We start from the raw sequence: 112,677 nt of genomic DNA, 5'->3' as shown, positions 1-112,677 counted from the left end.
CCGACCTGTGGTGCGCCTGGGCCGTCGGGGCGCCGCTGGTGTCGGTCCCGCCGCACGCCTACCGCGACCTGCCCGCCTTCGTCGCGCGGCACGGGATCACCGTCTGGTTCTCCGCGCCGAGCGTCATCGCGCTCGCCCGCCGCACCGGTGGACTGGCCCCCGCCGCAATGCCGTCGCTGCGGTGGACCTTCTTCGGCGGGGAGGCCCTGCAGTGCCGCGACGCGGACGACTGGCAGCGCGCCGCCCCCGGCTCCGCCGTCATCAACGTCTACGGGCCGACCGAGACGACCATCACCACCCACCGGCACCGCTGGTCGCCCGAGTCGTCGCCCGCGCTCGGCGTGAACGGAGTGGTGCCCCTCGGCCGCCTCCACGACGGCCACGAGGAACTGCTCCTGGACGAGGACGGCGAGCCCGCCGGGACCGAGGGCGAGCTGTGGCTGTCCGGACCGCAGGTGTGCGCGGGCTATCTCGACCCCGCCGACGGCGAGGGCAGGTACCTGCGCCGGGACTCCCGGCTCTGGTACCGCACCGGAGACCGGGTGCGCCGCACCGGGGGCGGCGAACTGGTCTACCTCGGCCGGGTCGACGCCCAGGTGCAGGTGCAGGGCCACCGGGTGGAACTCGCCGAGGTCGAACACGCCCTGCGCGGCTGCCCCACCGTGCAGGACGCGGTCGTCGTCGGGGTGCCGGTGGACCACAGCACCGAACTCTTCGTGTTCTACCTGGGACAGCACACCTCCCCCCGGGAACTGGCCGGCGGACTCGCCCGGACGCTGCCGCAGCAGATGATCCCGAGGCACTACCACCGCCTCGAGGAGTGGCCGCTGAACACCAACAAGAAGACCGACCGGCTGCGGCTCACCGCACTGGCCGCCGAACTGCTCGGACGGCACGGCCCCTCGGCGGGCGCGCCACGACGGCAGCAGCCCCGGTAGGGGGCCGTAGGGGCTGTCCCGGGCCACCGGCGCCGCTACTTTCCGGCCAGGACGATCTTCGCCGATCGTGTCGCCCTGCCGGCGCCGACCGAGGGGCCTCGCCCGCGCCGCACCGGGCGACGGCAGTCGAACAACCACCGACCGAAGGGATCGATGCAGTGCATCACCTTCTCCGCAGACACACCCGCCGCGTCCGCCGGCTGGTGCTGTCGTCCCTGCTGGTGCTGACCGCCGCCGTCCTGCCCGGCGTGCAGCCGGCCGGCGCCACCGGCACCGCGCCGAGCTGGCCGATGGCCGGACACGACGTGGCCAACACCCGCTCCAATCCACTGGAGTACAAGGTCAACACGACCAACGCGAGCAAGCTCGCGGTCAAGTGGACCTACACCACGCACGGGGACGTGTCCGCCACCGCCGCCGTCGTGGGCGGCGCCGCCTACTTCCCCGACTGGGGCGGTCACCTGCACAAGGTCGACGCGCGCACCGGCAGGAGAATCTGGTCCCGTCCGGTGTCCGACTACACCGGCGACGCCGGCTCGGTCTCCCGCTCCAGCCCGGCCGTCGTCGGCGACACCGTCTACATCGGCGACTACTCCCAGGCCGTCCTGATGGCCGTCAGCGCCACCACCGGCAACCTGCGCTGGAAGACCCGCCTGGACAGCCACCCCTTCGCCGTGCTCACCCAGTCGCCGATCGTCCACAACGGCGTGATCTACCAGGGCGTCTCCTCGCGGGAGTCCGAACTCGCCGCGGCCGACCCCGCCTACCCCTGCTGCACCTTCCGCGGCAGCGCCAACGCCGTCGACGCGAGGACCGGGCGCGTGCTGTGGACCCGCCACACCGTGCCGGACAACGGCGGCCGGGCGGGCGGCTACAGCGGCGCGGCCGTCTGGGGCACCCCGGCGATCGACGCCGCACGGCGCACCGTCTACTTCACCACCGGCAACAACTACCAGGTCCCGCAGAGCGTCGGCGACTGCCAGAACGCCGGCGGCAGCCCGGCCGAGTGCATGGACCCCGACAACCACGTCGACTCGGTGCTCGCCCTCGACATGGGCACCGGCAGCGTCAAGTGGGCCAGCGGACGGGCACGGTTCGACGCCTGGAACGTCGGCTGCCTGCCCGGCTTCCCGCCCAACAACTGCCCGGCCCACGTCGGACCCGACTACGACTTCGGCGACGGCGCACACCTGTTCACCGTCAAGAACGCCGACGGTTCGAGCCGCCCGGTCGTCGGAGCCGGCCAGAAGAGCGGCGAGTACTGGCTGCTCGACGCCCTCACCGGCGAGGTCGTGTGGAGCGCGGCGACCGGCCCGGGCGGCAAGGTCGGCGGCATCCTCTGGGGCACCGCCACCGACGGCAAGCGCGTCTACCTCGCCCAGGGCAACTTCGGCCGCGAGCCCTACCGGCTGCCCGACGGGACCACCACCACCGGCAGTTCCTTCGCCGCGCTCGACGCCCGCACCGGAAGGATCGCCTGGCAGATCGCCGACCCGTCACCCGGCTACGCCTGGGCCCCGGTCACCGTCGCGGGCGGCGTGCTCTACGCCGCCTCCACCAGCGGCCGGATGTACGGCATCGACGCCGCGACCGGCCGCATCCTGTTCGACTTCCTCGGCCCGTACTCCTCCATCGCCGGCCCGGCGGTGGTCGACGGCACCGTCTACTGGGGCAATGGCTACGTGAAGTTCGCCTACGCCGGCACCACCGGCTCCACCACGACCGGAACGTTCTACGCCTTCTCCGTGAACGGCGAGTAGGCGCACCGCACCATGCGCGGGGCCGGCGTCACCCGACGCCGGCCCCTTTCGCGCCGTCCCGGCGCGGTCAGCGGGCCGCCGGCATGCTCCTGCGGGCCGGCTGCAGGGCCGCCCTCGGGGTGAACGGCACCACCTCGAAGGCGCGCGTGGTGCAGCCCACGCGCGTGAACATGGCGTCCTGCCCGGCCACGTACAGCCGGCCCACGCCCGCATCCCGCAGCGAGGCGACCACGTCGGGCCAGCGCACCGGCCGGACGAAGCCGTCGAGCAGCATCGTCCGCACCCCGGCGCCGGTGGTCAGCACCGTGCCGTCCTGGTCGGCGACGACCGGCAGCACCGGATCGGCGAACGACAGCCCGGCGAAGATCTCCCGCTCCACCCGGTCACGGAGCCCGCCGAAGACGTGCGAGTGCATCGGCGGCTTCATCGTGTACAGGGACAGGCCGCCCACCGAGCGCACCCGCTGCTGGAACGGCTCCAGCGACTTCTCCGACAGCGTCACCATGAAGAAGTCGTCGTCCACGTGGCAGGACACGTCGTGCCATTCGCCGCGGTCCGTGAGCTCGGCCAGCATCTCGTCCAGCCGCTCCCGCGGCACGCGCACGAACGAGTGCGTGACCAGGTCCGGATGCTCCCGCGCGAAGTACTCGTCCATGCAGTCCGCCAGACGGGCCGTCGTCCGCACCGCGTCCGGGAAGCTCAGCACGCCCGCGTGGACGGCCGCCGCCCGGCCGCCGAAGCTCGGCCCGACCACGTACTGCGGCTCGATCCCGTGCCGTTCCCCGGCCCACCGGGCCAGGGCCAGGCAGTTCACCACGAAGGCGATCTGCGCGTACGGCGAGTAGTCGCCCTCGGCCTGCTCGTAACGGTCGGCCAGCGAGTGGCCGAGCACCTCGTCGGCCTCGGCCACCAGCTTGCGGGCGTGGGGGTTGACCAGCATGAACCGGGCCACGTCCGCGAAGGAGGACGGCCCCATGCCGGGGAAGACGATGGCGGCGCCGGGCCGGGGTCGGGTATCCATGGGTACGACTCCTCGCTCTGTGCGGGGGTGACGGGAACGGGTCCGGCTCAGGCCAGATCGCTGAGGGTCAGCGGCAGGTCGTTGCGGCTGTTGACGCCGAGCTTGCGGAACACCCGGGTGAGGTGCTGCTCCACCGTGCTGACGGTGATGTAGAGCCGCCGGCTTATCTCCTGGTTGGTGTGGCCGAGCGCGGCCAGTTCGGCGACCCGGCGCTGGGCGTCGCTGAGCATGGGCAGCCGCGACGGCTCGGCGTGGGGACGCACCGGCCCCGCGGCGGGCGGCGCGGGGTCCGCCGTGCGCCCCGCGGCCCGCGGCCGGGAGGGCGCCGGACCCGCGGCGCACGCCTTGCTCTCCTGCGCCGCCCGGCGGGACAGCAGCCGCGCCCGGTCGAACTCGTCCAGCTGCTGGTACACCTGGCTCAACTCCTCCAGCGTCACGGAGAGTTCGAGCCGGTCACCGGCGCCCTCCAGGCACTCCACGGCCTGCCGCAGCAGGGCCGGCCGCTGCCCGAGTTCGCTGCTCGCGGCGAGCACCCGCAGCGAGATGCCCCGGGCCCGGTCGTCCATCGTCCGGGCCTGTTCCAGCTGCCGGTTGACCAGGTCCCGGGCCACCCGGGTGCGGCCCAGACGCAGGTTCGCCTCCGCCAGGCTGCTGCGCCACGGGATCAGCGACGCCACGTCCAGGCCCCAGCCCTGCATCGACCGCCCGCAGCGCTGGAAGTCGCTGATCGCCGCCAGCGGCCGGTCGGTCGCCAGGTAGTAGTGGCCGCGGGCGTGCAGATAGCGCAGCCCGTGCACGGTGTCGTACATCTCCTCGGGCACCCGCTGCTGCACCGCCTCCGCCGCCGCGTCGTACTGCCCCAGTGCGGTCCGCGCCGAGATCAGCGTGGCCAGCGGGCAGCCGATCAGAACGCCCCAGCTCTGCCCGGACAGCAGCGCCAGCGCCTCCTCGGCCTGAGCGGAGGCGACCATCGCCTTGCCCCGGCGCAGCGTGACCCGGGCGCGCAGACCGCCCAGCAGCATCTGCCAGGTGACCGCCCCGCGCAGCTGTGCCTCCTCCATCAGCTGGTCGCACCAGGCTGCGGCCTCCTGGAGCTTGTTGCCCGACAGCAGGGCCAGCACCGCGGACGCGACGACCTCCAGGGTCGAGTCCTCCAGCCGGCAGCTCTGCAGGATCTGCTCGGCGCAGTCGGTGGCCGTACGGCTCTCCTTGTGGTTCCAGGCCGCGGCCAGCTGGTTCGCCGCGTAGCTCCACGGCTCGCTGCCCGCCGCCGACGCCGACTTCACCGCCCGGAAGCGGCCCCGGTCGGAGCCGTAGTGCCACTGGTGGGCCAGCCGTATCTCGGCGTAGAGCTGGGCGTCGTCCAGGGCCGCGGAGTCCGACAGCGCCCGCAGGGCCGCGGTCACGCCCTCGGTGTCGCCGCTCCACAGCGCGCCCCGCACCAGCGTGACGGCGTCACGCCCCTCCAGCGAGCCGGACTGGAGCGCCGCCTGCAACGGAGGCAGGTGCGCCGCCGCCACGGACGGGTTGATCCGCCAGGCCGTCCTCGCCAGCGCCGCCGTGACGGCCAGGGTCGCCGCCCCGTCGCCGGACGCGCGCAGCGCCGTCTCCAGGCACTGCACGGCGAGCGTGACGTCGTCCTCCACCAGGGCCTGTTCGGCGGCGGTGCGCAGCACCGGCAGCGTCCACTCCTCGGCGGCCCGGCCGGCGGCGATCACCTGGCGCGCCACCTCCAGCGCCGTCGCGCCGCGCTGGTGGAGCAGCTCGGCGGCGCGGCTGTGCGCCTCGGAGCGTCCGCCCGGGGACAGCGTGCCCAGCACCGCGGTCTGCGCCATGGGATGCCGGAAGCGCCCGCCGAGCAGCAGTCCGGCCCGGCCCAGGGTGTGCATCACGCGCTCGGCGTCCTCGCCGCGCAGCTCCATCAGCCGGCCGATCAGCTCCGGATCGGCCCGGTCGCCGAGCACGGCGATCGCCTGCGCGACCTCCAGCACCATCGGCTCCCAGCGGTGCAGACAGGCCGCCACCGCACGGGCGAACGCGAAGCCGACCGCCGGCGACTCCTCGTCGCCCGTCCCGTCCCGGCCGTCGCGCTCTTCGTCCTCGGCGTTGCGGTGGTCCTCCAGCAGGGCGGTGAGCAGCAGCGGGTTGCCGCCGGTCAGGTCGTGGAAGGCGGTGGCGAGCCCGCTGCCGACCCGCCTGTCCAGCGCCTGCCGGACCATCCGGGAGGTCGCCTCACCGGACAGCGGCCCCAGCCGGATCAGATGGTGCGGGCGTCCGGTCAGCTCCGCGCGCAGCGGCGACAGTGCCGGCTGCGGCCAGTCCCACTCGGACAGCACCATCACGATCCGCGCGGAGCGCATCCTGCGCAGCAGATAGAGCAGCAGCTGAAGGGAGACGTCGTCCGCGAACTGGACGTCGTCGACCACGACGACCAGCGGACGGGTCCGGGACAGCTCCAGCATCGCCCGGCAGGCCTCGTGGACCAGCAGGGCGCTGGGCCGCAGGACCGTGTGGAGGGGCGGCTCGCCGTCGTCCTGCTCGACGAGCATGGCCGAGGTGATCATGGCCCGTACGCGGTCGATGCTCCCGGCGGGCAGCCCCTGGCTCTGGAACAGCTGGTCGATCAGGCCGGCCTGCAGCCCGCGTTCCGTCCGTGATCCGGTGGCGCCCAGCAGCAGCGCGCCCGTGTCCGTCGCGCACTGCGCGAACTCGTGCAGCAGTGTGGTCTTTCCGCAGGTCAGTCCGCCCTGCACCACGGCCAGCCGGCCGCAGGCGCCCTCGGAACTCTCGACCAGGATTCTCTTCAGCAATTCGAGTGCGCGGGACGAATCAAATTCCGACACCAAATCCCCCGTGACGTGGATGTGGAGAATCACTCAGCTATGACGGTGTGTTACGGGAAATGCCCTCTCACGGAACGGCGTGCGGGTGAGAGCGGGGGGTGGCGAAGAGAGCGCTACGCGGCAGGGGTCAGGTACAGGTGGTGCGCGCATCCCAGGTATTGCGCCGCAAGTTGCTCTTGCTCACGGGGTACCTCCTGGTGGCGAGCGTGGCACCGTACCACTGTATTCAGCAGGCGCAATGGCGTCTATGCGGGTAGAAGGCATTGGCTGAAACTCTGCTGGCAGCGTACCCCCAATCTCCTTATTACTCGGCAGTTGTGATGGGGTGACGGAATTTGTTCACCTTGGGACACACTCGTGGTTCGATGGGCGCTGACGCGATTCAATAGAAATTCCTGGGGAAGGGAATTCGAGATTCCCTCAAATCTCGGCACAGTTCTGGTCGAGCGCCGGGCGCGGCGACCGGATGATGGACGTCTCGACGCAGGTGGGAACGTGCCCACTAGGCTGCGCAGGCAGTCCGTGACCGTGCCGAGGAGGAGACGTACGTGAGTGAGCAGCCCATCCGCTGGGGGATCCTGGCGACCGGCGGGATGGCCGCCGCCTTCACCGACGACCTGCTGCGGCTGCCGGACGCGCGGGTCACCGCCGTCGGATCCCGGTCACTCGCCACCGCCCGCCCCTTCGCCGAGCGGTTCGGCATCCCCCGGGCCCACGGCAGCTGGCGCGAGCTGGCCGCCGACCCCGAGGTCGACGTCGTCTACGTCGCCACCCCGCACGCCCACCACGTCGCCGCGGCGAGTGCCTGCCTGGAGGCGGGCAAGCCGGTGCTGTGCGAGAAGCCGTTCGCGCTCAGCGGCCGCCAGGCCCGCATCCTCACCGAACTGGCCGCCGAACAGGGCCTGTTCGTGATGGAGGCCATGTGGACCTGCCTCAACCCCCTCATCCTGCGCATCGCGGAACTGGTCGCGGACGGCGCGATCGGCGAGGTGCGGTCCGTGTACGCCTCCTTCGGAGGACGGATGAACGCGCCCGCGGAGCACCGGCTGTGGGACCCCGCGGCCGGCGGCGGGGCACTGCTGGACCTCGGCACCTACCCGGTCTCCCTCGCCCATCTGCTCCTCGGCGCGCCCGACTCCGTCACCGCCCACGCGAGCCTGTCCCCGCAGGGCGTCGACGCGCAGACCGGCGTCCTGCTCGGCTACGCCGACGGGGCGATGGCCGTGCTGTCCTGCTCCATGGTCGCCCACGACGAGCGCCGGGCGGCCGTCTACGGCACCGAGGGCCGCATCGAGATCCCGGCCGAGTTCTTCAACCCTCGCTCCTTCGTACTGCACCGCGACGGCCACGACCCGCAGACCGTCGCCGCCGCACCGCAGGAAGGCAACGGCTACGAGCACCAGGCACGTGAGGTGATGCGCTGCCTGCGCGAAGGGCTGACGGAATCACCGCTGTGGCCCCACGCGCGCACCCTCGCGGTGATGGACACCCTGGACGCGGTGCGGGAGCGGATCGGGGTGCGCTACCCGGGGGAGTGACCGCGCGCGCCGGGCCGGGACACCCGTACGTGCCCCGGTGCGCGCCCCGCGCGCCGGAGGCGGAGCCCGTGAACGAGCCCGCCCCCGGGCCCATTGCGGTGGGCTCCGGGGGCGGGCTCGTGGTGCGGCGCCGAGCGGGGAGGAGCAGCGCCGCACCGGGTCCGGTTCACTCGGCCGCGGGCAGCACTCCCGTGCGGGCCACGCGGGAGTACCAGTGGGCGCTGGCCTTGGGGATGCGGGTGCCGGTCGGGTAGTCCACGTAGACCGCGCCGAACCGCTTGCTGTAGCCGTGCGCCCACTCGAAGTTGTCGAGCAGCGACCACAGGAAGTAGCCGCGCACGTCGACGCCGTCCTCGATGGCCCGGTGCACGGCCGCGATGTGGCCGCGCAGATAGGCGATCCGCTCCGGGTCGTTGACGTTGCCCTCCGGGTCGGCGTAGTCGTGGAACGCGGCGCCGTTCTCGGTGATGACCAGCGGCAGCCGGGGGAAGTCCGCCGACAGCCGGCGCAGCAGCTCGTGCATGCCGCTCGGGTCGATGGCCCAGCCCATGGCGGTGGTCTCGCCGGGCGGCTGGTGGAAGGCGACCTCGTCGGCGCCCGGCCACGGGCTGTGGGCGCTGCGGCCGTGCCCGTCGGAGGTGTGCGTGCCGCTGCCGTCGGCCTTGGAGACCAGCGTGGGGGAGTAGTAGTTGACGCCGAGGAAGTCCAGCGGCTGCCGGATCTCGGTCAGGTCGCCGTCGCGGACGAAGGACCAGTCGGTCAGCCCCGCGGTGTCCTTGAACAGGTCCTCCGGGTAGGCGCCGCGCAGCATCGGGCCGGTGAAGACCCGGTTGGCCAGCGCGTCGATCCGCCGTACGGCGTCGATGTCGTCCTCGGTCTCGGCGAGCGGCCGGACGTGGTGGATGTTGAGGGTGACCGAGCACCGGCCGTCGGCGGGGAGCCGGTCCCGCAGCGCCTGGACGGCGAGCCCGTGACCCAGGTTGAGGTGGTGGGCGGCGCGCAGCGCGGCGACCGGGTCGGTGCGGCCGGGGGCGTGCACACCGGAGCCGTAGCCCAGGAAGGCGCTGCACCAGGGCTCGTTGAGGGTGGTCCAGGTCCGCACCCGGTCGCCGAGGGCGTCGGCGGCGATGGCCGCGTACTCCGCGAACCGCTCGGCGGTCGCGCGCTCCGGCCAGCCCCCGGCGTCCTCCAGCTCCTGCGGCAGGTCCCAGTGGTAGAGGGTGGCGACGGGCTGGATGCCCTTCTCCAGCAGTTCGTCGGCCAGCCGCCGGTAGAAGTCGAGCCCCCGCTGCACGGCGGGCCCGCGGCCGGTGGGCTGGATCCGCGGCCAGGCGAGGGAGAATCGGTAGGCGCCCACGCCGAGTTCGGCCATCAGGGCGACGTCCTCGCGCCAGCGGTGGTAGTGGTCGGTGGCGATGTCGCCGGTGTCGCCGTTGCGGACCCGGCCCGGGGTGCGGGCGTAGGTGTCCCAGATGGACGGCGTGCGGCCGTCCTCGGCTGCGGCCCCCTCGATCTGGTAGGAGGCGGTGGCGGTGCCCCAGAGGAAGCCCTTCGGGAAGGTGCGGGAGGCGTCCGGGGCGGACGCGGTCTGCTGCTGTGCTGCGGTGACCACGTATGTCCTTTCGACAAGAGGCGGGAGGCTGGTGGGGGAGGAGCGGGGCGGGCCGGTCAGCCCTTCACGGCGCCCTGCATGATGCCGCCGACGATCTGGCGGCCGAAGACGATGAACATCGCCAGCAGCGGCAGCGTGCCGAGGAGCGCGCCCGCCATGATCAGGGACTGGTCGCGGATGTAGCCGGCGCTCAGCTGCGTCAGGGCCACGGGAACGGTCGGGTTGGTCATGTCGAGCACCACGAACGGCCAGAAGAAGTCGTTCCACGCGTGCACGAACGTGATCATGAACAGCACGGCCATCGCGGGCCGCGCCACGGGCAGCACGATGCTCCAGAAGATCCGCAGCGAGTGCGCCCCGTCCACGCGGGCCGCCTCGACCAGTTCGTCGGGCAGCGCCTCCGACAGGTACTGCCGCATGAAGAACACGCCGACCGCGCTCACCAGCGTGGGGAAGATGACGGCGGGAAGCTCCTGCGACCAGCCCAGCTCGGACATCATCATGAACAGCGGTACGACGCCGAGCTGCGGCGGCACCATCATGGTGCCGATCACCAGCATCAGCAGGACGTTGCGGCCCTTGAACCGCAGCTTGGCGAAGGCGAACCCGGCGAGCGTGGCGAACAGCACCGTGGACAGGGCGATGAAGCCGGCCACGATCAGGCTGTTGACCATGGCCTTGCCCATCGCGGCCTCGTCCCAGGCACGGGCGAGGTTGCTGAACAGGTTCGGGCCCGGCAGGAACGGTGGCGGCGTCTGGCTGACGCGGGTGTTGTCGGTCGAGGCCGCCACCATCGTCCAGTACAGCGGGAAGATCGACAGGAGCGCCGTGATGCCGAGCAGGATGTAGGCGAGCGGGCCCGCGTGGTGCTGCCGCCCGGCGCCCTGGCGCAGGATCCGGCGGCGCCGGCCGTGCGCGGCGGCGTGCTGGGCGGGGGTCCGGACCGGGACGTCCGTCCGGACCGGGAGGCTTTCGGAAGTCACTGGGGGTCTCCTGGTCAGGACGTACGGGAGCGCAGGCGCTTGATCAGGCGCTGGGCCACGAAGGCGAGGACGAGCAGCAGGAACATGGCCCAGGCGACCGTCGCCGAGCGGCCCATCTGGTAGTTCTTCCAGCCCTCCTCGTACAGCAGCAGACCCAGCGTCTGGTACTGGTTGTCCGCGCCGCCGGTGATCCCGTTGGGGCCCTGGCCGAAGATCAGCGGTTCGCCGAACAGCTGGGTCGCGCCGATGGTGGAGAGCACGATGGTGAAGACGATGGTCGAGCGAATGCCCGGCACGGTGACATGGGTGAACTGCTTCCACCGGGAGGCCCCGTCGATGGCGGCGGCCTCGTACCGGTCGGCCGGGATGGCCTGCATGGCGGCCAGGTACAGCAGCGCGTTGTAGCCGGTCCAGCGCCAGATGACGATGCTGGAGATCGCGATCTGGGCGGGCCACTTGTCGGCCTCCCAGTTCACCGGGTCCATGCCGACCGTGCCGAGCGCCCAGTTGATCATGCCGAAGTCGCGCTCGAAGAGCATGGTGAACACCAGCGCCGCGGCGCCCACCGAGGTGGCGTAGGGCACCAGCGAGGCGACGCGGAAGAAGAGGGAGCCGCGCATCCGGTAGTTGAGCAGATGCGCCAGGCCCAGCGCCATCAGCAGCTGGGGAACCGTGGAGATGACGCCGATGGTGATGGTGTTCCCCACCGCGTTCCAGAACCGGGAGTCGTTCCACAGCTCGACGTAGTTGTCGAACCCGACCCACTCCATGACGTCCAGGGTGGCGAGTTCGACCCGGTGCAGGGAGATCCAGGAGGTGTAGACGAGGGGGTAGAAGCTGAACGCGGCGAAGACGACGAAGAACGGGGCGACGAACGCGTACGGCGCGCCCTTGACGTCCAGCCGGTGCAGCAGTGCGGCGGCGCCCGGCTTGCGGGACGGGCGTCCGTGCCGCCCTTCGCCGGCCGGGGCCTTGGTGGTGGAGGTGGCCACCGGATTTCCTTCCTGAGATGCGGATGCGTGAGCCGGCCCCGGCCCGCCGCCGGAGCGCGGCGGGGCCGGAGGGCTTGGGGCCCGTCGGTCGGACGACGGGCCCCGGTGGTGCGAGAGGTCAGCCGACCGCCTTCTCGATGCGCTCCGCCGTGGTCTCCCACGCCTCGTCGCGCGAGGCGCCCTGCTGCTCGATCAGCGTCAGACCCTGGGAGAAGAGGTCCTTGATGGCGCCGTCCTTGCGGCCGAGGACCTGCTTGTCCGGGATCTCCTGGGCGGCCGCGCCGAAGATCTGGCCGATCGGGGCGTTGTTGAAGTACTCATGGGTGACGTCCTTGACCTCGGCGCTCTCCAGCGCCTCCTGCGAGGACGGCACGCTGCCCTGCTTCTTGAAGATGTGGGCCTGCTGCTCCGGCGCGGTCAGCCACGCGACCAGCTTCTTGGCCTCCTCCTTCACCGGGCTCTGCTCGACCACCCCGAGGAAGGAACCGCCCCAGTTGGCGCCCTTGGGGGCCTTGGCGACGTCCCACTTGCCCTTGTTGGCCTCGCCGGCCTTCTCACCGATGTGACCGAGCATCCAGGCCGGGCAGACGGCCGTGGCGAACGTGCTGTTGGCCAGACCCGGGTCCCAGCCCGGCTGGAACTGGCGCAGCTTGGCGGACAGACCGTCCTCGGCCGCGTCGGCGGCGAGGTTCCAGGCCTCCTCGACGGCGGGGTTCTTGTCGTAGATCAGGTCGCCCTTGGCGTTGTAGTACTGCTCGGGGTAGCCGTAGACCATCGCGTTGAACAGACCGCTGGCCGCGTCCATGTACGCGACCTCGCCGCCCTTGAAGTTCTCCTTGAAGGTGCGGCCGACCTCGACGTACTTGTCCCAGCTGCCCTCCCACAGCTTGGCGACCTCTTCGCGGTCGGTGGGCAGTCCGGCCTTCTCGAAGTAGTCCCTGCGGTAACAGACGGCCATCGGGCCGATGTCCGTGCCCAGGCCCAGCACCTTGCCGTCCTCGGTGGTGATCTGGGACTGCTTCCACGGCAGGAAGTGGTCCGTGCCCGCCACGTCGGAGAAGTCCACGAACTTGGCGGCCTGGGTGTCGACGATCTCCTTGGCGCGGCCGATCTCGATGCCCTGGATGTCCTTGAGGCCCTTGCCCGCGGCGAGGCGGGTCTGCAGCGCCGTGTAGTACGTCTGCTCGTCGCCGGCTATCTCGGCCCGGATGTCGACGTTCGGGTTCTCCTTCTCGTACTGCTCCAGCAGGCCGGTCTCCTCGAAGCCCATCACCCCGAACATGCCCATGGTGATGACGACCTTGCCGTCCTTCTTGCCGCCGCCCGTGGCCGACTCGTCGTCGCCGCCGCAGCCGGCGACGAGCGACAGTGCACTGGCTGCCGCCAGGAGCGCGACCGCTCTCGTACGCAATGACCTGGGGACAGTGCCCATGTGTGTTCCTCCTAGCGACGGCGCTGACGCACCGGAGTGATCTGATTCCGCGATGGCACGGGGGGCGATATGTTGCGGTGGGAACGTGCCCACCAGGGAGTGGGAACGTGCCCACCGGCGGTTGGAAGACTCGTGCCAAGCAAGCCGTCATGTCAATAACTTGAAAGCGACTTGTTTCCGGAAGGAGTGACGCCGTTTGCCTCGGGGCCCCGGCCCGGCCCCGGTGCGGTGCTGTCCGCCGCACCGGCGTCTGCCACAATTGCCGCTGGTCAAGTCCGCGACGGGCACCGTCGTGGTTGCCGCCGGGAGGAGCACATGACAGGGGACCGCCGTCCCACGATCAAGACGGTCGCCGCCCGTGCCGGAGTGGGGCGGACGACGGTCTCCCGCGTGATCAACGGCTCCGACCTCGTCAGCGCGGACGCGCGGGCCCGGGTCCTCGCGGCGATCAAGGAGCTGAACTACGTCCCCAACTCGGTGGCCCGCGGCCTGGTGACCAACCGCACCAACGCGGTCGCGCTGGTGATCCCCGAGTCGGAGAGCCGGCTCGGCGCGGAGCCGTTCTTCGCCGCGCTGATCCGCGGCGTCAGCGGGGTGCTCGCCGAGACGCGGACCCAGCTCCAGCTGATGCTGGTGCGCGACCAGTCCGAGCGCGACCAGCTCACGGCGTCGGTCGCCACCCGCAGGGTCGACGGGGTGCTGCTGGTGTCGGTGCACGAGCACGACCGGCTGCCGGGGCTGCTGGACGAGATGGGCCTGCCCGTCGTCCTGGCCGGCCGCCGTGACGAGGGGGAACGGCTGAGCTACGTCGGCTCCGACAACGCCGGTGGCGCCGCGGCCGCCGTGCGCCATCTGCTGGAGCGGGGCAGGAGCCGGGTCGCCACCATCACCGGTGCGCTCGACATGGACGTCGGCCGCGCCCGGCTCGCCGGCTGGCGCGCCGCGCACGAGGAGGCGGGCCGCACGGCCGACGAACGGCTCGTCGAGGTCGCGGACTTCACCGAGGAGGGGGGCCGGCGGGCAATGCGTTCGCTTCTTGAACGCGTGCCGGACCTGGACGCCGTCTTCGCCGCCTCCGACCTGATGGCCGTCGCCGCCCTGGCCGAACTGCGCCGCCAGGGACGCCGGGTGCCGGACGACGTCGCCGTCGTCGGCTTCGAGGACTCCGTCCTGGCCCGCCACACCGACCCGCCGCTGACCACCGTCCGCCAGCCGGTCGAGGAACTCGGGCGCACCATGGCCCGCATCCTCCTCACCGAGATCACCGAGATCACCGAGATCACCGAGGGCGACGCCGCACAGCGGCAGCTGACGCTGCCCACGGAGCTGGTCGTGCGGGAGTCGTCCTGACGGCAAAACGTTCGCGACAGCGAATACTGGCTCACCGGGGTCCGGCGCCGCCGGTCCCCGGCACTCCCACGGCGAGGACCGCCGCGTCGTCGTCGAGCCCGGTGCCGAAGGAGTCGAGCAGGGCCCGGACCGCGGCCACGGCGCCGGACGCGGTGCCGGGCGCGAGGGCGCGGGCGAAGTCGAGGAGTGCGTCGTCCCCGTAGCGGCCGTCGTCGCCGCCGGAGGCCGTACGGGCCTCGGTGAGGCCGTCGGTGTAGAGCAGCAGCGTGTCGCCGGCCCCGAGGCGGACGGTGGTGGTGGCGATCTGGGCGTCGGGCAGGACGCCGATGAGCTGTCCGCCGGGGGTGTGGAGGAAGCCGGCGCTGCCGTCCTCGCCCAGGAGCAGGGCCGGGGGGTGTCCGCCGCCGGCCAGGGTGATCCGGAAGCCTTCCCCCTCCGCGTCGGGGGTGAGCAGTCCGAAGACGACGGTGCAGAACCGCGGGTCGTCCCCGTTGTACTCGTGGTTCAGGACGGTGTTGAGATTGCTCAGCACCGCGGCCGGGTCGGGGTCGTACACGGCGGCGGCGCGCAGGGTGTAGCGGGCCAGGGAGGTGATGGCCGCGGCGGCGGCGCCCTTGCCGCACACGTCGCCGAGGAACAGCCCCCACTTCCCGGCGGCGAGCGGGAACAGGTCGTAGAAGTCGCCGCCGACCTTGTCGGTGGAGGCCGTGTGGTAGTACGCGGCCACGTCCAGGCCGGGGACGCTGTCCAGCGCCGGGGGCAGCAGGGTCCGCTGCAGGGTGGCGTTGAGCCGCCGGAGCTCCTCGCGTTCGCGTTCCGCCCGCCGGCGCGCCCGCAGCAGTTCGGTCTCGTAGGCGCGGCGGTCCCGGGCGTCGAAGACGGTGGTGCGGACCAGCAGCGGCTCGCCGTCGGGGCCGGTCTTGACCGTGGAGGTGACCAGCACCGGCAGGCGGGTCCCGTCGGCCGTCCTGAGTTCCAGGGCGATGCCGCTGACCTCGCCCTGCATGCGCAGCAGCGGGCCGAAGTGGGTCTCGTGGTAGAGCCGGCCGCCCACGGTCAGCAGATCCGAGAAGGTCCGTCGCCCCACCAGCTCCCCGCGTGCGCGGCCGAGCCAGTCCAGCAGCGTCCTGTTGACCTTCACGATCGTGCCGTCCATCAGCGTGGACAGATAGCCGCACGGCGCGTTCTCGTACAGATCCTCGGCGCTGTCCTCCAGCAGTGCGGAGAACGCCGTACGGTCATCGCCCGGGTCCCGGGCGGGCCCGCCGCTCGCGTCGTCGTCGCTGCCGCGCATCAGGGCAGGGCGGTGACGAAGCCGGTGATCGCGGCGGCCGTCTCCTGTGGGGCGGCCAGCTGGGGGCAGTGCCCGGTCGCGTCCAGGGTGACCAGCCGGCTTCCGGGAATCCGGGACTGCACGAAGGCCCCGACCTCCGGGGGCGCTATCGCGTCCCGCGAACACTGGGCGACCAGGGTCGGCACGGCGACCCGGGCCAGGTCGTCGCGGTTGTCCGAGAGGAATGTCACCCGGGCGAAGACGCGGGCGATCTCCGGATCGGTGCGGCAGAAGCTGTTGGTCAGCTCCTCGCCCAGCTCCGGCCGCTCGGGATTGCCCATGATCACCGGCGCCATGGCGCCCGCCCAGCCCAGGTAGTTCGCCTCCAGCGACTCCAGGAGTTCGTCGATGTCCTCGGCGCTGAAGCCGCCCCGGTACCCGGCCGCCGGATCGTCGATGAAGCACGGCGACGGGGCCAGCAGCACCAGGCCGGAGAACGCCTCCGGCTCCCGCGCCGCCGCCAGCACGCCCATCGTCGCGCTCACCGAGTGCCCCACGAACGTCACCGGGCCGAGCGCCAGCTCACGGCAGATCTCCAGCACGTCCTCGGTGTACCCGTCGAGGGTGGAGTGGCGCTCCGGGCTCCACGCCGACAGATCGGAGCGTCCCGCCCCCACGTGGTCGAACAGCACCACGGTGAAGTCGCGCTCCAGGTACGGCACGACCAGCCGCCACATGTTCTGGTCGCAGCCGAAGCCGTGCGCCAGCATCACCACCGGCCCCTGGGGCCGACCGGAAACGGTCACGTGATTCCTGCTCAGCACGGTCATGAGGCATATTCTCGCAGACCGTCCCATTTCCGGTCGCGCCGCCGACGCCGTACCGCCGGACGGGCGGCACGGGGAGTTCGGCGCCGGGGAGTACAGTCTGCTGGCCGCGTCCCGCGCCGGACCGGGCAGCGCGGCTTCCTGTCCCCTGTGGGCTCCGGCGAGTGACCTCATGACCAGCACGCAGGACCGGCCCGCGCCGGTGGACGTCCGGCAGCGCACCGCTCGCATACGCCGCCGGCTGGAGCGGCTCATCGGCATCGCGGCGACCGAGGGCAACGCGCTGACCCCGCTGCGCAACGGGGACGAGATCTTCCCGGCGATGCTGGCGGCCATCCGGTCCGCCCGGCACACCGTGGACATGATGACGTTCGTGTACTGGAAGGGCGACATCGCCCGCGAGTTCGCCGAGGCGCTGGCCGACCGGGCCCGGGCGGGCGTGCGGGTGCGGCTGCTGCTGGACGGCTTCGGCAGCCGGCTGATCGAGAAGCACCTGCTGGCGGAGATGGAGCGGTCCGGCGTGCAGGTGGCCTGGTTCCGCCGGCCGCTGGTCATCTCCCCGCTCAAGCAGAACCACCGCTGCCACCGCAAGGTCCTCGTCGTGGACGAGCAGACGGCCTTCACCGGCGGCGTGGGCATCGCGGAGGAGTGGTGCGGCGACGCCCGCGACGAGCGCGAGTGGCGCGACACCCACGTGGAGGTCCGCGGGCCCGCCGTGGACGGCGTCGCCGCCGCCTTCGCGCAGAACTGGGCAGAGTGCCACGACGAACTCTTCGACGACCACGACCGGTTCGTGCCGCACCGGCCGCAGGGCGACGCGGTGGTGCAGGTGGTGCGCGGATCGGCCAGCTTCGGCTGGCAGGATCTCCAGACGCTGATGCGGGTGATGCTGGAGTCGGCCGAGGACCGCTTCCGGCTGGCCACCGCCTACTTCGCGCCGGACGCCTATTTCGTGGAGCTGCTGTGCGCCACCGCCCGGCGGGGCGTGGAGGTGGAGATCCTGCTGCCCGGCCGGCACACCGACAAGCGGGTCTGCCGGCTGGCGGGCCGGCACCACTACGGCGCCCTGATCGCCTGCGGCGTGAAGATATACGAGTACCGGCCGACGATGATGCACGCCAAGATCGTCACCGTCGACGGCATCGCCGCGCTGGTGGGCTCGACCAACTTCAACCGCCGCTCCCTCGACCACGACGAGGAGATCATGCTCGCCGTGCTGGACAGGGAGTTCACGGCCACGCTCGACGGTCACTACGACGACGACCTGCGGGACGCCGAGGTGATCCGGGAGGCGCGCTGGAAGCGCCGCTCCGCACTGCACCGGGCGCGGGAGGCGGCCGTCGTGCCGATCCGCCGGTTCCTGTGAGCGCGGTCCGGCGGGGGCGGGGGCCTCGACGGAGTGCTCGACGCGTCCCCTCGGCGGAGCGCGGTGGGCGTCGCCCCGCTCATCCGCCGCGTCGGCGCCGGCCGGCCACGCTCTGCCCGCACCACTGCCACCTCCGGGCGCCGGCTGCCGACGCCGCGCCGACGTCGTACGGGACGGTGGGCCCTGCCCGCGCGGCACGGAGCGCCCTCGACGCCCCGCCGCCGGCCCTCGCCCCCTTCCTCGCCGGTGCCGCGCGCAACGCGCCGCTCCGCCACTTCCTGCTGTTTCCCGGCAGCGGGCCGCTGGGTGAGGTGCTCCACCGGGACCTGAGCGAGTGCGGCCGTCGCGCATGCGAACCGACGGGTTTGCGGAGCCGGCTTCGCCGCCTCCGCGGTCGCCGGGGTGTTCCCGCACCGGCTGCGCGGCACGATCCCGGCGACGGCCGAGAACCTCGCCGACCCGATCCGGCGGTTGCGGGTCTCCCCGCACCGCACACGGTTCTTTGCGGTCTGAGCCGATCGGGCCGTACGGTGTGGTGGACTTGGCCGATGGACGTGCGGGTGGTCGGGGTCGACGTGGGATCGGTGGCGCTGGGACGCTTCGCCTGGGCCGCGGTCGACGCGCCGCGACTGTCGCTGGTCGCCCAGGGGTCCGACCCCGGGACGGCCGCGGAGGCGCTCGCCGGCGCGCTGGCCCGTGGGGGCCGGGCGGCGCTGGTGCTGGAGGCCCCCGGGTGCGTGCCGGTGCCGGCCGCCGACCGGGCGGACGGTTGGCGCGACCTGGGCCGGGCGAGGGCGGGGGAGGGCAACCGGCCCTGGTCGGCGGGCGCCGGCGCCGGAGTCCTGGCCACCGGCGTCGCCCAGGCCGCGTGGCTGCTCGCGAGGCTGGCCGCGATCGCGCCCGGCACCGCGGCGACCACCGTCCCGCACCGCTGGTCGGCCGCGCACGGCCCGCGGCTGCTGCTCGCCGAGGCGCTGGTCTCCGGTGCGGGCAAACCCGTCCCGACGGCCGCCGGACCCCACGCCGCCGACGCGGAGGCCGCCGCCCGGGCCCTGGCCGAGCGCCTGCCCGCGCTGCCGGACCTCAGGACCGACGTGAGCTGCGCGCCGCACCGACCGTTCAACCTGCTCGCCGCCGCGGCCGCATGGGCCGGGCTGGAGGTGCCGGCGGAGGAACTGCACGGGGACCTGCTGGTCGTACGGGCCCGGCCCGCGGGTACCTGACGGGGCGCGCGGCGCGGCGGGGTCCGCGCGCAGGGCGGGGCGCAGGGGGCAGGACAGGCGAACGTGCGAGCGCGAGGCGCGTCCTCAGCCGCCCCCGCGCCGCGCCGACGCACCCCGCCCGACCGCCGACAGCAGGGAGCCGAGGGCGGCGCCGATCGCGAGGAACACCACGCAGGTGCCGACCTTGGTCTCCGTGCTCGCCGAGGTGGTGAACGGCCACACCACCAGCGCCGCCGTACTGAGGGCGACGATCCGGGAGAACAGCCGTCCGGGCCGTGAGGCGCTGCGCAGCAGCACATGCAGCAGCCCCGTGGCGGTCAGCGCGACGACGGCCGCGCCCCCGGCGAGCCAGCCGGTGGAGCCGCCGCCCGACGGCGCGGAGAACACGGCGATCCCCATCACGCCGCGCACCAGCAGCACGGCGGCCATGGCGGTCAGCCCCACCAGGCCGGCGGTCATCACCCCGCCGGCCCACAGCCGGGCCGCGTCCAGGCGCCGACCGGGGGAGTCCGGCGCGCTCCCGGTCCCGGGGGACCCATTCCGGCGGTCGGAGGACTGGTTCGGGGACTGCACGATCGGCCTCCTGGTGACGGGTGTGCGCGCCCTGCTCACCCTGTCGCCCTCCAGGGGGTGCGCGCCCTGCTCACCCCCTCGTCATCGAGGGGCGTGCGCCATCCGTACCCCTTGCCGGGGCCGCGCCCCCGCCCCCTCCTCCGTTCGGGGCAGCGCACCCGCCCCCTCCTCCGTTCGGGGCAGCGCACCCGCCGCCGGTGTCAGACCGGCTCGTCCGCGAGATACGGCGGGGCCGGGTCGTACTGGATCTCACGCCGTACGGCCCGCGCGTGATCGCGGCCGTGCAGCCGGCCGACCAGCCACAGCGCGCTGTCGATCCCCGCGGACACCCCCTGGCTGGTGAGCAGGTTCCCGTCGGTCACGTAGCGGGCGTCCCGGACGACGGTGACGTCGCCCTTCGCCGCCAGTTCGTCCTCGTGGTCCCGGTGCGTGGCCACCCGCCGGCCCCGGGCCGGACCGGCGGCGTGCAGCAGGAACGCGCCGGTGCACACGCCGTGCACCCACGCGGCCTGCCCGGCGGTCTCGGCGATCCACCCGGTGACCACGGGATTGCGCGGCTCGACCAACCGGGCGCCCCGGCCGCCGGGCACCGTCAGCACGTCCAGCGCGGGATGGTCGTCCAGCGTGTGGTCGGGCAGCACGCGCAGCCCCTTCGCGCAGCGGACCGGGCCGGGCCGCTCCGCGACGAGGACCGCCCTGTCCGCGCCGCCGCGCAGCAGGGCGGAGGCCGTGAAGACCTCCCAGGGGCCGGCGAAGTCCAGTTCCTCGACCGCGTCGAAGACGAGCAGGCCATAGGTCGTCATGCGCATTCCTCACTCAAGTGCCGATGGGTTCGCGTGGTCATGGGGCTCATGTGCCGATGGGCGGGCATGTGCTGATGGGGTTCATGCCGACGGAGCGTCATGTGCCGATGGAGTCGACCGGGTTACGTGCCGATGGGGCGGGCGGGTCGGTCGCCGAGAGGCCGGGCGAGGTCCCGGACGGCCGGTCCGCCGGCGGAGCGGAAACGCGCCCGGTAGTCGGAGGGCGCGACGCCGAGCCTGCGCTGGAAGGTGCGGCGCAGGGTCTCCGCCGTGCCGAAGCCATGACGCCGGGCGATGGACTCGACCGGCTCGTCGCCCTCCACCAGCGCCCGCCGGGCCGCCTCCACGCGCACCTGTTCGACGTACGCCGCCGGAGGGACGCCCAGTTCCGCGGTGAAGCGGCGCTGGAGGTGACGCGGGCTGAGCCCGGCGTGCGCGGCGAGGTCCGCGATGCCGTGCCGGGCGCCCGGCGAGGAGTGGATCGCCGTCACGGCCGCGCGCACCGGATCCGTCGCCGGCTGCCGCGACCACAGCGCCACGCTGAACTGCGACTGGCCGCCCGGCCTGCGCAGGAACAGCACCAGCTCGCGCGCCGCCGCGTGCGCGGCCTCGCGGCCGAGGTCGTCCTCGACCAGGGCGAGGGCCAGGTCCATGCCGGCGGTCACCCCGGCCGACGTCCACACCCGGCCGTCCCGGATGAACACCGGGTCGCAGTCGACGCGCAGGCCCGGGTGCTCACGGGTGAGCTGTTCCTCCCGGCCCCAGTGCGTGGTGACCCGGTGACCGTCGACGAGCCCCGCCGCGGCCAGCAGGAACACTCCGCTGCACACCGAGGCGACCCGCCGGGCATCGCCGCCCGCCGCCGCGATCCAGCGCACCAGCTCCTCGTCGTGCCGGGCCTCGTCGACGCCCTGTCCGCCGGCCACCACCAGGGTGTCGATCCCGTGCGGATCGGCCCCGTCCACGCCGTGTCCTGCGTGCACGGACAGCCCGCTGCTGGTGGCGACCGGACCGGAGCGGGCGGCCACGACCTCGCACGTGTACGCGCCCGTGTGATGTGCGGCGTGGTGGAACACCTCGTGCGGTCCGGCCAGGTCGAGCTGCTGGAAACCGTCGAAGATCACGAAGACGATGCGTCGCTGGGTCACCTCTCCACCGTCGGCTCCGCGCGCCGTTGGCGTCAACGACACGCACCCCACGGATCGCGCCATGGCCACCGGCGGTCACCCGCCGCGACGCCCACGACAGCCGCGCCCGCCACCCGTGACCGGCCGGCCACGACGACCGGCCGCCCAGGCCACCGGTGATCGCCCAACCGGCTTGGTAGCGTGCGCTGTTGGACGAGGGAGAGAGCAACGCATGACAGCGCGCACATTCCGCATCGGGGGAGACCTGCCCGTAGGGCGCATCGGCTTCGGTGCGATGCGCCTGCCGACCGAGCCGGGCCCCGACCGGGCGGCCTCCATGGCCGTGGCGCGGCGGGCGGTCGAGCTGGGGGTCACCCTGATCGACACCGCCCACCTCTACGGCGCCGGCGCGAACGAGGAACTCCTCGCCGAGGCCCTGCACCCCTACCCGGACGACCTGCTGATCACCACGAAGGTCGGCGTGGCCCGCACCGGTCCCGGCGGGGAGTGGCGGCTCGACGGCCGGCCGGAGATCCTCCGGCAGCAGGTGGACGACGCCCTGCGGCGGCTGCGCGTCGAACGCCTCGAACTGCTCCAGCTGCACCGCATCGACCCCGAGACCCCGATGGCGGAACAGCTCGGCACCCTCCGCGAGCTGCAGGAAGCGGGCAAGATCGGCCGGATCGGGCTGTCGGAGGTGACGGTCGCCGATCTGGAACAGGCTCGGGAGACGATCGACGTGGTCAGCGTGCAGAACGCCTACAACCTGCTCGACCGCGCCCACGAGCCCGTCCTGCAGGCCTGTACGGCGGCCGGGATCGCGTTCCTGCCCTGGCGTCCCGTCGCGCACGGTGGCGCCGGCGCGCGCGAGGAGGTCGCCGCCGTCGCCCGGGAGCTGGAGGCCACGCCGACGCAGGTCGCCCTCGCCTGGCTGCTGGCCCGCTCGCCGGTGGTCCTGCCCATCCCCGGCACCGCGAGCATCGGACACCTGGAGGAGAACGTCGCCGCCGCCGAGCTGCGGCTGACGGACGCCCACCGCGCCCGGCTGGACGCGCTGGCCCCACCGGCGTGACACCGGGAGCCCTCGCACGCCACCGCGTGGGGGATCCGCTCGCCCCGCCGGCCTGACGCACCCGCAGCCCCTCGCACTCCGCCTTCCCCCGCTGGGCGCGCACGCCCGCCGGCCTGACACCGGCAACTCCCGCACACCACAGTGCGGGGGATCTTGACGCGAGTGATGTTACCGGTAACACTCGCGATGGCCCGGCCCACCGCCCGAAGGGACCTCCATGCCCGCCCTGACCACCACCTCCGACGGCTTCCTGCTGCACGGCGAGCCGCTGCGGATCATCTCCGGCGCGATGCACTACTTCCGCGTCCACCCGGACCAGTGGGCCGACCGCCTCCGCAAGGCCCGGCTGATGGGGCTCAACACCGTGGAGACCTACGTCCCCTGGAACGCCCACCAGCCCGACCCCGACGGCCCTCTCGTCCTCGACGGCATCCTCGACCTGCCGCGCTACCTGTCCCTGGCCAAGGCGGAGGGCCTGCACGTCCTGCTGCGCCCCGGCCCCTTCATCTGCGCCGAGTGGGACGGCGGCGGCCTGCCCTCCTGGCTCACCTCGGACCCGGACATCCGGCTGCGCAGCAGCGACCCCCGCTTCACCGACGCGATCGACCGCTACCTCGACGCGCTGATCCCGCCGCTCCTGCCCCACATGGCGGCGGTCGGCGGCCCGGTGATCGCCGTCCAGGTGGAGAACGAGTACGGCGCCTACGGCAAGGACGCCGCCTACCTCGAACACCTGCGCACGGGCCTGCGTTCCCGCGGCGTCGAGGAACTGCTGTTCACCTGCGACCAGGTCGACCCGGCCCACCTGACCGCGGGCAGCCTCCCCGACACCCTCGTCACCGGGACCTTCGGCAGCCGCATCGAGTCGAGCCTCGCCACCCTGCGCGCCCACCTGCCCGAAGGCCCTCTGATGTGCACGGAGTTCTGGATCGGCTGGTTCGACCACTGGGGCGAGCCGCACCACGTGCGGGACGCGGCCGACGCCGCCGCCGACCTCGACCGGCTGCTCACGGCCGGCGCCTCCGTCAACATCTACATGTTCCACGGCGGCACCAACTTCGGCTTCACCAACGGCGCCAACCACGACCACGCCTACGCCCCCGTCGTCACCTCCTACGACTACGACGCCCCGCTCGCCGAGAGCGGCGACCCCGGCCCCAAGTACCACGCCTTCCGCGAGGTCATCGCCCGCCACGCGCCCGTCCCCGACGAACCCGTCCCCGCCCCCGCGCCCAAACTCCCGCCCACCACCGTCGAACTCGACCGCCGCGCCCCCTTCCTGCCGTACGCGGCCGGGCTCCCCGGCGCCGTGCGCAGCGAGCACCCGCTCACCTTCGACGACCTCGGACAGCGCTCGGGATACGTGCTCTACCGCACCACCCTGCCCGCCTCCGGCGACGGTCTGCTGCACTTCGAGGGCGGCGTCGGCGACCGCGCACAGGTCTTCGTGGACGGCGCCCCGGCCGGCGTCCTCGAACACGAACGACACGAGGAGGCCCTGCACGTCCGCTCGCCCCGCCCCGGCGCGATCCTGGACGTCCTCGTCGAGCACATGGGCGGCGTGAACTACGGCCCCCGCATCGGCTCGCCCAAGGGGCTCCTCGGCCGGGTCGCCTTCCAGGGCGCCGCCCTGCGCGGCTGGGACTGCCACCCCGTCGCCCTGGACGACCCGGCGCCGCCCCTCGAGGCCCGCGACGTCGTCGAGGCCGCCGGTCCCGCCTTCCACCGCGGCGTCTTCGAGGTCGCCGAACCGGCCGACGCCTTCCTCGCCCTGCCGGGCTGGACCAAGGGGCAGGCCTGGATCAACGGCTTCCACCTCGGCCGCTACTGGAACCGAGGCCCCCAGCGCACCCTCTACGTCCCCGGCCCCGTGCTGCGCCCAGGCGCCAACGACCTCGTCCTGCTTGAACTGCACGGCGCAACCGGCCGCCACGCGCACCTCACCGACGCCCCCGACCTCGGGTGGGTCAAGCCCTGACCCGGCCCGGTCCGCCCCGCCCGGCCTATCCTGTGGATCCGCCGGACGGGGCAGGGCCGCCGGCACGAGGACACGAGGAAGCGCCGCCCGCATGACACCGAGCACCGACGACGGCACGGCCCCCAAAGGGCGCAGCCGCCGCAGTTTCGCGGGCGCACGGCCGGTCATGGCCGACGTGGCCCGCCGGGCCGGGGTCTCCAAGCAGACCGTCTCCCGTGTCCTCAACGACCACCCGTCCGTGCGCCCCGAGACCCGGCAGGCCGTCCTCGACACGATGCGCGCCCTCGGCTACCGGCCCAGCCGCAGCGCCCGCTCCCTGGCCAGCGGGCGCACCCGGCTGCTCGGCGTGATCTCCTTCGACGCCGCCCGCTACGGACCCGCCTCGGTCCTCACCGCCATCAACACCGCGGCGCAGGACGCCGGTTACCTGGTCAGCTCCATCGCCCTGGCCACCGCAGACCGGGACACCGTGGCCCGCGCGGTGGACCGGCTGTCGGCCGAGGGCGCGGACGGCGTCATCGCGATCGCCCCGCAGCGCCACGTCGCCGCCGCCCTGGCCGAGGCCCGCCTGGAGACCCCCATGGTGATGCTGGACAACGACCTCGGCGGCGGCATCCCCATGGTCACCGCCGACTCCCGCGACGGCGCCCGCGCCGCCACCGAGCACCTGCTCGGCCTCGGTCACGCCACCGTCCACCACATCGCCGGCCCCGCGGGCTGGACCGCCGCCGACGTCCGCGCCGCCGGCTGGCGCGCCACCCTCGCCGCGGCCGGCGCCACCGTCCCCGAACCCCTCGCCGGCGACTGGAGCGCCGACTCCGGCTACGCGCTCGGCCGCCGGCTGGCCCGCGACCCGGGCGTCACCGCGGTGTTCGCCTCCAACGACCAGATGGCCCTCGGCCTGCTGCGCGCCCTGCACGAGGCCGGCCGCCGCGTCCCCGAGGACGTCTCCGTGGTCGGCTACGACGACATCCCCGAGGCCGCCCATCTGCTGCCGCCGCTGACCACCGTGCGCACCGACTTCGGCGAGATCGGCCGGCGCGCGCTGCGCCTGCTGCTGGACCTCCTCGACCGCGCCGACGGCGGCACGGGCCGCGGCCCCCGCACGGAATCCGTCGTTCCGGTCCGCCTGGTCGTCCGCCGCAGCACCGGAGCGGCCCCCTCCGCCGGGTGAGGATCCTCTCGCCTGGGTTACGAATCGCTCAACCTCTGGTATCTGCGCGGTGATCGGGTGACGATGGGCGCATGACTCTGGCCCAGCGCGCCCTGGAGCGACTGGAAGCCTGGCCCGACCTCACGGCGGGCCAGGCCAGTTGCGGCACAGGGCGGGCAGTTCGCTCCCCGTACAGCGAGATAGCCCACTTCCACACCGACCACGACGTGGACCTCCACCTGACCGACCGGGCCATCCGGCGGTTCGCCCACGACCTGCGGGACACCACCGCCGTCCGGCTGCTGCCCGGCTCCCGGTGGGTCACCGTCCACCTGGACTGCGACACGGACGTCGACCTGCTGCTGAGCCTGGTGAGCATGGCCCTCCAGGTCCACCAGGCCAAGCCGCCGAGCGTGCCCCCGGCCCTCGACGCCTGCAACTTCCACCGCGTCACGGTCCTGCGCCGCGACCCGGCCGGCCTGGCCCCTCCCCGCATCTGACCGGACCCTCCACCGATCCCGCCCCCGTCCGGCGTGGGCGCGCCGCCGTGCCCGCCCACGGAGGGACACTGCTGGGGCACGGAGCCGGGACCGCCTGGGCGGACCCGGCCGGCCGCATGCGGGAGGAGCGCCGAGGTGACGGGCTGGACCTGGGAGTACGAGGGCTACGAGGCCGCGGACGAACGGCTGCGGGAGTCGCTGTGCACCCTCGGCAACGGCTATTTCGCCACACGGGGAGCCCTGCCGGAGTGCGTCGCGGACGACGTCCACTACCCGGGGACCTATGTGGCCGGCTGCTACAACCGGCTGGTCTCCACCGTGTCCGGCCGCGAGGTCGAGAACGAGGACATGGTCAACCTGCCCAACTGGCTGCCGCTGCGCTTCCGGCTGCACGGCCGTCCGTGGATCACTCCCGACACCACCCCCGTCCTCGAACACCGCGCCGTGCTCCACCTGTCCTCCGGCGTCCTGGAACGGCTGACCCGGTTCGACCTCGGCGGCGGGCGCGCGCTGACCGTGCGCCAGCAGCGCCTGGTGCACATGGGCGACCCCCATCTGGCCGCCCTGCGCACCGAGTTCACCGCCGACGGCTTCACCGGCGAACTGCACGTCGAAGCGGCCGTCGACGCCGGCGTCACCAACGCCGGCGTGCCCCGCTACCGCGACCTGGACGGCCGCCACCTCACCCACGCCCACTCCGGCGCCGAACGGGACGTGGTGTGGCTGCGCTGCCGCACCCGCACCTCCGACATCCGCGTCGGCATGGCCTCCCGCATCACCGCCGACGGCCCCGTCGCCATCCGCCACGCCCTGCCCCGCACCACCCAGCGCACCCGGCTCAAACTGACCCCCGGCCATGCCCTCACCGTCGACAAGACGGTCGCCCTGCACACCTCCCGCGACCCCGCCATCAGCGACCCGCTGTACGCCGCCGTCGCCCGGGTCGAGCGCGCTCCCGGCTTCGACGCGCTGCTGCGCTCGCACCGCACGGCCTGGGCCCAGCTGTGGCGGCGCACCGACGTCGACGTGCCCGGCGAGGCGGGCCGCATCCTGCGGCTGCACCTCTTCCACGTCCTGCAGACGCTCTCCCCGCACACCGCCGACCTCGACGTCGGGGTGCCCGCCCGCGGACTGCACGGCGAGGCCTACCGCGGCCACGTCTTCTGGGACGAGCTGTTCGTGCTGCCCTTCCTCAACCTGCACTTCCCCGAGATCTCCCGCGCCCTGCTGCACTACCGCCACCGCCGCCTCGAACAGGCCTGCACCGCCGCCGTGAACGCCGGGCGCAAGGGGGCGATGTACCCGTGGCAGAGCGGCAGCGACGGACGTGAGGAGACCCAGCAGCTGCACCTCAACCCGCGCTCCGGCCGCTGGCTGCCCGACCACTCCCACCTCCAGCACCACGTCGGCTCGGCGATCGCCTACAACGTGTGGCAGTACTGCGAGACCAGCGGCGACACCGAGTTCCGGCACACCAAGGGCGCCGAGATGCTGCTCCAGATCGCCCGCTTCTGGGCCGACGCCGCCACCTACGACGAGTCCCTCGGCCGCCACCGCATCAAGGGCGTCGTCGGCCCCGACGAATACCACGACGCCTACCCCGACGCCGTACAGCCCGGCCTCGACGACAACGCGTACACCAACGTCACCGCCTCCTGGGTGCTCACCCGCACCCTGGAACTGCTGCACGGCCTGCCCGAGCCGCGCCGCCGCGAGCTGGCCGAGCGCACCGGCCTGGACGACGGCGAACTCCACCGCTGGGAGGAGGTGTCCCGCACCCTCCACGTCCCCTTCCACGAGGGCGTCATCAGCCAGTTCGAGGGCTACGGCGACCTCGCCGAACTCGACTGGCACGGCTACCGGCGGCAGTACGGCGACATCCGCCGGCTGGACCGGATCCTGGAGGCGGAGGGCGACACCGTCAACCGCTACCGGGCCTCCAAACAGGCCGACGTCCTGATGCTGGGCTACCTCTTCTCCCCGGCCGAACTGGAAGCGCTCTTCCGGCGGCTCGGGCTGCGGCTGGACGAGGAGACCTGGCGGCGCACCGTCGACCACTACCTGCACCGCACCAGCCACGGCTCCACCCTGAGCGGACTCGTGCACGGCTGGATCCTGGCCCGCGCCCGCCGCAGCGAGGCCTGGCAGTTCGTCCAGGAGGCCCTGCGCGGCGACATCGCCGACGTGCAGGGCGGCACCACCGGCGAGGGCATCCACCTCGGCGCGATGGCCGGCACCCTCGACCTCGTGCAGCGCGGGCTGACGGGTCTGGAGACCCGCGACGGCGCCCTGTGGCTGGACCCCGTGCCGCTGCCCGAGCTCTCCACCTACGGCGTCTCCCTGCGCTACCAGGGCAACTGGGGCATCCGGCTGCGGCTGCGGCACGGCCAGATGGAGATCACCATGCCGTCGTCGGACGCGTTCCCCATCGCCGTGCGCCTCCCCGACCGCGCCGTCCGGCTCCAGCCGGGGGAGACGATCCGGCTGGCCCTGCCGGACCGCCCGGCCCCGCTGCGCGAGCGGGCGTGAGACGAGAGAGCGGGGCGCATGACCGACCTGCGCACCGTGGGCGTCCTCGGCACCGGCATCATGGGCGCGCCGCCATGACGCGCACCCTGGTGAAGGCCGGCCACGCCGTCCGCGCCCGGAACCGGGGCGTGCCGCGGGACAGCTACCAGGCTGCCACGTGAGCCCGCGGGCGGCGTAGGCTCGCGGCCATGCGGATCTCCGTCTCCTCGGACATGGACGAACCCGTGGCCCGCCTGCTCGTCGCCGAGTTGCGCGAGCGGGGCCACGACGTGCGCGCCCACGGTGCGCTGCGCGAGGGCGACGACCCCCAGTGGGCGGCCTGCTCGTCGGCCGCCGCCCGGGACGTCGCCGAGGGCAGGGCCGACCAGGCGGTCGTGTGCTGCTGGACCGGCACCGGCGCCTCGATCGCCGCCAACAAGGTGCCCGGGGTGCGGGCGGCGCTGTGCACGGACGCCTACTCGGCGGACGGCGCGCGCCGCTGGAACGACGCGAACGTGCTCGCCCTCAGCCTCCGGCTCACCTCGGAGCCGCTGCTGAGGGAGATCCTCGACGCGTGGTTCGCGGGGCGGCCCAGTGCGGACCCGGACGACCGGTGGAACGTCGCCCGGATCCGGCGCATGGATTCCGCCAGGTCGGCGTAGCCGGCGTAGGCGGCGCGGGGCGGCCCCGCGTCGTCAGCGATCGCCCTTGGACTTGCCGCGCTGGTCCGGGGTGCCGTGCGGCGGGGCGCCGAACGGCTCGGGGGACGTCGCGGGCGACACGTGCGAGCCGGTGCGGCCCCGGGCCTGCTCCGGACGCAGGGCCCCCGGGTCGCCGGACGTCGGCTCGGCTCCCGACTTCAGCTGCTCCAGGCGGGCGGTGAGCACCTCGGTCACCGGGAGGCGGTCGGCGTGCGTGCGCTCGTAGGCGAGCAGCTCCTCCACCTCCTCGGCGGTCAGCGACCGCACCCGGGACTCCAGGCCGCCGATCGGCAGATGGTCGTAGTCGGGCAGCGGCAGTGTGCTGCGGCCGGGGTCGGCCATGGGACTTCACTCCCTTTGACGTCTGACTGCGGGATTCCGGCTGATCTGCGGTCCCCACGGGCCGGCCGGGTGCGCGGGCTCAGTGCGCGCCGAGGCCGCCGCCGCCGAACGAGCCGCTGCTGCCCCGGCTCCAGCGGGGCCGGGGCTTCGCCGCGCCCGGCCGGGTCTGCATGTTGGTCAGCTCGTACGGCGTGAGCGCGCGACCGCCCTTGGGGGACCGGGGCACCTCGTCGGGCTCCCGGCTCTCCCGGATCTCGTGCACCGGGCCCTCCGGCGGCAGTTTCGGCTGCTCCTCGGGGCGCGGGCGCGGCGGCTCGCGCAGCTTGAGCCGGGAGCCCAGCCAGAAGCTGCCGGCCAGCAGGATCAGCAGCGCGACGGGGACGGCGAACATCCCGAGGCTCATCAGGCCGCTCGGCTCGGCCAGCTGCGTCGATGCGATAGTCATATCGGACGAATACCCCCTAATGGGGTGGCGAACCGGGTCACCCCTCGCGGGCGGCGCGGGTCCGGGACCGGTTGGCCTTGCGGATCGCGTCCAGCAGTTCCGCCTTGGACATGCGCGACCGGCCGTCGACGCCGAGCCGCTTGGCGACGTCGTACAAGTGCTCCTTCGAGGCGCTCTCGTCGACGCCCTCGCCGCTGCGCCCGCCCTGTCCGCGGGGCCGCGCCGACTGCGGGTCGGAGGGGCCCCTGCGGCCGCCCTCCTTGCGCTCCCAGTGGTCGCCGACCTTCTCGTGGGTGTGCTTGAGCGCTCCGTAGGCCACGCGGTGGGCGCGCTCGCCCTCGCCGTAGGTCTCGACCGCCGAGTCGTGCGCCTTGATCCAGGTGCGCCGGGCCTCCCGGGAGGACCGCTCCAGGGTCGAGGGCAGTTCCTCGCGTCCGGGCACGTGATCCACCTCCCTCGGTGCGTCGGGTGGTGCTCGGGAGGCACGGGTGCCCGCGCGGGGGAACGGGGAAACGGCCCCCCGTCCCGCCGGGTTTGGCGGGTGACGGCCCGGCTACTCGCACCTGGTGACTACGACATCGCAGCAGGAGCTGTTCCGGTTCCTGGAGGACCGCTTCGCCTGTGCGCAGAGCTGCACGGAGTGTGCACGTGCGGCTGCGCTGCGCGCGAGTCTCGTGGAACCGAACGGAACCGAGGAGCAGGAACTCGTCCGACGCAAGGGGATCATGTGCGCGGAGGTGTGCGACGCCACCTGCCGCATGCTGTCCGAGCAGAACACGACCGACGAGGCCGGCATGCGGGTGCAGCTGGAGTGGTGCCGTACCGTCTGCCTGGAGACCGCGCAGGTCTTCGACCGCCAGGAGGGGGCCGAGGCCGCCGCCGAGGCGTGCCGGGCCTGCGCCCGCGCGTGCACGGACTTCCTCGCCGGCCTGGACTGACGCGGCCCCCGGCCGGCGCGGGACGGCTTTCGGCGGCGTGCGCGCGGACGCCCCGGCGCGAGTCGGCCGGGTCACCCGGCGCGGTGCCCCACCCGCGGCGTACCCAGCGCGGCGACGGGTCGCCATACTGGAGGCGCCAGGGGCGGGCGCGGCGAGGAACGACGGGGGCGACGGCACACGATGGGGGAGAACAGACTGATCCAGGGCCGGTACCGGCTGCTGGATCCGATCGGGCGCGGCGGCATGGGCGAGGTCTGGCGGGCGCGCGACGAGTCGCTCGGCCGGCACGTCGCCGTCAAGTGCCTCAAGCCGTTCGGCCCGCAGCACGACGAGTCGTTCACCGCCATGCTCCGGGAGCGGTTCCGCCGCGAGGCCCGGGTGGCCGCCGCGCTCCAGCACCGCGGCGTGACCGTCGTGCACGACTTCGGCGAGTCCGACGGCGTGCTCTTCCTGGTCATGGAACTGCTCGACGGCCGCAACCTCGGCCAGGTCCTGGACGACGCCGAGCGCCGCCCGCTGTCCGTCCCGGACATCCTCGACATCGCCGAGCAGGTCGCCGTCGCCCTCGCCCACACCCACGCCCAGGGCATCGTCCACCGCGACCTGAAGCCCGCCAACATCGTCCGCCTCACCGACGGCACGGTGAAGATCTGCGACTTCGGCATCGCCCGCCTCGGCGACGACATCGGCGCCGGCTCCCGGCTCACCAGCACCGGCGTGACCATGGGCACCCCGCACTACATGTCCCCGGAACAGATCGCCGGCGGCGAGGTCGACCAGCGCAGCGACCTCTACTCGCTCGGCTGCGTCCTGTACGAACTCGCCACCGGTCAGCCGCCGTTCGACCTCCCGGACGCCTGGTCCATCCTGGTCGCCCACCGCGACACGCCCCCCGCGCCGCCCCGCGACCACCGGCCCGAGCTGCCCGAGCAATTGGAGCGGATCGTCCTCGACCTGCTCGCCAAGCGGCCCGACGGGCGCCCGTCCGACGCGACCGAGCTGGCGCGCCGCATAGCCGGGAGCCGTACCGTCCCGGTGGACGCGACGGCGCAGGGCGGCGGCCGGCCCGGGCGGACCCCGCGCGATCCGCGGCTGCCGGCCTGGACCCGCGGCATGACCGCCGGACGAAGGGCCGAGGGCGCAGCGCCCGGCCCCCTCACGCCGGACCCGGCCACCGCCCTCACCGGCGCATGGACCACCGGCCCCGGCGCCGGCCGCACCACCGTGCCCCCCTTGGCGCCTCCCACTCCCGTCCCGTCCGCCCCGTCCGCCGACGCCCTCACCACCCTCGCCGGACGCCACAACGCCGGCCTCAGCCTGGCCCGCCTCGGCCGCTGGGACGAGGCCGGCGAGGTGCACCGCGCGGTCGCCGCCGAACGCGAGCGGCTGCTCGGACCCGACCACCCCGACACCCTCGCCAGCCGCTACGAGATCGCCTTCCTGCTCAGCCGCACCGGCCGCGCCGCCGAGGCCCTGCACGAATACGACCACGTCGCCCGCGCACGGGAACGGCTGCTCGGCCCGGACCACCCCGACACCCTCGCCGCCCGTCAGGAGACCGCGTACGTGCTCGGCCAGCTCGGCCGTCCCCTCGACGCCCACGAGGTGTACGTCAGGGTGCTGGCCGCCCGGGAGCGGAGCATGGGCCCCGACCATCCCGACACCCTGCGCTGCCGCCACAACTTCGCCCTCAACCTCGCCCGTCTCGGCCGGGTCGAGGACGCCCACCGCATCGCCCGCGAAGTGGCCGACGCCCGCGCCCGGATCCTCGGCCCGGAGCACCCCGACACCCTCGTCACGCGGTACGAGGTCGCCTACGCGCTCGGCCGGCTGGGCCGCTGGGAGGAGGCCCTCGTGACCTACGGCCAGGTCGCCGAGGCCCGCGCCCGCGTCCTCGGCCCCGACCATCCCGACACCCTCGCCGCCCGCTACGAGACCGGCATCAGCCTGGGCCGCCTCGGCCGCAGCGACCAGGCCCTCGGGGTCTACCGCGAGCTGATCGCCGCCCGCACCCGCGTCCACGGCCCCGCCCACCCGGAGACCCTGCGCGCCCGGCACGGCCTCGGCGTCAACCTCGGCCGCCTCGGCCGCTGGGCGGAAGCCGTCGCCGAGTCGCACGAGGTGGCCGCGGCCCGCGCCCGCGTCCTCGGCCCCGACCACCCCGACACCCTGATCAGCAGGCGCGAGGTCGCCGTCGGCCTCGGCTGGCTCGGCCGCTGGGCGGAGGCCCTGGCCGAGTACCGGGCGGTCGCCGACGCCCGCGCCCGCGCCCTCGGCCCCACCCACCCCGACACCCTCGCCGCCCGCAACGACGAGGCCCACTGCCTGCAGCAGCTCGGCCGGGGCCGGGAGGCCGCGGCCCTGCGCCGGCCCCGGGCCGCGGGCGGCGTCTGACCCGCGCGCCGCGCCGCTCCCCTGGCCGACCGCGATCACCGCGTGTTACCAAGGGACATGCCCGTACACGAGGACCACCGGCGCTACGACGCCGTCATCGTCGGCGGCGGACACAACGGCCTGGTCGCCGCCGCCTACCTGGCCCGCGCCGGACGGTCGGTGCTGGTGCTGGAACGGCTCGACCACACCGGCGGGGCGGCCGTCTCCACGCGGCCCTTCCCCGGCGTCGACGCCCGGCTGTCGCGCTACTCGTACCTGGTCAGCCTGCTGCCTCGCAAGATCGTCACCGACCTCGGCCTGGACTTCCGGGTCCGCACCCGCACCGTCTCCTCGTACACCCCCGCCGAACGCGACGGCCGGCCCACCGGACTGCTCGTCGGCGGCGGCGAGGCCCGCACCCGGGAGGCGTTCGCGCGGCTGACCGGCGGCGAGCGGGAGTACACGGCCTGGCGGCGCTTCTACGGCGCCACCGCCCGCGTCGCCGAACGGGTCTTCCCCACGCTCACCGAGCCGCTGCCCACCCGCGAGGAACTGCGCCGCCGCATCGACGACGAACAGGTCTGGCGCGCGCTGTTCGAGGAACCGATCGGCGTCGCCGTCGAGGAGCACTTCACCGACGACCTGGTCCGCGGCGTCGTCCTCACCGACGCGCTCATCGGCACCTTCGCCGACGCCCACGACCCCTCCCTCAAGCAGAACCGCTGCTTCCTCTACCACGTCATCGGCGGCGGCACCGGCGCCTGGGACGTCCCCGTCGGCGGCATGGGCGCCCTCACCGACGCGCTGGCCGCCGCCGCCCGCGACGCCGGCGCCGTCATCGCCACCGGGCACGAGGCCCTGAGCGTCGACACCGACGGACGGCACGCCGAGGTCCTCTACCGCACGCCCGAGGGACAGGGCGCCGTCGCCGCCCGGCACGTCCTGGTGGGCGCCTCCCCGCAGCAGCTCGCCGCGCTCACCGGCGCGGCGCCGCCCGAACCGGCCGAGGGCGCCCAGCTGAAGGTCAACATGCTGCTGCGCCGGCTGCCCGGGCTGCGCGACACCTCCGTCGACCCGCGCGAGGCGTTCGCCGGCACCTTCCACATCGCCGAGGGCTACGGCCAGCTCGCCACCGCCCACCGCCAGGCCGCCGCCGGCGAACTGCCCGGCACGCCGCCCTCGGAGATCTACTGCCACTCGCTCACCGACCCGACCGTCCTCGGCCCCGGACTCGCCGCCCGCGGCTACCAGACGCTCACCCTCTTCGGCCTGCACACCCCCGCCCGCCTCTTCCGGGAGAACAACGACGCCGTGCGCGAGGAACTCCTGGCGTCCACCCTCGCGCAGCTCGACGCCCATCTGGCCGAACCGCTCGCCGACTGCCTGGCCACCGACGCCGACGGCCGCCCCTGCATCGAGGCGAAGACACCGCTGGACCTGGAGCGCGACCTGTGGCTCCCGGGCGGCAACATCTTCCACCGCGACCTTTCCTGGCCCTACGCCCAGGAGGGCGCCGGCCGCTGGGGCGTGGAGACCGAACACGCCAACGTCTGGCTGTGCGGGGCGGGCGCGGTGCGCGGCGGCGGGGTGAGCGGGGTGCCGGGGCACAACGCGGCGATGGCGGTACTGGAGGCGAGCACCGACTGACGACCCGTCAAAGAGCGGTCCGCGCCGCGGTCCTTGACCATGGTCCCGCGCGGCGCCGAGGATCGGGTCCCATGACGCCCGGACACGGCAGCACGGTCGACGGCCTGCTGCGACGCAGCGCCCGCCGCACCCCGGCCCGCCTCGCGGTCGAGTACCGCGACCGCCGCTGGACCTACCAGGAACTCGACGACGCCGTCTCGCGCGCCGCGGGCCTGCTGCGCGGCCGGGGACTGGCCCCCGGCGACCGGGTCGCCGCCTACGGCCACAACTCCGACGCCTACCTCATCGGCTTCCTCGCCTGCGCCCGCGCCGGCCTGGTGCACGTACCGGTCAACCAGAACCTCACCGGCGACGAGCTCGCCCACCTCGTCGGGCAGTCGGGCAGCTCGCTGGTCCTCGCCGACCCCGGCCTGGCCGGCCGGCTGCCCGACGGGACGCCCGTGCTGCCGCTGCGCGACACGGCCGGCTCGCTCCTGGCCGCACTGCCGGACGCCACCCCGTACGACGGTCCCGAACCCGGCGCCGAGGACCTCGCGCAGCTGCTGTACACCTCCGGCACCACCGCCCTGCCCAAGGGCGCGATGATGACGCACCGCGCCCTGGTGCACGAGTACCTCAGCGCCATCACCGCCCTCGACCTGTCCGCCGGAGACCTGCCCGCACACGCCCTGCCGCTGTACCACTCCGCGCAGATGCACGTCTTCCTGCTGCCCTACCTCGCCGTCGGGGCGACCAACATCGTCCTCGACGCCCCCGACGGCGACCGCCTGTTCGACCTGATCGAGGCCGGACGCGTCGACAGCCTCTTCGCACCGCCCACCGTGTGGATCGCCCTGTCCCGGCGCGCCGACTTCACCACCCGGGACCTCGGCGGCCTGCGCAAGGCCTACTACGGGGCGTCGATCATGCCGGTGCCCGTCCTGGAGCGGCTGCGCGCCCGCCTGCCGGACCTCGCGTTCTACAACTGCTTCGGCCAGAGCGAGATCGGCCCCCTGGCCACCGTCCTCGGCCCCGACGAGCACGAGGGCCGCATGGACTCCTGCGGCAGGCCCGTCCTGTTCGTCGAAGCACGCGTCGTGGACGACAACGGCGACGACGTCCCCGACGGCACCCCCGGCGAGATCGTCTACCGCTCCCCGCAGCTGTGCGAGGGCTACTGGGACAAGCCGGAGGAGACCGCCGAGGCCTTCCGCGGCGGCTGGTTCCACTCCGGCGACCTCGCGGTGCGCGACCCGGACGGCTACTTCACCATCGTCGACCGGGTCAAGGACGTCATCAACTCCGGTGGCGTGCTGGTCGCCTCCCGCCAGGTCGAGGACGCGCTCTACACGCACGAGGCGGTCGCCGAGGCAGCCGTCGTCGGCCTGCCCGACGCACGCTGGATCGAGGCCGTCACCGCCGTCGTCGTGCCGCGCGGCGAGGTCACGGAGGCCGAGCTGATCGCGCACGCCCGCACGCGGCTCGCCCCGTTCAAGGCGCCCAAGCGCGTGGTGTTCGTGCCGGAGCTGCCGCGCAACGCCAGCGGCAAGATCCTCAAGAGGGAGCTGCGGGACCGGCTCGCGGACGGCGCGGGGAACGCCGGTTGAGCGGCGAGCTGAGCAGCGCCACCGGAATACGGCAGACGGTCACCGTCGTGCTGCCCGTCTCGCTGCCCGACGGCGGCCCGCGGGAGACCGGGTGGACGCCGGGGCCGCTGCCCTTCCGCGCCGGGCAGGGCGCCTGGGACCGTGAGCGCCGGGCCCGGTACTTCGCACCGGCCGCCGCCCGCGCCCTCTACGACGACCGGCGCCACCGGACGGTGTCCGTGACCGAGGGCGCGCTGCGCCTCGAAGGGCTGGAGCTGCTGCGCGCGGCGACACCCGGCGCGCCCCGGCGCGGCCTCGGCGTCCTGCACTTCACCGTCACCGGGCCCCGCCTGCTGGAAACACTGCGCGCGATCGGCCACCGCCCCGGAGCCGGCCCCGACCCGCTGACCGGCCCGCTCGACCCGGCCGTGCTCTTCGCCGACGCGGCCGACACCCGCCCGCCGGCCGCCCCCTTCGCCCTCGCCCGCCCCTACACCGTCGCCTTCTTCACCCCCGCCGCCCACCACACCGCCGCCCTGCGCGACGCCGACCGCGAACTGCCGCCCTCCGCCGACAGCTGGCTGCGCTCCCTGGCCGCCCGCGCCACGGAGGACGACAACCCCTCCCCGCCCCAGCGGCTCGAACGCGTCGCCGCCGAGGCGATCCGCATCTCGGCGGACTGGAGCGCCCTCGTCGACCGGCACGGGGCCGCCTTCCTGGGCCACCGCCCCGACCGCGGGGAGGGCGACTTCTACGGGTTCGCCCTGGCCCAGGCCCGTACCGTCCACCTCGACGCGCTGCTGCTCGGCATGGTCCAGCGCGACCACCTCGACGCCCTCACCGACGAACTGTCCCAGGTCTTCGGCAGCGCCCCCGGACTCGCCCGCCGCGTCTTCGCCCTGGAACGCAACATCGCCGTCTTCCGCAGCACCCACTGGCGGCGCCACCAGACCGTGCACGGACCCGCCGACGGCCTGCTGCGCGCCTTCCAGGCCCGCCACCGCCTGCCCGAGCTGTTCGCGGACATCCTCGCCGAGGCCGCCGACTACAGCCGCATCGTGCAGACCCGCGAGAGCGGGCAGATCGCCGGGGCGCTCGGCGTGCTCACCATCCTCGGCCTGCCGCTGGGCACCGCCCTGTCCGTCCTCCAGGTCCTCGGCGACGAGAACCCCCGCCACCTCGTCCTCGCCCTCCTCGCCGCCCTGGCCGCCACGACGGCCGCCCTGACCACCCGCTACGGCCGCCTCGTCCTCGCCTCCCTGCGCGGCACCCCACGCCGCTGACCGGCGGCGCACCCGCACCCGGCGGGGCCGGCCCGCCGGACCGAGCGCCCGGGAGGGAGCCGCTCACACGGCCTGTCCGCCCGGGGAACCGGTCGCTAGGCTGACCGCGGACGACGAACCGGGAGGAGCACGGACGTGGCCGACAGCACCACCCAGCAGAAGCCGCTCATGGGCTGGGACAAGCCGGAACTCGACCTCAGCAAGGCCGAGTGGCAGTCCAGCAGCCGCGGCCTGGGGGACGTACAGATCGCCTTTGTCGAGGGTTTCATCGCCATGCGCAACAGCCGCCGCCCGGAGAGCCCCTCCCTGATCTTCACCCCCGCCGAGTGGGGCGCGTTCGTCTCCGGCGCGCGCGAAGGAGAGTTCGACCTGACGTAGGCCCCGCGCGCGGCCCGCGAGCCGATCCGGGGGTGTTCCCCCCGATTTTCCGGACACGCGATGTCGTACGGCCTCCCGGGGCGGTGTCTGAGCGAGGCTGACCCCGGGAACAGGCGGGCCGCCCTCCGGAGGTGAGGACCCATGAGCACGCTGCCGGTCATCGCGGCGTTCGACGGTTCGGACGACAGCGTGCGCGCGCTGGACTGGGCGTACGACGCCGCCCGCGGGCGCGGCGCCCCCCTGCGGGTGGTCCACGTGCGGCAGTACGCGGTCCGGGTCCCCGCCGGCACCGGTGTCGCCCCGCTGCCCGAACCGGCGGACGACCCGGTCCTGGCCCGCGCCCGCGAGCACTTGGCGCGGCGCGGACCGGCCGGACGGCGGGAGCGGTGTCGCGTACCTCGGCCCCGAGGGCCAGCCCGCGGCGCTGCTGCCCGAACTGGGCGCCGACGCACAGCTGCTCGTCCTCGGCTCCCGCGGACGAGGCGGCTTCGCCCGGCTGCTGCTCGGCTCCAACGGCCTGGCCGCGGCCCGGGACGCAGCGTGCCCCGTCGTCGTGGTGCCCCGGCCCGGCCGCGAGGTCGACCGGCCCCTCGGCGCCCCGCCGACCGGCCCCGGCCCCCGCGTCGTCGTGGGCCTCAACGCGGACGGCCCCGACGACGCCGCGCTCGCCTTCGCCTTCGCCGAGGCGGCCCTGCGCGGCGCCCGCCTCCAGGTCGTGGCCGCCTATCCGTGGCCGGTGCAGGTGTGGGCCGGGGCCATGGGCGAGCCGGTGCCGACCGGGATCGACCAGGGCGCGGTCGAGGACGAGACCCGGGCCCTCACCGAGGGCTTCCTCGCCCCGCACCGCGCACGCCACCCCGACGTCCGCGCCGAGCCGTACCTCGCTCCCGGCGACGCCGCCGGCCATCTCGTCGCCGCCTCCCAGGACGCCGACCTGGTCGTCGTCGGCCGGCACCGCAGACGGCTGCTCGCGCCCGCCCGCATGATGGGCTCGGTCACCCACGCCGTCCTCCTGCACGCGGCCAGCCCCGTCGCCGTCGTGCCCCCGGCCCCGCCGGAGGGCTGACCGGCCGCACGGCACCCGTGCCCGCCCCGACCGCGGGGTTGCCCAGCCGTCGCCGACGGGCCGTGGGCACGTACCATGGCGGCATGTCGTTCCTCCGCCGCCGCAGCGCCACTCCCGCCGGGCCCGACTTCGACGTGCTGGCCATGGACCCGGGCGACTGGCCCGGCAACCTGGGCGCGGGTCTGCTGCCCGCCCCCGACGGCACCTGCCAGGGCGTCTTCCTGCGCTACGACCTGTTCGGCGGGCGCGGTCCCGCCATGATCATCGGCAATCTGCCCGAGGGCTCCCCGGCCCGCGAGATCGCCGACGGACAGGTCCCCTTCGAGGTGGCCCAGCTGCTGCTGGCGCTGGAGAACGACGAGGAGGTGACCGTCGTCGGCACCGAGGACGTGCCCGTCATGCAGGGCGACAACCTGCTCATCGTGCGCCGGCTGAAGCTCTCCGAGAGCCGGATCTCCTGCGTGCAGTTCGACCGCAGCGACAGCGTCCTGGTCACCATCGCCGCCTGGGACCGCCCCATCACCGACGACCTGTACGCCCTGCTGAAGCCGCTCCCGGCGGAGCTTTTCCAGCAGGGCTGAGGCCCGCCGCCCGCGCCTACCGGGCCGTCGTCACCGTGACGTCGGCGGCCCGGACGAACGCCACCCGGTGGCCGAACTGGATCTGGTAGTACAGGTCGTCGCCGCGCACCACCCGGTGCCCGGCGGGGTCGAAGGCGACCGCGTAGTAGTACTCGCCCGGCACCTTCTCCCCAGCGACGTACTTCTGGCCGGCGAGCAGTTTGTACGGCAGCGGCGACACCGACTGCGCGGGCACCCCCGCCGGATAGGCGGACGCCTCCGGATAGGCGCGCCCGTACACCGGGACGCTCTCCAGCCCCTCCTTCGGCGTGATCACCCGGCCCCGGGCGGGGACGGCGGTCGGGTTTGCGGCCGGGTTCTCGAACCAGGCCTTCTGGCCCAGGTACCAGATCGCCGTCCAGTCGCCGGACCGCTCCGCCACCGCGTACTGCTGCCCGGTGGAGACCCGCGAGCCGATGTCGTTGACCCCGGTCGTCGAGTCCTGGCCGCCCGGTCGCAGTCCGATGTCCTTGATCAGCGGGTAGCCCTCACCGGGACCCGAGTACAGCCGCACCGCGCTGGAGCCGTGCACCGGGCAGGGCTGCCCGGCGGTCGCGCACCCGGTGAACTCCGGCCGGTTCGACGCGTAGTCCGGCCGGATCGTCACCACACCGCTGCCGGGGCCCGCCGTGGGCACCAGGGGCCGGCCCAGCAGGGCGAAGTAGTGCCGCCAGTCCCAGTACGGTCCCGGGTCGGTGTGCATCCCGCGGACCGTCGCCGTCGTCGGCCCCGGCACGGTGTCGTGGCCGAGGATGTGCTGCCGGTCCAGCGGGATGTCGTACTTCCGGGCCAGGTACCGCACGAGCCGCGCCGACGAGTGGTACATCGCCTCCGTGTACCAGGCGTCCGGCGAGGCCAGGAAGCCCTCGTGCTCCAGGCCGATCGACTTCGCGTTGACGTACCAGTTCCCCGCGTGCCAGGCCACGTCCTTCGCCTTGACGTGCTGGGCGATGTGGCCGTCGGTGGAGCGCAGGGAGTACTGCCAGGACACGTACGTCGGGTCCTGGACCATCCTCAGCACGCCCTCCCAGCGGCCCTCCGTGTCGTGCACGACGATGTAGTCGATGTCCTGCGAGACGGGCCGGTCGCCCAGGTCGTGGTTGCCGTAGTCACCGTCACCGAACTGCTCGTAGGGGGCCGGGATCCACTCGCACGACACCGTCGGCGGGCACTCGGTGCCCGCCGCGGACGCCGCGCGCAGGCCCGTGCGCCGCAACTGGGCGGTGTCCGGGGCGAGGCCGGGGCGGGCGGGCAGGGCGACCCGGTCGCCGCTGTCCGTGATCCGCTCCTCGCCGGAGCGGATCACGTCGTACACGTCGTCCGCGTACGCCGCCGCCGTCGCGGTGTCGTCCGCGCCGGAGAAACGCGCCACCGCCCCGTACCAGTCCGCCGGATCGTCGCTCGCCGGCTCGCCCAGCTCCCGCTGCGCGGCGGCCAGCAGCGCGGCGCCGCCCGCCACATTGGCCGCGGGATCGGTGCGCAGCGCCTCGGGGCTCAGCCCGGACACCTCGGCCGCCTTCGGCAGGGTCCGCAGCCGCGCGGGCAGCTCACCGGTGTCCGGCAGTTCCGCCTCCGGACGCAGCGGCGTGCGGGCGTCGTCGCCGCGCGGATCCTCCTCCCCCTCGCTGTGGTGCGGCGGCGCGGTGGCGAGGGCGGTACGGGCGTCGGTCAGGTGCATCGGACCGTAGCCGCCGGTCACGCTGGCAGCGCCGCCGTGCGTGTCCCAGCGGGACTGGAGATAGGAGACGCCCAGCAGCACGCTCTGCGGCACGTCGTAGGCGGCGGCAGCGGCGGCGAACGCCGCCTGGAGCCCGCCCGCCGGTGCGGCGGGCGGCGCCGATCCGGCCGGGGCGGCACCGAGCAGGGGCAGCAGCAGCGCCGCCGAGGCCACGGCGCCGGCGGTGCGCCGCCCGCGGAGGGCTCCGCCGGCTCGGCTGGGGTCGTGGGCGGTTCCTCGCAATGCAGCCTCCTGTGACGGTCGGGCGCGATGAGCCGTGCGGGGCCGGGCGTGTCAGTGCTACCGGCTCTCCGACGATCCGTCAATCATGCGACCACCCGGCGTTTTCCCGGGTCGGCGCGGCCTGCGGGGCGTCAGTGGCGTACACCAATGAACGCCCGCCGCACAGGGCACGGGACATGACGAGGGCCCGTGGCGCACCTTCGGGGCGGTGCGCCACGGGCCCTCGTGTCCCGTCAGCGGGTCCCGACCGCCGCGCGCACCGCCCGCCGGGCCAGCTGGCAGTCGTCGTGCAGCCGGCGCAGCAGCAGCCGCTGTTCCTCGCCCGTCGGCACCGCGCCGGGGTGGGCCGCCGGAGCCGGGGCCGTCTCGCGCATCGAACGCTGGACGGCCGTCTCGTACGTACGGATCTCCCGCGTCAGCACCAGCATCAGGTTCACCAGGAACGCGTCCCGCGAGGCCGGGCCCGCGGACTGGGCGATCTGGCTGATGTGCCGGCGCGCCGCCGGGGCCTCGCCGAGCACCGACCACAGGGTGGCCAGGTCGTAGCCCGGCAGGTACCAGCCGGCGTGCTCCCAGTCCACCAGCACCGGCCCGGCGGGGGAGAGCAGGACGTTGTTCAGCAGCGCGTCGCCGTGGCAGAACTGGCCCATGCCCTGCCGGCCCGCCGCGTGCGCGATGCCGTGCAGCAGCTTCTGGAGGTCGCCCAGGTCCCGGTCGGTGAGCAGCCCCAGCTCGTGGTACCGGGTGATGCGCGCCGCGTAGTCCAGCGGCGCGTCGAACGTGCCCGCCGGGGGCCGCCAGGAGTTCAGTCGGCGGACCGCTCCCAGCGCCGCCCGGATGTCGGCGCGCGGCGGGGCTTCCACGGGGTGCCGCTGGAGGGCGGCCACCCGTCCCGGCATCCGCTCGATCACGAGCGTGCCGTTCTCCGGATCCGCAGCGATCAGCCGGGGCGCCCGCACGGGCGGGCGGTGCCGGACGAACGAGCGGTATGCCGCTATCTCGTGCCGGATCCGCTCGGCCCAGGCGGGGGACTGGTCCACCAGGCACTTGGCCACCGCCGTGCTGCGCCCGGTGGTCCCGACCAGCAGCACGGCCCGTCCGCTGCGCCGCAGCACCTGCACCGGGGCGAACTCCGGGCAGATCCGCTGGACCGAGGCGAGCGCCGTACGCAGCTGGGCCCCCTGCGCGCCGGACAGGTCGAGCCGCCCGCTGAGCGGTGGGGTGCCCGTCCCCGCGACCCGCCGTGGCCCGCCGCCCACGAGGGCGGTGACCTGCGGCCGCCCGGGGGAGAGATAGGGGCCGCCCGCGCCCTGCAGGGGGGAGTCGCCGGTCCGGGGCGAGACGGGCGCCTGGGAGGGGCGCGGGCGCAGCGGGCGGGGCGGTGCGGACACGGAGGACGATGCTGCGTACATGGGCGATACAGATCCCTTCGTGTGCCTGCGACGTCAGTGCGGACCCCGGCCCGGCCGCCCGGGAGCACCCTGGGGAATGTCCTTCGGCGACCGGGTCGGGGTGGCGCGTTCCTACCCGACACCCGATGCCCGGTGGCACACCATCTGGCGCACCCTGGCGAACCCTGGCGAATAGTCGCCCGGCAAGTCACCCGGGGCTACTGTCAACTCAGCCGAGAACCTGGGGGCTTACGTGAGCGGACAACCCAACACCCGCCTCGCGGACCTGTTCGGCCTGGCCGGCTGGTCCAAGGGGGAGCTCGCGAGACTGGTGAACCGGCAGGCGGCGGCCATGGGCCATCCGCAGCTGGCGACCGACACCTCGCGGGTGCGGCGGTGGATCGACATGGGAGAGATCCCGCGCGATCCGGTGCCACGGGTGCTGGCGGCTCTGTTCACCGAGCGTCTCGGCCGTGTCGTGACCATCGAGGATCTCGGTCTGGTCCGGCCCGGGCGTGCGGGGAAACGGCAGGGCGGCGGGAGTGCGGAGCATCCCGACGGAGTGCCGTGGGCGCCCGAGCGGACCGCCGCGGTCCTCACCGAATTCACGGGAATGGACCTCATGCTCAACCGACGCGGCTTGGTGGGCGCGGGTGCCGCGCTCGCCGCGGGATCAGCACTCAGCACTGCCATGTACGACTGGCTGCACACCGATCCGGCCCTCGCTGCCGACGCTCCCCTCCTCGACGACCCCCTGCACGCCGACCCCGCCGGGTACGACCGCTACGAGGCCGCCCCCATCGGATCGCAGGAGATCGAGGAACTGGAGACCTCGGTCGAGGTGTTCCGGGCCTGGGACGCCTCCCGCGGCGGGGGGCTCCAGCGCAAGGCGGTCGTGGGCCAGCTCAACGAGGTGGGCGGCATGCTCGCCTACCGTCACCCTCCCCATCTCCAACGGCGCCTGTGGGGCGTGGCGGCCAACCTGGCCGTCCTCGCGGGCTGGATGTCGCACGACGTCGGGCTGGAGCCCACGGCGCAGAAGTACTTCGTCATCGCCGCGCACGCCGCGCGCGAGGGCGGCGACCGGCCCCGGGCCGGCGAGGCGCTCTCCCGGGCGGCCCGCCAGATGGTGCACCTGGGCCGGCCGGACGAGGCGCTCGACCTGATGAAGCTCGCCCACTCCGGCTCCGGCCCGGCGCTGCTGCCGCGCACCCAGGCGATGTTCCACACGATCGAGGCATGGGCGCAGGCGTCCATGGGCAAGGGCCAGGCCATGCGCCGCACCCTCGGCCGGGCGGAGGACCTCTTCGTCTCCGACAGGGGGGACGTGCCGCCGCCGAACTGGATGCAGCTGTTCAACGAGGCGGATCTGTACGGCATGCAGGCCCTGGCCTACCGCACGCTCGCGGAGTTCGAGCCGGACGCCGCGGCGCAGGCCCAGCACTTCGCCGACAAGGCGCTGGCGCTGCGGGTGGAGGCGCAGCAGCGGTCGAAGATCTTCGACTTCCTGTCCATGGCCTCCGCGTGCTTCATCGCGGACGACCCCGAACAGGCGGACCGGTTCGCGCGCCTGGCCCTGGTGTCGATGGGGCAGAACTCCTCACGCCGCACCTGGGACCGGCTGCGCGAGATGTACCGGCTCACCGCCCAGTACGCGAGCTACCCCAGGATCCAGGAGCTGCGCGAGGAGATCAGACTGGCGTTGCCCCGCACGAAGGGCAACGCGAAGGGCAAGGAGGGCGGCAGCGGCCGGGTGTAGGCCGTTCCCTTACGAGGTCACCCTGGCGACGAGCACACGGGCGCCGTCCGCGCGCTCCGGTCCGCCCCACTCCCGCACGACCGTCCGCAGGCAGTCCTGCGCGGTGTGCGCCTCGGCGAGGCGCGGGCCGAGGCCGAGCAGTTGGGGTCCGGCGCTCGGCGCGTCGGTGTGCAGCAATAACACATCGCCTGTTCGGAGGGTTTCCTCGGCCTCGCCGTAGGCGGCGTCGGGGCCGGCGCCGAGCGGGACGCCGTCCGGCGCGTCCAGCCGACGCCCCGTCCCGTCACGGAACAGCAGCGGGGCGGGGCCCGCGGCCTGCGCCCACACCAGGGTGCGGGTGCGCGGCAGATAGCGGCAGCAGACGGCGCGGCCCGCGGTGTCGAGGAGCCGGCCGAGCCGGGCCATCAGCTGTCCCGGCCGGCCGCCCGCCATCGCCATGCCGCGCAGGGCGCCCAGCAGCATCGCGGTGCCGGAGTCCGTCGTGGCGCCGTGCCCGGTGAGGCCGCCGACGGCGAGCAGGGTGTCGCCGCCGGGCAGTTCGAGCGCGTCGTACCAGTCGCCGTCCGGCGCGTCCGTCGCCGAGGGCAGCCTGCCGGCGGCGAGGTCAAGGCCCTTCGGGCCCGGGTGCGGGAGCCGCAGGAGGTCGTGCCACGGCGAGGACGCGGTCTCCCGCGGTTCGACCGCCGACCCGTGCCCGGTCCGCGCGCGCGGCGGGGCGGTGAGCGAGTCACGGGTCTCGCTCACCGCCTCCCGGCTGCGGCGCAGCTTGCTGACGTCCCGCAGCACGGCCCACATCGAGGCGGTGCCGCCGTCGGCTCCGAGCACGGGCTCGCCCATCATGTGCACGGTCCGTACGGCGCCGTCCGGCCGTACGATCCGGAACTCGCCGTCGATGCGCCGGGCGTCGACCAGGCAGCCCGTGACCATCGCGGTCAGCAGGGGCCGGTCCTCCTCCAGCACCAGCGACGGCAGTTCGTCCAGGGAGAGCGGGGGAGCGGACCGGTCGCGGCCGAGGATCTCGTACAGCTCGTCCGACCAGCCGGCCTCGTCGGTGAGCAGGTTCCACTCGGCGCTGCCGACGCGGCTGAGCAGCGTGCCCTGCGCGGGGACGGCGGACGGGCCGTCGCGCAGCTGCGCCAAGTGCTCGTCCAGGTCCTGAAGCTGGTGCAGGGCGAGGTCGTACAGCGCCCGCTGCCAGCGGTCCCGGGGGTCCGATCCGTCGCCGCGCGTGTCCCGCCGCACGGCGTGGACCTCGCCCTTGAGCCGCCTGGTCTGCGAGATCAGCGCTTCGACCGCGCCGCGTCCCGGCGGCGGGGCGGCGGGGTGGTCCGCGGACAGATGGGACGGCATGTCGCACTCCGAAGGAGACGGTACGGCCAAGGCGAGGAGGGACCGTTACGACTGTGGCACAGTGCGCGACGCTCTGTAAGAGGTTTGGCAACACGCGACGCGGCCGTGCTTCTGGCATATGCCACAGTCTTCACGGAGTAGTCGTATCGTACCGGGGCGGCCTGTGCGGAAAACGTCAAGTCCTGCTGCTTGTACGTGACTTGACGGACCGTTCGATGTTTCGGGGGCCTGCGTCACCTGTTCGACGGGCATGTGTTCGCCCTGGGGCAAGGCCTGGTCTTATGTGACGCAGCTCACAGATATTGCCCTCGGTGGCGCGTATGCGAAGGGCCCTTGCCGACTCCTAACAACATGACGCTCGAGCAGTACGTACTCGCCTGCCTCATCACCGCGCTGGACGAGGAGCTTCCCGTCCCCGCGACGCTCCGCTACACCTGCGCCGATCCGCTGGCCGTGCACATCGACTTCCCCGCCGAGGTGTGCCTGGGCGGCGCCGGGGTCACCTGGACCTTCGCCCGCTCCCTGCTGGAGGACGGCCTGAGCGGCCCGGCCGGCGCCGGCGACGTCCACGTCTGGCCGTGCGGCTCGGACCGCACGGTCATCGAGTTCCACTCGGGACACGGGCTCGCCCTGCTCCAGTTCGACACCGGCGCCCTGCGGGGCTTCGTACGGGCGAGCCACGCGGTGGTGGAGCCCGGCCGGGAGGACGTCGGCGAAGCCGTCGACCGCGGGCTGATCAGCCTGTTCGGCGCGGTGTGAGCGCCGGAGCCGCCCGCGTACGCGGGTCCCCGGCGCCGGCTCGCGCACAGCCGGGCGTCAGCCCGCGTAGAGCCCCGGGCGAGGGGCCAGTTCCACGGGCGTGCGGGCACCGCTGTGCAGGGCCCGTATCCCGGCCTCCGCGACCGCGGCGGCCGCGTAGCCGTCCCAGGCGCTCGGCCCGGTGACCCGCCCCCGGCGCACGGCGTCGACCCAGGCCTGCACCTCGCGGTCGTAGGCGTCCGCGAACCGCACGAGATAATCCTGCGCCACCTCCTCCCGGGCGCCGCCCTCCGCCGTGACGACCATGGCGCGGTCCTCGCCGATCCGGACGCTGCCCGCCTCGCAGACGGCCTCGCAGCGGACCTGGTAGCCGAAGCCGCAGTTGACGAAGACCTCCACGTCGACCAACGCGCCCCCCTCCGTCTCGAACAGCACGAACTGCGGGTCCAGCAGCCCCTCGGGTGCGCTCCCACAGGCCCGGGGCCGCAGCACCGTCACGGCCGTCAGCTCCTGCCCGAGCAGCCAGCGGGCCGCGTCGATCTCGTGCGACACCGAACTGCTGATCAGCATGTCGCTGGTGAACCCGGGCGGCGAGGAGACGTTGCGGTGGACGCAGTGCAGCATCAGCACACGCCCCAGCCGCCCGCCGTCGAGCAGGGACTTCAGCTGCCGGTACTCGCGGTCGTAACGCCGCATGAAGCCGATCTGCGCCAGCCGCCGGCCCAGCCGCGCCTCCGCCTCCATCACCCGCAGGGCGCCCGCCGGCTCCGGCGCCATGGGCTTCTCGCACAGCACCGGCAGAGTCCGCGCGAAGGCCGCGAGCAGGGCCTCCTCGTGCGCGGGACCGGGCGAGGCGATCAGCACCGCCCCCACGCCCGGCGCGTCCAGCGCGGCCTGCGTCTCCCCGTGCACGGTGACCCCGTCGAGCCCCGCCACGGCCGCCTTCGCCCGCTCGACGTCCGGGTCGGCCACCGCGGCCACCCTGGCACCGCTCACCACTTGGTCCAGTCGGCGTATGTGGTCGGCTCCCATGTGTCCGGCACCCAGCACCGCCACGCCCAGCAGTTCGCCCACGCCCGCCCTCCCTCGTCGCCGACCGTCCCGGCGTAGCGTAGGCGCAGGTGGCGGCGGTGTCAGCAACGCGGCGCGCCGACGGCCGTGCGGGTGGTCCCGCCGCCGTTCACTCGTCCTCCTCCGCGCCGCACGAGCCGCCGCGGTCCGGCAGGGAGCCGTAGAGCAGGAAGGCGTCGACCTTGCGCTGCACGCACTCCGACGACGCGTATCCGGTGTGCCCCTCGCCCTTGTTGTCCAGCACCACGGCCGACGGGCCGAGCCGCTTCGCGGTCTGCACGGTCCAGCGGTACGGCGTCGCCGGGTCGCCGCGGGTGCCGACGAGGAGCATCCGCGGGGTGTCGAGGTCCTTCACCTCGGTCCGGATGTAGTCGGTGCCCCTGGGGCGGCCGTAGCACATCAGCACCTGCGTGAGCCGATAGCGGCCGAAGACCGGGGAAGCCTGCTCGTACTCGGCTCGCAGCCGGCCGAGGTTCCGGGTGATCTGCGCGGCCGTGGGGCGGTCCGGGTCGTCGGCGCAGTTGATCGCCATCAGCGCCGCGGGCAGGTTGTCCAGGGGAACCTCCTCGGGATCCACCAGGGCGCCGTCACCGGGCGTGGGGGAGGGCCCGGGCCGGTCCTTCGGACGGTCCCGGGCGCGCTCCGCCGGGCGGTATCCGACCCGGCCGGGCGGGCGGTCCCCGGGCCGGCTCTCCGTCCGGTCCCCGGCGAGGCCCTCCGTGCGGTGCCCGGCCCGGTTCTCCGTTTGCTGCCCGGCCCGGTCCCGGCTCCGGTCGCCCGCCCGGCCCTTGTGCGGGAGCGCGAAGCCGCCGGTCGCGAAGGCCTCGACGTGCCGGGTGTCCCCGTCCTCGACGAGCGAGGCCAGCGCCCGCTCCAGCGAGGGCCACAGATCCTTGCTGTAGAGCGCCTGCCCGATGGCGCCCACCAGGTCCTGGCCGGTGAAGGCGCCGCTGAACGCCGTCGGCACCGGGTCCTCGTCCAGCGAGCGGACCAGCCGCAGCACCTCCTCCCGCGCCCGGCGCGCGTCCTGGCCGAACGGGCAGGCGATGTCCCGCACGCACCAGTCGATGAAGTCCTCCAGAGCCGTCTGCTGTCCGGCGGCGCTCGCCCGGCCCTGCTCGGCCAGCGGCTCGGTCAGCGTGTCCACGCCGTCGAGCACCAGCCGGCCCACCCTGTCCGGGAACTGCGCCGCGTACACGGCGCCGAGCCGGGTGCCGTAGGAGAAGCCGAGGTAGTTGAGCCGGTCGTCGCCGAGCGCCTGGCGTATGACGTCGAGGTCACGCGCCGCGTTCACCGTGCCTATGTGCGGCAGCACGGGCCCCGAGTGCCGGGCGCACCGGTCGGCCGCCTTCTCCAACTGCCGCAACACCGCCCCCGGATCGCGCAGGGCCTCGTCGGCGTCGTCGGGCACGTCAGGGCTCTCGTACGAGTCGCCGCAGCTGACCGGGGAGGACCGGCCGACGCCGCGCGGATCGAAGCCGACCACGTCGTAGTTGTCGGTCAGGCCCATGAAGTCCTCGCCGCCGTAGGCGAGTTCGGGAACGCCCGGGCCGCCGGGGCCGCCGAAGTTCAGCACCACCGAGCCCCGCTTGTCGCCGGTCGCCCGGTAGCGGGCGAGGGCCAGTTCGAGGGTGGCGCCGCCCGGCCGGCCGTAGTCGACGGGCACGGCGACCTTTCCGCACTGCAGATCCCTGGGCGCCTCCATGCCGTCGCACGCCGCCCAGGCCACCTTCTGGCGGTAGAAACGGTCCAGGGCGGGCGACGGGCCGGACGGGCCGTCGCCCGCCGCCGGCAGCCCGGCCCCCAGCAGGGCCAGACCGGCGGCCCCGGTGACCGCGCAGCGCCGGAGCGCGTGCCGCGTCGTCAGCTTGGCCAGCATCGATGCCTCCAGGGGCGCCCCGTTTGCGGACCGGTGCCCGGCGCCCTCGATCACGATAGGTCGGCCCCGCAAGCCCCGCCTCCGGGCGGCGGGCGACGCTTGCGGAGCGTGACGTGCGGCGGCGCGGTGTGGTCGCGTGCTCGACCGGCTCGACGCCCGTTCGACGCCGGGCCACTCGAAGGAGTGAAAGACCGGCCGGGCATAACCCGGATGGCCCTATCCGCGTTCTACGCCATGCGGGCGAGTGCCCGCGATGACGTCTGGAAGGCAGGGACCCATGAAACGGGCTACCCGGAACCGTGTGCTCGCCGTCGCCGTCGCCTCGGGTGCGATGGCCGCGGCATTCCCCGCACATCTCGCGCTGGCGGCGGACGGCGGCGCCTCGGCGGACGGCGCCGCCGTCGGTTCACCCGGTGCGGCCTCCGGCAACACCGTCCAGGTGCCGGTCCACGTCCCGGTGAACGTGTGCGGCAACACCGTGAGCGTGGTGGGCCTGCTCAACCCCGCCGCGGGCAACCGCTGCGTCAACGACGGCGGGGACGCCGCGGGGCGCGAGGGCGGCGCCGGCGCTCACGCGGCGGACGGCCCGGCACGGGACCGTGCGGGCGCCCCCGCCGACGGAGCCTCGGCGGACGGCCTCGCGGCCGGTTCGCCCGGCGTGCTCTCGGGCAACGCGGCACAGCTCCCGGTGGACGTCCCGGTCAACATCACCGGGAACTCGGTGAACGTCGGCGGCATCGGCAACCCGGCCGTCGGCAACGAATCCGTGAACGGCCCCGACAGTCCCGCGCGACCCGCCGAGCCGGAACCCGATCCCGAGCCGGTCGCCCCGCCCAAGACGCCCCCGGCCCCGGCGGCGCCGGAGCCGCACGCCCCGGCGCCCGAGGTCGCCCTCGCCGAGACGGGCGCCGACGCCCTGCTGCCCGCGGCCGTCGGCGCGACGGCCGCGGTCCTCGGCGGCGCCGCGCTGTTCCGCCGCTTCCGGCCCGGGGCGGCGCGCTGACGGAACGCGCCCGCCCGGTGCCGTGAGCGTGTTGCGCCCGCCATGCGGGCCCACGCCGACGCGCCCGCCCGGCACGTCGGCCGGATGCGTCCGCCCGGCACCGCGACGCCGAGGCCCACCGGACGCGAAGGCCCACCGGCAGACCTCACGAGCCGGTGGGCCTTCGTCAGGCCCGCCTGGCGCCGGGCGCGCGCGCCCCGCAGGCCGGCTCAGATGCGGCCGGCGTAGAACCGGTGGTGCAACTCCCGCACCTCCTCGACGAGTTCGGGCACCGGTCCCTCCACTACGACCCTGGGCGAGATCTCGTTGGCCGGGTACGAGCGCACCGGAGGGGCGGGCACCCCCAACTCGTCCAGCCAGTACGCGTACTGTTCGCAGGACGCCACGAACACGATCCGGCCGAGCCCGACCCAGCCGTGCGCCGCCGCGCACATCGGGCAGTGCTCACCGGACGTGTAGACGGTCGCGCCCGCCCGTTCCTCGGGCGACATGTGCTCGGCCGCCCACCGGGCCAGCTCGAACTCCGGGTGCCGGGTGCGGTCGCCGAACGCGACGACCCGGTTGTGGTCCTCGGCGCGCACCCGCCCCTCCGCGTCGGCCAGCAGCGCCCCGAACGGCTCGTCCCCGGCCTCGAACGCGTGCCGTGCGAGCTCCACGCAGCGGCGGAGATACGGCAGTTCGGCGTACTTCACCATGAGTGCGGCCTTCCCTCGGGCCTACGGCCCCGTGGCTCGAACGGTCGCGGCACAGCCTAGGGGCCGCCACCCCCGTGGCCGGGCGGCCTTCCCCCGGACGAGGGATCTCTGAATTGTCGTATTGACGGACGGGAGGTGAACATGCTCGGGCACATCCGGGGCAGGCGCATGACAGGAAAGATGCCGATTGTCCGAGAGGTGGAGGTGTCTGCCGTCATGGGTGCCAAGGTGCTGGAGCGTTTTCCTGCGGGGGCCCCGCGCGGATCGTGGCCGGCGGAGGAGTACGCGGCGCGGCGACGGGCCGAGGGCGAGCCCGCGACTGTGGTGATGGATCTGGAGTCGGACGCCTTCCTCGTGGTGGTGCGGCCGGACGACGACGGTCGGTGACGTCCCGCGATGCGAGAACCGCCGGGTGTTCCTCGACGGTTCTCGCCCGCCGCTGCCACGATCGACGGCATGACCCTGCGACCGGACCTCACGAGGCGACGCCACGTCGACCTCGCGCGCGTCTCCAGCGCCGGCCGTAGCACCGCGGCCTGATCCGATCCGCGTTCTCCCTCGCGCGCCGCAGCCGCTGCCCGGCACCGGTCGGCCGCACTCCTCCCCCTGATCGCCGCGCCCGAACCCGGCGCGGCTTCACGCCTGTTGCGGTGCGGCGCGCCACGGAAACCCGGAGCGGATCCGCCGGCGCCCCGTGAGCCGGCCGGCCGGAAAGAGGACCCATGGCCACCGTCCTGTCCGTCTCCGGCAGCCCTTCCGCCTCCTCCCGCACCGGGCTTCTCCTGCCCCACCTGGACCGGCGCCTCACCGCACAGGGCCACCGGGCCGCCCCGATCGGCGTGCGCGCCGTCCCCGCCGAGGCGCTGCTCGGTGCGGACGTGCGGCGCCCGGACATCGTGCGGGTCGCCGAACTCTTCGCCCGTGCCGACGGCGTCGTCGTCGGCACGCCCGTCCACAAGGCGTCGTACTCGGGAGTCCTCGAGGCCCTGCTCGACCTGCTCCCGCAGGACGCCCTCGCCGGCAAGACCGTGCTGCCGCTCGCCACCGGCGGCACCACCGCCCACGTCCTGGCCATCGACTACGCGCTGCGGGCCGTCCTCAACTCCATGGGCGCGGCGCACGTCGTGCAGGGCCGGTTCACCCTCACAGGGAGATCACCGTGCACGACGACGGCGCCCTCACTCTCGCGCCGCACGCCGACGAGGCGCTCGCACGGGCCGTGGACCGGTTCTCGGCCGCGCTCGGAACGAAGCCCGCGCCGCCGGCGGCGAGTTGAGCCGAGCGGGGCGGGGGCGGCCGTGTCGTCGGTGACTGGTCTACACCCTTGACTGGTACATACCAATGCGGTTGAGTGTGCCTCCACACCCCCCACCACGGCCGCCCCTCACGCCGTGGCCGGTTCGCCCGGCACGCGCGGAAGGCCGGCTCCGCCCTGCCCTCGTCCGAGGAGCGGCCGTGCCCCCGTGAAGGAGTTGATCCCCTTGTCGAGGCGCCGCATCTCCGCGGTCGTGGCCGCGATCGCCCTCTCCACCGCCGTCCCGGTCCTCGTCCCCGCCGGCACGGCGTCGGCCGCCGCCTGCTCCAGCTACCCGAACTGGGTGGCCGGCAAGGCCTACCGCACCGGCGACATCGTCCGCTACACCGACGGCAAGGCGTACATCGCCGAGCACGACAACCCGGGCTACGACCCCACCATCAGCACCTGGTACTGGGAGCCGTACGCCTGCGACACCGGCTCCGGCACGCCCGTGGGCACGTTCGTGGTCAGCGAGGCCCAGTTCAACCAGATGTTCCCGAACCGGAACGCCTTCTACACCTACCGCGGCCTGACCGCCGCGCTCAGCGCCTACCCCGGCTTCGCCACCACTGGCAGCGACACGACGAAGAAGCAGGAGGCCGCCGCCTTCCTCGCCAACGTCAGCCACGAGACCGGCGGACTGGTGCACGTCGTCGAGCAGAACACCGCCAACTACCCGCACTACTGCGACTGGGGCCGGCCGTACGGCTGTCCGGCCGGGCAGGCCGCCTACTACGGGCGCGGGCCGATCCAGCTCAGCTGGAACTTCAACTACAAGGCCGCGGGCGACGCGCTCGGCATCGACCTGCTGGGCAACCCCTGGCTGGTGCAGAACGACGCCGCCATCGCCTGGAAGACGGCCCTGTGGTACTGGAACACCCAGAGCGGCCCCGGCACCATGACCCCGCACAACGCCATGGTGAACGGCGCCGGCTTCGGCCAGACCATCCGCTCCATCAACGGCTCGATGGAGTGCGACGGCAGGAACCCGGCCCAGGTGCAGAGCCGGGTGACCAAGTACCAGCAGTTCACCCAGATCCTCGGAGTCCAGCCGGGCGGCAACCTGTACTGCTGAGGCGGGGCCGGGCGGCGGCCCCCACTGCCGAGGCCGCGGGAGCACGGGCGCGCCGGTCCCTGGGGAGGGGACTGGCGCGCCTCGCGTTTTACGTATAACCTCACCCGTCAATCAGCCCTCCCCGAAAGGCCCCGATGTCCCGCGTCGCCCTGGTGACCTGGTCGTGGACGACTACGACGAGGCGATCCGCTTCTACACCGGAGCCCTCGGATTCCGTCTCGCCGAGGACGCCCCCCGTCCCGACGGCTCCCGCTGGGTCGTCGTGGAGCCGGGCGGTGCGGCGGGCGCACCGGGCGGCGGCGGTACGGGGCTGCTGCTCGCGCGGGCCAAGGGAGAGGCCCAGCGGGCCAGGGTCGGCGACCAGACCGGCGGCCGGGTCGGCTTCTTCCTGCACACCGACGACTTCGCCCGTGACCACGCCCGGATGCTCGCCGCCGGCGTGACCTTCCTGGAGGAGCCGCGGCGCGAGCCGTACGGCACGGTCGCCGTCTTCCGTGATCTGTACGGGAACACCTGGGACCTGCTCCAGCCCGCCGGGTGACGGGCTCCCCGCCCACCCCTGTCGAACCGTCTTCGCCGAGGAACACCGCACCATGAAATCTACGCGCATAGAATCCAACGTCCTCCGCCGCCTGCCCAAGGCCGTCCTGCACGACCACCTCGACGGCGCCCTGCGCCCCGCGACGCTGATCGAGCTGGCGGCCGAGATCGGCCACGCCCTGCCGACCACCGACCCCGAAGCCCTCGCGGCCTGGTACGTCGACGCCGCCGGCTCCGGCGACCTGGTCCGCTACATCGCCACCTTCGAGCACACCCTCGCCGTGCTGCAGACCCGCGAGGGCCTGCTGCGGGCCGCCGAGGAGTACGTGCTCGACCTCGCCGCCGACGGCGTCGTCTACGGCGAGGTGCGCTACGCCCCCGAGCTGATGGTCAGCGGCGGACTGACCCTGCCCGAGGTGGTCGAGACCGTCCAGGAGGGCCTCGCGGCCGGCATGGCGAAGGCCGCCGCCGCGGGGACGCCCGTGCGGGTCCGCACCCTGCTGTGCGGGATGCGCATGTTCGACCGCACCCGGGAGATCGCCGGTCTCGCCGTCGCCCACCGCGACTCCGGCGTCGTCGGCTTCGACATCGCCGGCGCCGAGGACGGCTTCCCGCCCGCCGACCACCTCGCCGCCTTCGAGCACCTGCGCCACGAGAACGTGCCGTTCACCATCCACGCCGGCGAGGCGCACGGGCTGCCCAGCATCCACCAGGCGGTGCAGGTGTGCGGCGCCCAGCGCCTCGGGCACGGCGTGCGCATCACCGACGACATCCCCGACCTCACGGCGGGCAAGCTCGGCCGGCTCGCCGGCTGGGTGCGCGACCGGCGGATCGCGCTGGAGATGTGCCCCACGTCCAACCTGCAGACGGGCGCCGCCGCCTCGATCGCCGAGCACCCGATCACGGCCCTGAAGGACCTCGGCTTCCGCGTCACCCTCAACACCGACAACCGGCTGGTCTCCGGCACGACGATGACCCGCGAGATGTCCCTGCTGGTCGAGCAGGCGCACTGGACGCTCGAAGACCTGCGCACGGTCACCGTGAACGCCGTCAAGAGCGCGTTCATCCCGTTCGACGAGCGCAGGACGCTGATCGAGGACGTCGTCCTGCCCGGCTACGCGGACGCGTTCGGCAGCAGCCCGCGCACGTAGGCGGCCTGTCCCACGTGCTGGAGGTCGTCGGACAGGACGCTCACCAGGCGGACGCCGAGGGTGACCGGCGGGTCCCAGTTCTCGTCGACGACGCGTTCGAGGTCCTTGGCGGCGAGGCCGCGCAGGGCCCCGAGCGTCTGCTCGTGGACGGCGTCGTAGTAGCCGGTCAGCAGGTCGGGGGAGCCGACGCGCACCTTGGCGACCTTCGCCGAGGTGTGCCCGTACCCGGTGTCGTGGCGGGGCAGGCCGAGGCCGAAGCGCTTCTCCCAGCCCTGCGACAGCCACACCTGCTCCAGTGCGAAGGCGTCGGCGACATGGTCGTCCTGGACGCGGGTCAGGTGCCACACCAGCCAGGCGATCGGGTTGGCGTCCGGGCCGGGGCGGGCGGCCAGTTCGTCGGCGGTCAGGCCGTCGAGGACGGCGTGGACCTCTTCCCGGATGCGGCCGTAGCCGTCGATGAGGATGTCCTTCGCGTGCATACGTCCACCATGGCCCAGGGGCGGCTCACGCGCTCCCCGTCTCCAGCAGCTTCATCAGGGCCCGCGCCGCCGGGCTCGTCGCCTGCGGGGGCGGCAGCAGGGCGACGGTCTCGTAGACGGCGTCGCCGGCGCCCTTGAGGGGGAGCGCGGTGAGCGAGGCCCGCTTGTGCCGGAAGTGGTGGGGGACGACGGCGATGCCGAGGTTCTCGTCCAGCAGGTCGAGCAGCCCGTGCACGTCGTTCACCTCCAGCGCCACGGACCGCCGTACGCCCGCGGCGGCGAAGGCGGCGTCGGTGATCCGGCGCGGGCCCCAGTCGGGGTGGAAGTCGACGAAGACCTCGCCGCCCAGGTCCTCCGGCGTCACGGGCGCGCCCTCGGCGGCGAGCGGGTGCGCCGGATGGCACAGCACGGTCATCGCCTCGCCGGCCAGTGCCACGCTGCGCAGCTGGTCGGTGTCCTCCTCGATGCGCACGGCGAAGGCGAGGTCGAGGCGTCCGGCGGCGACCTCCTCGACCAGCGCGCCGGAGCCCGCCTGGCGCAGCCGGACCTCCACGTCCGGGTGCCGGCGGCGGAACGCGGCGAGCAGACGGGCCACGTTCACCCCGGCGATGCACTGCTCGGTGCCGAGCGCGAGGGTGCCGCGCAGCACGCCCTGCACGGCGGCCACCGCCTCGTGGGCGGAGCGGACCTGCGCCAGGACGCGCTCGGCCTCGCCCAGCAGGGCGCGGCCCGCCTCGGTGAGGGTGACCCTGCGGGTCGTGCGCACGAACAGGGCGGTGCCGAGCTCCCGCTCCAGGGAGCGGATCGAGGCGGAGAGCCCGGACTGGGACACCAGCAGCCGTTCCGCCGCGCGGGTGAAGTGCTGGTCCTCGGCCACGGCGACGAAGTGCTGAAGATGGCGCAGTTCCATGACTGAGAAGCGTAGTCGCTGAATTCCATCGCATTCTTCTGTTGGACTGCTGCCGCCGGTCGGGACACAGTGGTGTGTCTGTCGTGCCAACCTCTCTGGAGTCGCGTTGTACACCGCACACCCCGACCGCTACGCGGACATGCCCTACCGGCGCACCGGACGCAGCGGCCTGAAGCTGCCCGCGCTGTCGCTCGGTCTGTGGCACAACTTCGGGCCCGACCGGCCGGTCGAGACCCAGCGCGCCATCCTGCGCCGCGCCTTCGACCTCGGGGTCACCCACTTCGACCTGGCCAACAACTACGGCCCGCCGCCCGGCGCCGCCGAGTCCGCGCTGGGCGAGGCGCTGAAGTCCGACTTCGCGCCGTACCGCGACGAGCTGGTGATCTCCACCAAGGCCGGCTACCTGATGTGGCCCGGGCCGTACGGCGAGTGGGGCTCGCGCAAGTACCTGCTGTCCTCGCTCGACCAGAGCCTGCGGCGGATGGGTCTGGAGTACGTCGACATCTTCTACTCCCACCGGCCGGACCCCGAGACGCCGCTGGAGGAGACGATGGGGGCCCTGCACTCGGCGGTGCAGCAGGGCAAGGCGCTGTACGTGGGCGTCTCGAACTACACGCCGGAGCAGACCCGGGAGGCGGCCCGCATCCTCGCCGGGCTCGGCACCCCGCTCCTCATCCACCAGCCCCGCTACTCGATGCTCGACCGGCGCCCGGAGGAGGAGGGCCTGCTCGACGCGCTGGACGAGCTCCAGGTCGGGTCCATCGCCTACTCCCCGCTGGAGCAGGGCCTGCTCACCGCCCGCTACCTCGACGGCATCCCCGAGGACTCCCGCGCCGCGAGCGACAGCCCGTTCCTGAACTCCGACGCGGTGACCGAGGAACTGGTGGGCCGCCTGCGCGCCCTCAACGAGATCGCCGCCGCCCGCGGCCAGTCCCTGGCCCAGATGGCCCTGGCCTGGGTCCTGCGCGGCGGCCGGGTCACCTCCGCCCTGGTCGGCGCGAGCAGCGCCCGGCAGCTGGAGGACAGCGTGGCGGCGACCGCCAACCTGGATTTCGACGCGGAGGAACTGTCCGGAATCGACGCCGTCGTCAAGGCGTAAACCGCCCCGTCCGGGGGCAGCGGTGCGCCGCGTTCCCGGTGACGCAGGGCCGATCCCGCCGGGGTCGGCCCTGCGTGCTGTCACCGGCCCCGGTCGCCCGCGTCGGCCGGGCGACGAGTCCTCGCCCTCTCGGGCCGGGCGCCCAGGACGCGATCCGCGGCATTCATGACGATCGCCGCGCGGAAGTGCCGCCATTGCGTCCGCGAGCGTCGACAAACCGCCGGGATATGTCCAACATCCCTTGGCCACGGCTTTGCGGAGGGTGTTATGAATTCCGCGTGCGCCTTTCCGTTCGGTCTCCTCGCACCTTCCCGGCCGGTGATCCCGGCCGCCCGGCCAGCGATCATCACCCGTGGAATTCCGGCCAATACGCGTGGTGAATATGCCAGGAGACTGGCCAAAAAGGCGTGGTGACAGTGATTCAAGAGTGAAGATACTCAAACGCCAGGGATGCTTTTCACGGCACAGGAGCCGCACCGAATGAGGCGCCACCGGCAGGCGATCGGCGCGGCGGGGGAGGCGGAGCGTGCACGACGAATTCCTGTGCCACGTCACGGCGTACGGCACCTGCGGCGGGCAACGCATCGGGGTGCCCCTCGGCACCTACCGGGCGCCCACCCTGGCGCTCGCCCTGTGGTGGTTGCGGGACCGCGCGACCTGGATCGCCGAACGGCTCGATCCCCGGCCCGAATCCCCGGCGTACCCGCCGGGCGCACTGGTTCCGGTCGGCGCCGGCGTGACCGACGTGCCGACCGTCCTGCGCGCCTGGTGCGCCGACGTGGGCCGACAGGAACTGGTCGCCGACGAGCTGGCCGCGGGCCGTCTAGTGCGCATCGCCACCAGTGACGACACCACCGAATACGAACTGCTCGCGGAGTCCGTCGACGCCCTGCGGATGCAGCGCGCCGCCCCTGCTCTCGTCGTCCCCGTCGCCTGACCGCGATCACCCGGCACACTTCCGGGTGAATCGGTAGAATTCAGGCATGGCGGAGCGGCCTGTCGCGTCGATGGCGCCCGAACTCGTGCTGGAGACCGAGACGGGCTCCACGGTGATGGTCCCGAACCGGGACTACCACGTCGGCCGCGACCCGCTGTGCGACATCGTCCTCGACGACAGCCGTGTCTCCTGGCACCACGCCGTGCTGCGCCCGCAGGGCGGCCGCTGGACGCTCCTGGACGAGCACAGCACGAACGGCACCTACGCCGACGGCCACCGCGTCGAGCAGTGCGAGGTCCTCCCCGGCAGCGTCGTCCGCTTCGGCAACCCCAACGACGGCCCCCGCGTCGTCCTGGCAGGCCCGCCCGCCCCGCCCCCGGAGCGCCCCTCCGGCGTCTCCCACCCCGCGCTCACCCACACCTTCCGTCAGCCGACCAGCGTCCGCCCGCTGCCCACCCGCACCATCCGCATCGGCCGCGCCCCCGACAACGACCTCGTCGTGGACGACCTCGTCGTCTCCCGCCACCACGCCGAGCTGCGCGCCCACACCGACGGCGCCTACGAGATCGTCGACCTCGGCAGCCACAACGGCACCTACCTCAACGGCCTGCGGGTCGACGAGGCGGCCCCCGTCCGCCAGGGCGACATCGTCGGCGTCGGCCACTCGGACTTCTGCCTCGTCGGCGACCAGCTCCAGCAGTACGTCGACACCGGCGAGATCTCCCTCGACGTCCAGGACCTCACCGTCGCCGTGGACCGCGGCCGCAAGACCCTGCTGGACGACGTGTCCTTCCCGGTGGGGGAGAAGTGCCTGCTCGCCGTGGTCGGCCCGAGCGGCGCCGGCAAGTCGACGCTGCTGAACGCCCTGACCGGGCAGCGCCCCGCCGACCACGGCACCGTCCTCTACGACGGCCGCGACCTCTACCACGACTACGCGGAACTGCGGCAGCGCATCGGACTCGTCCCCCAGGACGACATCCTGCACGCCCAGCTCACCGTCCGCAGCGCCCTCACCTACGCCGCCGAACTGCGCTTCCCCCAGGACACCGCCAAGGCCGAGCGGCGCGCCCGGGTGGACGAGGTCATCCGCGAACTCGGCCTGGTGGAGCGCGCCGGCCAGCCCGTGCACAGCCTCTCCGGAGGCCAGCGCAAACGGGTCAGCGTCGCCCTGGAACTGCTCACCAAGCCGTCCCTGCTCTTCCTCGACGAACCCACCTCCGGCCTCGACCCCGGCATGGACCGCTCCGTGATGCACATGCTGCGCGGCCTCGCCGACGACGGCCGCACCGTCATCGTCGTCACCCACAGCGTCCTCAGCCTCGACGTCTGCGACCGGCTGCTGGTCCTCGCCCCGGGCGGCAAGGTCGCCTACTACGGACCCCCGGGCGAGGCGCTCGCGTTCTTCGGCTTCGCCCACTGGCCGGAGGCCTTCGAGGCGTTCGAGGCCGACCGGGACCGCGACTGGGCGAAGGAGTACCGCGCCTCACCGGCCCACCGGCAGTACGTCCGGGACGCCTCCGCGCAGCCCCGGCTGCCCCGTGAGGGGCCCGTGATCCTGTACCGGCCGCCCCGCCCGCGCGGCTGGGGCGCCCAACTCGGCACGCTGGTGCGCCGCTACGCCGCCGCGCTCAGCGCCGACCGCACCTTCCTCGCCGTCATGATCGCCCTGCCCTTCGTGATGGGCGCGATGGCCCGGGCCCTCGCGGGCGGTGAGCTGACCCGCAAGTCGGCCATGAACGTCCTGCTCATCCTGTGCGTCGGCGGCGTGCTCACCGGCGCCGCCAACGCTGTGCGCGAACTGGTCAAGGAACGGGTGATCTACCGGCGGGAACGGGCGGTGGGCCTGTCCAGATCGGCCTACCTGATGTCCAAGGTGGTGGTGCTCGGCACGGTCACGGTCGTGCAGGCCGTCGTGCTGACCCTCGTCGCGCTGCTCGGCGTCGACCTGGGCGTCCCCGGCGGCCGAGGGGTGCTGATGCCGCCCCTTGTCGAGATCACCGTCGCCGTCGCCCTGCTCGCGTTCACGGCGATGATGCTCGGCCTGTTCGTCTCCGCCCTCGTCCGCAAGGAAGAGGTGACGATGCCGCTGCTGGTGCTGCTCGCCATCGTCCAGGTCGTCTTCTGCGGCGCCCTGCTCTCCCTGGACGGCGTGCCCGGGCTGACCCAGCTGTCCTGGCTCGTGCCCTCGCGGTGGGCGTTCGCCGCGATGGCCGGCACCGTCGACCTGGCCCGCATCTCGCCCGGAGAGCTGAGCAGCGACCCGCTCTTCGCCCACGCGTCCGGCACCTGGCTGGTGAACGTCGGCATGCTCCTCGTCCTCTCCCTGGCGCTGGGCTTCCTGGTGGCGCGGCTCCTGCGCCGACGCGAGCCCGTCGTGATGCGGAAGTAGGCGCAGGCCATGGCGACCCCCGGCTTCCGGCCCACGCACGTCGTCCCCAGGGACGGCGTGCCCGCCTGGGAGAGCCCGGACCCCGACCGGCCCACCGTGCCGCTCGACCCCCTGCTGCCCGTCCGGCTCGTCGAACGGCTCGGCGACTGGGGCCGCGTCCTGTGCGCCAACGGCTGGTCCGCCTGGGTCGACGCCCGCCGCCTGATCACCGTGCCCGACGACCCGCCCACCACGGGCGCCCGGCTCACCGGGACCGCGGACCCGCGCCCCCTGCTGGCCCGCGCCGAGCAGGCCCTGGCCGGCTACCGGGCCGCCGTGCGGGACCTCATGAGCGGCGGCCTCGACGGCGAGTCCTTCCGCGCCCGCACCCAAGGCGAGCGGATCGGCGTCGTCGTCGACGGGGAATCCGTCTGGCTGTACGACGCCGAGACCGGGCAGTGGGCGCACTGCGACGGGGCACGGCTGGCCGCCCTCGCCGTGGACGAGCCGCCGCGCGCCGACCGGCCGCCGGCCGGCGCCACCGTGCCCGACCATCCGCCGACGCGGGTCGTGACGCCCGAGGGCGAGCGGTGACGGCGGCCGACGCGGGACCGTTCTCCGGCCGGGCCTCCGGGCCGATCGGCCGGCAGGTGGCCGGGTACCGCATCGAGGGCGAGCTGGGCCGCGGCGGCATGGCCGTCGTGTACCGGGCGCGGGACCTGCGCCTGGACCGCACGGTCGCGCTCAAGCTGCTCGCCCCGGAACTCGCCCGCAACGACACCTTCCGGCGGCGTTTCACCCACGAGTCCCGGGTGGCCGCCCAGATCGACCACCCGCACATCGTGCCGGTCTTCGAGGCCGGCGAGACCGACGGCATCCTCTACATCGCCATGCGCCACGTCGCCGGCAGCGACCTGCGCCACCTCCTCGACCGGCGGGGCCCGCTGCCCGCCGCGACCGCCGTGCGCATCGCCGGACAGGTGGCCTCCGCGCTGGACGCCGCCCACGAGCACGGCCTGGTCCACCGGGACGTCAAGCCCGGCAACATCCTGGTCGCCCGCGGCACCGACAGCGACCACCCCGAGCACGTCTACCTCACCGACTTCGGGCTGACCAAGAAGTCCCTGTCGCTGACCGGCTTCACCCAGGTCGGCCAGTTCGTCGGCACCCTCGACTACGTCGCGCCCGAGCAGATCTCCGGGCGGCCCGTCGACAGCCGCTGCGACGTCTACGGGCTCGCCTGCGTCGTCCACGAGTGCCTGACCGGGCATCCGCCGTTCCGCCGCGACGACGACATGGCCCTGCTCTGGGCCCACCAGTACGACGAGCCGCCGCCCCCGACCGGGGCCCGCCCCGACCTGCCCGCCGCCGTCGACGCCGTCTTCGCCCGGGCGCTCGCCAAGACCCCCGACGACCGCCACGACTCCTGCCTCGCCTTCGTCGCCGACCTGCGCACCGCCCTCGCCGGCGCCCAAGACGCCGGCCACCCGACGACGAAGGTGGACCGGGACGCCGTACGCCCGCACGGCCCGGAGCCGAAACCGCCGCCCTCCTGGGCCGCGCCGGTCTTCGGACGGCCCGGTTAGCGGGCCTGCCCCCGCCGCCGCATCCGCGCCGCGAGCAGCCCGCCGACGAGACCGGCCGCCCCACCCCACAACAGCGCCAGTCCCAGCGCCGACCACAGGCGCGGGCGCAGGAACAGCTCCCCGTCCAGAGCGCCGCCCAGATCGCCGATGCCCAGCACGGACAGGCCGTACGACGCCGAGACCCGGCCGATCAGGCAGATCATCAAGGCCGTCAGCGCCAGTGCGACGGCCAGGCGCACCGCGTGCTGCCACACCCGCGTCCGGGCCGGCGACCGCGCCGCCATCACGAACGCGGCTCCCACGACCAGCACCACGTCGGCCACCACCAGCCACCACACCCGCCCGTCGTGCTCCGCGAGCGTCCCCACGTTCAGCGCGGCGACCTCGGGGCCGCGCAGCACCTCGTCCAGGACCGGCGGCATCGGCAGCCCGAACGGCCCCTCCACCCGGCCGTCCCAGGTGGCGCCCAGGCCCAGCGTCAGCGCCAGCCAGACGAGGTTGGGCAGCCCCAGCAGGATCACCGCGAACGTCTCGGCCGGGTGATCGCGCGTCGCCGCCACGAACAGGCCGGCCACCAGCCCCAGCACCACCTGCGCCAGCAGCAGCGCCACCATGGCGTACGCGGCCGGGCGCACCGACTCCTGGAACCGCAGCAGCCGCCCCGGCAGCGGCGCCCCGCGCGCCACGATCAGCGCCAGCAGCAGCACGCCCGCCAGCCACAGCAGCCCGAACAGCAGGCTCAGCGGCACGTCCGCGGCGAAGCCGACCCGCGGGGCGACCCCCAGCAGGTCGCCGATGTCGGCGATCGTGCCCTCGCCGAGGGACACCTCGAACGTCTGCCGGGCGGCGAGACCGAGGCCCAGCACGGCCAGGAGCCACAGCGCGGCGATCCGCCCCGCCCAGCCGGCCAGCTCGCGCCCGCCCGCCACCGCCCGGTGCCGCAGCGGACGCAGAAAGCCCGCCGCGATCACCAGCGCCCCGACGAGCGTCACGGACAGCGGGACGGCCGTCAGCTCCGCCTCCGTCTCGGCCAGCCCTCCGGCGTCGCCGGTCATCTCCACGGCGCCGCCGACGGCGGTCACCAGCGTCGCGGCGGTCACCCGCCACAGCGCCCCGTCGGGCAGGTCCGCCGCCCCGGCCGCCCACAGCCCCAGCACGGCGACGACCCCCATGGCGAGCAGTCCCGCCAGCACGACGGCGAGGGCCCGGGACCAGCCATGACGGGCGGCGACGGCCCGGTCGGAGGGGGTTCGCACGCTCACGCCTGCCACGCTAAGCAGCACCGACGGCGCCCGCCCGCCGAGTGGGCCGTCCGCGTCCGCTTGCGGACCCTCGGGGAGCGGCGCTCACAATTGAGGTAATCCGAAAAGGGGGGAGCGGGGGAAAAGGGGAGCACAGCTCGTGAGCGTCGAACCGCCGTCCTCCGGCCGCCCCACCGGCCCGCCCTCGGGCCCCCTGTCGGGCCCCTCCCAGCCGCCGTCCGGCCCGCCGTCCCCACCGCCCGGCGGCGGTGCGAGCCAGGCCCCGCAGCCACGCCGCCCCTGGTGGCGGTCCGTCCCGCGCATCGCCGTGCTCGCCGTACTGGCGGCCGCCGCCGTGGCCGTGGCGTTCGTCCTCACGCGCCCCGACGGCGGCAGCAATACGGTGGCCGGGGGCGGCGGCGAACTGTTCCTCCAGGCCGCCGGCAAGAGCGGCCCCGACCCCTTCACCGAGTCCACCGCCAAGGACAGCTCCGCACCTCCCGCCACCCCCTCGGCGACCGAGTCCGCGCCCCCGGGCGCCGTGCGCGGCGTCGACGGCGGGGACCCGGGCCTCTACGGCGGCACCCGTAACTCCGCCAGCTGCGACGTCGAGCGGCAGATCCGCTTCCTCGAGAGGGACCCGGCCAAGAACCGCGCCTTCGCCGCGGTCGCCGACGTGCGCCCCTCCGAGGTCCCCGCCCATCTGCGCTCCCTGACGCCCGTGCAACTGCGCCTGGACACCCGCGTCACCAACCACGGCTACCGCGACGGCGTCGCCACCCCCTACCAGGCCGTCCTCCAGGCCGGCACGGCCGTCCTCGTCGACGGCCGGGGCGTCCCGCGCGTGCGCTGCGCCTGCGGCAACCCGCTCACCCCGCCCGTCGCCCTGCGCGGCACACCGGAGCGGACCGGCGACACCTGGCCCTCCTACCGCCCCTCGAACGTCGTCTTCGTCAACCCGGCCCCGAAGCCCGTGAAGGAGTTCGTGCTCTACGACGACGAGCGCGGCGAGTGGATCGCCCGGCCGAAGGGCGACACCGGGAAGAAGGACAGGGAGACCGAACCGCCGAAGGACCGCGGCACCCCCTCGGCCGAGGTCTCCACACCGGCCGCCTCCGCCTCCTGCTCCCCCGAACCCGGCGGCCCCCCGGTCGCCTGCTCCCCGCACCCGGAGGACGGCTCCGAACCAGCCCTGCGACCGGAGCCCGAGACACCCACCCCGTCCGAACCCCCCGCCCCCGAGCCCGAGGCGCCCGAGGACCCCGACCCGCCGCGGTCCCCCGAGTCACCGGCCGCACCGGAGGCGCCGGAGGCTCCGGCGGACTCCGCGCCGCCGGACTCCGGGACATAGGCGCGCCATCCCCGTCACCTCGCGCCGGCCACCGGCCGGCTTCGGGACTTCCGAGCCGGCCCGGTACCGTCCTGCGAACACTGTGACGTCTGCTGCACTCTGGACTGCCGTGCCCGGCCCGGGGTACGAGGACAGGTGCAGCAGCGTCCGGCCAGGCCGGCTTCGGAGAGAGACACGCATGATCGAGCACCGTGACGGGGCCGTCGTACCGGAGGGATTCGACGTGCCCGTGGAACCGCTGCGGCGGGCGGCGCACTACACCGGCGCGACCGGCAGCATCGCCGAGGCGCGTGAACTCGCCGCCCATTTCCTGGAGCAGCTCAGGACCGAGTGGTGCGCCGAGATCGGCCCGCGTACCGAGGGCGAGGTGCTCCTGGTGGTGAGCGAACTCGTCACCAACGCCGACCGGCACAGCAACGGCCCGTACATCCTCGAGCTGGAGGGCACCAGCGGCGCCCTGACGGTCCACGTCTGCGACAGCAGCCCCGCCCTGCCCCGGCTCTTCCCGCGCGACCCGTCCCGCGTCGGCCGGCACGGACTGGAGATCGTCAACGCGCTGGCCGCGCGGGTGACCGTCGAGCGGGTGCCGGTGGGCAAGCGGGTCGGCGCGGTCGTGCGGCTGACCGCTGAGTGAACCGGTCAGGGCGCAGCCCGAGTGAGCCGGGTCAGGCGCAGCCGAGCTCGCCCAGCATCCCCCGGCGCAGCCGCACGATGATCCGCTTCAGCAGCCGCGAGACATGCATCTGCGAGCAGCCGAGCCGCTCGCCGATCTCCGCCTGAGTGGCCTCCTCGACGAACCGCAGGTGCAGGATCTGCCGGTCGCGCTCGTCCAGCTCGGCCATCAGCGGCGCGAGCGAATGGAAGTCCTCCACCAGCCGCAGCCCGTGCTCCTCGACGCCGATGAAGTCGGCGAGGACGGCCTCGCCGTTCTCCGGTCCGTCGCCGGTCAGGGCCGCGTCCAGCGACGAGGAGTTGTAGCCGTTCGCGGCGATCTGCGCCTCGATCACCTCGTCCTCGGAGGCGTTCATCAGCGTCGCCAGCTCGGCCACCGTCGGCTCGCGGTCGAGGCGGCTGGCGAGCTCCTCGCGCGCCCGGGCCAGCTCGACCCGCATCTCCTGCAACCGGCGCGGCACGTGCACCGCCCAGGTGGTGTCGCGGAAGAAGCGCTTGATCTCGCCCACGATGTAGGGAAGGGCGAACGACGTGAACTCGACCCCACGCGACAGCTCGAACCGGTCGATCGCCTTGATCAGGCCGATCATCCCGGTCTGGACGATGTCCTCCATGTCGTCGCCGCGGTTGCGGAACCGGCCGGCCGCGTAGCGGACCAGCGACATGTTCATCTCGATCAGGGTGTTGCGCGCGTACTGGTACTCGTGGGTGCCCTCCTCCAGCTCCGTGAGGCGCTGGAAGAACTGGCGGGACAGCTCGCGCGCGTCCCGCGGGGCCACGGCCCTGGGGTCCACCTCGACGACCGTTGCCTCCGACCGGATCACGGCGGTGTCCATTGCCTCTCCCACGAAAGTCATGGTTCGACGTCTGCCTTTGCGGCTACTCGTACAGTGTCCGCGACCCTGCCGCGGTGTGGCCCGCGAGTACCCCGTACTCGCCGGCGTATACCTGCGGCTACCCAGTGTGTGCCCGAACATGCCCTACGCGTGCCCGCGCCGTGCCCGAGTGGCGGAAAACCGGCGGTCGTCCCGCAGATTCCCCCCAGGGCGGAATGCCCCTCCCTTCCCCCGGCGGCCGGGATTCCTAGGCTGAAGGGGTGAGCAGCCGAAGCGGCCGAGCGCCGAACCGAGCCCCCGTCATCCCCCTTCGCCCCCAGCCCGAGCGCCCCGCGGCCAGGGAGCCGCTCTGGCGCGACCTGGTCGGGGACGTCCTGCGCACCGAGCGCCTCGCCCAGGAACGCACCCTCAAGGACGTCGCCGACGCCGCCCGGATCTCCATGCCCTATCTGTCGGAGGTCGAGCGTGGCCGCAAGGAGGCCTCCTCGGAGGTCCTCGCGGCCGCCGCCCGCGCCCTCGGCCTGAGCCTGGGCGACCTCCTGGCGCGCGCCCAGGGCGAGCTGATCCGGCTCACCTCCCGGACGGCGAGCGCGCGGCACGCGACGCGCGGGTCGTCGTACGACGGGCTGTGCCTGGCCGCCTGACGCCCCCGCCGGGCCGGCGCCTCACATCCGCGGCAGGCGCCGGCCCAGCACCTCGTCGGCCAGCCCGTACGCCACCGCCTCCCGGGCGGTGAACACCTTGTCGCGGTCCATGTCGGACCGCAGCGTGGCCACGTCGTGCCCGGTGTGCCGGGCCAGCACCTCCTCCACCTGGCCGCGGATGCGGACCATCTCCCTGGCCTGGAGCGCGAGGTCGGAGACGGTGCCCTGCCGGCCGCCGCTGGCCGGCTGGCCGAGCAGCACCCGCGCGTGCTCCAGCACGAACCGCCGCCCGGGGTCCCCGCCCGCCAGCAGCACCGCCGCCGTGGAGGCCGCCTGGCCCACGCAGTAGGTCGAGATCGGCGCCTGCACGAACGTCATGGTGTCGTAGATCGCCATCAGCGAGGTGTACGAGCCGCCGGGCGAGTTGATGTAGATCGCGATCTCGCTGTCCGGCGCCGCCGACTCCAGATGGAGGAGCTGTGCGATGACGACGCCCGCGACGCCGTCGTCGATCTCGGTGCCGAGGAAGACGATCCGCTCCGACAGCAGCCGGCTGAACACGTCGTACGACCGCTCGCCGCGCGGGGTGCGCTCCACGACGTTCGGAATCGTGTACGTCCCCATCGTCACAGCCCCATCCGTCGCCGGGAAGCGGCCGGCAGGACGTCCGCGAAGGAGTCCACGACCCGGTCCACCAAGCCGTACTCGCGGGCCTCCTCGGCCGTGAACCAGAGGTCGCGGTCGCCGTCGCGGGAGATCGTCTCCGGGCTCTGGCCGGTGTGCTCGGCGGTGATCCGCTCGATGGTCCGCTTGGTGAACTCCAGGTTGTCCGCCTGGATCTCGATGTCCGCGGCCGTGCCGCCGATGCCCGCCGACGGCTGGTGCATCATGATCCGCGCGTTCGGCAGCGCGTACCGCTTGCCCGCCGTGCCCACGCTCAGCAGGAACTGGCCCATGCTGGCCGCGAACCCCATCGCGAGCGTGGCCACGTCGTTCGGGATCAGCCGCATCGTGTCGTAGATCGCGAGCCCGGCGTGCACGGACCCGCCCGGGCTGTTCACGAACAGGCTGATGTCGGTGTGCGCGTCCTCCGCCGACAGGATCAGCAGCTGGGCGCAGACCCGGTTGGCGGAGACCTCGTCCACCTGGGTGCCGAGCAGCACGATGCGCTGGCCGAGCAGCTGGGCGGCGAGCTGGTCGTCGAACCGGGTGGGCGGGGTGTCGCCCTCCGCGGCCCGGGGCAGCGGGGCCGGGCGGGTGCCGGCGAGGAATGGTGACATCGGCGCTCCTTGTCGAGTCGTCGAACGTGTCCGTCGCGCGCCTGCCCCGTCGGGTCCGGCGCGCCGTGCCTCCACCTTCGGCCCCGCTCCCCGGCCGTGGAATGTCTGTCTGCCCGCGGCAGATTCGCCACGGGCGAAGCGGCCGGCGACCGATGAGTTCCGGGGCGCGCCCCGGTCGTACAGGTGTCAGCGTTTCGCGCCCCGGGAGGTCCCCATGACGAACAACGGATTCACCACCTGCCTCTGGTTCGACGGCAAGGCCGAGGAGGCGGCCCACTACTACGTGTCCGTCTTCAAGGACGCCGCCCTCGGGCGGATCAGCCGCTACCGCGAGGCCGGTCCCGGCCCCGCCGGGAGCGTGATGACCGCCGAGTTCACCCTCAACGGCCAGCGGTTCGTCGGCCTCAACGGCGGACCGGAGTTCAAGTTCAACGAGGCCGTCTCCTTCCAGATCGACTGCGCCGACCAGGACGAGGTCGACCACTACTGGACCCGGCTGACCGAGGGCGGCGGCGAGCCCGGCCCCTGCGGCTGGCTCAAGGACCGGTACGGCGTCTCCTGGCAGGTCGTCCCGACCCGGCTCCCGGAGCTGATCGACGACCCGGACGAGGAGCGGGCCGGGCGCGCGATCAAGGCGATGCTGTCGATGGGCAAGCTCGACATCGCCGCGCTGGAGAAGGCGGCCGCGGGGGAGTGAGGCCGGGGCCGCCCGGGAGACGAGGTCCGGACAGGTGTCCGGATTCGTCTCCCGGCGTTGGCGTGCCGGTCACACGGCGTCTCTAGCGTGCGCCCCATGAGAAGAACTTCGATCATGCTCGGCGCCGCAGTGCTCACGGTGGCGCTGGCCTCTCCCGCGGCGGCCGGAAAGGGTCACCCGGACGGCGACTTCGGGCGGGCCGCGCTCACCGGCTTCGCCTCCCTGCCGGCCGAGACCTTCGTCCCCGGCAGCGAGCCCTCCGGCGCCCTCATCGGCGCGGGCCCGTTCAACGGCATCGCCGCGCCCTTCGCCGGCCAGCCGGTGCAGGGCTTCAGCGGCATCGTGAACCGGCACGACGGCACCTTCGACGTGCTGTCCGACAACGGCTACGGCAACAAGGCCAACAGCGCCGACTACCTGCTGCGCGTGCACCGGGTGAAGCCCGACACGAAGAGCGGCGAGCTGGAGGTCCTCGGCGGCTTCGGGCTGAGCGACCCCGACCACCGGGTCCCCTTCGCCCTCACCCGTGCCGACCGCAGGCTGACCGGCGCGGACTTCGACGTCGAGTCGATCGTGCGGGCCGCCGACGGGACGTACTGGATCGGCGACGAGTTCGGTCCGTTCCTGCTGCACTTCTCCGCCCGCGGACGCCTCCTGGAGGCGCCGATCGCGCTCCCCGGCGTCCAGGCGCCGGAGAACCCCCACCTCGACGGCGCCCAGCCGACCATCGGCGGCAGCAAGGGCTTCGAGGGCCTGGCCCGATCCGTCGACGGCCGCCGCCTCTACCCGCTCCTGGAAGGCACTGTCACCGGCGACACGCCCGGCGATCTGCGCTTCAGCGAGTTCGACCTGCGCCGACGGGCCTACACGGGCGAGCACTTCGTCTACCGCCTGGAGTCCCCCGCGCACGCCATCGGCGACGCCATCGCGGTCGACCGGCATCGCTTCCTGGTGATCGAGCGCGACGGCGGCCAGGGCGACGCGGCCCGCTTCAAGCGGATCTACCTCGCCGACAGCCGCGACCGCGACGGCGACGGCGTGATGGACAAGACCCTGGTGGCGGACCTGCTGGACCTCGCCAACCCGAAGGGGATCGGCGGCTTCGGCGAGACCTTCCGCTTCCCGTTCACCACCATCGAGGACGTCGTCCTGCTCGACGACCGCACCCTGGCCGTACTGAACGACAACAACTTCCCCTTCTCGTCCGGGCGCACGCCGGGCGAGGCGGACGACAACGAGTTCATCACCATCCGCCTCGCGGACCGCCTGCACGCCGATCCGCGCGCGCTGCGCTGACCCCCGCGTGACGGGTCCGGACGCCCGGCGGCGGCCGGACCCGTCACGGCGGCCCGGACGGCGTCGCCCCGCGCGCGGGCCGGGCCGGGCCTGGCTAGCGTGAGGAACCGGACAAGTCATCGCATCCGGAAGAGGGGCGCGCAGCCATGGCCGTGAAACCCGAGGGAACCCCGTGCTGGGCCGACGCGATGTTCGGCGACGTCGAAGCGGCCAAGAGCTTCTACGGGGAGGTTCTGGGCTGGACCTTCAGCGAGGCGTCGTCGGAGCACGGCAACTACACCGAGGCCTACGCGGACGGCAAGGCCGCCGCGGCCGTCGTACCGCCGATGCCCGGCCAGGAGGGCCGGTCGCAGTGGTGTCTCTACCTGGCGTCCCCGGACGTCCACGCCACCGCCGCGAAGATCCGCGACAACGGCGGCGAGATCCTGATGGAACCGATGGAGGTCGGCGCGTTCGGCAGCATGTGCCTGGCCCGTGACCCGGGCGGCGTCGTCTTCGGCGTCTGGCAGGGCGGCACCCACGAGGGCTTCGACACGGAGATGGGCCGGCCGGGCGCGTTCTGCTGGGCGGAGATCTTCACCCGAGAACCCGGCACGTCCGACGCGTTCTTCCCCGCAGTCTTCCCCTACACCGCGCAGCAGATGGAACACGAGCCGATGGACTTCCGGGTGTTCAGGGTCGACGGGGATCCCGTGCTGGGCCGGATGGAGATGTCCGACGACTTCCCGCCCGAGGCGCCCCCGTACATCAACGTCTACTTCTCCGTCCCCGACTGCGACGACGCCGTCGCCCGCGCCACCGAACACGGCGGCACCCTGCACTTCGGCCCGATGGACAGCCCTTTCGGCCGGTTCGCGGCGCTCGGCGACCCGCAGGGCGCCCTCTTCTCGGTGATCGACGTGACGACCACCTCCGGGGAGATGCCGCAGCTCACGGACGTGTGAGCGACCGACCCCCCGGGCGGGCCGGCCGGTCCGCCCGGCGTGGCATGATCGGACACATGCGTGAACGAGTGGTGGCCGCGTGCGACGGGGCGTCGAAGGGAAACCCGGGACCGGCCGGCTGGGCCTGGGTCGTCGCCGACGAGGGCGAGAGCCCCGCCCGCTGGGAGGCGGGACCGCTGGGCAGGGCCACGAACAACGTCGCCGAGCTGACCGCCCTGGAGCGGCTGCTCGCCTCGACCGACCCGGACGTGCCGCTGGAGATCCGGATGGACTCCCAGTACGCCATGAAGGCCGTCACCACCTGGCTGCCCGGCTGGAAGCGCAACGGCTGGAAGAACGCGGCCGGCAAGCCCGTCGCCAACCAGGACCTGGTGGTGCGCATCGACGAACTGCTCGACGGCCGCTCCGTCGAGTTCCGCTACGTGCCCGCCCACCAGGTCGACGGCGACCCGCTCAACGACTTCGCCGACCGGGCCGCCAGTCAGGCCGCGGTCGTCCAGCAGCCCGCCGGCAGCGACCTCGGCTCGCCCGAGCCGCCGCCGTCCCCGGACACCCCGCCGACCGCCCCGCGCCGCCGGTCCGCCGCGGCCAAGGCCGCCGCCCGGCCCCGCGCCGGCTCGGGCGCCGGCTCCTCCCGCACCCTCAAGGCCAAGTTCCCGGGCCGCTGCGTCTGCGGCCGCTCCTACGCCGCCGGCGAGCAGATCGCCAAGAACGCCCAGGGCTGGGGCCACCCGGAGTGCCGTACCGCCAGCTGACACGATCCGCGGGGAAGCTTCCTGCCCACCCCTGACTGCTACGGTGCGTTGCCGTATGGATGCACCGAGTGACTAGGGGTGTGCGTGAAGGTAGCCTGCGTCGGCGGCGGGCCCGCCGGCCTGTATCTGTCGATCCTGCTCAAGCTGCGGGACCCGTCCCATGACATCACCGTCCACGAGCGCAACCCGGAGGGCTCGACCTACGGCTGGGGGGTGACGTACTGGCGCGGACTGCTCGACACGCTCCACGAGCACGACCCCGTCTCGGCCCGCGACCTCGACGCCGCCTCGGCGCGCTGGAGCGAAGGCGTCGCCCACGTCCGCGACCTGACGGCCCGGCACAGCGGCGACCAGGGCTTCGGCATCGGCCGCCACCGCCTGCTGGAGATCCTCGCCGACCGTGCCCGCTCCCTCGGCGTGCGCGTCGACCACGAACACGAGGTCACCCCCGACCTGCTGCCCGACGCCGACCTGGTGGTCGCCGCCGACGGCGTCCGCAGCGCACTGCGCGGCCGGTACGCCGGCCACTTCGGCACCGAGACCGTCCTGGGCCGCAACCCCTACATCTGGCTCGGCACCACCAAGGCGTTCGACGCCTTCACCTTCGCCTTCGTGGAGAGCGCCCACGGCTGGATCTGGTGCTACGGCTACCCGTTCGGACCCGACCGCTCCACCTTCGTCGTCGAATGCGCCCCCGAGACCTGGCGCGGGCTCGGCCTGGACCGGGCCTGCGAGGCGGACGGACTGGCCCTGCTGGAACGCCTGTTCGCCGGCGTGCTCGACGGCCACCGCCTGATCGGCCGGTCCTCGCCCACCGCCCCGGCGGCCCAGTGGCTCACCTTCCGCACCCTCACCAACCGCACCTGGCACCGCGGCAACCTGGTCCTGGTCGGCGACGCAGCCCACACCACCCACTACTCCATCGGCGCCGGCACCACCCTCGCCCTTCAGGACGCCATCGCCCTGGCCGGCGCCCTGAGCGAGCACGCCGCCCTGCCCGAGGCCCTCACCCGCTACGAGCGCGAACGCACAACGGCGTTGCTGTCCGCGCAGAGCGCCGCCCGCCACAGCGCCCAGTGGTACGAGAACCTGACCCGCTACATCCACCTGCCGCCCGAGCGCATGTTCGCCCTGCTCGGCCAGCGCCACTCGCCCCTGCTGCCGTACGTGCCGCCCCAGCTCTACTACCGGCTCGACCGGGCCGCCGGGCAGCTGGAGCCGCTGCGCCGGTTCAAGCGCTGGCTCGGCCCGAGGCTCGCCCGTACCGTCCACTCCCGTACCGCGCACGCCCGCCGCGGATGACAGACTGACGCCATGGAAGAACGTGAATTCGGCAGGTCGTCCCAGCACGCGTCCGTCATCGGCCTCGGCACCTGGCAGCTCGGCGCCGACTGGGGCGACGTCGACGACAAGGAAGCCCTCGCGGTGCTGGAGGCGGCGGCGGAGTCGGGAGTGACCTTCTTCGACACCGCGGACGTCTACGGCGACGGGCGCAGCGAGCGGACCATCGCGGCGTTCCTGAGCGGCAGGCCCGACCTGCACGTGCTGGTCGCCACCAAGATGGGCCGCAGGGTCGACCAGATCCCCGAGAACTACGTGCTGGACAACTTCCGCGCCTGGAACGACCGGTCCCGGCGCAACCTCGGCGTCGACCGCATCGACCTGGTCCAGCTGCACTGCCCGCCCACCCCCGTCTACTCCTCCGACGAGGTCTTCGACGCCCTCGACACCCTGCTCGAGGAGGAGCGCGTCGCCGCCTACGGCGTGAGCGTGGAGACCTGCGCCGAGGCGCTGACCGCCATCGCCCGGCCGAACGTGGCCAGCGTGCAGATCATCCTCAACCCCTTCCGGATGAAGCCCCTGCTCGAGGTGGTGCCCGCCGCGCGGGAGGCCGGCGTCGGCATCATCGCCCGGGTGCCGCTGGCCTCGGGCCTGCTGTCGGGCAAGTACACCAAGGACACGGTGTTCCCGGAGAACGACCACCGCACCTACAACCGGCACGGCGAGGCCTTCGACCAGGGCGAGACCTTCTCCGGCGTCGACTACGCCACCGGCGTGGAGGCCGCCGCCGAGTTCTCCGCCCTCGCCCCCGAGGGATACACCCCCGCCCAGCTGGCCCTGCGCTGGATCGTCCAGCAGCCCGGCGTCACCACCGTGATCCCCGGCGCCCGTTCGCCCGAGCAGGCCCGCGCCAACGCCGCCGCCGCCAAGCTGCCGCCGCTGTCCGACGAGACGCTCGCCGCGATCCGCGACCTGTACGACCGGCGCATCAAGGCCCAGGTGGAGAACCGCTGGTAGTCGCCCCGATCACGGGGAACCCGGAGGGGAACACATTTTCTGGTTGTTCCAGTTCCACCGGGGAGGAAACCGTGTCGGTCAGCAACGACAGCCCGAGCAGGCCCAGGGGGCGCAACGAGACGGAGGAGGAGAGAGCCGACCGGATGTGGGTCGAGCTGATACAGGAGGTGCGCGTCGCGCAGATGGGCGTGCAGATCCTCTTCGGCTTCCTTCTCACCGTGGTGTTCACTCCGGTCTACCGGGAGCTGGACGACACCGACCGGGCGATCTACATCGTGACCGTGGTGCTCGGCGCCGCGGCGACCGGCGCCCTCATAGGGCCCGTGTCGCTGCACCGGCTGGTCTCCGGCCGGCGGGTCAAGCCGCAGGCGGTGACCTGGGCGTCCCGGCTCACCTTCGTCGGGCTGGTCCTGCTGCTGGCCACCATGACCTGCTCGCTGCTGCTGATCCTGCGGGTGGCCACGCACGACGGCTATGTGCCCTGGCTGGTCGCCGGCGTGCTGCTGTGGTACCTGCTGTGCTGGTACGCGCTGCCGTTGTGGACGCGCCACCGGTACACCAGTCGCTGACGCATCGTCAACCGGTACGCCGGGGCCGGAGCGAGGGCACGAAGGCGACGAGGCGGCGGGCGCCGGCATCCGGCGCCCGCCGCCTCGTGCCCGCCGGGGCCCGGACCGGCTCACCGGCTCACCGCTCGGGGATGACCTCGGACAGGAAGTCGTCCACCCGGATCTGCTCCTCACCGGGCGGAACGACCTCGTGGGTCTGGCGCAGGAACGCCGCCACGGCCGGGGCCCAGGCGAACACCACCGCGTGGTGCCGCTCGCCGTTCACGCGCGGGTCGCCGAGGAACTCCATGCGCAGTTCCTCCCACACCCCCGTCGACTCCGGCCGGAACCGGACGTCGCCGACGCCGACCGGGCGGCGCAGCCCCTCGCCGAGCATCTCCCGGTCCAGCTGCCACCGGGCCAGCACATGGCCGTCATGGCTGAAGACGGCGGTGACGGCGAACGGGTCGTCGGCGTCGTAGCTGAGGTGGGCGAGCACGGGGAAGCGGTCCGTGGTGCCCGCCTGAAGCTGCATGACCAGGGTCTTGTGCACGAAGGGGTTCACGACAGGGCCTCCGGGGTGAACGGTCGTAGAAACCCCTAGTACCCCCGTCCCGTGGGTGATGCTCAGTCCCGTGGGTGAATCCGGTGGAGCCCGGGCGACGCCGGTCCGTTCAGCCGACCGCGTCGCGCAGCGCCGGCAGCAGCGTCTTCGCCGACCAGTCCAGGAACCGAGGCTGCGAGTCGCCGCCGATCTGCACGAGCGCGATCTCCGTGAACCCGGCCTCGGCGTAGGGGAGTACGGCCTTGACGAAGTCCTCCGGGTCGTCGCCGCACGGGATGGACCCGGCGACGTCGTCGGGGGTGACGAACTGGGTCGCCGACGCGAACCCATCCGGGTGCGGCAGCTCGGAGTTCACCTTCCAGCCGCTGCCGAACCAGCGGAACTGGTCGTGCGCGCGCGCCACCGCCGCGTCCCGGTCCGGGTCGTAGCAGACCGGGAGTTGACCGACCCGCGGCTTGCCCGTGCCGCCGTGCCGGTCGAAGGACTCCAGCAGGTCCCGCTTCGGCTCGGTGGCGATGACCAGGTCGGCGAGCCGGCCCGCCAGCGCGCAGGAGCGCTCGCCGGAGACGGCGATCCCGATCTGAGGCGGCTCGTCGGGAAGGTCCCACAGCTTGGCCGACTCCACGTCGAAGTGCGTGCCGCGGTGGTTGACGTGACCGCCCTCGAACAGCGCCCGGATGATCTCGACCGCTTCCTCCAGCATCTCGTGCCGGACGTCCACCGACGGCCAACCGCCGCCCACCACGTGCTCGTTGAGGTTCTCGCCCGAACCGAGGCCGAGCCGGAACCTGCCCTGGGACAGCAACTGCATCGTCGCCGCCTTCTGCGCCACCACCGCCGGGTGGTAGCGGAACGTCGGGCAGGTCACGTACGTCATCAGCGGGATGCGCGACGTGGCCTGCGCCGCCGCGCCCAGCACGCCCCAGGCGTAGGGGGAGTGCCCCTGGGAGCGCAGCCACGGGAAGTAGTGGTCCGAGGTCACCGAGAAGTCGAAGCCCGCCTCCTCGGCTCGCACCACATGGTCGACGAGGTCCCTGGGGCCGGCCTGCTCGGTCATCATCGTGTATCCGATTTGCACCATAGAGGGCGGGTTTCCGTGTCGGGGGAAACGAAAACGGGGCATCGGAATCAGTCCTCGGGCACGCGGAAGGTGTACTCGACAGCACGCCGGGCGACGAACGGGTGCGCACCCTCGGCCGCGGCTTCCTCATCGGCGGCGGGCGCGGCTGCTCACTGCGCTGGACCACCCCGGCCGGCGACCGGGGGACCGCCGCCGACCGGGAGGCGCCGAGCACGGCGCTGAGGACGCCGAGCCGCGTGCAGCCGGCACTGCGGCCGAGGTCCGGTTCGACGTCGTCCCGCCAGACGGCGACCGGGTCGGGCCGACGCGCTCGCTGTGGGTCACCGCGAGGGTGAGCGGGTCGCCGTCCGCGGGAGCACCGCGCCGGCCGGAGCCGGCGCCCCGTCAGCGCAGGCCGAACCGCTCCGCCCAGCCGAACACGTCCCCGGTGCTCGCGTTGCCCCCGCACACCACCAGGCCGATCCGGGCGTCGCCCCCGACCCGCTCCCGCACCAGCCGGGCGGCCGGCAGCAGACAGCCGGCCGCCGGTTCCGTCCACACCTTGGCGTGCTCGGCGAGCTCCAGACAGCCCCGCACCGCCTCCCGGTCGGGCACCACGAGCACTTCGGAGACCAGCGCGGACACATGGTCGTACGTCAGCCGGGACACCGCCGGGGCGCCGAGCGTGGTGGAGATGGACGTGACGGCGACCGGCACCGGGCCGCCCTCCGCGAGAGCCCGGGACATCGACTCGGCGCCCTCGGTCTCCACGCCCCAGACCCGCACGCCGGGGCGCAGCGCGCGCAGCGCCGTCGCCACGCCGGCGATCAGTCCGCCGCCCCCGACGCTGACGATCACGTCGGTCAGCTCCCCGGCGTCCTCGGCCAGCTCCAGGCCGACCGTGCCCTGTCCGGCGATCACCACCGGGTCGTCGAAGGGGTGGACCACGGTCAGCCCCTCCTCGCCCAGCCGCTCGGCCAGCGCGAACGCGCCGCTCATGTCGTCGGTCAGATGGACGGTCGCCCCGGTGTCCCGGACGATCGCCACCGACCGCTCGGGAGCCGTGCGCGGCATGACGACGGTCGCCTTCATGTCGAGGGCGGCGGCCATGACCGCGAGGGCGACGCCGTGGTTGCCGCCGCTGACCGCCGTGACCCCGGCGGCCCGCTCGGTCGCGCTCAGCGACAGCAGCTTCGCCGTGGCGCCGCGCGCCTTGAAGGAGCCGGTGCGCTGCAGCAGTTCCAGCTTCACGGTGACCGGGAGGCCGAGCAGCTCGGACAGTCCGGGGCTGGGCAGGGTGGGGGTGCGCAGGACATGTCCGGAGATCCGCTCGGCGGCGGCTTCGACGTCCAGGATGCCGATCAAGGAACTCACCTTTCCGGCGCGGCGCCCGGGGGAGGTGAAGGCCGCGCCCGTCGCAGCCTTTCGCGCGAAGCGGCCGGGGTCAAACGGCTTCCCGGAAGGGCCGCGCGACCGAGGCGCGGCCCCCGTTACTGCGTCTTGGCCGGCGTCACCTCGCTCGGACGGACCACCACATGCCCCTGGCCCCGCAGCATCAGCTGGACCGCCTCGCCGCTGCCGCCGCGCAGCATCGACCCTATGGACTGCGAACGGTGCAGCGAGGTCTCGAGCCCGGCGCTCCAGCCGACCACGGCGTCCGTGTCGACGTACACGGGCTGCTGCGGCGAGACCGGCAGGACCAGCGGGTTGCCGTCGCACACCAGCCCCAGCCTGCCGTGGCCGGTGAACACGCTGTTGAACAGGCCGCCGCCGGAGATGCCGGCGCCCTTGACGGTGGCGATGCGGTAGGTGAGCGAGTCGTCGAAGCACAGGACGTTGCGGCCGTTGACGGTGAACTCGTCACCCGGCTCGATCTCGATGACGAAGCAGTTCTGCGCCTCGTGCGCGAACCACGCCTCGCCCCGGCCGCGCACCGCCATGAGCGGCAGCCCTTCACCGGTGACCGCCCGCTTGAGCATCCCGCCGACGCCCTGGCCCTTGCGTTCGAAGGCGAGGTCGCCGCGGTACGCGATCATCGCGCCCTGCCGGGCGAGCATCTCGCCGTCGACCGTGTACCGGATGCACTTGGCGTTCTCGACCGTCATGCCCGGCGCGAGGGCCGGCTGCACCATGTGCGCACTGGAGAAAAGATCACCCTTCATGAGGGCATCCTGTCCGCAGTCGCTCAGGATCGCAGCGTTTTCGCCCAGTCCGCCGCAACCGCTCCGGCCGGGCCCGGCGTCGGCCGGTCGGCGGGGCGGCCCGCCGGGGGCGCCGGCTCGGGCCCGGACTCGGACGGCCCGCCGGTGGCGAAGTCCCGGAACCCGCTCCTCGCCCGGCTCGCACCTCGGGACGGTCCGCGCTGCCGTGCCGGCGGCCTGTGTCACACGTCTCCCGCCCATGGGGAAGACTGGGCGCGACGGAATGATCGACTCGGAGGGAGGCGCGCCGTATGACGCGTCCGATCGCGGTGGGTGTGGACGGATCGGAGGAGAGCCTCGCGGCGCTGGGCTGGGCCGGGCGGGAGGCTGTCCGCCGCGGGACCGGGCTGCGGGCGGTGCACGCCTGGCGGTTCGAGGCCCGCGAAGGTCTGCCGCGGGACCGGCGGGAGCAGGAGTGCCGGGTGCGCGAGGCCGTCGAGGAGGGCGTCCGGGGCGTCGCCGGGCGGCACTCCGGCCTTGAGGTGTCCGTCGGCGTCGTCGAGGGTGGCGCGCCCGAGACGCTGGTCGCCGCCGCGGCCGGGGCCGAGATGCTGGTGCTGGGCTCGCGGGGGCACGGCCGGGTCGTCGGGTTCCTGCTCGGGTCCGTCGGCCGGCAGGTGATCGCCGGGACCGAGCGGCCGGTGGTGCTGGTGCGCTCCGGGGACCGGGCGGCGACCGAGGTGGACGGACGGGAGATCGTCGTGGGTCAGGAGGGCGGCCCCGAGGACAGTGCCGCCGTGCTGCGGTTCGCCTTCGAGACGGCCGCCGCGCGCGGAGCGGCCGTACGCGCGGTACGGGCGTGGACCCTGCCGCCGGTCTTCGGCTACACCCCCGGCGCGCTCAAGCCGCTCGACGAGGCCGGGGGCCCGGAGCCGTACGAGCACAAGGCCCTCGCCGACGCCCTCGCGCCCTGGCGGGAGCGGTTCCCGGACGTGCCCGTCGCCGAGCACGTCGAGATGGGCAGCGCCGGCCAGGTGCTGCTGTCCGTCGCCGGGCGGGCGCAGCTGATGGTCGTCGGCCGCCGCGCCCGCGCCACCGCCGTCGGCGCGCGCATCGGTTCCGTCGCGCACGGCGTGCTGCACCACGCCGAGTGCCCGGTCGCGGTGGTGCCGCCCGCCGGTTAGTCCTCGGGCGTCGCGGGCTCCATGGTCTGCCGTGCGCGGGGCAGGATGTTCGTGACGTAGTCCTCCACGGCCGTGTCGAGGCCTATGTCGTGCTGGGCCCGCTCCGACAGGTACCAGCGGTGCTCCAGCAGCTGGTGGTAGATCTCCGCCGCGTCCATGCCCTCGCGCAGCTCGGCGGGGACCGCGCGCACCGTCGGCCGGAACACCTCGCGCACCCAGCGGTGGGCGAGGACCTCCGGGCGGGCGGCGAGCGGGTCGCCCGGCGCGTAGTCGTCCTGGGTGGCCATCCAGGACTCCAGGTCGTTCAGCAGCCGGCGCGCCTGGTTCTCCTCGGTGTCCAGGCCGGTCAGCCGCAGCAGCTGGCGCTGGTGGTGGCCCGCGTCGACGACCTTGGGCACGAAGGTGACCGTCTCGCCGTTCGACATCTGCTCGATCTGCATCTCGGCGACGTCGAAGCCGAGGTCGTTCAGCCGGCGGATGCGGCGCTCGATGTAGTGGTACTTGCCCGCCGGATAGACCGAGGTGCGGGTCAGCTCCCGCCACAGGCCCTGGTAGCGGGCGCAGATCTCGGTGCCGAACTCCACCGGGTCCACCGAGGGGTGCAGCGCCCCGGACGCCTCCAGGTCGAGCAGCTCCCCGCTGATGTTCACCCGCGCCAGATCCAGGTCGTAGTCGCGCTGGCCGTTGCTGAGCCTCGGGTGCAGCTCGCCGGTCTCCGCGTCGACCAGGTACGCGGCGTACGCGCCCGCGTCGCGCCGGAACAGGGTGTTGGACAGCGAGCAGTCGCCCCAGGCGAACCCGGCCAGGTGCAGCCGCACCAGCAGTACCGCCAGGGCGTCCATCAGCCGGTGCATGGTCGCCGGCCGCATGGTCGTCTCGAACATCGACCGGTAGGGCATCGAGCCGCCCAGGTGCCGGGTGACCAGCACCGACTCCAGCGGCCCGCCGTCCTCGCCGGAACGCCCGGTGACGACCGCCAGCGGGTCCACCGCCGGGATGCCCAGCCGGTCCAGGTCGCGCAGCAGCTCGTACTCGCGCAGCGCGGGGCGCTCGGCCAGTTCCTTGACGGCGATCACCTCGTCCCCGGCGCGCGCGTAGCGCACGACGTGCCGGGAGATGCCGCGGGGCAGCGGGACCAGGACGTCGTCCGGCCACTCCTCCAGCGGCAGGTGCCAGGGGAGGGCGAGCAGGAGCGCCGGGTGCTCCGGGTTGGTGGCGCTGATGTGCAATGCCATGGCCGAACCTTAAACGGCTCGTTCGAACGCCCGGTGCGCCGCCTCCCGTACGGGGCCCCGGTGGACGGGGCCGTGGCCGGGCAGCAGGACGTCCGCGTCCAGGGCAGCGAGGGCCTCCAGCGAGGCCAGGGCGCGCTCGCGCCGGTGGTGGAACATGTCGGGCAGCAGCTGCGGGCCCTCGACGCGGGACGTGGGGTGACCGGTGACCAGGGCGTCGCCGGAGATCACGACCCCGGCCGCGGGGAGGTGGAAGGCGCTGTGGCCGAGGGTGTGGCCCGGGGTGTGCACGGGCACCGGGCGGCCCGGCAGGTCGAGCGGGCCGGCGGTGGGGAAGGGCCGGGGGTCGGCGACCGGGACGTGCGCGGTGCCGCCGGCGCGCAGCGCGCGCAGCGACCAGGGCAGCACACCCGGGCGCCAGCTGTTGCGCAGCACCCGGCCGACGGGCACCTGGTGCAGGAACTCCCGGCGCGCGTGCGGCACTTCGGCCTCGTGCAGGTGCACCGGCGTGCCGTGGGCGGCGCGCAGATACTCGGCCGAGCCCAGATGGTCGTTGTGCGCGTGCGTCACCAGCACCGCCGTCACCGCCTCCGGCGACCCGCCCACCGCCGCCAGGGACCGCAGGAGCAGCTGCCGGTCCCCGGGGTAGCCGGTGTCGACCAGGGTGATGGCGTCGCCCTCGGTGAGCAGGACCCAGTTGGTGTCGCTGCCGTGCACCAGGTGGACGCCGTCCGCGACCTGTCGCAGTTCCATGCGCACAGCAAAGCAGATCCGCCGGGCGTCACCGCGGTCCGTCGCAGTCACCGCGGTCCTGCGGGGCGTCGCCCACCGTCGATCCGCCGGGCGTCACCGCACGCCGTGCGGCCGGAACTGGATGCTGATGCGCGGTCCCGAGGCGCGTGCCGTCTTCGGCACGCAGTGTTCCCAGGTGCGCTGGCAGGAGCCGCCCATCACGATCAGGTCGCCGTGGCCCAGGGGCCGGCGCACCGTCGTGCCGCCGCCCACCGGGCGCAGCAGCAGATCGCGGGGCGCGCCGACGGAGACGATGGCGACCATGGTGTCCTCGCGGTTCCCCCGCCCGATGCGGTCCCCGTGCCAGGCCACGCTGTCCCGTCCGTCGCGGTAGTGGCACAGCCCAGCCGTCGTGAACGGCTCGCCCAGCTCGTCGGCGTAGTGCGCGCTCAGCGCCCGGCGCGCCTCTTCCAGGACCGGGTGGGGCAGCGGCTCCCCGTCGCCGTAGAACGCCAGCAGCCGGGGGACGTCGACCACGTGGTCGTACATCTTCCGGCGTTCGGCCCGCCACGGGACGTCGGACGCGAGCAGTTCGAACAGCTCGTCGGAGCCGCTCAGCCAGCCGGGCAGTACGTCGATCCACGCGCCGGCGCCCAGGCCGGTGCGGCGGACGCCGTCGAGGGGGCCGAGCGCCAGCCGGTCGGCCTGGTCGAACAGGGAGCCCTGGAGGTGCGTGCTCATGCCTCCACGGTACTCCTTGTTCGAATGTACGTTCTAGCCGGGCGGGGGACCGGACTCCCATCCCGCTCCGGCCGGTTCCCGGCAGGCTCGGCAGGGGAAATGCCGACGCCGGAGCCCTTTTCGATACACCGGTGCATCGGATACGTTCGCGTATCGAACGGAGGCGGCCCATGACAGCGCGGGACACGGCAGCGCCACGGGTCACCCGGCGCCGGGAGCGCACGCGGGCGCGGCTGCTCGACGCCGCGTTCACCGTGTTCGCGGCCAAGGGGTTCGGCCGGGTCTCCATAGAGGAGGTCTGCGAGGCCGCCGGGTACAGCCGCGGCGCCTTCTACTCCAACTTCGCCAGCCTGGACGAGCTGTTCTTCGCCCTGTACCGGCAGCGCGCCGACCTCATCGCCGGGCAGGTCTCGCAGGCGCTCGCACTGGACGACGGCCCCGACCTCGATGTGCCCGCCGCCGTCGACCGGGTCACCGGGGTGCTGCTGCTCGACCTGGACTGGCTGCTGGTCAAGACGGACTTCCTGGTGCACGCCGCGCGCGACCCGGACGTGGCACGGACCCTGCTGGAGCACCGGGCCGGGCTGCGCGACGCGATCACGCGGCGGCTCGCCCGCGCCCGGACCCGGCTGCCCGCCGCCCTGGGCGACGCCGAGGCCGCCGCCCACGCGGTGGTCGCCGCGTACGACGGAGTCACCGTCCAGCTGCTGCTGGACAGGGACGTCGAGCACGCCCGCGCCTGGCTGGGGCGGCTGCTCACCGCGCTGCTGACGTCCGGCGGCGCCGCCGGACAAGCCGTATGAGAAAGGGAACCCTCGCCATGGACGCGGACGTCATCGTCGTCGGAGCGGGCCTCGCGGGCCTGGTCGCCGCGCACGAACTCACCAGCCGGGGCCGCCGGGTCGCGCTCCTCGACCAGGAGAACGCCGCCAACCTCGGCGGCCAGGCCTTCTGGTCCTTCGGCGGGCTGTTCCTGGTCGGCTCGCCCGAACAGCGGCGGCTCGGCATCAAGGACTCCTTCGAACTGGCCTGGAGCGACTGGCAGGGCAGCGCCGGCTTCGACCGCCTGGACGACGAGGACTCCTGGGCGGTGCGCTGGGCCCGCGCCTACGTCGAGTTCGCCGCCGGGGAGAAGCGGTCCTGGCTCGACGGGCACGGCATCTCCTTCCTGCCCACCGTCGGCTGGGCCGAGCGCGGCGACCTGCGCGCGCACGGCCACGGCAACTCCGTGCCCCGCTTCCACGTCGCCTGGGGCACCGGCACCGGCGTGGTCGAGCCGTTCGTCCGGTACGCCCGCGAGGCCGCGCGCGACGGGTTGCTCGCGTTCCACCACCGCCACCGGGTCGACGAGCTGATCGTCGAGGGCGGCGCCGTCCGCGGGGTGCGCGGCACGCTGCTGGCCCCCGACGACTCGCCCCGCGGCGTCGCCTCCAACCGCGACCGCGCCGGCGACTTCGAACTCACCGCCGAGGCCGTGATCGTCACCAGCGGCGGCATCGGCGCCGACCGCGACCTGGTCCGCCGTCACTGGCCCGCCCGCCTGGGCACCCCGCCCGCCGAGATGGTCACCGGCGTCCCCGCCCACGTCGACGGGCGGATGCTCGGCATCAGCGAGCGGGCGGGCGCCCGGCTGGTCAACCGCGACCGCATGTGGCACTACACGGAGGGCCTGCGCAACTGGGACCCGATCTGGGCCGGCCACGGCATCCGCGTCCTCGCGGGCCCGTCCTCGATGTGGTTCGACGCCCTCGGCCGCCGGCTGCCCGAGCCCTGCCTGCCCGGCTACGACACCCTGGGCACGCTGCGACACCTGCGCACCGCCGAGGGCCTGGCCGGCCACGACCACTCCTGGTTCGTCCTCACCAGAAGGATCATCGAGAAGGAGTTCGTGCTGTCGGGCTCCGAGCAGAATCCCGACATCACGGCGAAGGACCGGGCCGGCTTCCTGCGTGAACGGCTCCTCGGCAAGGGCGCCCCCCGCCCCGTCGCCGACTTCCTCAACCACGGCGCCGACTTCGTCACCGCCCCCAACCTCGAACAACTCGTCGACCGGATGAACGAGCTGACGGACGAGCCGCTCCTCGACGCCGCCGCGCTCCGCCGCCAGATCGAGGCCCGCGACCTGCAGATCGCCAACCCCTACAGCAAGGACGCCCAGGTCCAGGGCATCCGCAACGCCCGCCGCTACCTCGGCGACCGCCTCGGCCGCGTCGCCACCCCGCACCGCATCCTCGACCCGGCGGCCGGCCCGCTCGTCGGCGTCAAGCTGCACGTGCTCACCCGCAAGACCCTCGGCGGCATCCAGACCGACCTCGACTCCCGGGCCCTCGGCGCCGACGGCAAACCGCTCGCCGGGCTCTACGCGGCCGGCGAGGTGGCCGGCTTCGGCGGAGGCGGCGTGCACGGCTACAACGCCCTGGAGGGCACCTTCCTCGGCGGCTGCCTCTTCTCCGGCCGGGCGGCGGGACGGGCCGCCGCCCGGCAGACCGGCTGACCCGGCGCCCGGCCCGCCGGCTGCGTCAGCTCTCCAGGAGGCGGGCCAGCACCGCGGCGTGACTGCGCCCGGGGTCCCTGACGGCGGTCAGCAGCGTCACCGTGCCCCGGCCGGCCAGGGCACGCGTCCGCTCCAGCGCCTCCGCCGCGCAGGGCGCGGCCAGCTCGGCCTCGTACCGCGCCCGGAACTCCTCGAACGTGCCCTCGCCCGCGTGGTACCAGCGGCGCAGTTCCGTCGACGGGGTGAGTGCCTTGGGCCACTCGTCCACCTTCGCCGCGTCCTTGGACACGCCGCGCGGCCAGAGCCGGTCGACGAGGACCCGGGCGCCGTCCCCGGGTTCGGGCGGTTCCTGTACGCGGCGCACTCGCACGGTCACGCTCGGGCCTTTCTCGAGGGGCGCGGTGCCGGCAGAGTACGCCGGGCGGGTGGAAGCGGGCCCGGAACCGGACGCGTTCCTCACCCGTGCCGGTCAATGTCATTCCATGACCACACGCACACCCAGGACCCTCCTGTCGGCGGCCGCCGTCCTCCTGCTCACCGCCTGCGGCGCCGGCGGGACCCCAGCGGCCCCGGCGCACGGGCCCGGCTCCACCCACGCCGAGGCGGTGACGGCCGGCGCGCCGACGCCCCGCCCGGCCACCCTTCCCCGCCAGGTTCCGGGCCTCGGCCCCAAGACGCTCGCGGAGGTCCCGCCCCGGTCCCGGCAGGTCGTCGTGGTGACGGGCCGGGGCCGGGACTCCTCGAAGTCCGAGGTCGTCGTCCACCGGCGCACCGCCACCGGCTGGAAGGCCGGCCGCAGCTGGCCCGCGCACAACGCGCTCAAGGGCTGGACCGACCACCACGTCCTCGGCGACCTGCGCTCGCCCGTCGGGGTCTTCACCCTCACGGACGCCGGCGGACTGCTGCCCGATCCGGGCACGAAGCTGCCCTACGACCGTTCGGCGGCGTTCACCGCGACCGGCTCCGGCTTCGAGGGCGAGCCGCTGGCCGGCTCCTTCGACTACGTGGTCGCCATCGACTACAACCGCGAGCCCGGCACCTCGCCCCTGGACCGCACCCGCCCGCTGGGGGAGGACCGCGGCGGCGGGGTGTGGTTCCACGTCGACCACGGCGGCCCCACCCAGGCCTGCGTCGGCCTGCGCAAGGAGCACATGCGGGAGCTGCTGCTGACCCTGGACCCCGACCTGCGCCCGGTCGTGGCCATGGGCGACGCCGGGTCGCTGGCCCGGTGAGGGGCGGACCGCCGATTCCGACCGCGAGGTTCGGGTACTCCGGTCGCCGGACGGCGAACAGGGAGGTCACCCCATGAGCGCATCGGACGACCTGCCGGTCGTGAGCACACTCGAGGAACTCGCCGGCCTCGTCGAGGAGCGGCGGGGCCTGTACGTGCGCTGGTCGCGCGGCCCGGCCACCGACCTGCGGTCGGTCTCCAGCATCGACGACCTGACCGGCGTGCCCATGACCGGTCTCTCGGCCAATCCGCTCGACGTCGAGGAGTGGTGGCAGGACCGGTCGGTGAAACTGTGGGTGGCCCGCCGCCTCTACGACTACGCCCACCTCCCGCACGAGAAGGGCCCCGGCGTCCGCCCCTGGGTCCTCCAGGCCCGCGAGAACGGCCGCGGCCCCGACAACGAGCCGCTGGTGACGGACGTCGGCCCGCTGCGCTGGATCGACCCCTCCGTGATCGAGGAGGCCCGCACGGAGGTGGAGAACCAGGAGAACGAGTGGGGGCCCCTGCGCAGGGGCGGCCGCTGACCGGGCTCGCTTCCACCGGGTGTCGGCGGACTGCTCCGGGCGCGCGGCGCGGGTGCGGAAGGTCCGGGGGACCGGCGTGGCGCATCACCCGTTCGCCGCGGCGGCCGGGAGGACGCGCCCGCCCACCGCGCGCCCGGAGGCTGCCGCCCCGGCTCGCCCCGACCGCCCGCCGCCTCGCGGGGCCCGCGGGCCGGGCAGGACACGGGCGGGGCGGGCCTCCGGGCGGCCGCGCGGGGTGTCGCCGTCCCGGGCGACAGCGTGGTTCGGCCGCCCCGCCCCGGCCGCCCGCCGCGCGGCACTGGGCCCGCCCTGCCTCACCGCCCCCGCAGCGACTCCGCCGCCGTCTCCGTCACCGCTCGGGACAGTGCCGCCAGGGCGGGGGAGTCGAGCCGCCACTGCTGCCAGTACAGCGGGACGTCCACCGGGCGATCGGGGGCCAGTTCGACCAGACGTCCCGACTCCAGCAGCGGGCGGGCCTGGGGCTCGGGGACCATGCCCCACCCGAGGCCCGCCACCACGGCCTCCGTGAAGTTCTCGGAGCCCGGGATGTGGTGCCGGAAAGGGCCGGCGCCGCCCGTGCCGCCCAGCAGGCCCCGCACGAACGCGTCCTGGAGGTCGTCCCGCCGGTCGAAGACCACCACCGGCGCGTCCGGGAGCGTCTCCCGCAGCGGGCCGTCCCGACACCGCTCGGCCACACCGGGCGCCGCCGCCGCGAGGTACCGCATCCTGCCCAGGGCCCGCACCGAGCAGCCCGCCACGGGCTCGGGCGACGAGGTCACCGCCGCCATGACGAGGCCCTCCCGCAGCAGTGCCGCCGTATGGGCCTCGTCCTCCCGGCGCAGTTCGAAACAGAGCCGCAGCTCGGCCGGGACCCGGGTGAGCGCGGGCAGGAACCAGGTGGCCAGAGAGTCGGCGTTCACCGCCACCGACACCCGCGTCGGCTCCCCGGCGGCGCTCATGCCCAGCTCGGCGCGCGCGTCCCGCTCCAGCCGCGCCAGCTGCCGGGCGAGCCGCACCACGACCTCGCCGGACTCGGTGGGCTGCACGGGCTTCGTCCGCCGTACCAGCACTCGGCCGGTCCGCCGCTCCAGCGCCTTCACCCGCTGGCTCACCGCCGAGGGCGTCAGATGCAGGGCGACCGCCGCCGCCTCGAACGTCCCTTCGTCCACGACGGCGAGCAGGGTCCGCACCTGGTCGAGGGGAAGCTCGGTCATCACACATCCTTCGCAACCGATGAAGAGCAGCTAATGATAGGTAAGAATCCTTAGCTGTACGTCCGGTGATCGGTTCCGTAGCGTCGAGGGCATGTCCACCGCACTGACCGCCGCGGCCGCCGGCTTCGGCACCGGCCTCTCGCTCATCGTCGCCATCGGCGCCCAGAACGCCTTCGTCCTGCGCCAGGGCGCCCGCCGCGAGGCGGTTCTGCCCGTCGTCGCCATCTGCGCCCTCTCCGACGCCGTCCTGATCGCACTCGGCGTGGCCGGCGTCGGCGCGGTGGTGGTGGCCTGGCCGGGCGCGCTGAGGGCGGTCGGCTGGATCGGCGGGGCCTTCCTGATCGGCTACGGACTGCTCGCCGCCCGCCGGGTCGCCAAACCGCAGGGCGCGCTGCGCACGGACGGCGAGGGGGCCGGGTCACGGCGGCGGGCGGTGCTCACCTGCCTCGCCATGACCTGGCTCAACCCGCACGTCTACCTGGACACGGTGTTCCTGGTGGGCTCCCTCGCCGCCGACCAGGGGCCGCTGCGCTGGACGTTCGGCATCGGGGCGGCGGTCGCCAGCCTCTGCTGGTTCGCCGCGCTCGGTTTCGGGGCCCGGCTGCTGGGCCGCTGGCTGACCCGTCCCGCCGCCTGGCGGGTGCTGGACGCTCTCGTCGCCGCGACCATGATCACGCTGGGCGTGACCCTTCTCGTGGGGAGCTGACCGGTCGGGCGGTCAGCGGGCGCCGCGCCGGTGCGCGGCGGCGTACTGCTCCAGCAACTGGCCGCGGGTCGTCTCCAGCCGGTGCGCGAGGATCTCGGCGACGAGCCGCACCAGGGTCAGGCCGAGACGCGGATCCTCCTCGCAGACCGCCAGCACGGGCCGCGCCTCGAACTCGTAGGCGCGCACGGGGCTGAAGGCCTCCGCGCCGAAGTCCCACTGGTGCGGCGGGAAGAGCCAGGACCAGCCCAGCAGGTCGCCCGCGCCCAGGCCGGCGACCGTCACCCGGTGCAGCGACGTCACCTGCTGGTAGAGCGAGACCGCCCCGGAGCGGATGACCCAGAAGCGGTCGGCGGCGCCGCCCGGTTCGAAGATCCGGGTGTCCTCCGGGAAGGACACCTCACGGCCCAGCTCCATCAGCCGCGCGCGCTGGGGCGGGGGCAGGGCGGTCAGCAGTTTCGTCGCTCTGGTCATGGCGCTGGGCTCCTCGCCGGCGATCGGGGTCCCGGTGCTGTTCCTATGCCCCATTTCAGCGGCTGCGGCCGTCCGGGGCACCTCGGCGGGGAGGAGGGGGGAAGAAAAGAGCCCTGGCTGGACGGGGGAAACCAGCCAGGGCAGTCGCCCGTGGTGCGGGAGGATCCGATGCTCGACTCCGTCACCACGTATGTATGAACGATAAACCATTCTCGGCGGTTCCTCGAACCCGAAAGCCGGTCAAGTGACCCGTTTCACGTTTCCCCGGGTCAATGGGTGTGTTTCCCCGGGTTCAGGATCTCGTCCAGCACCGTGAGCACCGCCTCGTAGGCCAGCCGCCGGGTTTCCGCCTCGCGCGCCGCTTCGGGATCGGTCGCTCGCAGGGTCTCGCCGCGTGTGCGCCAGGCGCGCTCCTGCGACGCCGCGCAGGCCCTGCCGCGCTGGATGCGCCGCATCAGTTCGTCCGAATCCACCACATCCGTCATGCGCTACACATACCCCCGACCCGCGCTTCGATGGGTGTGGGTCCGCGATTCCCCTCACATCTGCCCTGAATGCGGTCATACGGGCGATGAGTGGCCCCTGGCGGGTTTGCCCCGGCCGTCGGGGGTGAGCCGAAAAGTGACAGTGGCGCGGCCGGGCACCATCGACAGGCCAGGGGAGTTGACCAGGTGAGTACGCAGCACTGGACCGAACCCCGGGACGGCTGCCGGCCCGCCGACGTCCGCCGGGCGGTGCGGCACGCGGTGGCGGACCGTTGCCGGGCCGCCGGCATGGCGTGCGACGAGGCCGCCCTCGCCGACGCCCTGCTCGTCGCCTCCGAGCTGACCACCAACGCCATCCTGCACGGCGGCGGCGTCACCGAGGTCGACGTCGACGTCGTCGGGCAGGAGGTACGGCTCTCCGTCAGCGACCGCAGCGACCGGATGCCGCAGGTGCGGGCGCCGCTCGACGCACAGGGCAGGCGCACCCCCGGTGGCCGCGGCTGGCCCATCGTGTGCCGGCTCGCGCGCGAGGTCCGGGTGTCCGGGCTGCCCTCGGGCGGCAAGCGCATCACCGTCGAGGTCCCGCTCGCGGAAAACGTCCGCCGGTAGAGGAGTTTGTCCTTCCGGCCCCAGGGCATTCGCAGTTTCGTGCTTCGGACCGGAGGCGCGCCAGCGGGGAGCGGTGTGTGCTCCGGCGGCCTCCGGCCGATCCGGGCGACCCCCCTTCCCGCGGTTCATCCCTGAAGTCACTGAAAAAGACCGTTCAGGAGCGATTCCGCATGCTCATCGAGATGTCGACCAGCCGTCCTGGCACGACCGACCAGCCCCACACCGCCCCCCACCCCCGACGGCGCCACGACGACGCTCCCGACACCGCCGACCTCTTCGCGCGTCTCGAAACCCTCGACGACGGACCCGAACGGGACGCCGTCCGCGACGAACTCGTGGCGGCCTGGCTGCCCATGGCCCACCGGATCGCCGGCCGGTTCCGCGACCGCGGCGAGTCCCTGGAGGACCTGCGGCAGGTGGCCGCCCTCGGCCTGGTCAAGGCCGTCGACCGCTACGACCCCTCGCGCGGCGCCTTCGAGAGCTACGCGGTGCCCACCATCACCGGCGAGGTCAAGCGGCACTTCCGGGACCGCATGTGGGCCCTGCGGGTGCCGCGCCGGGTGCAGGAACTGCGCAACAAGGTCCGCGTCGCCCGCCGCGAACTCGTCCAGAGCCCGGGCTCTCCCGAGCCCACCAACGCCGACATCGCCGCGCACACCGGGCTGACCGAGGAGGAGGTCGCGGCCGGCGTGGAGGCGCTGGAGAGCTTCAGCACCCTGTCGCTGGACGCCGAACTGTCCACCGACGACGACGGATACAGCCTCGCGGACACGCTCGGCGCGCCGGACTCCTCGTACGACACCGTGGTCGACCGAGAGTCCGCCAAGGAGAGCCTGCGCAACCTGCCGGAACGCGAACGCGCCATCCTCTACATGCGGTTCTTCGAGGACATGACGCAAAGCCGTATCGCGGACCGGCTCGGCATCTCCCAGATGCACGTCTCCCGTCTCATCAGCCGCAGTTGCGCCCGTGTCCGGGACGAGGCGCTGGGCCGCCCGCGCCGCACGTAACGCCAAGGGGCGCGACGCACGACGCATGAGAAGGCCGGGCCCGCGGATGCGGGCCCGGCCTTCTCATGCGCTCGGGAGCGACGCGCCGCTCAGCGATCCGACCCCTCGACCCGCGCCCGCACCTGTTCCGGCGTCAGATAGGCGTCCGTGTACTCGAAGTCCCGGAGCTTGGCCGGCCGGCGCGCCTGGAAGCCGGTGCGCACGAAGTCGTCGCCGGCCACGGCGTTGAGCAGCCAGTTCGTCATGACCCGGGTCTTGGCGACGTTGGTGCGCAGCGCCGACCAGTGATAACCCCGGGCGACGGCCTGCGCGGGCAGCCCGCGCAGCTCGACGCCGAGCGGCTTGGACACCGCGTCCCGGCCGCCGAGGTCCACGACGAGACCGAGGTCCTTGTGGACGTACGGCCGCATCGGCCCGCCGCGCAGGGTGGCGATGACGTTGTCGGCGACGTGCCGGCCCTGGCGCATCGCGTGCTGCGCGGTGGGCGGGCACACCGCGCCGTCCTGCTCCTTGGCGAGGTCCGGCACCGCGGCGGCGTCGCCGAGCGCGAACACCCCGTCGTGGCCGGGCAGGTTCATCTCCGCGTTCACCGCGAGCCGCCCGCGCACCGTCTCCGCGCCCAGCGTGGCGATGAGCGGGCTGGCCACGACGCCGGCCGTCCAGATCAGGGTGCGTGTCGGCACCACCCGCCCGTCGGTGAAGGTGACCTCGTCCGGGCCCGCCTTGGCGATGGACACGCCGAGCGAGATCTCGACGCCCCGCCGGCGCAGGATCTCCTGCGCGCTGCGGCCGAGCTTGTCGCCCAGCTCCGGCATCAGCTTCGGCGCGATGTCGATCAGATGCCACTTGATCAGCCGCGGGTCCAGCCGCGGATAGCGCTTGACGGCGTTGTGCGTCAGACGCTGCAGACAGGCGGCCGTCTCGGTGCCGGCGTAGCCGCCGCCGACCACCACGAACTGCAGCCGGGACGCCCGCTCGGCGGGGTCCTGGCTGGCGTCGGCGAGGTCCAGCTGCGAGATGACGTGGTCGCGGATGTAGGCGGCCTCGGCCAGTGTCTTCATGCCGAAGGCGTGGTCGACGAGCCCCGGGATGTCGAACGTGCGCGTGACGCTCCCGGGGGCCAGGACGATGTAGTCGAAGGGCTCGTTGACGATCTCGTCCGTGATCGTGCGGATGACGCAGACCTTCGCCCGCAAGTCCACGCCGATGGCCCCGCCGGGGATGATCCGCGTGCGGTACCTGCTGCTGCGGCGCAGCGACAGGGCGATCGACTGCGGCGTCAGCACGCCGGAGGCCACCTGGGGCAGCAGCGGCAGGTAGAGCTGGTAGGAGAACGGCGTCACCAGGGTGAGGTCCGCCTCGCCGGCGGAGAGGCGGCGCTCCAGACGCCGTACGCACCCCACTCCCGCGAAACCCGCGCCCACCACCAGGATCCTGGGTCGTGTCACGATGTCCATCCCTTCCGCGGTTCCGGGCGGCCCGCCGAGCGCTCAGCACCAGCATGCACGGGTTCGGCCGGAATCGCGCCGTATGAGCCCGGAGCTCAGGCCTCCTGGGTGGCGGGCGGTTCCGCCGCCGTCCGGTCGATCAGCTCCAGCGCCTCCTCGAGGCTCCCGCACACCGGCACCGTGATGCTGACGCCCGTCAGGTCCAGCACCCGCCGTACGGCCGGGGTGGGGGTCAGGACCTGGACGGTGCCGCCGGTGCGGCGGGCCTCCTGGTAGATCCGCAGGATGATGTTCATGCCGGACGAGTCCATGAACGGGACCGCCGAGAGGTCCAGCACGAAGTGATGGCGTCCGTGGTGCAGCTGATTGGCCAGATGATGCCGGAACTCGGTCGCGGTGTCGTGGTCGAGATAGCCGTCGACAGCGACCAGGACGACGTCCTCGCGCGGCAGCGTCACGTCCACGGACAGCGGGTTCTGGGCAGTGGGCATGTCGGTGTCCCCTCCTGATGTGCTGACAGGCCCGCCGGATACCCCGGCGGGCCGATTTGATGCGTGCGCTCCGGTCACGGCAGCGGGGTGCCGCCGGTGGCGTTGAGGATCTCCGCCGTGATGTAGCTCGCCCGCTGGGAGGCGAGGAAGACGTACGCCGGGGCCATCTCGGCGGGCTGGGCGGGCCGGCCGAGCGGGGACTGCTTGCCGAAGTCGCGGGTGTCCGGCATCGTCGCCGGGATCAGCGGCGTCCACACCGGGCCCGGCGCGACCGCGTTGACCCGGATGCCGTCCTCGGCGACCATCTGCGCCAGTCCTTGCGTGAACGTGACGATGGCGCCCTTGGTCATGGCGTAGTCGAGCAGATGAGGGCTCGGCTTGTACGCCTGCACCGAGGTGCTGTTGATGATCGAGCCGCCGGCCGGCATGTGCGGCAGCGCCGCCTTGCACAGCCAGAACATGCCGTACAGATTGGTCCGCACCACCCGGTCGAACTGCTCGGTCGAGATGGCCCCGATGCCGTCCGGCTGGGACATCTGGTAGGCCGCGTTGTTCACCAGGACGTCGATGCCGCCCAGTTCAGCGACGGCACGGTCGACGAGATCGAGGCACTGCCGCTCCTCCCGCACGTCGCAGACGACGGGCACCGCCTTGCGGCCCGCCTCCTCCACCAGCCGGACGGTCTCGGCGGCGTCCTTCTCCTCCTCGGGCAGATGGGTGAACACGACATCCGCGCCCTCCCGTGCGAAGGCGATCGCCACCGCGCGGCCGATGCCCGAGTCCCCGCCGGTGATCACCGTTCGCCGGTCGGTGAGCAGCCCGCTGCCCCGGTAGGACTCCTCTCCGTGGTCCGGCGGCGGGTCCATCGGCCCGGTCCATCCGGGGTGCGGCTGGTCCTGCGAGGGGAACTCCGGCCGCGCGTGCTGCCGGGTGGGGTCCTGCTGCCCTCGGGCGTCGGTCATCGTGCAACCTCCTGGGGGAAAGGGATCGCCCTCGTCACGTCGGCCGGATCCGGCCGTGATCCAAGTGCCCTCTCCCCAGAAAGACACACGTGACGGAGCTACGCGACCCGGAGCCCGACCACGCAGGTGTCGTCGTCCGTGTCCGACCTGCTGTACGTGAGCAGCCGGTCCAGCTGCTGGTCCAGCGCCGTCGGCGCCGCCGTGCGGGCGGTCGTCAGCAGCTGGGTCAGCGACTCCTCCACCGACAGGTCCCGGCGCTCGATCAGACCGTCCGTGTACATCAGCAGGGTGTCGTCGACGGCGAGCTGGATCTCCTCCTCGTCGTACGGGGTCTCCGGCACGGCGCCCAGCAGCAGGCCCTTCACCAGCGGCAGCGGCGCGGCCTCCGTGCCGCGCACCAGCACCGGCGGCAGATGACCGGCCCGCGCCCAGCGCAGGGTCCGCCGCTCGGGGTCGTACAGCGCGCACACCGCCGTGGCCGTGACCGCGCCGGTCAGATGGTGCGCCACCAGGTTCAGCCAGGACAGCAGCTGCCCCGGACCCGCCCCGGTCACGGCGAGGCCGCGCAGCGCGTTGCGCAGCACCACCATGCTGGTGGCCGCCTCTATGCCGTGCCCCGCCACGTCGCCCACGCACAGCAGGATCAGCCCGGACGGCAGCACGACCGTGTCGTACCAGTCGCCGCCCACCAGGTTCTCCGTCTCCGCCGGCCGGTAGCGCACCGCCACCTCCAGGCCGGGGATGCGCAGCGGCCCCTGGGCGGGCGGCATGATCGCGTGCTGGAGCTGCAGGGCCAGCCGGCTGTGCTCGCTGGCCTCCTGCTCGCTGTGCGCGAGCCGGTCGCGGGTGGCGGCGAGCGCGACCTCCGTCCAGTGCTGGGCGGAGATGTCCTGGTAGGCGCCGCGCACCACGAACAGCCGGCCGTCGGTGTCCAGGACCGGTTCGGCGACCAGCCTGATGTGCCGGGTGATCCCGTCCGGCCGCTGCAGCCGGAACGCCACCGACGCCGGACGCCGGTGGTGGAGCACCGTGCGCAGGAAGCGGCGCAGGCCCGTCGAGTCGTCCGGGTGGGCGTGCGCGGGCAGTTCCTCCAGCGGCACCGGCGTGCTGGACTGCGGGCGCCCGTACAGGTCGAACAGCTGGCCGTTCCAGGTGATCTCGCCGGTGAGCAGGTTCTCCTCGAAGCCGCCGATCCGGCCGAGCCGCTGGGCGTGCTGGAGCAGCGCCGCCAGCCGCGCCGTCTCGTCCTCGATCCGCCAGATCAGCAGCACGCTGCTGCCGTGCCGGCTGATGCTGATGTCGGCGACCGCCGCCAGCCGCACCTGGTCGACCAGCGCCGTCAGGTTCATCCGGTGCGCCCGGTACGGCTCGCCCGTGGCGTAGACCCGCTCGATGCGCTGGAACAGCTCGCTCTCCCCGACGGCCATCGGGTAGGTCTCCAGCAGCAGCGCGCCGCTGATCACGGCGCGGGGACGGCCCGCCGGGTCCAGGAAGCGACTGTTGACGTGCTGGATGCGGAAGTCGGCGAGCCGGCCCTCCTCGTCCAGGTGCGGCACCAGCACCAGGGCGGGGTCGTGCAGCCCGTCCGCCAGGTCCATCAGCTCCAGGGCGTCCGGCAGGGGGCGTGGCTCGGCTCCGGCGCCCTCGCGGTCGCCGGACGTCTCCAGGGTGTGCGCGCACAGCTCCGCCAGGGCCTCCACCTGCCGCACGACCTGCGGCGGCTGCGGCTCCAGCACGCCCGGCCAGGCGATCTCCAGGACACCGTGCACCCTTCCCGCGACACCGGCCGGCAGGGCGACCCGGCCGCCGCCGGGATACTGCCGGCGGCCCAGCGTCGGCAGCGGGGTCTCCGACAGCGACCCGATCCACAGCCCCGTCCGGTCCATCAGGCCCCGGCGCGCCACGGTCGCCACGTCGGGCGGCACATACCGCCAGCGCGCCGCCTCGGCGGAGGAGAAGCCCGCGCTGCCCGCCAGGGTGAGCGAGCCGTCCGAACCGGCCGCCCAGATGGCGACGGCGACCGCGCCGAGCGGCTGCAGCGCGTGCTGGAGCAGCGAGTCGGCGACGGCCTGGGTGTCGTCCGCGGCCAGCGCGCGGCTCTCCGCGGTCCGCAGCCGCAGCCGTACGGCCGTCGTCTCGTCCCGCGCCTCCCGCGCCTCCCGCGCCTGCCGGGCCTCGGCGCCGGCGGCGTGGGCGAGGAACACCTCCGTCACCTCGGAGACCCGGTCGCGGGCGGCCTTGCCGATGACCTCGACCGCCAGCTCCAGCGGCGTCTGCCCGGCCTGCTCGGCCAGCTCGTCGAGCTGCCGGGCCGCCTGCGCGGGACCGCAGCCCAGGCGCTCGACCAGGATGCCCTTGGCGAGCTCGATCAGCGCCCGGCCCTCGGCCTCCGCGTGGGCGGCGTGCACCTCGCGGCGCAGTCGCGCGACGGTGGCGGCGAGCCGGCCCACCGGGGTCGTCTCGGCCGCCTCCGGCTCGCTCGGCGTTTCGGGGAAGGTCACGGTGCGCATGCTCCTCGGCTCAAGAGCCCTCGGAAGGGGTGCGGGGGACGTCCGGACTGCCCGGCGGTCATGCGGGCAGCCACCGTCGCACGCAGGCGATCAGGTCCTGGGTGTCCACCGGCTTGGTGACGTAATCACTGGCGCCGGACGCGAGGGACTTCTCCCGGTCGCCCGGCATCGCCTTGGCGGTCACCGCGATGATCGGCAGATCCGCGTACTCGGGCATGCGGCGGATCTCGGCCGTGGCCGCGTAGCCGTCCATCTCCGGCATCATCACGTCCATCAGGACCAGCGCCACGTTCGGGTTGGCGCGCAGCGTCTCGATGCCCTTGCGGCCGTCCTCGGCGTGCAGCACCCGGAAGCCGTGCAGCTCCAGGATGCCGCTGAGGGCGAACAGGTTGCGGGCGTCGTCGTCCACGACGAGCACGGTGCGGCCCCGGTCGGCGCCGTCGGAGGGCTGCGCCGGAATCTGCGTCTCCTCCGGGCGGACCAGCGGCAGCACGTCACCGGGCTCCTCGGCCGACAGGTGCAGCACGATGCGCTCGCGCAGCTCGTCCAGGCTGGAGACGAACTCCAGCGCCCGGCCCTCGGCGCGAGCCCGCAGCGCCTCCTCCTGGACGGGGTTGGTGCGGTGCCCGGTGTGCACCAGCACGGGCAGGCTCGCCAGCGCCGCGTCGCCGCTGAGCGCCTCCAGGAAGCGGTGCGCCTCCTCGCCGGGCATGCCCAGCTCCAGTACCACGCAGTGGCACGGCGAGGAGGCCAGCGCCCCGGCGGCCTCCTGCGCGCCGACGGCGGTGAGCACCTCGACGGACGGGTGGGCGGCGCCGTCCTGCACGTCCGCGACCACGCTCTCGGCGACCAGCGTCAGCAGTCCGCGCGGTCTCTCCTCCACGACCAGCAGTCGGCGCGGGCGGCCGTCGAACGGGTCCGCGCCGCCCCGCTTCAGGGCGGGCACGACGGCGGAGGCCGACAGCTCGGCGGGCTCGGGGTCGGACCACTGGCCGGTGCCGGGCAGGACCTCGAAGTCGGGCCGGCTCACCGGCAGGAACAGCGTGAAGGTGCTGCCCTGGCCGGGCGCGCTGTCGACGGTGACCGCGCCGCCGAGCAGCTGGGCGATCTCCCGGGTGATGGACAGGCCGAGCCCGGTGCCGCCGTACTTGCGGCTGGTGGTGCCGTCCGCCTGCTGGAAGGCGCCGAAGATCGAGTCCAGATGCTGCTCCGGGATGCCGATGCCGGTGTCCTTGACCCGGAACGCCACGACCGGGCCGCCCCGGGCGACGCCCGCGGGGACCTCCTCGTCGGAGGTGGGCGCGATGTGCAGCTCCACGCCGCCCTGCTCGGTGAACTTCACCGCGTTGGACAGCAGGTTGCGCAGGATCTGCCGCAGCCGGGAGTCGTCGGTGAGCAGGTCGGCCGGCGCGCCGGGCGCGGTCGTCACCGTGAAGTCGAGGCTCTTCTGCGTCGTCAGCGGCCGGAACGTGGCCTCGACGTACTCGATGAGCTGGCGCAGCGACACGACCTCCGGCGAGACGTCCATCTTCCCGGCCTCGACCTTGGACAGGTCGAGGATGTCGTTGATCAGCTGGAGCAGGTCCGAGCCCGCCGAGTGGATGATCTGCGCGTACTCGACCTGCTTGGGGGTGAGGTTGCGGGAGGGGTTCTGGGCCAGCAGCTGGGCCAGGATCAGCAGGCTGTTGAGCGGGGTGCGCAGCTCGTGGCTCATGTTCGCCAGGAACTCCGACTTGTACTTCGACGCCAGCGACAGCTGCTGGGCGCGGGCCTCCAGCTCCTGGCGGGCCTGCTCGATCTGGAGGTTCTTCGCCTCGATGTCGCGGTTGCGGTCGGCGAGCAGCGACGCCTTCTCCTCCAGCTCCGCGTTGGAGCGCCGCAGCTCCTCCTGCTGGGACTGCAGCTCCGCCGACCGGGCCTGCAGCTCGGCCGTCAGCCGCTGCGACTCGCCGAGCAGCTCGTCGGTGCGGGCGTTGGCCACGATCGTGTTGACGTTGACGCCGATGGTCTCCATCAGCAGTTCCAGGAAGTCCTGGTGGACCTGGGCGAACGGGGTGACGGACGCCAGCTCGATGACGCCCAGCACCTGTCCCTCGGACACGATGGGCAGCAGAAGCAGCGCGGTGGGCTCCACCTGGCCGAGGCCCGAGGAGATCGTCACATAGCCGGGCGGCAGCTCGTCCACGGCGATGGTGCGGCGGCTGCGGGCCGCCTGGCCGACCAGCGACCGGCCGAACGGGAACCGGGTGGGCCGGGAGTCGTCGTCCGGGCGGCCGTAGGAACCGACCAGCCGCAGCTCCTGGCCCTCCTCGCCCTCGTCGGCCAGGTAGAACGCGCCGTACTGCGCGGACACCAGCGGCACCAGCTCGTCCATGATCAGCTCGGCGACGACGGGCAGGTCCCGCTGGCCCTGCATGAGCCCGGAGATGCGCGCCAGGTTGGTCTTGAGCCAGTCCTGCTCCTGGTTGGCGCGGGTGGTCTCGCGCAGCGACTCCACCATGGAGTTGATGTTGTCCTTGAGCTCGGCGACCTCGCCGGACGCCTCCACGTTGATGGAACGCGTCAGGTCGCCCTCGGCGACGGCGCTGGTGACCTCGGCGATCGCGCGCACCTGCCGGGTCAGGTTGCCCGCCAGCTCGTTGACGTTCTCGGTGAGCCGCTTCCAGGTGCCGGAGACGCCCTCCACCTCGGCCTGGCCGCCGAGCCGGCCCTCGGTGCCGACCTCGCGGGCGACGCGGGTGACCTCGTCGGCGAAGGCGGAGAGCTGGTCGACCATCGTGTTGATGGTCGTCTTCAGCTCCAGGATCTCGCCGCGGGCGTCCACGTCGATCTTCTTCGACAGGTCGCCCTTGGCCACCGCCGTCGTCACCAGTGCGATGTTCCGCACCTGGCCGGTGAGGTTGTTGGCCATGGAGTTGACGTTGTCGGTGAGGTCCTTCCAGGTGCCCGCCACGTTCGGCACGTGCGCCTGGCCGCCGAGGCGGCCCTCGGTGCCGACCTCGCGGGCGACGCGGGTGACCTCGTCGGCGAACGCGGACAGCGTGTCGACCATCGTGTTGATGACGTCCGCGAGCGCCGCGACCTCGCCCTTGGCCTCGACCGTGATCTTCTGCGACAGGTCGCCGCGGGCCACCGCGGTCGCCACCTGCGCGATGGAGCGCACCTGGCTGGTCAGGTTGGACGCCATGACGTTGACGTTGTCGGTGAGGTCCTTCCAGGTGCCCGACACGCCCCGCACGGTGGCCTGCCCGCCGAGGTTGCCGGCCGTGCCGACCTCGCGGGCGACGCGGGTGACCTCGTCGGCGAAGGCGGAGAGCTGGTCGACCATCGTGTTGATGGTGTTCTTGAGTTCGAGGATCTCGCCGCGGGCGTCGACGGTGATCTTCTGGGAGAGGTCGCCCTTGGCCACGGCCGTGGCGACCTGGGCGACGTTGCGGACCTGCGCGGTCAGATTCCCCGCCATCAGGTTCACCGAGTCGGTCAGGTCCCGCCACACCCCGGCGACCCCGGGCACCTGCGCCTGACCCCCCAGGCGGCCCTCGCTGCCGACCTCGCGGGCGACGCGGGTGACCTCGTCGGCGAAGGCGGAGAGCTGGTCGACCATCGTGTTGACGGTCTCCTTCAGCTGAAGGATCTCCCCGCGCGCGGGTACGTCGATCTTCTGCGACAGGTCGCCCTTGGCCACCGCCGTCGCCACCTGGGCGATGTCGCGCACCTGCGTGGTCAGATTGCCCGCCATGGCGTTGACGGAGTCGGTGAGGTCGGCCCAGGTGCCCGAGACACCGGGCACCTCCGCCTGCCCGCCCAGCGTGCCCTCGGTGCCGACCTCGCGGGCCACCCGGGTGACCTCGGAGGTGAACACGGACAGCTGGTCGACCATGCCGTTGAAGACCGTGGCGATGTCGCCCATCAGCCCTTCGGCATCGTCCGGCAGCCGGGTGCCGAAGTCGCCGTCGCGTACCGCCGTCAGGCCGGCCAGCAGCAACCGGAGATTGTCGTCTCCGGGTACCGCGTCGACCACTCCGGAGGTGTTGCCTGTCATGTGCACCCTCGTTCCGCTCCCCAGGAGTCCCCGTGCGAAGGACTCGGAACCCCGCCGGGCCGTTGCCGACCCCTACCGTCGTGTCCGCATTTCCGCTGTTCACGGATGTGCGCGATGAGAAATACGCCGAAGGCTAACCCAGGTTCACGGGTCGGAACAAAGCCTCTCACGGAGACGGCCGGAACCAGAGACCCACCGGGATTGGGCGGCCGGAAAGCGGGTACTCGACTGCATTTCCCTCGCCCCGCCCGATCGTCCGGGGACCGGCCGCCGCCGCGCCGAATGTCCCCGTGACACAGGGGTAGTTGGTGGCGTGAAGGAGCACACGGACCCGGTGGCCGGACCGCCGGTTCCGCGGCAGATCCGCGAGGGAGGACGAGGAAGCGTGACCATCGACAGAATCTGGTCGTACGCACCGGGCGCCGAGCACGCCGAGGGACAGGACCTGACGGGGTTCACCGTCGAGGGGACGGACGGCACGATCGGTCACGTCGACCGCATGGCCGATCCGCACGGCATGCGTCACCTCGTCGTCGACACCGGCGTGTGGGTGTTCGGCAGCAGCGTCCTGGTCCCGGTGGGGCTCGTCACCGGCATAGACACCGGCAACCGCCGGGTGACGCTCGCGTGCAGCAAGGCCGAGGTCAAGGAGGCGCCGCGGTTCCGCACCGACAGCGAGACCCGGCAGGCGCCGTATCTGACCGCGGTCGGCGACTACTACCGTGGCCTGCCGCCCCGCCAGGCCACCAGCGCCTGACCGGGGGCGGGCCGGACCGGCCCGCCCCCGGGGCCGGCCACGGCCCGGTCACCAGGGCAGGAAGACGTGCACGTCCTTGCCGCGCCCGTCGGGCACCACGCTGACCTGGTCGCACAGGGTCTGGATCAGGTGCCATCCGATGCCTCCTCCGCCGTGCCGCGGATGGAAGGGACGGGGCGCCGGAGGCGTGCTGCTGGTGTCGTGCACCGTGATGTGCACCCCGTCGAACGTGCGGCGCATGTCCAGGCGGAACGGGCCGGGCGCGTACTGCACCGCGTTGGCCGCCAGCTCCGTGACGACCAGCAGGATGTCGTGCCAGTACTCCGGGGCCGCGGGCGGGGAGGTGCGGGCCAGATCGCGAAGGAACTCCTCCGCGGCCAGGCGCGCGCCGGTCACGTCGTGCGGTTCGCCCGGGAAGCCGGCGCTGCGGCTCGGGGCTTGTCGGCCGGTCAGTGTGTCGTCCCAACGGGGCTCGGTTGCCATGTCACCTTTCCAGCCTCTCGCGTGCAAGGCTGTGCTCCTGTCCGTGCGGCCGTGAGGCCACTGTTGCGGGTTCCCGTCGTCACCGGGCCTACGCGTCCCGCCTGCAGGAGCTCACCGGAACGCGCCCTCACCGGAACACGTTGTCGGAGTCGTCCCAGTCGGCGGCCTCCTCCCGCGGTCCGTACCGGCCGCGGTGCGAGCGGGCCTCGTACATGGCGTCGATCTCCTCCGCGTAGGTCCGCACGATCTCGTCCCGGCGCAGCTTCATCGACGGGGTGAGCAGCCCGTTCGCCACGTCGAAGGGTTCCGGCAGCACCCGGAAGACCCGGATCGACTCCTGCCGCGACACCGCGCTGTTGGCGGCGGCGACCGCCCGCGCCACCTCCTCGCGCAGCGCGTTCTCCTCCCGCGCCTCCCGGGACGGCGCGTCCCGCTCCAGGGCCAGCGCCGCCCGCCAGTGCGTCACGAACTCCGGATCCAGGGTGATCAGCGCGCCCACGCAGGGACGGTTGTCGCCCACCACCACCGCCTGGTGGATCAGCGGATGCATCCGCAGCCGCTGCTCCAGCGCGGCCGGGGCCACGCTCTTGCCGCCGCTGGTGATGATCACGTCCTTCTTGCGGCCGGTGATCGTCAGATACCCCTCCTGGTCCAGCCGCCCGAGGTCCCCGGTGGCCAGCCAGCCGTCCGGCCCCGGCGTGGACCGGTGCGCCGCGTCGCCGACGTAGCCGCGGAACACCGAAGGACCGCGCACCAGGATCTCCCCGTCCGCGGCCACCCGGATCTCCGTGCCGGGCAGCGCCTGCCCGACCGTGCCCGACTTCTCCCGGCCCAGCGGCTGCATGGTGATGCCGCCGCTGGTCTCGGTCAGCCCGTAACCGTCGTGCACGTAGATGCCGATGCCCTCGTAGAAGAGGGACAGCTCCCGGCTCAGCGGCGAGCCGCCCGAGGTGGCCCGGCACACCCGGCCGCCCAGCACGCCGCGCAGCCGGCGGTAGACCGCGCGCTCGTACAGCGCGTGCTGGAGCCGCAGGTCCAGGCCCGGCCCCGGTCCCCGGCCGAGCCGCTGCCGTTCGGTGGCCGCGGCGAACGCCCGCGCGGTCTCGGCGGCCCGCTCGAACAGTGCGCCGCGTCCCGACTCCTGGGCCGTGCGCAGGAAATTCTTGTACATCTTCTCGAACATGGACGGCACACCGTAGAAGTACGTCGGCCGGAACGAGCGCAGCGCCGACGACAGTGCTTCCGGAGTGGGATCGGGCACATGCCCCATCAGCAGTCCGCCGCGCAGGCACAGACCCTGGATCATCAGGCCGTACACATGGGAGAAGGGCAGGAAGACGAGGACCCGGCCCTGCTCTCCGGGCCGGGCGGCCGTGTGGCCCCAGCCTGCGAGCAGGATGTCGCAGGGGCTCGCCAGGCCATGGTGGCTCAGCGCGCAGCCCGTCGCGCGGCCGGAGGTTCCGGAGGTGTAGGCGACGACCGCCGTGGAGTGCGGCGCCACGATGCGACGCAGCGAGTCGACGGTGGCCGGCGGGATGAACTCGCCGCGCGCCCGCAGCTCGGCCACCGCACCGGTGTCCAGCTGCCAGACATGGCGCAGCCGGGGCAGGGCCGCGCACACCGACCCGACCGTCATCACGCCCTGCTCGTCCTCCACCACCACGGCCACACAGCCGGAGTCCCGCAGGATCCACTCGACCTGCTCGCGCGAGGACGTCGGATGGATCGGCACGACCTCTGCCCCCACCGTCCACAGCGCATGGCTGAAAACCGTCCACTCGTAGCGGGTGCGCGCCATGATGGCGACCCGTGCGCCCGGGGCGATCCCGCAGGCCACCAGCCCGGAGGCCAGCCCGACCACCTCGTCGCGCAGCTCGGCCGCGGTGACCTCCTCCCACTCGGCGGCGAGGGGGTCGCGGCGGCGGGCGACCAGGGGGCGGTCCGGTTCCCGGACGGCGGTGTCGAAGATGCTGTCGGCGAGCCCGCCGGCCGAGGCCGGGACGGGCGGGGGAGCGAGTGCGAAGTCGGGCATGCGCTGCTGCTCCTGCGGTCTACGGGCTGTGACGGCGCCGACGGGAACGGTTATCGACGGTGGTCGAATGTAGCCCAGACCGCGGCGGTTGGCGCCGGGAACGCGGAAGTGGGACGGGTCCGATGATCCCGGTGGGATCGGGGGACTCGGAGGCCATGACGTACATCAACCCCGACCCGGAGCCCGAGCGCTCGACCGGACTGGAACCCGGCGGCGGCGTCCCCCCTGGGGAGACGCCACCCGCCGAGAGCAGCATGCCGGAGGCGGGACCCCGGGAGACGCACAATCCGACCAAGGGCTGGGCCAAGGGACCGTTGACCCTGATCATGCTCCTGGTGGTGCTGGTCGCGGCGTTCTTCCTGATCTACGCCCTGACGCTGATCTTCTGACCCGATCCCGGTCGCCGCCCCGCGAACCACGGGCCGCGGGGCGGCGACCCTCACGTGCGCCGGTCACTGCTGCGTATGGCGCACGCACTCGACGACGACCTCGCGCAGGCTGTCCGTCCGCTCCAGCAGCTCGCGCTGGATCCGGGCGCCGTTGCCGTCCCGCAGCAGCCGCTCGCACGACGACCGCGCCCGGTCCAGGTCGCCGGTGGCCGCGAGCGCGTCGCCCACATGTTCCAGCAGCGCCTCCACCACCGTCCCGGCCGGCTCCGGCCGCATCGTCGCGGGGTGCACCAGGTCCCCGGTGAGCCCCGCGCGGGCGGCCCGCCAGGAGGCCAGCCTGAGCAGGCTGACGCCGGGATCGGCCGGTTCCCGCCCCGCCCGCCACTCGTTCGCCGCCGTCTCCACCAGGGCGCGGCACAGGGTCGCGATCAGCACGGCCGTCTCCGCGTGCAGGCAGACGTCCGCGACCCGGACCTCCACCGTCGGGTAGCGCTCGGACAGGCGGGCGTCGAAGTACACCATCGCCTCGTCCAGGAGAGTCCCGGTGGCCACCATGCCGGCCACCCGCCGGTGGTAGTTCTCGGCGGACCCGAACAGCTCGGTGGGCCCGGCCGACGGCCAGCGCTGCCACACCCGGCTGCGGTAGCTGCTGTAGCTGGTGTCCTTGCCCTGCCAGAACGGCGAGTTCGCGCTGATCGCGGACAGGACCGGCAGCCACGGCCGGATCCGGTCCACCACCGCGACGCCCTCCTCGTCGGACTCGACGGAGACGTGGACGTGGCAGCCGCAGACCAGCTGCTCCTGCGGGACGATGCCGTACTGCTCCTCCATCCACCGGTAACGCTCGGTCGTGCCGATGGCGGGGCTCACCGGCAGCGGGGAGGTGGCGAGTGCGGCCACCGTGCACCCGATGTCCCCGGCGTGCCGGGCCGCCTCCCGCCGGCAGCGGGCGATCTCCGCGCCGAGGGCGCCCATGTCCGACTGGGGATGGGTGGCGAACTCCAGCATCTGCTCGTGGAGTTCCTTCTCGAACACGTCCTGGTCGGCGTCGTCCTGCTCGACCCGGGCGAGCACCGCCGCGGACCGCGCACGCGGCTCGCCGGTGTCCGGGTCGACCAGCAGGAGTTCCTCCTCCACTCCGACGGTGCGCACGTCATGCGGCCTTTCCACGAGCTGTCCACGACGCCGGGGGGTCCCGGCGTACGTCCTCGACTGCCCGCGAAAGCCGCTCGGACACCTGCCGTCCTCGCGCGGCCGCCCAGGTCAGGCGGGCCGCAGCCAGACCGTCGCCAGCGGCGGCAGGGTCAGCCGGACGCTGGCCGGGCGGCCGTGCGCGCCCTCGGCCTCCGCCTTGACCGGCTCCGGGTGGACGACGTCGCTGCCGCCGTAGCGCGCGGCGTCGGTGTTGAGGACCTCCCGCCAGGCCGGCGCGGACTCGGGCACGCCGACGCGGTAGTCGTGCCGGACGACCGGCGAGAAGTTGCTCACCGCCAGCAGCACGTCGCCCCCGGCGTCGAACCGCAGGAACGCGAAGACGTTGTCGTCGGCCGAGTCGCACGCCACCCACTGGAAGCCGGACGGGTCGGTGTCCCGCTGCCACAGCGCCGGGGTCCGCACGTAGTGGCCGTTGAGATCGCGCACCAGGTCCTGCACGCCCCGGTGATCGCCCGCGGCGCAGTGACCCGGGTCGAGCAGCCACCACTCGGGCCCGTGCTCCTCGGACCACTCGCCGCCCTGTGCGAACTCCTGCCCCATGAACAGCAGTTGCTTGCCCGGGTGGGCCCACATGAAGCCCAGGTAGGCGCGGTGGTTCGCGCGCCGCTGCCACCAGTCGCCGGGCATCTTGGATACCAGCGCCTGCTTGCCGTGCACCACCTCGTCGTGCGAGATCGGCAGCACGTAGTTCTCGCTGTACGCGTACACCATCGCGAACGTCATGTCGTGGTGGTGGTACTTGCGGTGCACCGGCTCCTTGCTCATGTACTGGAGCGAGTCGTGCATCCAGCCCATGTTCCACTTCAGCCCGAAGCCCAGCCCGCCGGCGTCGGTCGGCCGGGTCACGCCGCCCCAGGCGGTGGACTCCTCGGCGATGGTCACCACACCGGGGACCCGCCGGTAGACGGTGGCGTTCATCTCCTGGAGGAACGCCATCGCCGCGAGGTCCTCCCGGCCGCCGTACTGGTTCGGCGTCCACTGGCCCGGCTCGCGCGAGTAGTCGAGGTACAGCATCGAGGCGACGGCGTCCACGCGCAGCCCGTCGATGTGGAACTCCTCGCACCAGTAGACGGCGTTGGCGACGAGGAAGTTGCGCACCTCGGTCCGCCCGTAGTCGAACTCGTAGGTGCCCCAGTCCGGATGCTCGGCCCGCTGCGCGTTCCCGGGTTCGTACAGCGGGTCCCCGTCGAAGCGGGCCAGCGCCCAGTCGTCCTTCGGGAAGTGCGCCGGCACCCAGTCCATGATCACGCCGATGCCCGCGCGGTGCAGGGAGTCGACCAGGTACCGGAAGTCGTCCGGGCTGCCGAGCCGCGCGGTCGGGGCGTAGTACGACGTCACCTGGTAACCCCACGACCCGCTGAACGGGTGCCCGGCGACCGGCATCAGCTCGACGTGGGTGAAGCCGAGGTCCTTGACGTACTCGGGGAGCTGCTCGGCGAGCTGACGGTACGTCAGTCCCGGCCGCCAGGAGGGCAGGTGGACCTCGTACACGGAGAACGGCGCCTCGTGCACGGGGGTGTCGGCGCGGTGGGCCAGCCACTCCTGGTCGCCCCACTCGTAGTGCGACGCCGTCACCACCGACGCGGTCGCGGGCGGCGCCTCCGCCTCCCGGGCCATCGGGTCGGCCTTCAGGAACCGGTGGCCGTACTGGGAGGTGATCTCGAACTTGTACCGGGCGCCCTCGCCGATCCCCGGCAGGAACAGCTCCCACACCCCGGACGCGCCCAGCGACCGCATCGGGAACGCGGTGCCGTCCCAGCAGCAGAAGTCCCCGGCGACCCGCACCCCGCGGGCGTTCGGCGCCCACACCGTGAACCGGGTGCCGGCGACGCCCTGGTGGGTCATCGGCTCCGCGCCGAGCGCCCGCCACAGCTGCTCGTGCCGGCCCTCCCGGATCAGATGCAGGTCCAGCTCGCCGAGCGCGGGCAGGAAGCGGTAGGGATCGTGGACCTCGTGCTCGGCGTCCTCGTACGCCACGAGCAGCGTGTACGCCGGGATCTCGTCCGTCGGCAGCACCCCGCTGAACAGGCCGTCGCCCTCGGAGACGAGGGCGAAGCGCTCGCCGCCGGCCAGCACCGTCACCGCGCGGGCGAAGGGGCGCAGCGCCCGGACGGCGACGCCGTCGGGCACCGGGTGCGCCCCCAGCAGGGCGTGCGGGTCGTGGTGGGAGCCGGACAGCAGCCGGCCGCGGTCGGCGGGGTCCAGGGGAGGGGCGCAGCCGCCGGACCGGTGGGCGGGCGGGCGCGGGCCGGAGGCCTCGGGGAGTGAGGTGTCGCGCAGGGCCACGGTGTCAGTCTCCTCTCACGGCGAGTCGTTCGATCGCCGCCATCGGTACGGGGAGCCAGTCCGGGCGGTGCCTGGCCTCGTAGAGCACTTCGTAGACGGCCCGGTCGGTCTCGTAGGCGCGCAGCAGTCCGTGCTTCTTTCGCGGATCCCAGCCGGCCCGCGCGGCGTAGCCGGCGCAGTAGGCCTCCCGGCAGCGGCGTGCCCACTGGGGCCGCCACGGGCGGCGCTGCCGGGCCGCGTAGTCGAAGGAGCGCAGCATGCCCGCGATGTCCCGGACCGGGGACTGCGCGGTGCGCCGCTCGCTCAGCGGGCGGGAGGGCTCGCCCTCGAAGTCGATGACGAACCACTCGCGGCCCGCCCGCAGCACCTGGCCCAGGTGCAGGTCGCCGTGGATGCGCTGGGCGGGCGGGCCGGGGTCGCAGGTGAGCAGTGCGCTGAACGCGGTCCGCAGCCCCGGCACGAACGGCCGCAGCCCGGGCACGCTGTGCGCGGCGGCGTCCAGCCGCTCGGCCATCGCGGAGGCCGTGCGGCCGTTCTCGCAGCGCCCGCCGGCCGGGAAGGCGGCGGCCAGGGCCAGGTGCACCTCGGCCGTGGCCCGGCCCAGCTCATGGGCCTCGGCGGTGAAGTCGTCACCGGTGGCGAGCGCCCGCAGGGCCAGCGTCCAGCCGTCGGAGGCGTCGCGCAGGAACGGCTGGAGCACACCGAGAGTGGCCTTGTACGGCCGGGTGGTGCGGAACCAGGCCACGGGCGCGGGCACCCGGGCGCAGCCCTGCCCGGCCAGCGCGCCCGGCACCTCCAGGTCCGGGTTGACGCCGGGCTGCACCCGTCGGAAGACCTTCAGGATGAACTCGTCGCCGTACACCAGTGAGGAGTTCGACTGCTCGGCGTCGAGCACCCGCGGCGTGAGCCCGGCGGGCACCGGCGCGGCCGGGTCGCACTCGAAGCGCAGAGGGCCGGCCGTGCCCGGGTGGCGCAGCCGCTCCAGGAGCAGATGCGCCGAGCGCGGGTCCAGGAGCGCGTCGTAGACCGTCATGCCGGCCAGCGGCCCCTCCTGGGGGCGGCCGATCAGGGCCCGGCCCAGGCGGGGTGACGGGTGTTCCCGCACGCCCAGCAGCAGCTGGTAGCAGTCGCCCGGCGGGGTGGCGCCGCCCGGCGCGGGCACCCCGGCGTGCGGGACGCCCATGTGGCCGGCGTGCACCAGCAGGTGCAGACAGCCCGGGAACAGCTCCGTCAGCGACAGCAGCCGCAGGTCGGTGACGGGCCGGTCCTTCCCGGCGAACCAGCGCCGGCCGGGCAGCCACTCGCGCAGCAGCCCGTCCAGCGAGGCCATGGGATGGGTGAGCCCCGTACCGCTCGGGCGGAGAGGTGCGGTCTTCGTCATGGTGACGCCTCCTTTCGTCGGCGCACGCTCACGATCGTCGGCCGATGCGAGATGCGACTCGGACGAGCCGGAACCAGTAGAAGCCGTGGCCCCCGAGGGTCAGCAGATAGGGCAGTTCGCCGATGGCCGGGAAGCGCACCCCGCCGAACAGCTCCACGGGATGGCGCCCGGCGAACTCGCGCAGGTCGAGCTCGGTCGGCTGGGCGAAGCGGGCGAAGTTGCTGACGCACAGGACGAGGTCGTCCTCGTACTCCCGCAGGAAGGCGAGCACCGCGGGATTGGAGGACTGCAGCTCGGTGTACGAGCCCAGCCCGAAGGCGGGGTTCTGTTTGCGGATCTCGATCATCCGGCGGGTCCAGTGCAGCAGCGAGGAGGGCGACGCCATGGACGCCTCGACGTTGGTGACCTGGTAGCCGTAGACCGGGTCCATGATCGTCGGCAGTGTGAGCCGGCCCGGGTCGCAGGTGGAGAAGCCCGCGTTGCGGTCCGGGGTCCACTGCATGGGCGTGCGGACGGCGTCGCGGTCGCCGAGCCAGATGTTGTCGCCCATGCCGATCTCGTCGCCGTAGTAGAGGATCGGCGAGCCAGGCAGGGACAGCAGCAGCGCGGTGAACAGCTCGATCGTGTGACGGTCGTTGTCGAGGAGCGGGGCGAGCCTTCGGCGGATGCCGATGTTGGCGCGCATCCGGGGGTCCTTGGCGTACTCGGCCCACATGTAGTCGCGCTCTTCGTCGGTGACCATCTCCAGGGTCAGCTCGTCGTGGTTGCGCAGGAAGATGCCCCACTGGCAGCCCGACGGGATCGCCGGCGTCTTGGCCAGGATCTCGGAGACGGGATAGCGCGACTCGCGGCGCACGGCCATGAAGATGCGGGGCATGACCGGGAAGTGGAAGGCCATGTGGCACTCGTCGCCGCCCGCGGCGTAGTCGCCGAAGTAGTCGACGACGTCCTCCGGCCACTGGTTGGCCTCGGCCAGGAGCACCGTGTCCGGGTACAGCGCGTCGATCTCGCGGCGGACCCGCTTGAGGAACTCATGGGTGGCGGGGAGGTTCTCGCAGTTGGTCCCCTCCTCCGCGTAGAGGTAGGGCACGGCGTCCAGGCGGTAGCCGTCGATGCCCAGATCCAGCCAGAAGCGCAGGGCGGCCAGGATCTCCTCCTGCACGGCCGGGTTCTCGTAGTTGAGGTCCGGCTGGTGGGAGAAGAAGCGGTGGAAGAAGTACTGGCCCCGCACCGGGTCGTACGTCCAGTTCGAGGACTCGGTGTCGACGAAGATGATGCGGGCGTCCTGGTACTGCTTGTCGTCGTCGGCCCACATGTAGTAGTCGCCGTAGGGGCCGTCCGGGTTGTTGCGGGACTCCTGGAACCACGGGTGCTGGTCGCTGGTGTGGTTCATGACGAAGTCGATGATCACGCGCATGCCGCGCTGGTGGGCGGCGTCCACGAACTCCACGAAGTCGGCGAGGTCGCCGAACTCGGGCAGGACGGCGGTGTAGTCGGAGACGTCGTAGCCGCCGTCCTTGAGGGGGGACTTGAAGAAGGGCGGCAGCCACAGGCAGTCGACGCCGAGCCACTGGAGGTAGTCGAGCTTGGCGGTCAGCCCTTTGAGGTCGCCGACGCCGTCGCCGTTGCTGTCCTGGAAGGAGCGGACGAGGACCTCGTAGAAGACCGCGCGCTTGAACCACTCGGGGTCGCGGTCCTTGGCCGGGGTGTCCTCGAACGTGTCCTGTACGGGCTCGTTGACGGTCATGACGCTGGGGACCCTCCGATCTGCGGCGAGGCGGGCGAACGCCGGACGTGGAACACATGGGCGCAGGCCCGGCCGGGCTGCAGACGCACGTAGTTGTTCCGGCTGCCCCATTGATACGTCTCGCCCGACAGTTCGTCGTGGACGGACACGGAGGCGTGCGGGTCGAGTCCCAGGTGCGCCATGTCGAGCGAGACGGTGGTCTCGCGGGTGCGGTGGGGGTCGAGGTTCGCGACGACCAGAACGGTGTCGGCGCCGGTGCGTTTGCTGTACGCGATCACCGCGTCGTCGTCGGCCGTGTGGAAGCGCAGGTTCCTCAGCCCGCGCAGCGCCGGGTGGCGGCGGCGGATCTCGTTGAGGCGGGTGATCAGGGGGGCGATGGTGCGGCCCTCGCGTTCGGCGGCGTCCCAGTCGCGGGGGCGCAGCTGGTACTTCTC

General features: G+C 73.5%; 98 protein-coding genes and 4 pseudogenes (1 of these 102 only partly in view). 53 read left to right on the top strand and 49 right to left on the bottom strand.

Features of this window, described 5'->3' with window-relative positions:
* Positions 1-938, top strand: the 3' portion of a protein-coding gene (locus ACZ6KF_RS09855; protein WP_469237969.1) for an AMP-binding protein. 733 nt of this gene lie to the left of the window's left edge; only the last 938 of its 1,671 coding nucleotides appear in the window; its start codon lies off the left edge, out of view; the stop codon is at positions 936-938.
* Positions 939-1,096: 158 nt separating this feature from the next.
* Entirely contained in the window at positions 1,097-2,698 is a 1,602-nt protein-coding gene (locus ACZ6KF_RS09850) for an outer membrane protein assembly factor BamB family protein (protein ID WP_469237967.1), read from the top strand.
* 67 nt (positions 2,699-2,765) lie between these two features.
* On the opposite strand, the gene ACZ6KF_RS09845 is transcribed toward ACZ6KF_RS09850, so the two are convergent.
* Positions 2,766-3,719, bottom strand: coding sequence for an ACP S-malonyltransferase (locus ACZ6KF_RS09845; RefSeq protein WP_469160007.1), 954 nt, complete (start codon positions 3,717-3,719; stop codon positions 2,766-2,768).
* Positions 3,720-3,766: 47 nt separating this feature from the next.
* Positions 3,767-6,529: a LuxR C-terminal-related transcriptional regulator gene (locus tag ACZ6KF_RS09840; RefSeq protein WP_469237965.1), complete on the bottom strand. Its 2,763-nt coding sequence runs from the start codon at positions 6,527-6,529 to the stop codon at positions 3,767-3,769.
* A 581-nt stretch (positions 6,530-7,110) separates the two neighbouring features.
* Here ACZ6KF_RS09840 and ACZ6KF_RS09835 point away from each other — a divergent pair.
* A complete protein-coding gene (locus ACZ6KF_RS09835; protein WP_356633317.1) occupies positions 7,111-8,100 on the top strand; it encodes a Gfo/Idh/MocA family protein in 990 nt (329 codons plus the stop codon).
* 166 nt (positions 8,101-8,266) lie between these two features.
* Here ACZ6KF_RS09835 and ACZ6KF_RS09830 read toward each other — a convergent pair whose 3' ends face one another.
* The 4 genes from ACZ6KF_RS09830 to ACZ6KF_RS09815 all read right to left on the bottom strand — a co-directional run bounded on the left by ACZ6KF_RS09830 (position 8,267) and on the right by ACZ6KF_RS09815 (position 13,119).
* Positions 8,267-9,712, bottom strand: coding sequence for a GH1 family beta-glucosidase (locus tag ACZ6KF_RS09830; protein WP_356633319.1), 1,446 nt, complete (start codon positions 9,710-9,712; stop codon positions 8,267-8,269).
* Positions 9,713-9,768: 56 nt separating this feature from the next.
* A complete protein-coding gene (locus ACZ6KF_RS09825; protein WP_356633321.1) occupies positions 9,769-10,695 on the bottom strand; it encodes a carbohydrate ABC transporter permease in 927 nt (308 codons plus the stop codon).
* 14 nt (positions 10,696-10,709) lie between these two features.
* On the bottom strand, positions 10,710-11,687 hold the full coding sequence (locus ACZ6KF_RS09820) for a carbohydrate ABC transporter permease (RefSeq protein ID WP_356633323.1): 978 nt from the start codon (positions 11,685-11,687) through the stop codon (positions 10,710-10,712).
* A 118-nt stretch (positions 11,688-11,805) separates the two neighbouring features.
* Positions 11,806-13,119, bottom strand: a complete 1,314-nt coding sequence (locus ACZ6KF_RS09815) for an ABC transporter substrate-binding protein (RefSeq protein WP_469179048.1) — start codon at positions 13,117-13,119, stop codon at positions 11,806-11,808.
* Between the two features lie 315 nt (positions 13,120-13,434).
* Between ACZ6KF_RS09815 and ACZ6KF_RS09810 the strand changes: the two genes are divergently transcribed.
* A complete protein-coding gene (locus ACZ6KF_RS09810; protein ID WP_469237963.1) occupies positions 13,435-14,469 on the top strand; it encodes a LacI family DNA-binding transcriptional regulator in 1,035 nt (344 codons plus the stop codon).
* Between the two features lie 31 nt (positions 14,470-14,500).
* On the opposite strand, the gene ACZ6KF_RS09805 is transcribed toward ACZ6KF_RS09810, so the two are convergent.
* Both ACZ6KF_RS09805 and ACZ6KF_RS09800 read right to left on the bottom strand, forming a co-directional pair.
* The gene (locus tag ACZ6KF_RS09805) at positions 14,501-15,763 is read right to left on the bottom strand and encodes a SpoIIE family protein phosphatase (RefSeq protein WP_469160009.1); all 1,263 of its coding nucleotides are present in this window, start codon (positions 15,761-15,763) and stop codon (positions 14,501-14,503) included.
* Complete coding sequence (locus tag ACZ6KF_RS09800; RefSeq protein ID WP_469160010.1) at positions 15,763-16,572, bottom strand: alpha/beta fold hydrolase; 810 nt, start codon at positions 16,570-16,572, stop codon at positions 15,763-15,765. Before ACZ6KF_RS09800 ends, ACZ6KF_RS09805 begins: the two co-directional genes overlap by 1 nt.
* Before the next feature lie 169 nt (positions 16,573-16,741).
* Between ACZ6KF_RS09800 and ACZ6KF_RS09795 the strand changes: the two genes are divergently transcribed.
* Both ACZ6KF_RS09795 and ACZ6KF_RS09790 read left to right on the top strand, forming a co-directional pair.
* Entirely contained in the window at positions 16,742-17,935 is a 1,194-nt protein-coding gene (locus tag ACZ6KF_RS09795) for a phospholipase D-like domain-containing protein (RefSeq protein ID WP_356633333.1), read from the top strand.
* Positions 17,936-18,483: 548 nt separating this feature from the next.
* On the top strand, positions 18,484-19,158 hold the full coding sequence (locus ACZ6KF_RS09790) for a hypothetical protein (RefSeq protein ID WP_356633335.1): 675 nt from the start codon (positions 18,484-18,486) through the stop codon (positions 19,156-19,158).
* A gap of 84 nt (positions 19,159-19,242) precedes the next feature.
* Here the strand turns inward: ACZ6KF_RS09790 and ACZ6KF_RS09785 are convergent, their stop codons facing one another.
* The 3 genes from ACZ6KF_RS09785 to ACZ6KF_RS09775 form a co-directional block, all read right to left on the bottom strand.
* The gene (locus ACZ6KF_RS09785; protein WP_469237961.1) at positions 19,243-19,731 is read right to left on the bottom strand and encodes a DUF6069 family protein; all 489 of its coding nucleotides are present in this window, start codon (positions 19,729-19,731) and stop codon (positions 19,243-19,245) included.
* Between the two features lie 200 nt (positions 19,732-19,931).
* Positions 19,932-20,534, bottom strand: coding sequence for a DJ-1/PfpI family protein (locus ACZ6KF_RS09780; protein ID WP_469237958.1), 603 nt, complete (start codon positions 20,532-20,534; stop codon positions 19,932-19,934).
* 122 nt (positions 20,535-20,656) lie between these two features.
* A complete protein-coding gene (locus ACZ6KF_RS09775) occupies positions 20,657-21,682 on the bottom strand; it encodes a GlxA family transcriptional regulator (RefSeq protein WP_356633341.1) in 1,026 nt (341 codons plus the stop codon).
* Between the two features lie 211 nt (positions 21,683-21,893).
* Here ACZ6KF_RS09775 and ACZ6KF_RS09770 point away from each other — a divergent pair, with 211 nt between their 5' ends.
* From ACZ6KF_RS09770 to ACZ6KF_RS09745, 6 genes are all read left to right on the top strand, one after another.
* Positions 21,894-22,733 (top strand): aldo/keto reductase, encoded by an 840-nt coding sequence (locus ACZ6KF_RS09770; protein WP_469237956.1) that lies wholly within the window; start codon positions 21,894-21,896, stop codon positions 22,731-22,733.
* Positions 22,734-22,950: 217 nt separating this feature from the next.
* Positions 22,951-24,711, top strand: coding sequence for a beta-galactosidase (locus ACZ6KF_RS09765; RefSeq protein ID WP_469237954.1), 1,761 nt, complete (start codon positions 22,951-22,953; stop codon positions 24,709-24,711).
* A 91-nt stretch (positions 24,712-24,802) separates the two neighbouring features.
* On the top strand, positions 24,803-25,885 hold the full coding sequence (locus ACZ6KF_RS09760) for a LacI family DNA-binding transcriptional regulator (RefSeq protein ID WP_469237952.1): 1,083 nt from the start codon (positions 24,803-24,805) through the stop codon (positions 25,883-25,885).
* A gap of 71 nt (positions 25,886-25,956) precedes the next feature.
* Positions 25,957-26,364 carry a luciferase domain-containing protein gene (locus tag ACZ6KF_RS09755; RefSeq protein ID WP_356633349.1) on the top strand — a complete coding sequence of 136 codons (408 nt, stop codon included), beginning with the start codon at positions 25,957-25,959 and terminating at the stop codon, positions 26,362-26,364.
* A gap of 135 nt (positions 26,365-26,499) precedes the next feature.
* Entirely contained in the window at positions 26,500-28,893 is a 2,394-nt protein-coding gene (locus ACZ6KF_RS09750) for a glycoside hydrolase family 65 protein (protein ID WP_356633351.1), read from the top strand.
* A 188-nt stretch (positions 28,894-29,081) separates the two neighbouring features.
* Complete coding sequence (locus ACZ6KF_RS09745) at positions 29,082-29,534, top strand: RpiB/LacA/LacB family sugar-phosphate isomerase (protein WP_356633353.1); 453 nt, start codon at positions 29,082-29,084, stop codon at positions 29,532-29,534.
* Between the two features lie 33 nt (positions 29,535-29,567).
* Here the strand turns inward: ACZ6KF_RS09745 and ACZ6KF_RS09740 are convergent, their stop codons facing one another.
* From ACZ6KF_RS09740 to ACZ6KF_RS09730, 3 genes are all read right to left on the bottom strand, one after another.
* The gene (locus tag ACZ6KF_RS09740; RefSeq protein WP_356633355.1) at positions 29,568-29,915 is read right to left on the bottom strand and encodes a DUF8129 domain-containing protein; all 348 of its coding nucleotides are present in this window, start codon (positions 29,913-29,915) and stop codon (positions 29,568-29,570) included.
* 79 nt (positions 29,916-29,994) lie between these two features.
* On the bottom strand, positions 29,995-30,360 hold the full coding sequence (locus ACZ6KF_RS09735) for a DUF6479 family protein (RefSeq protein WP_469179033.1): 366 nt from the start codon (positions 30,358-30,360) through the stop codon (positions 29,995-29,997).
* Between the two features lie 37 nt (positions 30,361-30,397).
* A complete protein-coding gene (locus ACZ6KF_RS09730) occupies positions 30,398-30,802 on the bottom strand; it encodes a ChaB family protein (protein WP_469237950.1) in 405 nt (134 codons plus the stop codon).
* 121 nt (positions 30,803-30,923) lie between these two features.
* Between ACZ6KF_RS09730 and ACZ6KF_RS09725 the strand changes: the two genes are divergently transcribed.
* The 8 genes and pseudogenes from ACZ6KF_RS09725 (at position 30,924) to ACZ6KF_RS09690 (ending at position 40,191) form a co-directional block, all read left to right on the top strand.
* Positions 30,924-31,298, top strand: a complete 375-nt coding sequence (locus ACZ6KF_RS09725; protein ID WP_469160051.1) for a four-helix bundle copper-binding protein — start codon at positions 30,924-30,926, stop codon at positions 31,296-31,298.
* Positions 31,299-31,478: 180 nt separating this feature from the next.
* Positions 31,479-33,692: a serine/threonine-protein kinase gene (locus ACZ6KF_RS09720; RefSeq protein WP_469237948.1), complete on the top strand. Its 2,214-nt coding sequence runs from the start codon at positions 31,479-31,481 to the stop codon at positions 33,690-33,692.
* Positions 33,693-33,749: 57 nt separating this feature from the next.
* Entirely contained in the window at positions 33,750-35,318 is a 1,569-nt protein-coding gene (locus ACZ6KF_RS09715) for a phytoene desaturase family protein (RefSeq protein WP_469237946.1), read from the top strand.
* 71 nt (positions 35,319-35,389) lie between these two features.
* Complete coding sequence (locus tag ACZ6KF_RS09710; RefSeq protein ID WP_356633365.1) at positions 35,390-36,904, top strand: acyl-CoA synthetase; 1,515 nt, start codon at positions 35,390-35,392, stop codon at positions 36,902-36,904.
* Positions 36,901-38,166 carry a hypothetical protein gene (locus tag ACZ6KF_RS09705; RefSeq protein WP_469160021.1) on the top strand — a complete coding sequence of 422 codons (1,266 nt, stop codon included), beginning with the start codon at positions 36,901-36,903 and terminating at the stop codon, positions 38,164-38,166. The genes ACZ6KF_RS09710 and ACZ6KF_RS09705 overlap by 4 nt, the downstream gene beginning before the upstream one ends.
* Before the next feature lie 135 nt (positions 38,167-38,301).
* On the top strand, positions 38,302-38,544 hold the full coding sequence (locus tag ACZ6KF_RS09700; protein ID WP_356633369.1) for a DUF397 domain-containing protein: 243 nt from the start codon (positions 38,302-38,304) through the stop codon (positions 38,542-38,544).
* Positions 38,545-38,685: 141 nt separating this feature from the next.
* Positions 38,686-39,610 (top strand): annotated as a pseudogene (locus tag ACZ6KF_RS09695) (universal stress protein).
* Between the two features lie 83 nt (positions 39,611-39,693).
* Positions 39,694-40,191: a hypothetical protein gene (locus ACZ6KF_RS09690; RefSeq protein ID WP_356633373.1), complete on the top strand. Its 498-nt coding sequence runs from the start codon at positions 39,694-39,696 to the stop codon at positions 40,189-40,191.
* A 16-nt stretch (positions 40,192-40,207) separates the two neighbouring features.
* On the opposite strand, the gene ACZ6KF_RS09685 is transcribed toward ACZ6KF_RS09690, so the two are convergent.
* Together ACZ6KF_RS09685 and ACZ6KF_RS09680 are read right to left on the bottom strand one after the other, a co-directional pair.
* On the bottom strand, positions 40,208-42,190 hold the full coding sequence (locus ACZ6KF_RS09685; protein WP_469237943.1) for an N-acetylmuramoyl-L-alanine amidase: 1,983 nt from the start codon (positions 42,188-42,190) through the stop codon (positions 40,208-40,210).
* Between the two features lie 233 nt (positions 42,191-42,423).
* Positions 42,424-43,602 carry an aminoglycoside phosphotransferase family protein gene (locus ACZ6KF_RS09680; RefSeq protein ID WP_356633377.1) on the bottom strand — a complete coding sequence of 393 codons (1,179 nt, stop codon included), beginning with the start codon at positions 43,600-43,602 and terminating at the stop codon, positions 42,424-42,426.
* Between the two features lie 232 nt (positions 43,603-43,834).
* Here ACZ6KF_RS09680 and ACZ6KF_RS09675 point away from each other — a divergent pair, with 232 nt between their 5' ends.
* Positions 43,835-45,340 carry a DNA-binding protein NsdB gene (locus ACZ6KF_RS09675; RefSeq protein ID WP_356633379.1) on the top strand — a complete coding sequence of 502 codons (1,506 nt, stop codon included), beginning with the start codon at positions 43,835-43,837 and terminating at the stop codon, positions 45,338-45,340.
* 9 nt (positions 45,341-45,349) lie between these two features.
* Here ACZ6KF_RS09675 and ACZ6KF_RS09670 read toward each other — a convergent pair whose 3' ends face one another.
* Complete coding sequence (locus ACZ6KF_RS09670; RefSeq protein WP_469237941.1) at positions 45,350-46,690, bottom strand: PP2C family protein-serine/threonine phosphatase; 1,341 nt, start codon at positions 46,688-46,690, stop codon at positions 45,350-45,352.
* A gap of 351 nt (positions 46,691-47,041) precedes the next feature.
* On the opposite strand from ACZ6KF_RS09670, the gene ACZ6KF_RS09665 reads away from it, so the two are divergent.
* Positions 47,042-47,449, top strand: coding sequence for an SsgA family sporulation/cell division regulator (locus ACZ6KF_RS09665; RefSeq protein WP_356633383.1), 408 nt, complete (start codon positions 47,042-47,044; stop codon positions 47,447-47,449).
* Between the two features lie 57 nt (positions 47,450-47,506).
* Here ACZ6KF_RS09665 and ACZ6KF_RS09660 read toward each other — a convergent pair whose 3' ends face one another.
* Together ACZ6KF_RS09660 and ACZ6KF_RS09655 are read right to left on the bottom strand one after the other, a co-directional pair.
* Positions 47,507-48,523: a Gfo/Idh/MocA family protein gene (locus tag ACZ6KF_RS09660; protein ID WP_469237939.1), complete on the bottom strand. Its 1,017-nt coding sequence runs from the start codon at positions 48,521-48,523 to the stop codon at positions 47,507-47,509.
* A gap of 106 nt (positions 48,524-48,629) precedes the next feature.
* Positions 48,630-50,399, bottom strand: coding sequence for an alpha/beta fold hydrolase (locus tag ACZ6KF_RS09655; protein WP_469237937.1), 1,770 nt, complete (start codon positions 50,397-50,399; stop codon positions 48,630-48,632).
* Positions 50,400-50,676: 277 nt separating this feature from the next.
* Between ACZ6KF_RS09655 and ACZ6KF_RS09650 the strand changes: the two genes are divergently transcribed.
* Positions 50,677-51,402 (top strand): chaplin, encoded by a 726-nt coding sequence (locus ACZ6KF_RS09650; RefSeq protein ID WP_469237935.1) that lies wholly within the window; start codon positions 50,677-50,679, stop codon positions 51,400-51,402.
* Between the two features lie 209 nt (positions 51,403-51,611).
* Here the strand turns inward: ACZ6KF_RS09650 and ACZ6KF_RS09645 are convergent, their stop codons facing one another.
* On the bottom strand, positions 51,612-52,097 hold the full coding sequence (locus tag ACZ6KF_RS09645; RefSeq protein WP_356633391.1) for a nucleoside deaminase: 486 nt from the start codon (positions 52,095-52,097) through the stop codon (positions 51,612-51,614).
* Between the two features lie 216 nt (positions 52,098-52,313).
* On the opposite strand from ACZ6KF_RS09645, the gene ACZ6KF_RS09640 reads away from it, so the two are divergent.
* The 5 genes and pseudogenes from ACZ6KF_RS09640 to ACZ6KF_RS09620 all read left to right on the top strand — a co-directional run bounded on the left by ACZ6KF_RS09640 (position 52,314) and on the right by ACZ6KF_RS09620 (position 56,160).
* Complete coding sequence (locus ACZ6KF_RS09640; RefSeq protein ID WP_356633393.1) at positions 52,314-52,484, top strand: hypothetical protein; 171 nt, start codon at positions 52,314-52,316, stop codon at positions 52,482-52,484.
* A 335-nt stretch (positions 52,485-52,819) separates the two neighbouring features.
* Positions 52,820-53,373, top strand: a pseudogene (gene ssuE, locus ACZ6KF_RS09635) (NADPH-dependent FMN reductase).
* Positions 53,374-53,578: 205 nt separating this feature from the next.
* Entirely contained in the window at positions 53,579-54,469 is an 891-nt protein-coding gene (locus tag ACZ6KF_RS09630; protein ID WP_356633397.1) for a glycoside hydrolase family 19 protein, read from the top strand.
* Positions 54,470-54,603: 134 nt separating this feature from the next.
* Positions 54,604-55,010: pseudogene (locus ACZ6KF_RS09625) on the top strand (VOC family protein).
* A 52-nt stretch (positions 55,011-55,062) separates the two neighbouring features.
* Positions 55,063-56,160: an adenosine deaminase gene (locus ACZ6KF_RS09620; RefSeq protein ID WP_356633401.1), complete on the top strand. Its 1,098-nt coding sequence runs from the start codon at positions 55,063-55,065 to the stop codon at positions 56,158-56,160.
* On the opposite strand, the gene ACZ6KF_RS09615 is transcribed toward ACZ6KF_RS09620, so the two are convergent.
* Entirely contained in the window at positions 56,124-56,639 is a 516-nt protein-coding gene (locus ACZ6KF_RS09615; protein WP_356633403.1) for a mycothiol transferase, read from the bottom strand. The genes ACZ6KF_RS09620 and ACZ6KF_RS09615 overlap by 37 nt on opposite strands.
* Before the next feature lie 25 nt (positions 56,640-56,664).
* Positions 56,665-57,549 (bottom strand): LysR family transcriptional regulator, encoded by an 885-nt coding sequence (locus ACZ6KF_RS09610; protein ID WP_356633405.1) that lies wholly within the window; start codon positions 57,547-57,549, stop codon positions 56,665-56,667.
* A 106-nt stretch (positions 57,550-57,655) separates the two neighbouring features.
* On the opposite strand from ACZ6KF_RS09610, the gene mgrA reads away from it, so the two are divergent.
* From mgrA to ACZ6KF_RS09585, 5 genes are all read left to right on the top strand, one after another.
* The gene (gene mgrA / locus ACZ6KF_RS09605; RefSeq protein WP_356633407.1) at positions 57,656-58,648 is read left to right on the top strand and encodes an L-glyceraldehyde 3-phosphate reductase; all 993 of its coding nucleotides are present in this window, start codon (positions 57,656-57,658) and stop codon (positions 58,646-58,648) included.
* A gap of 526 nt (positions 58,649-59,174) precedes the next feature.
* Complete coding sequence (locus ACZ6KF_RS09600; RefSeq protein ID WP_356633409.1) at positions 59,175-59,585, top strand: hypothetical protein; 411 nt, start codon at positions 59,175-59,177, stop codon at positions 59,583-59,585.
* 46 nt (positions 59,586-59,631) lie between these two features.
* On the top strand, positions 59,632-61,974 hold the full coding sequence (locus tag ACZ6KF_RS09595; RefSeq protein WP_469237932.1) for an FHA domain-containing protein: 2,343 nt from the start codon (positions 59,632-59,634) through the stop codon (positions 61,972-61,974).
* A 9-nt stretch (positions 61,975-61,983) separates the two neighbouring features.
* Complete coding sequence (locus ACZ6KF_RS09590; RefSeq protein ID WP_469160030.1) at positions 61,984-62,547, top strand: hypothetical protein; 564 nt, start codon at positions 61,984-61,986, stop codon at positions 62,545-62,547.
* On the top strand, positions 62,544-63,539 hold the full coding sequence (locus tag ACZ6KF_RS09585) for a serine/threonine-protein kinase (RefSeq protein ID WP_469237930.1): 996 nt from the start codon (positions 62,544-62,546) through the stop codon (positions 63,537-63,539). The genes ACZ6KF_RS09590 and ACZ6KF_RS09585 overlap by 4 nt, the downstream gene beginning before the upstream one ends.
* On the opposite strand, the gene ACZ6KF_RS09580 is transcribed toward ACZ6KF_RS09585, so the two are convergent.
* Positions 63,536-64,801: a streptophobe family protein gene (locus ACZ6KF_RS09580; RefSeq protein WP_469237928.1), complete on the bottom strand. Its 1,266-nt coding sequence runs from the start codon at positions 64,799-64,801 to the stop codon at positions 63,536-63,538. The two genes, ACZ6KF_RS09585 and ACZ6KF_RS09580, sit on opposite strands and share 4 nt — an antisense overlap.
* A gap of 139 nt (positions 64,802-64,940) precedes the next feature.
* Here ACZ6KF_RS09580 and ACZ6KF_RS09575 point away from each other — a divergent pair, with 139 nt between their 5' ends.
* Together ACZ6KF_RS09575 and ACZ6KF_RS09570 are read left to right on the top strand one after the other, a co-directional pair.
* Positions 64,941-66,131: a DUF6777 domain-containing protein gene (locus ACZ6KF_RS09575; RefSeq protein WP_469237926.1), complete on the top strand. Its 1,191-nt coding sequence runs from the start codon at positions 64,941-64,943 to the stop codon at positions 66,129-66,131.
* Between the two features lie 178 nt (positions 66,132-66,309).
* A complete protein-coding gene (locus ACZ6KF_RS09570) occupies positions 66,310-66,765 on the top strand; it encodes an ATP-binding protein (RefSeq protein WP_469237924.1) in 456 nt (151 codons plus the stop codon).
* 31 nt (positions 66,766-66,796) lie between these two features.
* Here the strand turns inward: ACZ6KF_RS09570 and ACZ6KF_RS09565 are convergent, their stop codons facing one another.
* Complete coding sequence (locus tag ACZ6KF_RS09565) at positions 66,797-67,639, bottom strand: RNA polymerase sigma factor SigF (protein ID WP_356633475.1); 843 nt, start codon at positions 67,637-67,639, stop codon at positions 66,797-66,799.
* A 260-nt stretch (positions 67,640-67,899) separates the two neighbouring features.
* On the opposite strand from ACZ6KF_RS09565, the gene ACZ6KF_RS09560 reads away from it, so the two are divergent.
* The gene (locus ACZ6KF_RS09560) at positions 67,900-68,283 is read left to right on the top strand and encodes a helix-turn-helix domain-containing protein (protein ID WP_469160033.1); all 384 of its coding nucleotides are present in this window, start codon (positions 67,900-67,902) and stop codon (positions 68,281-68,283) included.
* A 21-nt stretch (positions 68,284-68,304) separates the two neighbouring features.
* On the opposite strand, the gene ACZ6KF_RS09555 is transcribed toward ACZ6KF_RS09560, so the two are convergent.
* Positions 68,305-68,907, bottom strand: coding sequence for a ClpP family protease (locus ACZ6KF_RS09555; RefSeq protein WP_356633479.1), 603 nt, complete (start codon positions 68,905-68,907; stop codon positions 68,305-68,307).
* Between the two features lie 2 nt (positions 68,908-68,909).
* Positions 68,910-69,563 (bottom strand): ATP-dependent Clp protease proteolytic subunit, encoded by a 654-nt coding sequence (locus tag ACZ6KF_RS09550; protein ID WP_469237922.1) that lies wholly within the window; start codon positions 69,561-69,563, stop codon positions 68,910-68,912.
* Between the two features lie 214 nt (positions 69,564-69,777).
* Between ACZ6KF_RS09550 and ACZ6KF_RS09545 the strand changes: the two genes are divergently transcribed.
* The 7 genes from ACZ6KF_RS09545 to ACZ6KF_RS09515 all read left to right on the top strand — a co-directional run bounded on the left by ACZ6KF_RS09545 (position 69,778) and on the right by ACZ6KF_RS09515 (position 76,122).
* Positions 69,778-70,260, top strand: a complete 483-nt coding sequence (locus ACZ6KF_RS09545) for a VOC family protein (RefSeq protein ID WP_469237920.1) — start codon at positions 69,778-69,780, stop codon at positions 70,258-70,260.
* Between the two features lie 96 nt (positions 70,261-70,356).
* Complete coding sequence (locus tag ACZ6KF_RS09540; RefSeq protein ID WP_469237918.1) at positions 70,357-71,556, top strand: esterase-like activity of phytase family protein; 1,200 nt, start codon at positions 70,357-70,359, stop codon at positions 71,554-71,556.
* Positions 71,557-71,702: 146 nt separating this feature from the next.
* A complete protein-coding gene (locus tag ACZ6KF_RS09535) occupies positions 71,703-72,500 on the top strand; it encodes a VOC family protein (protein WP_356633429.1) in 798 nt (265 codons plus the stop codon).
* Between the two features lie 44 nt (positions 72,501-72,544).
* Positions 72,545-73,255, top strand: a complete 711-nt coding sequence (locus ACZ6KF_RS09530) for a ribonuclease H family protein (protein WP_356633431.1) — start codon at positions 72,545-72,547, stop codon at positions 73,253-73,255.
* Between the two features lie 84 nt (positions 73,256-73,339).
* Positions 73,340-74,557, top strand: coding sequence for an FAD-dependent monooxygenase (locus ACZ6KF_RS09525; RefSeq protein WP_356633433.1), 1,218 nt, complete (start codon positions 73,340-73,342; stop codon positions 74,555-74,557).
* Positions 74,558-74,569: 12 nt separating this feature from the next.
* Positions 74,570-75,553, top strand: coding sequence for an aldo/keto reductase (locus ACZ6KF_RS09520; protein WP_469237916.1), 984 nt, complete (start codon positions 74,570-74,572; stop codon positions 75,551-75,553).
* A 71-nt stretch (positions 75,554-75,624) separates the two neighbouring features.
* Complete coding sequence (locus ACZ6KF_RS09515; RefSeq protein WP_356633437.1) at positions 75,625-76,122, top strand: DUF6328 family protein; 498 nt, start codon at positions 75,625-75,627, stop codon at positions 76,120-76,122.
* A 118-nt stretch (positions 76,123-76,240) separates the two neighbouring features.
* On the opposite strand, the gene ACZ6KF_RS09510 is transcribed toward ACZ6KF_RS09515, so the two are convergent.
* From ACZ6KF_RS09510 to ACZ6KF_RS09495, 4 genes are all read right to left on the bottom strand, one after another.
* Positions 76,241-76,666, bottom strand: a complete 426-nt coding sequence (locus tag ACZ6KF_RS09510) for an SsgA family sporulation/cell division regulator (protein ID WP_356633439.1) — start codon at positions 76,664-76,666, stop codon at positions 76,241-76,243.
* 109 nt (positions 76,667-76,775) lie between these two features.
* Entirely contained in the window at positions 76,776-77,747 is a 972-nt protein-coding gene (locus tag ACZ6KF_RS09505) for an LLM class F420-dependent oxidoreductase (RefSeq protein WP_356633441.1), read from the bottom strand.
* 384 nt (positions 77,748-78,131) lie between these two features.
* Entirely contained in the window at positions 78,132-79,091 is a 960-nt protein-coding gene (locus tag ACZ6KF_RS09500) for a threonine/serine dehydratase (protein WP_469160037.1), read from the bottom strand.
* 125 nt (positions 79,092-79,216) lie between these two features.
* The gene (locus ACZ6KF_RS09495) at positions 79,217-79,888 is read right to left on the bottom strand and encodes an AIM24 family protein (RefSeq protein ID WP_356633445.1); all 672 of its coding nucleotides are present in this window, start codon (positions 79,886-79,888) and stop codon (positions 79,217-79,219) included.
* A gap of 290 nt (positions 79,889-80,178) precedes the next feature.
* On the opposite strand from ACZ6KF_RS09495, the gene ACZ6KF_RS09490 reads away from it, so the two are divergent.
* On the top strand, positions 80,179-81,051 hold the full coding sequence (locus ACZ6KF_RS09490) for a universal stress protein (RefSeq protein ID WP_356633447.1): 873 nt from the start codon (positions 80,179-80,181) through the stop codon (positions 81,049-81,051).
* On the opposite strand, the gene ACZ6KF_RS09485 is transcribed toward ACZ6KF_RS09490, so the two are convergent.
* The 3 genes from ACZ6KF_RS09485 to ACZ6KF_RS09475 all read right to left on the bottom strand — a co-directional run bounded on the left by ACZ6KF_RS09485 (position 81,048) and on the right by ACZ6KF_RS09475 (position 83,756).
* Entirely contained in the window at positions 81,048-82,286 is a 1,239-nt protein-coding gene (locus ACZ6KF_RS09485; protein ID WP_356633449.1) for a DUF4032 domain-containing protein, read from the bottom strand. The genes ACZ6KF_RS09490 and ACZ6KF_RS09485 overlap by 4 nt on opposite strands.
* A 9-nt stretch (positions 82,287-82,295) precedes the next feature.
* On the bottom strand, positions 82,296-83,036 hold the full coding sequence (locus ACZ6KF_RS09480; protein ID WP_469160038.1) for an MBL fold metallo-hydrolase: 741 nt from the start codon (positions 83,034-83,036) through the stop codon (positions 82,296-82,298).
* 93 nt (positions 83,037-83,129) lie between these two features.
* A complete protein-coding gene (locus ACZ6KF_RS09475) occupies positions 83,130-83,756 on the bottom strand; it encodes an alpha-ketoglutarate-dependent dioxygenase AlkB (protein ID WP_356633451.1) in 627 nt (208 codons plus the stop codon).
* Between the two features lie 170 nt (positions 83,757-83,926).
* Between ACZ6KF_RS09475 and ACZ6KF_RS09470 the strand changes: the two genes are divergently transcribed.
* Together ACZ6KF_RS09470 and ACZ6KF_RS09465 are read left to right on the top strand one after the other, a co-directional pair.
* Positions 83,927-84,559, top strand: a complete 633-nt coding sequence (locus tag ACZ6KF_RS09470; protein ID WP_469237914.1) for a TetR/AcrR family transcriptional regulator — start codon at positions 83,927-83,929, stop codon at positions 84,557-84,559.
* 17 nt (positions 84,560-84,576) lie between these two features.
* Positions 84,577-86,250: an FAD-binding dehydrogenase gene (locus ACZ6KF_RS09465; protein WP_469238147.1), complete on the top strand. Its 1,674-nt coding sequence runs from the start codon at positions 84,577-84,579 to the stop codon at positions 86,248-86,250.
* Positions 86,251-86,275: 25 nt separating this feature from the next.
* On the opposite strand, the gene ACZ6KF_RS09460 is transcribed toward ACZ6KF_RS09465, so the two are convergent.
* Entirely contained in the window at positions 86,276-86,626 is a 351-nt protein-coding gene (locus ACZ6KF_RS09460; protein ID WP_356633455.1) for a DUF488 domain-containing protein, read from the bottom strand.
* A 106-nt stretch (positions 86,627-86,732) separates the two neighbouring features.
* Here ACZ6KF_RS09460 and ACZ6KF_RS09455 point away from each other — a divergent pair, with 106 nt between their 5' ends.
* Both ACZ6KF_RS09455 and ACZ6KF_RS09450 read left to right on the top strand, forming a co-directional pair.
* Positions 86,733-87,482, top strand: a complete 750-nt coding sequence (locus ACZ6KF_RS09455) for a hypothetical protein (protein WP_469160040.1) — start codon at positions 86,733-86,735, stop codon at positions 87,480-87,482.
* Positions 87,483-87,555: 73 nt separating this feature from the next.
* Positions 87,556-88,005 (top strand): DUF6098 family protein, encoded by a 450-nt coding sequence (locus tag ACZ6KF_RS09450; protein WP_356633459.1) that lies wholly within the window; start codon positions 87,556-87,558, stop codon positions 88,003-88,005.
* Between the two features lie 314 nt (positions 88,006-88,319).
* Here the strand turns inward: ACZ6KF_RS09450 and ACZ6KF_RS09445 are convergent, their stop codons facing one another.
* The gene (locus tag ACZ6KF_RS09445) at positions 88,320-89,222 is read right to left on the bottom strand and encodes a LysR family transcriptional regulator ArgP (protein WP_356633461.1); all 903 of its coding nucleotides are present in this window, start codon (positions 89,220-89,222) and stop codon (positions 88,320-88,322) included.
* A gap of 88 nt (positions 89,223-89,310) precedes the next feature.
* On the opposite strand from ACZ6KF_RS09445, the gene ACZ6KF_RS09440 reads away from it, so the two are divergent.
* A complete protein-coding gene (locus ACZ6KF_RS09440) occupies positions 89,311-89,925 on the top strand; it encodes a LysE/ArgO family amino acid transporter (protein WP_469237911.1) in 615 nt (204 codons plus the stop codon).
* Positions 89,926-89,937: 12 nt separating this feature from the next.
* Here ACZ6KF_RS09440 and ACZ6KF_RS09435 read toward each other — a convergent pair whose 3' ends face one another.
* Positions 89,938-90,396 carry a cyclic nucleotide-binding domain-containing protein gene (locus ACZ6KF_RS09435; protein WP_356633465.1) on the bottom strand — a complete coding sequence of 153 codons (459 nt, stop codon included), beginning with the start codon at positions 90,394-90,396 and terminating at the stop codon, positions 89,938-89,940.
* Between the two features lie 269 nt (positions 90,397-90,665).
* Positions 90,666-90,881 (bottom strand): hypothetical protein, encoded by a 216-nt coding sequence (locus ACZ6KF_RS09430; protein WP_469160042.1) that lies wholly within the window; start codon positions 90,879-90,881, stop codon positions 90,666-90,668.
* A gap of 186 nt (positions 90,882-91,067) precedes the next feature.
* On the opposite strand from ACZ6KF_RS09430, the gene ACZ6KF_RS09425 reads away from it, so the two are divergent.
* Together ACZ6KF_RS09425 and ACZ6KF_RS09420 are read left to right on the top strand one after the other, a co-directional pair.
* Positions 91,068-91,490, top strand: coding sequence for an ATP-binding protein (locus tag ACZ6KF_RS09425; RefSeq protein WP_469160043.1), 423 nt, complete (start codon positions 91,068-91,070; stop codon positions 91,488-91,490).
* Positions 91,491-91,660: 170 nt separating this feature from the next.
* Positions 91,661-92,500: a SigB/SigF/SigG family RNA polymerase sigma factor gene (locus ACZ6KF_RS09420; RefSeq protein ID WP_469179377.1), complete on the top strand. Its 840-nt coding sequence runs from the start codon at positions 91,661-91,663 to the stop codon at positions 92,498-92,500.
* 89 nt (positions 92,501-92,589) lie between these two features.
* On the opposite strand, the gene ACZ6KF_RS09415 is transcribed toward ACZ6KF_RS09420, so the two are convergent.
* The 5 genes from ACZ6KF_RS09415 to ACZ6KF_RS09395 all read right to left on the bottom strand — a co-directional run bounded on the left by ACZ6KF_RS09415 (position 92,590) and on the right by ACZ6KF_RS09395 (position 101,953).
* Complete coding sequence (locus ACZ6KF_RS09415) at positions 92,590-93,957, bottom strand: NAD(P)/FAD-dependent oxidoreductase (protein ID WP_469237909.1); 1,368 nt, start codon at positions 93,955-93,957, stop codon at positions 92,590-92,592.
* Positions 93,958-94,043: 86 nt separating this feature from the next.
* On the bottom strand, positions 94,044-94,439 hold the full coding sequence (locus ACZ6KF_RS09410) for an STAS domain-containing protein (RefSeq protein ID WP_356637333.1): 396 nt from the start codon (positions 94,437-94,439) through the stop codon (positions 94,044-94,046).
* A gap of 74 nt (positions 94,440-94,513) precedes the next feature.
* Positions 94,514-95,401: an SDR family oxidoreductase gene (locus ACZ6KF_RS09405; RefSeq protein WP_356637331.1), complete on the bottom strand. Its 888-nt coding sequence runs from the start codon at positions 95,399-95,401 to the stop codon at positions 94,514-94,516.
* A 98-nt stretch (positions 95,402-95,499) separates the two neighbouring features.
* Entirely contained in the window at positions 95,500-97,911 is a 2,412-nt protein-coding gene (locus tag ACZ6KF_RS09400) for a SpoIIE family protein phosphatase (protein ID WP_469179381.1), read from the bottom strand.
* 58 nt (positions 97,912-97,969) lie between these two features.
* Complete coding sequence (locus ACZ6KF_RS09395) at positions 97,970-101,953, bottom strand: HAMP domain-containing protein (RefSeq protein WP_469237907.1); 3,984 nt, start codon at positions 101,951-101,953, stop codon at positions 97,970-97,972.
* A gap of 385 nt (positions 101,954-102,338) precedes the next feature.
* On the opposite strand from ACZ6KF_RS09395, the gene ACZ6KF_RS09390 reads away from it, so the two are divergent.
* Entirely contained in the window at positions 102,339-102,710 is a 372-nt protein-coding gene (locus tag ACZ6KF_RS09390) for a PRC-barrel domain containing protein (RefSeq protein ID WP_356637325.1), read from the top strand.
* 48 nt (positions 102,711-102,758) lie between these two features.
* Here the strand turns inward: ACZ6KF_RS09390 and ACZ6KF_RS09385 are convergent, their stop codons facing one another.
* Both ACZ6KF_RS09385 and ACZ6KF_RS09380 read right to left on the bottom strand, forming a co-directional pair.
* A complete protein-coding gene (locus tag ACZ6KF_RS09385) occupies positions 102,759-103,193 on the bottom strand; it encodes an ATP-binding protein (protein WP_356637323.1) in 435 nt (144 codons plus the stop codon).
* A gap of 127 nt (positions 103,194-103,320) precedes the next feature.
* Positions 103,321-105,225 (bottom strand): AMP-dependent synthetase/ligase, encoded by a 1,905-nt coding sequence (locus tag ACZ6KF_RS09380; RefSeq protein WP_469237905.1) that lies wholly within the window; start codon positions 105,223-105,225, stop codon positions 103,321-103,323.
* Positions 105,226-105,380: 155 nt separating this feature from the next.
* Here ACZ6KF_RS09380 and ACZ6KF_RS09375 point away from each other — a divergent pair, with 155 nt between their 5' ends.
* Positions 105,381-105,614 (top strand): DUF6480 family protein, encoded by a 234-nt coding sequence (locus ACZ6KF_RS09375; RefSeq protein WP_356637319.1) that lies wholly within the window; start codon positions 105,381-105,383, stop codon positions 105,612-105,614.
* Positions 105,615-105,677: 63 nt separating this feature from the next.
* Here the strand turns inward: ACZ6KF_RS09375 and ACZ6KF_RS09370 are convergent, their stop codons facing one another.
* From ACZ6KF_RS09370 to ACZ6KF_RS09350, 5 genes and pseudogenes are all read right to left on the bottom strand, one after another.
* On the bottom strand, positions 105,678-106,766 hold the full coding sequence (locus ACZ6KF_RS09370) for a glutamate--cysteine ligase 2 (protein ID WP_356637521.1): 1,089 nt from the start codon (positions 106,764-106,766) through the stop codon (positions 105,678-105,680).
* Positions 106,767-106,877: 111 nt separating this feature from the next.
* Positions 106,878-109,115 carry a 1,4-alpha-glucan branching enzyme gene (gene glgB / locus ACZ6KF_RS09365; protein ID WP_469237903.1) on the bottom strand — a complete coding sequence of 746 codons (2,238 nt, stop codon included), beginning with the start codon at positions 109,113-109,115 and terminating at the stop codon, positions 106,878-106,880.
* Between the two features lie 4 nt (positions 109,116-109,119).
* Positions 109,120-110,496, bottom strand: a complete 1,377-nt coding sequence (locus ACZ6KF_RS09360; protein ID WP_356637517.1) for a maltokinase N-terminal cap-like domain-containing protein — start codon at positions 110,494-110,496, stop codon at positions 109,120-109,122.
* A gap of 28 nt (positions 110,497-110,524) precedes the next feature.
* On the bottom strand, positions 110,525-112,243 hold the full coding sequence (gene treS / locus ACZ6KF_RS09355) for a maltose alpha-D-glucosyltransferase (protein ID WP_469237901.1): 1,719 nt from the start codon (positions 112,241-112,243) through the stop codon (positions 110,525-110,527).
* Positions 112,240-112,677 (bottom strand): annotated as a pseudogene (locus tag ACZ6KF_RS09350) (alpha-1,4-glucan--maltose-1-phosphate maltosyltransferase); the annotation flags it as partial. The gene treS and the pseudogene ACZ6KF_RS09350, both read right to left, overlap by 4 nt.

Source organism: Streptomyces sp. NPDC046379 (genome assembly GCF_055587785.1).
The sequence above is the reverse complement of the archived record's forward strand: the minus strand, read 5'-3'. Positions and strand labels throughout refer to the sequence as shown.

Excerpts from the sequence above, each read along its gene's own strand:
- ACZ6KF_RS09845 (WP_469160007.1), bottom strand. The coding sequence starts at position 3,719 with ATGGATACCCGACCCCGGCCCGGCGCCGCCATCGTCTTCCCCGGCATG.
- ACZ6KF_RS09815 (WP_469179048.1), bottom strand. The coding sequence starts at position 13,119 with ATGGGCACTGTCCCCAGGTCATTGCGTACGAGAGCGGTCGCGCTCCTG.
- ACZ6KF_RS09810 (WP_469237963.1), top strand. The coding sequence starts at position 13,435 with ATGACAGGGGACCGCCGTCCCACGATCAAGACGGTCGCCGCCCGTGCC.
- ACZ6KF_RS09805 (WP_469160009.1), bottom strand. The coding sequence starts at position 15,763 with ATGCGCGGCAGCGACGACGACGCGAGCGGCGGGCCCGCCCGGGACCCG.
- ACZ6KF_RS09800 (WP_469160010.1), bottom strand. The coding sequence starts at position 16,572 with ATGACCGTGCTGAGCAGGAATCACGTGACCGTTTCCGGTCGGCCCCAG.
- ACZ6KF_RS09795 (WP_356633333.1), top strand. The coding sequence starts at position 16,742 with ATGACCAGCACGCAGGACCGGCCCGCGCCGGTGGACGTCCGGCAGCGC.
- ACZ6KF_RS09790 (WP_356633335.1), top strand. The coding sequence starts at position 18,484 with ATGGACGTGCGGGTGGTCGGGGTCGACGTGGGATCGGTGGCGCTGGGA.
- ACZ6KF_RS09780 (WP_469237958.1), bottom strand. The coding sequence starts at position 20,534 with ATGACGACCTATGGCCTGCTCGTCTTCGACGCGGTCGAGGAACTGGAC.
- ACZ6KF_RS09770 (WP_469237956.1), top strand. The coding sequence starts at position 21,894 with ATGACAGCGCGCACATTCCGCATCGGGGGAGACCTGCCCGTAGGGCGC.
- ACZ6KF_RS09765 (WP_469237954.1), top strand. The coding sequence starts at position 22,951 with ATGCCCGCCCTGACCACCACCTCCGACGGCTTCCTGCTGCACGGCGAG.
- ACZ6KF_RS09760 (WP_469237952.1), top strand. The coding sequence starts at position 24,803 with ATGACACCGAGCACCGACGACGGCACGGCCCCCAAAGGGCGCAGCCGC.
- ACZ6KF_RS09755 (WP_356633349.1), top strand. The coding sequence starts at position 25,957 with ATGACTCTGGCCCAGCGCGCCCTGGAGCGACTGGAAGCCTGGCCCGAC.
- ACZ6KF_RS09745 (WP_356633353.1), top strand. The coding sequence starts at position 29,082 with ATGCGGATCTCCGTCTCCTCGGACATGGACGAACCCGTGGCCCGCCTG.
- ACZ6KF_RS09740 (WP_356633355.1), bottom strand. The coding sequence starts at position 29,915 with ATGGCCGACCCCGGCCGCAGCACACTGCCGCTGCCCGACTACGACCAT.
- ACZ6KF_RS09735 (WP_469179033.1), bottom strand. The coding sequence starts at position 30,360 with ATGACTATCGCATCGACGCAGCTGGCCGAGCCGAGCGGCCTGATGAGC.
- ACZ6KF_RS09720 (WP_469237948.1), top strand. The coding sequence starts at position 31,479 with ATGGGGGAGAACAGACTGATCCAGGGCCGGTACCGGCTGCTGGATCCG.
- ACZ6KF_RS09715 (WP_469237946.1), top strand. The coding sequence starts at position 33,750 with ATGCCCGTACACGAGGACCACCGGCGCTACGACGCCGTCATCGTCGGC.
- ACZ6KF_RS09710 (WP_356633365.1), top strand. The coding sequence starts at position 35,390 with ATGACGCCCGGACACGGCAGCACGGTCGACGGCCTGCTGCGACGCAGC.
- ACZ6KF_RS09690 (WP_356633373.1), top strand. The coding sequence starts at position 39,694 with ATGTCGTTCCTCCGCCGCCGCAGCGCCACTCCCGCCGGGCCCGACTTC.
- ACZ6KF_RS09680 (WP_356633377.1), bottom strand. The coding sequence starts at position 43,602 with ATGTACGCAGCATCGTCCTCCGTGTCCGCACCGCCCCGCCCGCTGCGC.
- ACZ6KF_RS09670 (WP_469237941.1), bottom strand. The coding sequence starts at position 46,690 with ATGCCGTCCCATCTGTCCGCGGACCACCCCGCCGCCCCGCCGCCGGGA.
- ACZ6KF_RS09665 (WP_356633383.1), top strand. The coding sequence starts at position 47,042 with ATGACGCTCGAGCAGTACGTACTCGCCTGCCTCATCACCGCGCTGGAC.
- ACZ6KF_RS09655 (WP_469237937.1), bottom strand. The coding sequence starts at position 50,399 with ATGCTGGCCAAGCTGACGACGCGGCACGCGCTCCGGCGCTGCGCGGTC.
- ACZ6KF_RS09650 (WP_469237935.1), top strand. The coding sequence starts at position 50,677 with ATGAAACGGGCTACCCGGAACCGTGTGCTCGCCGTCGCCGTCGCCTCG.
- ACZ6KF_RS09645 (WP_356633391.1), bottom strand. The coding sequence starts at position 52,097 with ATGGTGAAGTACGCCGAACTGCCGTATCTCCGCCGCTGCGTGGAGCTC.
- ACZ6KF_RS09640 (WP_356633393.1), top strand. The coding sequence starts at position 52,314 with ATGGGTGCCAAGGTGCTGGAGCGTTTTCCTGCGGGGGCCCCGCGCGGA.
- ACZ6KF_RS09620 (WP_356633401.1), top strand. The coding sequence starts at position 55,063 with ATGAAATCTACGCGCATAGAATCCAACGTCCTCCGCCGCCTGCCCAAG.
- ACZ6KF_RS09615 (WP_356633403.1), bottom strand. The coding sequence starts at position 56,639 with ATGCACGCGAAGGACATCCTCATCGACGGCTACGGCCGCATCCGGGAA.
- ACZ6KF_RS09610 (WP_356633405.1), bottom strand. The coding sequence starts at position 57,549 with ATGGAACTGCGCCATCTTCAGCACTTCGTCGCCGTGGCCGAGGACCAG.
- ACZ6KF_RS09595 (WP_469237932.1), top strand. The coding sequence starts at position 59,632 with ATGGCGGAGCGGCCTGTCGCGTCGATGGCGCCCGAACTCGTGCTGGAG.
- ACZ6KF_RS09590 (WP_469160030.1), top strand. The coding sequence starts at position 61,984 with ATGGCGACCCCCGGCTTCCGGCCCACGCACGTCGTCCCCAGGGACGGC.
- ACZ6KF_RS09570 (WP_469237924.1), top strand. The coding sequence starts at position 66,310 with ATGATCGAGCACCGTGACGGGGCCGTCGTACCGGAGGGATTCGACGTG.
- ACZ6KF_RS09565 (WP_356633475.1), bottom strand. The coding sequence starts at position 67,639 with ATGGACACCGCCGTGATCCGGTCGGAGGCAACGGTCGTCGAGGTGGAC.
- ACZ6KF_RS09555 (WP_356633479.1), bottom strand. The coding sequence starts at position 68,907 with ATGGGGACGTACACGATTCCGAACGTCGTGGAGCGCACCCCGCGCGGC.
- ACZ6KF_RS09550 (WP_469237922.1), bottom strand. The coding sequence starts at position 69,563 with ATGTCACCATTCCTCGCCGGCACCCGCCCGGCCCCGCTGCCCCGGGCC.
- ACZ6KF_RS09545 (WP_469237920.1), top strand. The coding sequence starts at position 69,778 with ATGACGAACAACGGATTCACCACCTGCCTCTGGTTCGACGGCAAGGCC.
- ACZ6KF_RS09540 (WP_469237918.1), top strand. The coding sequence starts at position 70,357 with ATGAGAAGAACTTCGATCATGCTCGGCGCCGCAGTGCTCACGGTGGCG.
- ACZ6KF_RS09535 (WP_356633429.1), top strand. The coding sequence starts at position 71,703 with ATGGCCGTGAAACCCGAGGGAACCCCGTGCTGGGCCGACGCGATGTTC.
- ACZ6KF_RS09530 (WP_356633431.1), top strand. The coding sequence starts at position 72,545 with ATGATCGGACACATGCGTGAACGAGTGGTGGCCGCGTGCGACGGGGCG.
- ACZ6KF_RS09520 (WP_469237916.1), top strand. The coding sequence starts at position 74,570 with ATGGAAGAACGTGAATTCGGCAGGTCGTCCCAGCACGCGTCCGTCATC.
- ACZ6KF_RS09505 (WP_356633441.1), bottom strand. The coding sequence starts at position 77,747 with ATGGTGCAAATCGGATACACGATGATGACCGAGCAGGCCGGCCCCAGG.
- ACZ6KF_RS09495 (WP_356633445.1), bottom strand. The coding sequence starts at position 79,888 with ATGAAGGGTGATCTTTTCTCCAGTGCGCACATGGTGCAGCCGGCCCTC.
- ACZ6KF_RS09490 (WP_356633447.1), top strand. The coding sequence starts at position 80,179 with ATGACGCGTCCGATCGCGGTGGGTGTGGACGGATCGGAGGAGAGCCTC.
- ACZ6KF_RS09485 (WP_356633449.1), bottom strand. The coding sequence starts at position 82,286 with ATGGCATTGCACATCAGCGCCACCAACCCGGAGCACCCGGCGCTCCTG.
- ACZ6KF_RS09480 (WP_469160038.1), bottom strand. The coding sequence starts at position 83,036 with ATGGAACTGCGACAGGTCGCGGACGGCGTCCACCTGGTGCACGGCAGC.
- ACZ6KF_RS09475 (WP_356633451.1), bottom strand. The coding sequence starts at position 83,756 with ATGAGCACGCACCTCCAGGGCTCCCTGTTCGACCAGGCCGACCGGCTG.
- ACZ6KF_RS09470 (WP_469237914.1), top strand. The coding sequence starts at position 83,927 with ATGACAGCGCGGGACACGGCAGCGCCACGGGTCACCCGGCGCCGGGAG.
- ACZ6KF_RS09465 (WP_469238147.1), top strand. The coding sequence starts at position 84,577 with ATGGACGCGGACGTCATCGTCGTCGGAGCGGGCCTCGCGGGCCTGGTC.
- ACZ6KF_RS09455 (WP_469160040.1), top strand. The coding sequence starts at position 86,733 with ATGACCACACGCACACCCAGGACCCTCCTGTCGGCGGCCGCCGTCCTC.
- ACZ6KF_RS09450 (WP_356633459.1), top strand. The coding sequence starts at position 87,556 with ATGAGCGCATCGGACGACCTGCCGGTCGTGAGCACACTCGAGGAACTC.
- ACZ6KF_RS09440 (WP_469237911.1), top strand. The coding sequence starts at position 89,311 with ATGTCCACCGCACTGACCGCCGCGGCCGCCGGCTTCGGCACCGGCCTC.
- ACZ6KF_RS09435 (WP_356633465.1), bottom strand. The coding sequence starts at position 90,396 with ATGACCAGAGCGACGAAACTGCTGACCGCCCTGCCCCCGCCCCAGCGC.
- ACZ6KF_RS09430 (WP_469160042.1), bottom strand. The coding sequence starts at position 90,881 with ATGACGGATGTGGTGGATTCGGACGAACTGATGCGGCGCATCCAGCGC.
- ACZ6KF_RS09420 (WP_469179377.1), top strand. The coding sequence starts at position 91,661 with ATGCTCATCGAGATGTCGACCAGCCGTCCTGGCACGACCGACCAGCCC.
- ACZ6KF_RS09415 (WP_469237909.1), bottom strand. The coding sequence starts at position 93,957 with ATGGACATCGTGACACGACCCAGGATCCTGGTGGTGGGCGCGGGTTTC.
- ACZ6KF_RS09410 (WP_356637333.1), bottom strand. The coding sequence starts at position 94,439 with ATGCCCACTGCCCAGAACCCGCTGTCCGTGGACGTGACGCTGCCGCGC.
- ACZ6KF_RS09405 (WP_356637331.1), bottom strand. The coding sequence starts at position 95,401 with ATGACCGACGCCCGAGGGCAGCAGGACCCCACCCGGCAGCACGCGCGG.
- ACZ6KF_RS09400 (WP_469179381.1), bottom strand. The coding sequence starts at position 97,911 with ATGCGCACCGTGACCTTCCCCGAAACGCCGAGCGAGCCGGAGGCGGCC.
- ACZ6KF_RS09395 (WP_469237907.1), bottom strand. The coding sequence starts at position 101,953 with ATGACAGGCAACACCTCCGGAGTGGTCGACGCGGTACCCGGAGACGAC.
- ACZ6KF_RS09385 (WP_356637323.1), bottom strand. The coding sequence starts at position 103,193 with ATGGCAACCGAGCCCCGTTGGGACGACACACTGACCGGCCGACAAGCC.
- ACZ6KF_RS09380 (WP_469237905.1), bottom strand. The coding sequence starts at position 105,225 with ATGCCCGACTTCGCACTCGCTCCCCCGCCCGTCCCGGCCTCGGCCGGC.
- ACZ6KF_RS09375 (WP_356637319.1), top strand. The coding sequence starts at position 105,381 with ATGACGTACATCAACCCCGACCCGGAGCCCGAGCGCTCGACCGGACTG.
- ACZ6KF_RS09360 (WP_356637517.1), bottom strand. The coding sequence starts at position 110,496 with ATGACGAAGACCGCACCTCTCCGCCCGAGCGGTACGGGGCTCACCCAT.
- treS (WP_469237901.1), bottom strand. The coding sequence starts at position 112,243 with ATGACCGTCAACGAGCCCGTACAGGACACGTTCGAGGACACCCCGGCC.